Below are 88,951 nucleotides of genomic sequence, written 5' to 3'. Positions count from 1 at the left end.
CTAAGGCTGGTTCAGCCGGGGCAACTAGCCGGAAGGACCAGAGTGTGAAGAACGGACGGACTGAGCTAGCTGATAGATGGGACTAAACGTGGGGGAAGGCACTAAGAACATATGAAATTCATTCTTGGCAAGAAACGCCAAAAGGATCAATTTGAGATCTGGATCGTAGACTATTCATCGAGTTTATATCGTCATGCACTTTGGCTGACCAGGGACGAAGATATGGCTAAAGACCTTGTACAGGAATGCTTCTATCAGGCCTGGCAGGTGCGTGACAGTTTGCGGGATAAAAACAAGATTCGCTCATGGCTATTAACTATTTTGAGGCGCGCATATTGTCGTTGCCTGCCGGATAAGGAGCTGATCAGAAATGAGCAGAGCGCAAATTTTCAGGCGGGTATCAATAGTATACGTGCTTGGGAATGTTCCGAGGACTTGCGACGTGCCATGGCTAAAATGCCATTGTGGCAACAGGAGATCATTCTTTTGCGCTGCTTGGATGGGTGTAGCTATCAAGAAATGGCTGATGTTCTGGAAATGCCTATCGGAACAGTTATGAGTCGGCTAAATAGAGCACGAAATACATTAAAAGGTCTATTGGGTGCTGATACCCTAGAATCGCTGAACATGAGTTCCTATGAGTTTCAGAGTGAAATGAGCCTCCAACCTTTGGAGATAGAAGATGAGTGATATCGAAAAAGAAAACGGTGTTAATTGCTTGGATGCTTGGTTAAAAGAAGAACTGCAAAAAGTTGCTGTACCAGAGGACCTGGTGCATCAGATAAATGTAGATCTCGATCAGCAAATAAAAATAAGGCATCGCGTAGGCTGGAGTTGGTCTGCAATGGCAGCAGCAGCAATGCTCATTATCGGTATGCCTCTGGCTTACTGGCTGACCATGGGGTGGTTTAATGCAAATTATTGTCCATCGATATTAACAGCCGCAGTAACGCAGGTTGATCATGAAAATGACTTATATAGAAAGCCTGATCCAGCGCTGAAGAACTGGTTTGCAAGAACTGGATTGCAAGGAACCATTGAAAATATTCCCGTCCAGTTCGCCAAAGTTTGTGAACTGGAAGCGTGGCGATCACAGCATGTACGTTTCATCGATCCGCAAAATGGCAAGGTAAATTTGTTTTTCCTGCCTGTGCCGAAAAGGGAATTGCATCTGCGCAGCAATCAAGGTGAAGTATCCGAAAAGTATTGGCGTACTGAGCCTTTGGGTTCTCAACTTACACTGCTTATCATAAGTGATCGTGAGTTCAGTGATGATGCGATTAAAAGATTGGTAGAGACTTTGGCAAGCTCACCAACACGGCGGAAGAATAATTCAGGATTGAATATATGAAGTTTCCTATTTGGGTTCTACCAATAGAAGAATTGAATCGTGGTCCGGCATGGAATCACGGCGAACGCATCACTGCCCTCAGGGAGATAAATATGTAGGGATGCTCAGTGGAGTTAAACTGGGATGGAGTTAAGTGGCGTGGCTTGAAATAGGCCGATACAGATATTCATGGATAATTGGTTTCCCACTCTGCAAAGGAGAATGAATGTGGAAATAGAGAAAAGAAGCCTGATAGAAGGTATAAGCAGGCGGCAATTTATACAAATGTCAACCATGCTGGGAACTGCGGGATTGCTTAGCCATTCATTGAGCTCCCTGGCTGCTGGTATCGTAAATTTACCGTTTGCCAATGGTAAACGGTCAATGGCAAGCTTCCCTCAAAAAGGAAATTTAATTCTATTGCGTACCAGGCCACCATTGCTGGAAACGCCATTTGAAGTTTTTGATAAAGGTATTTTTACTCCAAATAATCTTTTTTTTGTGCGCTGGCATTTGGCAGATATTCCGACATCGGTTGACGTCGAATCATTCCGATTGAAGGTGCATGGCCATGTTAAAAAGCCTATAGAGTTAACATTGAAACAACTTGTCCATGACTTCCAGCCAGTTCAAATGGCTGCTGTGAATCAGTGCTCGGGAAACAGTCGCGGTTTCTTTCAACCGAGAGTGTCTGGCGCAGAGTGGGGTAATGGGGCTATGGGGAATGCCTTATGGACAGGCGTGCGCTTGAAGGATGTGTTGAAAAAATCCGGCATTAATCCTGGAGCAGTACAGGTGCGTTTCAATGGCCTTGATAAAGGTGTGGTTCCGGGTACTCCGGACTATATGAAATCTCTGGATGTAGATCATGCTCTAGATGATGAGGTAATCATTGCCTATGCCATGAATGGAAAGCCGCTGCCATTGTTGAATGGATTTCCTCTACGTCTGATTGTGCCTGGATGGTATTCAACCTATTGGGTAAAGATGCTTTCTGACATTGAAGTTCTCAATAAGCCAGATGAGAATTACTGGATGACGTCAGCATATCTTATGCCCGCTACTCCAGGAGCTAGTGTGGCGCCTGGTCAGAAGGACTACAAAAAAATTCCTATCAACAAAATGGTGCCTCGATCATTTATTACCAACTTTAAAGATGGCGATATGATCCATGCAGAACGTGATATGGCTGTGCGTGGTATTGCTTTCGGGGGCGATGCCGGAGTCAAGCAGGTATTGTTTTCGGCAGACCGTGGTAAAACATGGAAGCCGGCGACGCTTGGCAAGGATTATGGAAAGTACAGTTTTCGCCAATGGGAAACGCACTTTAGAGCCGGCCCGCGTGGTGCTGACCAAGTGCTAATGGTTAAAACCATCAATTCCCATGGCTTGGAGCAACCAGGAAGACCAACCTGGAATCCGACTGGGTATATGCTCAATGTCATAGAAAAAACTATATTGCACAGCGTATAAGGAGATCGCTCCATGTCAAGTATTTTAAATATATCAGGCTGCATTTTGATATTTTCTACAGTTTTGGGTTGTTCGGTGGAAGATGGTGCTGAAAAGACTTCGGCTAGAGATAAAAATATACAATTTGAGTCAATAGAAGTTGCTCTGCCTACAAGCAAGGAGGTGTTCAAGCCAGGACCAGGATCCGACTTGGCAAATGCTTACTGTTTGATGTGTCATTCGGCAGGCATGGTGTATCAGCAGCCATCTTTGACACTGAAAGAGTGGGAAACGATAGTGGAGAAAATGCGAAAATCTTATGGAGGACCAATTCCAGAAAATAAAGTAAAGGAGATAGCTGCATATATGTATCAGCAAAACAAGGTTCAAAACGGAGTTAAAGCTTCAACTTCGAAGGCTTCGGCAGCAAAGCTTCCGCCACAAAATGTTACTCAGAAGCATTAATATGACTCGTCGTGACATTGGTCTAAGAGTTGGCGGCGCATCGTTGATATGCAGTTGTAATTTCAACATCCTTGTTGGATATGGCTACGGATGGCGGGCACGTAGTTGAATTGCAAAAGTCTAATATTTTCGGAGTGATGCTTGTGGCGCAAATATAATACTACCTGAAGGCGTATATGGTGCCATAATTGCATGTTTGGCTAAGGTTCGAGGGTCAATCAAAAATGATTACGCCTTTTGCTTCCTATTTTTGGGATAAAATTTAAGCCATGGACTCTTTGGGTAAAGTTTCTTTGCTACTGAATGGAATGGTTGTATCAATGTGGCTGAGGAAATCGGAGGATATAAGCGTATTTGTAAAAAATCGGATGAAAGTTCCATGAGCAGTGTATTAAGTCCGGTCGAGCATCTGGCCATAGCTTTGGGCTCTTGTCTTTTGCTTTTTGCAAGGCGGTTTTTAGATCGTCGGGAAATGGTGTGCCAAATTTATGCTGCTATATACTGGCAGGTGGATTATACGACTGCGAAAATTAAATATTTTCTCGTAGAGCTTGAGCTGTCTGAGTTGATATCCAGCTCGGACGTGGTAATCCTGAGAAGGATTTTAACCCAGTGCCCGATTCATAAGGTGCTGCATGGAAATGTACCGGTTGAAATAGCCATAAATGTAGGCTGTATAGAGAATGATGGCTATGGTTCGGTAAAATATTGATGCCGGACTGAGTGGCACGGTTTTTTGCCATTCAGGTTGTTGTTCACCATAAAGTCAAGAGATCAAGCTTGATCTCCTGGTAGTGAGTTTCCTCTTTGTTGGTGTTAATGCAGAATTTCTACGAGAGCCAGGCAGAGCAAAAAATGCTTTGGGAGAAAGATGGAATAAAAGAGATCAAGGGGTAAAGTGAAGGTGGAAGTTTTCATATCTGAAAGGAGAAAGAAATGTTTCGAAAGCGTTCTCGGATCTTCGGTGCAGCTTTTGCGTGTCTTGTCTTCACGGTGAGCGATGCACAGGCGGATGGGGCACCTGAGCTCATGCAGGGTGCTGGTTGCATGGCCTGCCATTCTGTAGATAAAAAATTAGTTGGTCCAGCATTTTCATGGATTGCTTATCGTTATAAAGGCGACAAGTCCGCCGTTCCGAAATTGACAAAGAAGATTCAAGCTGGTGGGGCGGGTAATTGGAATGCGCTGACTGGTGGCGTGCCTATGCCACCTCACCCGCAGATTTCAGTAGAGCAGGCCACTATCATGGTAAAGTGGATTCTGAGTCAAAAGCCTGTCCCTGTGCCCAAGTAATTGATAATGTCCATGAAATCGCTTAACTTGAAATAGCACTGAGGTTTTTCCGTAAATCGTTTTGTGCTTGATTTGCGGCAAATCGCATTGCCTATATTGGGTATCAGTTGCACCAACAGTTCCATAGGAAATGCGGCATGATCGAAAATAGGCTCGTAGCAATCATGAGCGGAAAATATCCTTTGAAGGCTTTATCGAGCCCGATCGAAGCCATCAGACAGTTCACACCTAACTGGTTTGCCATGACTATGGGTACTGGCATTCTGGCGCTGGCCTTGGGGCAATTGCCCTTGACCGTCCCTTGGCTGAAACATCTTGGAGAGGCGTTATGGTTCTTGAACATCGGCCTGTTCGTATTGTTCAGCATGATGTACGCGAGCCGCTGGCTGCTTTTTTTCGAAGAAGCCAAGCAGATTTTCAGCCATTCCACGGTTTCGATGTTCTTTGGCACCATACCTATGGGGCTGGCAACCATCATTAATGGATTTTTGTTGTTTGGACTACCACGCTGGGGCGCTTCCATCATACCGATGGTGGAAATGCTTTGGTGGCTCGATGTGGCAATGGCCCTGGCCTCTGGCGTTTTAATTCCTTTCATGATGTTTACCTTTCAGGAACATAGTATCGACCAGATGACGGCCGTATGGCTTTTGCCTGTGGTCGCCGCGGAAGTTGCGGCCGTCAGTGGCGGGTTGCTGGCGCCTTACCTGACCGACATCAGCGCGCAATTCATCACGCTTATTACCAGCTATGTGCTATGGGCCTATTCGGTACCAGTTGCCCTGAGCACGCTGGTGATTCTCATGCTGCGTATGGCGCTTCATAAGCTGCCGCATGAAAGCATGGCCGCTTCGACCTGGCTATCACTGGGGCCGATCGGCACCGGCGCCTTGGGCATGTTGGTGATGGGGGGCGATTCTCCGGCGATCTTTGCAGCGCATGGCATGATTAATTTTGGCAATATTGCGGCTGGCTTTGGCCTGATCAGCGGACTTCTGTTCTGGGGATTTGGTTTGTGGTGGATGATGTTGACACTGTTGATTACGATACGCTATTTCAGATCTGGAATACCATTCAATCTTGGCTGGTGGGGATTTACATTTCCGCTGGGTGTTTATGCCGTCGCCACCTTGAAATTGGGCTCGATACTACACTTGATCTTCTTCGACATTATGGGTATGGCGCTTGTTATGATGCTGGTCGTGATGTGGACCATCATTGCAGCCAAGACAGTGGTCGGCGCCTATCACGGCAGATTGTTTGTATCACCATGTCTTGCTTCATGGCATGAATCCAACGGCAGCCCCTCAAAGTAGAGTTCCATCTGCTCATGTTCCTGAGTGGAAAGTCCCCGAAAACAAGGAAACACCCATGGCCCATGTTCGCTTTTAGTCCTGCCGCAGTCCCTCTTGCAGCGATCACCTTTCTGTTTAATGCTACCTCTAGTAAGCTGCCATAGAGGTGCGAGTCAGGGGCAATATCCGGTCCAGCCCGCCGTGGCGGATGTTATAGTTGGCCTGGGCCTGTACCACCGGTTTGGCATGATAGGCAACACCAAGCCCTGCCAGCTTCAGCATGGGCAGGTCGTTCGCGCCGTCGCCGACCGCGATGCAGCGTGAGAGCGGCAGGCCCAGTTCGGTCGCGAGTTGCGCCAGGATGCGGGCTTTGGCCTGTGCATCCACAATCTCCCCGAGTACCTTGCCTGTCAGGCGTCCGTCCTGAATTTCCAGTTCATTGGCAAAGGCGTAATCAAGGCCTAAGTACTCCTTGAGCCGTTCGGTGAAAAAAGTGAAACCGCCAGACACCACGCCCAGGCGGCAGCCCTGTGCCTTGAGCCCCTGAATCAGCGCTTCCGCGCCCGGATTGAGTTGCAGCCTTTCTGTGTAGACCCTTTCCAGCATACTGGCGGGCAGATCCTTCAGCAGTGCCACCCGGGCCTTGAGGCTGGCGGCGAAATCCAGTTCACCCTGCATGGCCCGTTCGGTGATGGCAGATACTTGCGGTTTCAGGCCGGCCATGTCGGCAAGCTCGTCAATGCATTCGATGCTGATGAGCGTAGAATCCATGTCGCTCAGAAAAAGCCCGAAATGGCTGGCCTGCCAGTGGGCGGGGCAGAGGGCCACGTCAGCGGCAACTCCCACCATGGCTTCCAGTAGCTGGTGGTTCAGCAGGCGCCAGTCCGGATCGCCGCCGGCCAGCGGAATTTCCAGCAGGTCCTGTCCAGACTGTCCCGCCGTGCAGGCGGCTAGGCCCGCCAGATGCAGGGTATCCAGTGCCGGGCGCAGGGCGTCGGCGGGATGTCCCTGCAAGACAAGTCTCGCCATGGGTGTGGCTTCATGCACCGCAAGGGTGTGCAGGACCAGATCCTCGCTGGCATGCGCACCTGCGGCATCCGCCAGCCATTCTGCCGCTACTGCGCGTAGGTCGGCATCAAAGCGCAGCTCCAGAACTCGCAGGAAATCACCGCCGATGGCGGTCTCACCGAGCGGATGCAGGCTCAGGCCGGCTGGCGCGTCATTCAGTCTGGCGGCTTGGGGAGCGGGGACGAGTTGATTGATCAGAATGCGCGGCATGCTCAATCCTTCAGTTGGTCGAGATGGCGCTGGATGGCTTCGCAGCGCGCCAGACCATCGGGCAGGGCCTGGGTGATGCGCAGCTTGTCCTGGCCTTCCAGCCGGAAAACGCTGGATTTGCTCTGGATGAGCCGGATGACGGTTTCGGGTTTGACCTTTGGTTGCGGCAGGAACTGAATGCGCCCGCCCGCGGGACCGGCATCGAGCTTCTGGACGCCCAGAGCCATGCATTCGAGCTTGATCTCTGCCTGACAGAAAAGCGATTTGACCGGCTCGGGCAGGAGACCAAAGCGATCGATCATCTCCACCCGCAGCTCGTGCAAGGTATCCATATCGCGGGCCTGGGCGATACGCTTGTACATCTGCAGGCGCAGGTTGATGTCCGGCAGGTAGTCCGCCGGGATTAGGGCCGGGATATTGAGGTTGACCTCGGGGCCGCTGCCCTTGCTATCGGATAGGGTATGCGGGTCACGCCCGGCGCGAATGGCCTCCACGGCCTCGTTCAGCAGTTCTGAATATAGCGCAAAACCCACCTCATCAATGCGTCCGCTCTGCTCCTCGCCCAGGATCTCGCCCGCACCGCGGATCTCCAGGTCCTGGCTGGCGAGTGCAAAGCCGATACCGAGTTCTTCCAGGGACTGAATGGCTTCAAGGCGCTTTTTGGCATCCGCGCTGATGGCGGCAGGCTCGGGCGTGATGAGATAGGCGTAGGCACGCTGGTGCGAACGGCCGACGCGCCCACGCAACTGATGCAGTTGCGCCAAGCCCAGTTTGTCGGCACGGTTGATCAGGATCGTGTTGGCGTGGGGGTTGTCGATGCCAGACTCGATGATGGTGGTGCTCATGAGCACGTTGAAGCGCTGGTGATAAAAATCAAGCATGACGCTTTCGAGTTCGTTCTCGCTCATCTGACCATGCGCGATGCGGACGCTGGCCTCGGGGACCAAGATGCCGAGCGTCTTGGCCATGCGTTCGATACTCTGGACCTCGTTGTGCAGAAAATAGACCTGTCCGCCACGATGAATTTCGCGCAACACGGCTTCGCGGACCAAGGTGTCGTCCCAGACGGTGACTGCAGTCTTGACCGGCAGGCGCCGCTCCGGGGGCGTGCTGATGATGGAGAGATCGCGCAAGCCGGCCAGCGACATGCTCAGGGTGCGGGGGATGGGCGTGGCGGTAAGGGTCAGGATGTCCACCTCGGCGCGCAGTTCCTTGACGCGTTCCTTCTGGCGCACGCCAAAACGATGTTCCTCATCCAGGATGAGCAACCCGAGCTGCTTGAATTTCACATCCTTTTGCAGCAGACGGTGGGTGCCGATGACGATGTCCACGGTGCCCCGCGCAAGGTCCTCCAGCACGGCTTTTTGTTCCTTGGCTGAGCGAAAGCGGGACAGAAGCTCAACCCGCACGCCGCTGTCGGCGAATCGGTCGCGGAAATTCTCAAAGTGCTGCTGGGCCAGCAGGGTGGTCGGCACGAGCAGGGCTACCTGGGCGCCGCCATTGACCGCGATGAAGGCGGCGCGCAGGGCGACCTCGGTCTTGCCAAAGCCCACATCACCGACGATAAGGCGATCCATGGGGTTGGGCGAAACCATGTCGCTGATCACGGCATCGATGGCTGCCTGCTGGTCGGGGGTTTCCTCGAAGGGGAAGCCGGACACGAAGTCCCAGTAGGCGTCATCCGCGCCCGGAAACACCTGTCCCTGGCGCGCGGCCCGGCGGGCATGGATGTCCAGAAGCTCCGCCGCGGCATCGATGGCCTTGGCGCGGGCGCGGGCCTTGGCTTTGGACCAGTTGTCGTTGCCCAGCTTGGATAGCGGCGGTGTTTCGCTGGCATTGCCGATATAGCGGCTCAGGCGGTCCAGAGCGGCGATTGGCAGATATAATATATCCTGTTCGGCATACTGGAGCATGACGTATTCGTTGGCGTCTCCCCGATCGGCAAAGGGCATGGCCAGCCCTTTGAAGCGTCCGATGCCATAATCCTCATGCACCACGGGGTCGTCGACGCTCAGCTCGCCGAGATCGCGAATGACGGTATCGAGATTGCGTTTCTGCTGGCTGCGCTGGCGTCGCTGGGCAAATACCCGGTTGCCAAACAGCTGGGCTTCGGAAACGATGGCGAGCTCAGCCTTGCCGTGCCCTGGATCGAGCTGCAGCAGGCCGCGCTCCAGGGGAGCCGTGGTCAGGGCCAGGCGCGCCTCGCTGTGCACGAAGTCCTGCCAGTTCTCGGCCGGACGTGCGGCATGCAGCCGTACCCGCAGGCTCTCCTGCAACGCCTCGCGGCGGCCGCGGGACTCGGCGGCGATCAGTACCCGCGCGGTTTCCGGCAGGCTGTCCAGCCAGGCAATCAAATGCCCCAGGGGGTCCTGGCCATGCGTGACGCCGAGTTCTGGCGGTGAGGCAAACGGCAATCTGCGATCAGGCTCGCCAAGCAGTGATTCCTGCTGCTCCGCCAGCGCCAGCCGGGAGCGTTTCTCGACGCAGTCAAAGAAACGCTTCATCGGCAAGGTGAGACTGCCTGGCGCGAGCACCGGCCGGAGCTTATCGTGTTGACGATCCTCGAAGCGCCGCTGCCATTCCGCCCAGAGGCCTTCATAATGCTGATGCCAGTCATCGTGCAGCACGACGCTGCTGTTATCGGGCAGGTAATCGAACAGGGTGGCGGTTTCCTCGAAAAACAGCGGCAGATAGGACTCAATGCCGGCCGGGATGATGCCGTTGCTGACATCGCGGTAGATGGTGCAACGTTGCGGGTCGCCGGCAAAAGCAGCGCGAAAGGCGCCGCGAAACTGCTGGATGCCGGCCTCGTCGTGCGGGACCTCGCGGGCTGGCAGCAGTTCCACCCTTTCCACGCTGCCGCTGGAAATCTGCGTCTCGGGGTCGAAGCGGCGGATGCTGTCGACCTCGTCATCAAAGAGATCCACCCGATAGGGCGCGGAGCTGCCCGGCGGGAAGATGTCGAGGATGCCACCGCGCCAGGCGATTTCACCGGCCTCGCTGACCTGACTGACCTGGCGGTAACCGGCATTCACCAGCCGCAGGCGGAAGGCCTCGGGCTTGAGCACGTCGCCCTTGGCCAATACGAAGGCGCGCTGATCAAGAAAGCTGCGCGGTGGCAGGACCTGGGCGGCGGCGGACAGCACGGTCAGGATGATGCCGCGCTGCATACCGGGCATGGCGTAAAGCGCCGCGAGCCGCTGCGCGGTCAGATCCGCGGGCGGCGAAAAGAGATCATAGGGCAGGATTTCCCGATCCGGAAAGGCGAGAATGGGGAGATCTTCCGAACCGGCGCCAAAGAAACGCAGCTCCGTTTCGAGTTGCCGCAGCTCGATCGCCGAGCGGGCGATCACCAGCAAGGGGCGTTGCCAGGCCAGGGCAACCTGCGCGATGACGAGCGCCGCAGCACTGCCGTGCATGCCACCCAGCAGGACCCGCTGCCCTGCTGCAGGAGCTGGGGGAAGCTGCAGGGCGCTAGACGTATCATTCATATATCAGACCTCGTGGAAGGGGGCAATTCTATCCCGTGACAGGGGCTTTGACTACGCCGGCCGAATTCCGGATGATGCTTGCAATTCTGAGCTTGAGAGAAGGCCAGCATGTCGGATTCCGAAATCAGTCGACCGGTCTGGGCCGTGATACCGGCTGCGGGCAGCGGCTCGCGCATGGGTACGGCTATCCCGAAGCAGTTTCTGATGCTGCAGGACAAACCGGTGCTGGCCCATACCCTGGACCGGCTGGGGCTGCATCCGCGCCTGCGCGGCATTCAGGTCGCCACTGCAGCAGACAAGGCGCAATGGAATGCCGTTGCCCAGCACGTGGCGCCCCTCACCCGGGACAAGCTGCTGCCGGTCTGCGTCGGTGGTGAAAGCCGCGCACAATCCGTGCTGCGCGGCCTGGAGGCCCTGGACGCCCATGCCGACCCCAGGGATTGGGTACTGGTGCACGATGCCGCCCGGCCCTGCCTGCGCCAGGCGGATATCGATGCCCTGCTGCAGGCGCTCGATGCCGGCGCCGAGGGCGCCATTCTCGGCGCGCCGGTGGCGGACACGCTCAAGCGCGTGGATAATTGCGTGATCCAGGAGACTGTGCCACGCCAGCAGCTCTGGCGCGCCTTCACGCCTCAGGCCTTCCGGCTGGGTAGTCTGCGTGCCGCCCTGAGCGCGGCGCTGCGCCAGGGTGTCGAGATCACCGACGAGGCCAGTGCCATCGAGAGGGCCGGTGGCCACCCGCGCATGGTGCAGGGGCACACGGACAATCTCAAGATCACTTTGTCAGAGGACATGGACATGGCGGCCATTATTCTGGTCGGCATTCTCGCCGGGGAGAATTAGATGCGAATCGGACAGGGATTTGATGTGCATGCACTGGTGAATGACAGGCCGCTGATCCTGGGCGGCGTCCGGATCCCCTTTGAACAGGGGCTGGCCGGTCACTCGGATGCCGACGTGCTGCTTCATGCCGTCTGCGATGCCCTGCTGGGTGCCGCCGGTCTAGGCGACATCGGCCGGCATTTTCCGGATACCGACGCGGCCTTCAAGGGCATCGACTCGCGCATCCTGCTGCGCGATGTCTGGCAGAAGGTACGGGCAGGGGGCTGGCAGCTCGCCAACCTGGATGCCACGCTGATCTGTCAGCGGCCGCGCCTGGCACCACACATCCCGCAGATGCTCGCGCATCTGGCCGGGGACCTGGCAGTGGAGGCGCAGAAGCTCAATATCAAGGCCACCACCACCGAGCATCTGGGTTTTACCGGACGGGGCGAAGGCATCGCCGCCCAGGCCATCGTGTTGCTGCTGCCGCAATGAACATGCCCTATGCCTATCCCGGACCCGCCCTGTCGGCCCTGATCCGCCAGGAGCCCGCGGATTTTCAGGTCGAGGAGATACTGCCCTTTGGGCCCGATGGGGAAGGGCAGCATGCCTGGATTCGGCTGCGGAAAACCGGCATCAATACCGAGGAGGCTGCCCGCCGTCTGGCGCGTCTGGCGGGTGTGCCGCTATCGCAGGTCGGATTCGCCGGGCTCAAGGATCGCCAGGCAGTCACCACCCAGTATTTCACAGTGGATCTCGCCGGCAAAGAAGAGCCAGACTGGCAGGTGCTGGCGGGTCCTGAGATCGAGCTGCTGGAGATCACCCGCCACCGGCGCAAGATAAAGCGCGGCATTCTGTCCGGCAACTGCTTTCGATTGCATTTGCGCGAATTGCGCGGTGATCCTGCGATGCTTGCCGAGCGCCTGGCGCGTATCGGCACTGGTGGTTTCCCAAACTTCTTCGGTGAGCAGCGCTTCGGCTTTGGTCAGGGTAATGTCGAAAAGGCGGCAGCATTATTGGCTGGCAGCTTTCGCCCCCGCGACCGGCATCTGCGCGGGATCTATCTCTCCGCCGCCCGCAGTGTGCTGTTCAATGCCGTGCTGGAAGCCCGGATTCGCGCAGGCAACTGGGACCAGATCCTGCCCGGCGAGCTGGTCATGCTCGAAGGCAGCCGGAGCATGTTCCTGGCCACCCCTGAAGAGCTGCCGGAGCTGAATCGGCGCGCTGCTGATCTGGATGTCCACCCGAGCGGCCCGCTGTGCGGCCGGGGAGGCCTGCAAGCAGTGGGTCTGGCTACCAGCATCGAAACCGAAGCCCTGGCAGCCTGGCAGGGCCCCGAGCCCTTCGCCCGTGATGGCCTGGAGTGGGCCGCGCAACTCAGCAAACAGGGGCTGGACGCGGCGCGCCGACCCTTGCGGGCACTGGCCTCTGATCTGCGCATGGAAACGAGCCCGGCTGGAATCTGGCTGGCGTTTCAGCTGCCCGCGGGCAGCTATGCCACCAGTCTCCTGCGCGAACTGCTGCAGGCCGAAGGCTTAGCGCTGCCGGAAAGCGACGCGTGAGTGATGCGTAGAAAGGCTGGCGGCGCTCGGCCCGACAGCCAGCAATTGCTGGCCGCGAAGGACAAGACCGTACCCGATGTGATCGCGCCGGGGCTCGATGTGCTGTTCTGTGGCATTAACCCCAGCCTCTATTCAGCAGCCCTGGGGCAGCATTTCGCCCGGCCCGGCAATCGCTTCTGGCCGGCCCTGCATCAGGCGGGCTTTACCGACCGGCTGTTGCATCCTTCCGAGTCATCCGAACTGCTGCGCGCAGGCTGCGGCATCACCAACATCGTGGCGCGCGCTACGGCCACGGCCGCCGAGTTATCCCCGGAAGAACTACGGAAGGGGCAGATTGCGCTGGCCGCCACGGTGGAGCGCTGGCGACCGCGCTGGCTGGCGGTGCTTGGCATTGGCGCCTACCGGCATGCCTTCGTCCGGCCCAAGGCAACACTCGGCAGGCAGGCAGAGCGCATCGGTGATGCCAATATCTGGGTGCTGCCCAACCCCAGTGGCTTGAATGCCCACTACCAACTGGCGGAGCTCGCCGCCTTGTTCAGTGCATTTCGGGACGCAGCCCGGGCCCGTTAGAACTTTCCGGGTCGGGGCCACTCGCCGCCATGGTAGTTCTCGCAGAAAAACACGCTGAATTCGCGCCACTTCACGTTCTGGGTGATCGATTGATGGCTTCCTTTTGACTCACAGCGATCAAAGCGCGATGACCAGATCGGCGGTGGCTCACTGCTTACTCCATCCATCACCAGCAGGGCATTTTCGCCCCGATGCTTTTCAAAGTCCGGCCAGAAGTCATACTGATTGAAGCGCCGTCCGCCGAAGTTGGCGTTATAGACCTGTGCTTGATCCGGCAGATAGAAAGCCAGGCTGGAGGCGGTCTGATAGCTGCCGCTGACCAGAAAGGCCGGGCCCGTGCTGCGGCGAATGCGCTCCACCTGGTCCGCCATCTGCGCCCAGCCGCGCATCTGGTGCGAGGCGTCCTGCTTGCGTTTGACAGGCAAGCCCGCATCACGCAACAGATCGGTGCTGAGTACGATCGCCAGGCTCAGGATGGCCAACCCAAAGCCCGCCATCAGCCAGCGCCGGAACCGTGGCTCGCTCAGCGGTCCCGCCGCCAGGATGAACAGCCCCGTGTAGGTGGCCACCGGCCAGTTGGCGTTGACGCTGCCGACCATGGCCTTGCTAAAGAAAAACAGCAGGCTCAAAAGGCTGGGCCACAGAATGATGCCGTAAAAGCCCGGGCGTGGCTCGGGCCGGCGCATGAGCCGCCAGATGCCCATGGCCACCAGGAAGAAGAGGACTGGTGAGATGATACCGATCTGGCCACCCAGGAACTCGAACCAGTCGCCAATGCTGGCCTGACCTTCCTCGACATGCGCGCCGGCATGCAGAAAGGTGCCCCAATCGTTCTGCGCGTTCCACCAGAGCATGGGCAGGGTGCAGAGCAGGGCGATGAGCGCCGCCAGATAGGGCTCCCTGCGGCGCAGCCAGTGGCGCAACGCGGGCTGCCAGATCAAATAAAGCAGTACGGCGGCCGGCAGGAGGCCCATGCTGAGCTTGGTCAGCAAGCCCAGGCCGGTGAACAGGCCCGCCGCATACCAGGCGCGGGGGCTGTCCAGCGCTACGGCATGCCAGGTCGCGTAGAGTGCTGCCAGCCAGCAAAGCACCATCGGCACGTCGGTGGTCATCACCAGGCCACCAATGAAAAACAGCGGACTGAGCGTGATCAGCAGGGCGGCGATGAGACCGGCTTGCACCGAATCCCAGAGCCGACTGGCAAAGCGCCAGGCCAGCAGGGATGCCCCGAGTGAGATCAGAGGTGCGAACAGCCGTACGCCAAGCTCGGTATTGCCGGCGATCTGCGTGCCGAGCGCAATCAGCCAGGCAATCACCGGCCCCTTGCTGTAGTAGCCGAGATCCAGATGTCGTGACCATTCCCAGTAATGCGCCTCGTCCGGGGCCAGGTCCAGCGGCCCCCAGACGATGTAGGCGTAGCGGAACAGCGTGATGGCAATGAGGATCAGGAACAGGCTGCGTGGCAGGGCGAGAGACTTCCGGTTCATCCTGCCGGCTAGGGCGGATACGGCGCTGGACAATTGCATCATCCTGTCTGGAGATAGTGGCTGGCATTGTAGGAAAAGATCAGCGGGCTGTATACTCGTCGGCGATCATCCACTGGCGTTGAGACTTCGCCGGCTTTCTGCTAAGGTTCACGCCTGCATTCCTCCCTCCGTCTTACGCGATCAGTCAAGCCATGACCAAATACATCTTCGTGACCGGTGGCGTAGTGTCTTCCCTCGGGAAAGGCATTGCCAGCGCATCGCTTGGGGCCTTGCTCGAAGCCCGTGGCCTCAAGGTCACCATGCTCAAGCTCGACCCCTACATCAATGTCGATCCCGGCACGATGAGCCCGTTCCAGCATGGCGAGGTCTTCGTTACCCATGACGGCGCGGAAACCGATCTCGATCTCGGTCACTACGAGCGCTTCATCTCCGCGCGCATGGGGCGGCGCAACAACTTCACCACGGGGCTTGTCTACCAGACCGTGATCGAGAAGGAGCGGCGCGGCGATTATCTCGGTGGCACGGTGCAGGTCATTCCGCACATCACCGATGAGATCAAGCGACGCATCAAGCTCGGCGCCGAGGGCGCAGAGGTGGCGCTGGTGGAAATCGGCGGGACCGTCGGCGACATCGAGTCCCAGCCCTTCCTAGAAGCCATCCGGCAGATGGCCGTGGAGGAGGGGCGCGAGAACACCATGTTCGTGCACCTGACCTTGGTGCCCTACATCGCCTCTGCCGGCGAGATCAAGACCAAGCCCACCCAGCACTCGGTGCGCGACCTGCGCGAAATCGGCATCCAGGCCGATGTCGTGCTCTGCCGCGGCGACCGGCCGGTGCCCGCCGACCACCGCGCCAAGATTGCGCTTTTCTGCAACGTCCCCGAGCGTGCTGTCATTTCCGCCGTGGACAGCGACAGCATCTACCGCATTCCGCTCTTGCTGCATCAAGAAGGTTTTGATGATTTCGTCGTCAAGCGCCTGGGTCTGAATACCGGCGCCCCGGATCTGTCCCGCTGGGAAGCCATCGTTGACGCCATGGACAATCCCCAGGGCGAGGTGCGCATTGCGCTGGTGGGCAAATATGTCGGCCTGACCGAGTCCTACAAGTCGCTGTCCGAGGCCCTGATTCACGCCAGTTTCCGCAAGCGCATCAAGTTGCGGGTGCTCTACGTGGATGCCGAGCAGATCGAGCAGGAGGGCGCCGGGGCCCTCCTGCTCGATGCCGACGCCGTGCTGGTGCCGGGGGGCTTTGGCAGCCGCGGCATCGAGGGCAAGATTGCCGCCATCCGCTACGCCCGCGAGAATGGCGTGCCTTATCTCGGGATTTGTCTTGGCATGCAGATGGCCGTGGTGGAGTTCGCCCGCAATGTCGTTGGCCTTGCTGATGCCGCCAGTGCCGAGTTCGAGCCGGAGACGCCCAATCCGGTGATCGCCCTGATGACCGAGTGGCGCACGCCCGAAGGCGATATCGCCTATCGCGAGGCCGGTGGCAATCTCGGCGGCAGCATGCGCCTTGGCGAGCAGGCCTGCCATCTGCAGGCTGACAGTCTGGCCGCCCGAGTGTACGGCGCGGAGCGAGTCCTGGAGCGCCATCGTCATCGCTTCGAGTTCAACAACCGTTTTCGCGACCCGCTCACGGAAGCAGGCCTGCGGATCTCGGGCACCTCCGAGGATGGTCAGCTCGTGGAAATGGTCGAGATCCCGGATCATCCCTGGTTCCTGGCCTGCCAGTTCCATCCCGAATTCACCAGCACACCGCGCTATGGCCATCCGCTTTTCGAAGCCTTTGTCCAGGCTGCCATGGACCAGCGCGCAAGAGGTCAATCCTGATGCATCTCTGTGGTTTTCCCGTTGGCATCGAGCATCCCTTCTTTCTCATCGCCGGACCCTGCGTCATCGAGTCCGAGGGCCTGGCCCTGGAAACCGCCGGCCAACTCAAGGAGATTGCCGATCGTCTGGGCATTCCCTTCATCTACAAAAGCTCCTTTGACAAGGCCAACCGTTCCTCGGTGAAGTCCTTCCGCGGGCTGGGCATGGATGAGGGATTGCGTATCCTCGACAAGGTCCGCCGTGAAATCGGCGTGCCGGTACTCACCGATATCCATGAAAAGGATGAGGTCGAGCCAGTGGCCGCCGTGGTGGACGTGCTGCAGACACCCGCTTTTCTCTGCCGCCAGACGGATTTCATCCAGGCCGTGGCGGCCGCGGGCAAGCCGGTGAACATCAAGAAGGGCCAGTTCCTGGCGCCCTGGGACATGAAGAATGTCGTGGACAAGGCGCGCGCCACCGGCAATGAGCGGATCATGGTCTGCGAACGCGGCGTCTCCTTCGGCTACAACAATCTTGTCTCCGACATGCGCGCCCTGGCCGTGATGCGCGATACCGGCTGCCCGGTGGTCTTCGATGCCACCCATTCCGTGCAGTTGCCGGGTGGCCAGGGCGAGAAGTCCGGTGGCCAGCGCGAGTTCGTGCCGGTGCTGGCCCGCGCCGCCATGGCCGCCGGCATCTCCGGCATCTTCATGGAAACCCATCCGAATCCCGAGTGCGCCCTGTCCGACGGGCCCAATGCCTGGCCGCTGGGGCGCATGGCCGAGTTGCTGGAAAGCCTGCAGCTCATCGACCAGGCGGTCAAGGGCCGGCCACTTGCGGAAAATTCCCTCCTTGGCGGCCCGCAGTCCTGATGCGAGATGCCAAGACGATTCACCTGAAAAGCCACAAGCGGAGTTGACATGTCTGCCATTATCGATGTTCATGCGCGCGAAGTTCTGGATTCCCGAGGCAACCCGACGGTAGAGGCCGAGATTCTGCTCGACAGCGGCATTCGCGGTCGCGCCATCGTCCCGAGTGGGGCTTCCACCGGCGAGCGCGAGGCCGTGGAGCTGCGCGACAATGAGCCGCGATTTGGTGGCAAGGGCGTGCGTCAGGCCGTCGCCAACGTGCGTGGCGAGATTCGCGAGGCCCTGCTCGGCATCGAAGTCTTCGAGCAGCAGGAAATCGACCAGATCATGATCGATCTGGATGGCACCCCCAACAAGTCGCGCCTCGGCGCCAACGCCGTGCTGGCGGTGTCCATGGCCTGCGCCCACGCCGCCGCCGCCGAGCTGGATCAGCCGCTGTATCGTTACATCGGTGGCCTCGGGCCCCTGGTGCTGCCAGTGCCGATGATGAACATCATCAACGGTGGCGCGCATGCCGACAATGCCGTGGACATGCAGGAATTCATGATCCTGCCGGTCGGCGCCCCAAGCTTTTCCGAGGCCCTGCGCATGGGCACCGAGGTCTTTCATGCCCTGAAGAAAGTGCTGCACAAGCGCGGGCTGGCGACCACGGTCGGCGATGAGGGCGGCTTTGCTCCGGACCTGCCTTCCAATGAGGCCGCGCTTGAACTGATCATGGAAGGCATCGAGGCAGCGGGTTTCCGCCCCGGGGAGGACGTGCTGCTGGGTCTGGACGTGGCATCGAGCGAGTTCTATCAGGATGGCCGCTATCATCTGGAAAGCGAGAAGCGCAGTCTGAGCGCTGCCGAATTCGTGGATTATCTCGCTGGCTGGGTGGATCGCTATCCGCTGATCACCATCGAGGATGGCATGGACCAGAACGACTGGGCCGGCTGGAAGCTCCTGACCGAGCGTCTGGGCAAGCGGGTGCAGCTCGTGGGCGATGACCTTTTCGTCACCAATGCCGGTATCCTGCGCCGCGGGATCGAAGAAGGGATCGCCAACTCCATTCTCATCAAGGTCAACCAGATCGGCACCCTGACCGAGACCCTGGCTGCCATCGAGATGGCCAAGCAGCATCGCTATACCGCCGTGGTTTCGCACCGTTCGGGCGAGAGCGAGGACACCACCATTGCCGATATCGCGGTGGCGACCGGCTGCGGCCAGATCAAGACTGGCTCGCTGTCGCGCACCGACCGGCTGGCGAAATACAACCAGTTGCTGCGCATCGAGGAGCAGCTTGGCCGTCATGCGGTCTATCCCGGGCGTAGCGCTTTTTACAATCTGGGCTAAATTGAGGGAATCCAGTCCTCGATCCACCCTGTAATCACGGTCGGGTTCCATGCGCCTGCTCAATGCCTCACTGCTTGCCATACTGCTGATCCTGCAATATCCGCTCTGGTTCGCGGAAGGCAGCTGGCGCACGGTGCTTACGCTGCGCAAGGAACTGACCCTGCAGCAGGCGGAAAATCATCGGCTGGAAGATCGCAACAAGCGGCTGCTGGCCGAGGTGCAGGACCTGCGCGCCGGGACTGCCGCCGTGGAGGAGCGGGCGAGGATGGAGCTTGGCATGGTGCGCGAAGGCGAGGTCTTCGTGCAGTACGTCAAGTGAAGCCAATCTGGCTTGCTCCGGCCCCCAAAGCAGCCTATAATCGCCCATTCCGTTCTGGAGAGGTGACCGAGCGGCCGAAGGTGCAGCACTGGAAATGCTGTGTACTCCAAAAGGGTACCGTGGGTTCGAATCCCACCCTCTCCGCCAGAATTCCATGCATAACTACTAAGGTCTAAGCGATCAATGGCGGCGAAGACCGGTCCCCTCGCAATGGTAGGTTGTGAACCCCGTCAGGCCCGGAAGGGAGCAGCGGCAGCAGCCGATCCATGTGCCGGGGTGTGGCTGGTCCGAGCCGCCACCTTTCTTGCGGGTACCCCCTCATGCCGGCTTATCTGGCCCTAGCGCGCAAATGGCGTCCGCAGCGGTTCGCGGACTATGTCGGGCAGGAGCATGTCGTGCGCGCTCTGGCGCATGCCCTGGACTCCGGGCGCCTGCATCATGCCTTCCTGTTTTCCGGCACCCGCGGGGTGGGCAAGACCACCATAGCCCGCCTGTTTGCCAAATGCCTGAACTGTGAGCGGGGCGTCAGCAGCCAGCCCTGTGGCGAATGCGCCGCCTGCCGTGAGATCGAGGAGGGGCGCTTCGTCGATCTCATCGAGGTCGATGCCGCCAGCCGCACCAAGGTGGATGATACCCGGGAACTGCTCGACAACGTGCAATATGCCCCAACGGCCGGGCGCTTCAAGGTCTACCTCATCGACGAAGTGCACATGCTTTCCGGGCATAGCTTCAATGCCCTCCTGAAGACCCTCGAAGAACCACCCCCGCATGTGAAGTTCCTGCTGGCGACCACCGACCCGCAAAAGCTGCCGGTCACCGTGCTGTCGCGCTGTCTGCAGTTCAATCTGCGTCGGCTCGATCCGGAACTCATCCGCACGCGCATGGCGCAGATCCTGGAGGCGGAGGCGCTTGCCTTCGATGACGCGGGCCTGCGCCAGCTTGCGCGGGCAGCCGACGGCAGTCTGCGTGATGCCTTGAGCCTGCTGGATCAGGCCATCGTCCATGGCGGCGGCGCGGTGCAGGGCGATGCGGTCGGTGCCATGCTGGGCCAGACCCAGCGCGCAGCACTCTTTGACATTGTCGAGGCCCTCGCTGCTGGGCAAACTGGTGCCCTGTTCGAACAGCTCGAGGGCATCCTGCAGTCCGGTTATGACGCGGCCCTGTTCCTGGAAGACCTCGCACGCATCCTCCACGCCCTGGCTTTGCGTCAGGTCCTTGCCGATGCGCCGGCGGATGACCTGGCTGAGGCGCAGCGGCTGACCGATCTGGCTAGGCGTCTGAATCCGGCCGATCTGCAACTCTATTATCAAATTGCCCTGCTGGCCCGGCGGGATCTGCACCTCGCGCCGGACGGCCGAGTAGGCCTGGAAATGGCTTTGCTGCGCATGCTGGCCTTTCAGCCGCAGGTCAGTCGGGATGAGATAGCTGCCCCGGCACCCCGGCCCAGGCAGGATGTGCCAGCCAGGACGGCCTCGCCCAGCCCCTCCGGCAAGCCCTTCGAAGCTGTAACACCGGTGTCCGCAGCGGTACCCGCAGTGCGCGAAAACCCGGCCCCCTTTCCGGATCCGCGCGTGGCTGCCTCGCCAGCACCGGCAACCACGGCAGCCGCTCCAGGTCCGGCGGACTGGGGACAGGTGCTGCAGCAGCTCGATATCCTGGGTTTGTGGAAGGCGGTGCTGGAACATGCCGAGGCGCGTGAGTTCTCGGCCGAGGCGGTGACGATTGCACTGTCGCCGGGGCACGCGAACATGGCCGACAACCCGAAATTCCGCGCTGCCCTGGAGCAGGCCCTCAAAAGCCATCTGGGACAGCAGCCAAAACTGAAGCTGATCCGCATGGAAAGCGCTCAGGGCGACACCCCCGCCAGGCGTCAGGCACAGGCCCGCCAGGCGCGGCAGGCTGCGGCGGAGCAGGCCATGCAGGAAGATCCCCTGGTACGTGAAATGCTGCAGACATTCGAGGCCAGCATTGTTAAAGTGGAACCGAAGGACTAACCCTCCGGTAGAAACCTACACCCAATGAATGGAGCGCGACCATGATGAAAGGCGGCTTGGGCAATATCATGAAGCAGGCCCAGAAGATCCAGGAAGACATGAAGAAGGCGCAGGAGGAACTGGCGCAGATGGAAGTCACTGGCCAGTCCGGTGGCGGCATGGTCAAGGTGGTGATGACCTGCCGCAACGATGTCCGGCGTGTCAGCATCGACCCCAATCTCCTGCAGGAGGGTGATCAGGAAATGCTGGAGGATCTCGTCGCCGCTGCGTTCAACGACGCCGTGCGTCAGGCGGAAAAGACCGCGGCGGACAAAATGGCCAGTCTGACCGGTGGGCTGAACATCCCCGGCATGAACATGCCCTTCTAAGGAGCGACCTTGGCTTACACCGTCCCCGCCATCGAGGAACTGGTGCAGGCCCTGCGGCAGTTGCCCGGGGTCGGGCCACGCTCCGCCCGGCGCATGGCCTATGCACTGCTGGAGCGCAAGCGCCCGGCCATGGGGGAACTGGCCGCGGCCCTGCGTCGGGCTGATGAAACGGTCAGTCACTGCCAGCGCTGCAACAACCTCAGCGATGCGCCGATTTGTGGTCTGTGTCAGTCATCCCGGCGCGATCCACGTCTGCTCTGCGTGGTCGAGACCCCTGCGGATGTCGCAGCCATCGAAGCGACCGGAACCTATGACGGTTTTTATTTCGTGCTCATGGGGCATCTCTCGCCGCTGGACGGCATCGGCCCCGAAGCGCTCGGCATCGATCGCTTCGAAGCCCTGCTGGATCAGGGTTTCGAGGAAGTGATCCTGGCCACCAATCCGACCGTGGAAGGCGAGGCCACGGCTCACTTCCTGGCCGATCTGGTGCGCATGCACGGCCTGCGGGCCAGCCGTATCGCCCATGGCGTGCCGGTCGGCGGGGAACTGGAGTACGTGGATCGCGGCACACTCAGCAGTGCCCTGAGTGGCCGGCGTGCCATCGAGGATTAGCCAGGAAAATGATAAGTAAGCTGCCCGACCATGAGCGGGCAGGCGGATTGGGTGGAAAATGGCAAACATGCAGGCTGCCCTCAGCGGCGGGGATGTCTTCTTTGTGCTCATGGGTGCCGTCATGGTGCTCGCCATGCACGCCGGCTTCGCTTTCCTGGAGGTGGGCACGGTCCGGCGCAAGAATCAGGTCAATGCGCTGGTGAAGATCATTGCCGACTTCGGGGTGTCCACGTTGGCCTACTTCTTTGTCGGTTACTGGATTGCCTATGGGGTAAGTTTTCTCCATGGCGCCGACACCCTGATCCGCGGGGACAATGGCTATGGTCTGGTGAAGTTTTTCTTTCTCCTGACCTTCGCGGCGGCCATTCCGGCCATCATTTCCGGCGGTATTGCCGAGCGTGCCCGGTTCTATCCGCAGATGCTTGCAACCGCCCTGCTCGTCGGCCTCGTGTATCCCTTTTATGAGGGCATCGTCTGGAATGCCCATTTTGGCATCCAGGCCTGGTTGAAGGGCCTGTTTGGTGCACAATTCCATGATTTCGCGGGTTCGGTGGTGGTCCACGCCATGGGCGGCTGGATTGCCCTGATGGCGGTTCGCCATCTTGGCCCGCGCCGGGGCCGTTTTGGCAAGGATGGCGCGGTGCACGCCATCCCACCCTCCAACATTCCCTTTCTGGCACTGGGTTCCTGGATCCTTGTCGTTGGCTGGTTCGGCTTCAACGTGATGAGCGCGCAGCGGCTGGAGGCGGCATTGGGTCTGGTGGCGCTCAATTCCCTGATGGCCATGGTCGGTGGCTTGCTAGCAGCGCTCGTCATGGGCCGCAATGATCCGGGCTTCGTGCATAACGGCGCCCTGGCGGGCCTGGTGGCCATCTGCGCGGGCTCGGATCTGGTGCATCCCCTGGGCGCGCTGGCGATTGGCGCTGTTGCCGGTACGCTCTTTGTCTATGTTTTCGAGCTGCAGCAATATCGCTGGCGCATCGATGACGTGCTCGGGGTCTGGCCCCTGCATGGCGTGGCCGGCGTCTGGGGTGGTCTCGCGGCGGGCATCTTCGGCCAGCAAGTGCTGGGCGGACGCGGTGGCGTGAGCATCATGTCCCAACTCCTGGGCACCCTGCTTGGCGTGTTGATTGCGGCCCTGGCGGGCTATATCGTGTACGGTTTGATCCAGCGCCTGATCGGGCTGCGGCTCAGCCAGGAACAGGAGTACGATGGCGCGGACCTGAGCATGCACAAGATCAGCGCCTATCCAGAGGAAGACACCTCGCGTAGCCGCTAGGCGGGTATTTGTGACTGAAGCACATGGCTGAAACGAACACTCATAAATCCCTGTCCCCGATAAAGCTGGACTGGCAGTCCTTGCCCGGCCTGCCTGCGCGCGCGCCGGACAGCCACAAGGGCAGCCATGGTCACGTGCTGGTGCTGGGCGGCGCCAGTGGCATGGGCGGGGCAAGCGCCCTGTGCGCCTGGGCCGCCTACCGCGCCGGGGCGGGCCTGGTCTCCGTGGGCTGCCACCCGGACAGCCGCATGCATCTCGCCGCCTGGGTGCCAGAGGCCCTGAGCCTGGACTGGCCTGGCACGCTCTCTTCCTGGTCGCGTCCGGGCGTGGTGATCGCCATCGGGCCGGGCATGGGGCAGGGTCTGGGTGCCCAGACCCTGCTGGAAGAGGCCGTCGCCCTGTCAGTGCCCCAGGTCCTGGATGCCGATGCCCTCAATCTGCTGGCGATCCGGGGGCCCGGGCTGCTTGCCGCCGGCCCGGTGCGCCTGCTGACTCCCCATCCCGGCGAAGCCGCCCGTCTGCTGGGCCTTGACACCCGATCCGTGCAGGCCGACCGCCCCGCAGCCGTGCTGAATCTCGCCCGCCGCTACCGCGCCATCTGCATTCTCAAGGGCCATCAGACCCTGATCAGTGATGGCGAACGCGTCAGACAGTGCGAGCTCGGCAATCCCGGCATGGCAAGCGGGGGCACGGGCGACGTGCTCACCGGCATCCTGGCTGCCCTGCTGGCCCAGCAGCTCGCGCCCTGGGACGCGGCCTGCCTGGGTGTTTGTTTGCACGCTCGGGCAGGGGATCTGGCAGCCGAGCGGCTGGGACAGACCAGCCTGATGGCACGCGATCTGATAGAATTTCTGCCCACTGCTTTCAAGGATTACGCGCCACATGACTGAACCTGCCATCGATCCCGCCCAGCTTGCCGCCTGGGACAAATCCTGTTTCTGGCATCCCTTCACCCAGATGCAGGTTTATTGTCAGGAAGACAATCTGATCTTCGCGCGCGGCGAGGGCAATTATCTTTTTGACGTGCATGGCAAGGCCTATCTGGATGCCATTTCCAGTCTTTGGTGCAATGTGCATGGGCACAATCATCCCCGCCTGAATGCCGCGCTCACTGATCAGCTTGCCAAGGTGGCGCACAGCACCACGCTTGGCGCCAGTAATCCGCCAGCCATTCTGCTGGCAAAGCGCCTGGTCGAGATCGCGCCCAAGGGGCTCGAAAAGGTGTTCTATTCGGAAGATGGCGCCGAGGCGGTGGAAATCGCCGTGAAAATGGCCTTTCACTACTGGCGCAATGTCGGGCGGCCGGAAAAGCAGCACTTTCTGACTCTCGACAACGCCTATCACGGCGACACGGTGGGGGCGGTGTCCGTGGGTGGCATGGACCTTTTCCATGGAGTTTATCAGGGGCTGCTGTTCCATGCCGCGCGCCTGCCCAGTCCCTATGGGCTGGCGCGCGAGATGTTCGGTCCCCTTGACTGGGATCAGCCTGCGGCGGCCACGGCCTGGCTCACGCAACTGGAAGAGGCGCTGATGGCGCGCGGCCATGAAATCGCGGCGCTGGTGCTGGAAAGCGGCATCCAGGGCGCGGCGGGGCTGCTGCCTTTTCCCGCGGGCATCCTGCGCGGCGCGCGCGAGCTCTGCGACCAATATGATGTATTGCTGATTCTCGATGAGGTCGCCACCGGTTTCGGGCGCACCGGGCGCATGTTCGCCTGTGAGCACGAGCAGGTCACCCCGGATCTGATGTGTCTGGGCAAGGGGCTGTCGGGCGGCTATCTGCCGCTGGCGGCCACCCTCGCCAGCAACCGGGTCTATGAGGCATTCCTCGGCGCCTTCGGCGATACGCGCCAGTTCTATCACGGGCACACCTTTACCGGGAATCCGCTGGCCTGCGCGGTGGCCCTGGAGAACCTCGGCATTTTTGAGGATGATCAGGTACTTGCCGGACTCCCCGAAAAAATCCAGTATCTTCAGGAAAGGCTGATGCCGCTTTGGGATCACCCGCATGTCGGCGCGCTGCGTCAAAAGGGTCTGATGATTGGTATCGAGATCGTCGCGGACAAAACCGCCGGAGCGGCCTATCCTTATGGTGACCGGGTCGAATACGCCATTTCGCGCGCGGCAGTCGAGGCAGGTGTCTATACGCGCCCCCTGGGAGACACCCTGGTCTTGATGCCGCCTCTGAGCATCAGCCTGGCCGAGATCGAGCGGATGATGGAAGTCATCCTGCGGGCGATCGACCACGTTACCTCGTAGTTCAAGCGACAGGAGAACAGGCATGGCTTGCGCCCAGGACATCATGAGCAGCAATGTGGTCAGCGTGAATGCAAACGACAGCGTGGATACCGTTGCCAAGGTCTTTCTGGAGACCCGGCATCACAGTGTGCCGGTGGTCGATGAGCAAGGGCGCCTGCAGGGGATCATCAGCCAGGAGGATCTCATCGATGCCCGACGCAAGGTCCATCTGCCGACCGTGTTCACCCTGCTGGACAGCTTCATTCCCCTGGGAGGCTTTCAGGAGTTTGCCCACGAACTGCGCAAGGCTACGGCCTCGACAGCGCTGGAACTGGCCAGCACCGAAGTCGTGACCGCAAGGCCCGAGGAGAGTGCCGATGATGTTGCCGAGAAACTCGCCCACAGCCATATCCATGCCCTGCCGGTGGTCGATGGCGAGAATCGGCTGCTAGGGATCGTCACGCGCTCGGATGTGCTGCGTGAGCTGATCCAGCGATCTCGCGGCTGATGCACTGGGACATTCCCAGCCCCGAACTCATGCGTGAATGGGGCAAGACCCTCGGGCAGGCGCTAAAGCCTGGTACCCTGGTATATCTCAGCGGTGATCTTGGCGCCGGCAAGACCACCCTGGCAAGCGGCATTCTGGCGGGTTATGGCCATGCGGGCCGCACCAAGAGCCCGACCTATACCCTGGTCGAGTCCTATGAGACTGCCCGCGGACCGGCCTATCACTTTGACCTGTATCGCCTGGAGGATCCGGAGGAACTGGACATGATGGGCTTCCGTGACTATCTTTCCAGCCAGTCGCTTTGTCTTGTTGAGTGGCCGGAACGCGCCGCCGGGCTGTTGCCAGCCCCGGACTTGCACTTGTCTCTGGAACTGTGTCTGCCCGATCACCGGATCACCCTGTTCCATGCCAGCGAAAGAGGCCGCGCCTGCCTGCCGGGGGACGACTGATGACCAAATCGATATATCTCATTTTCCTGCTGATCACCTACAGCCTGTTTTGCTGCACCGAGAGCATTGCCGGGCCGGTGGAGGTCCGGGGTGCGCGCTTCTGGGCCAGCCCCGACAAGGCGCGGCTGGTCTTCGATCTGGCGGCCCCGGTGCATTTCAGCTGGGAGCAGCACGATGGCCAGGTCCTCGTCACCCTGAAAAACGCCCTGCTGCTTTCGAAAACACCCGAGCTGGCCGGCGACAATCGCTATCTCCGGGCCATTCGCCGCGTGCAACTGCAGAATGAGGATGTCAGCCTGGCCCTGGACACGATGATGCCCGTGCAGGTATCGGCCTTTCTGCTCAAGCCCATGGGGCCTTATAGCCACCGTCTGGTGATTGATCTGGCACCACCTACGACCCCGCTGGGCCGCGCTGCCATGTCAGACAGTAGTGCGACGGGAGTTCACGCCCTGTGGCAGGACAAGGAACGGGGCGATCCCATGCCCTTGCCATCTTCCATGTCCGGGCGCAGCTGGCTGGTGGCCGTGGACGCCGGGCATGGGGGCGAGGACCCTGGCGCCATCGGTCCCGACGGCACATACGAGAAGAACGTGACCCTGGCCATCGCGCGGGCCCTGGCGCGGCGCATCAACAAGACCCCGGGCATGCGGGCCTTCCTGACCCGGGACGGGGATCATTTCGTGACGCTCTGGGATCGCACCAAGCGTGCCCGCCAGGTCAAGGCGGACATCTTCGTGTCCATCCATGCCGATGCTTCGATAGGCGCATCCGCGCGCGGCGCCAGCGTGTATACCCTCAGCCCGAAGGGGGCAAGTGACCAGGCGGCAGCCATGCTTGCCAACAAGGAAAACCAGGCTGACCTCGTCGGTGGCATCCGCATTGCCGACAAGGACAACATGCTGGCTTCGGTGCTGCTGGATCTCTCCCAGACCGCGACGATCAGCGACAGTCAGGTCCTGGCAACCAATGTGCTGGGCAATCTCGAAAAACTCACCAGGCTGCACCGTGACGACTTTGGCCAGGCAGGCTTTGTCGTGCTCAAGTCGCCGGACGTGCCGTCCATTCTGGTGGAAACCGGGTTCATCACCAATCCCGAAGAGGAACGCCTGCTCAACAGCAGCAAGTATCAAACGCAACTGGCGGACGCCATCTTCAGCGGCATCAGCCAGTACATGGCCCGCAACAGCAGGCCTGTCATCGTGCCACCGACCAAGCTGGTGTCCCGGGAGCCGGATGAGAAGCCGGCGACCAGTGGCCGCCAGCAGGAAGATTCGACCGCCAGCCGTATACATCGGGTTAAGTCGGGTGAAACCCTGACGGGCATTTCACGACTTTACGACGTCAGCCTCGAAAAACTGCGCAAGATCAATTCGCTGAAATCCGGTCGCCTCCTGGCCGGACAGCAGCTCGTCCTGCCCTGAAGGAGTTTCCCATGCCCGCATCCCGGGTGCAGCTCCTGCCAGCCCTGCTCATCAACCAGATTGCCGCTGGCGAGGTAGTCGACCGGCCCGCCTCGGTAGTCAAGGAGCTGCTGGAAAACAGCCTGGATGCCGGTGCCCGCCGCGTGGAAATCCTGCTCGAGGAAAGCGGCTTGCGGCGCATCCGCATCCGCGATGACGGCCACGGGATCGCGCCGGATGATCTGGCGCTTTGCCTTGCCCGCCATGCCACCAGCAAGATCCGCAGCCTGGAGGAGCTGGAGCAGGTGGAGAGTTTTGGCTTTCGGGGCGAGGCGCTGCCCGCCATCGCCTCGGTGGCGCGACTGCAACTCACCAGCCGCGAGACGGGAACGGAACAGGCCTGGCAGATCAGCGTGTCCGGCGGTGAAAGCGGAGAGCTTGCACCGGCGGCCCACCCAGCGGGAACCACGGTCGAGGTGCGGGATCTGTTTTTCAACACACCGGCGCGTCGCAAGTTTCTCAAGGGCGAGCGTACCGAGCTTTTCCACGTTCAGGATGTGGTGCGGGCTGCCGCGCTGGCGCGCTTTGACGTGGAATTCCGGTTTCAGTCCGCGGAGCGCAGCGTCTGGCGTCTCCCGCCGGCACTGGATGCCCAGGCCCGGCATCAGCGCGTGGCGGAGATCCTCGGGGAAGGTTTCCTGGAAAACTCGCTCTATGTCGAGCACGAGCATCTCGGCTTGCGTCTGGAAGGCTGGGTGGGCCTGCCCAACTTCAATCGCGCCAATACCGCTGCGCAGCACTTTTTCGTCAATGGCCGGCCGGTGCGTGACAAGACGGTCGCCCATGCCGTGCGCCAGGCCTTCAGTGACGTGCTATTCAAGGGCCGACACCCGGCCTTTGTGCTGTACCTGTGCCTCGACCCCGCCAGCGTGGACGTGAACGTGCATCCCGCCAAGCAGGAAGTGCGCTTTCGCGAGGCGCGGCTGGTGCATGATTTCCTGTATCGCACCCTGTACCAGGTGCTGGGTGAGTACCGTCCTTCAGCGACCCCGATACCGGAGCCGGCGCCCAGGGAAAACAATGAGGCGCCAGCCTTCAAGCCAGATCTGCCGTTGTCCTCCGCCCGTCCCGCACCTGCAAGGGGGCAGGGGGCATTGCCCCTGCGCGAACCGGGCGCCGATTACTGGGCGGCGCTGGTGGCCCCGGCCATTGCACCGGCCGCAAGCCTCGTTCCGGAGCAGCCATCAGGGCCAATGCCTGCCGATATCGGGCAACACGCCCTGGGGCGGGCCATCGGCCAGGTTGCCGGCCGTTTCATCCTCGCGGAGAACGACCAGGGGCTGGTGCTGGTGGATCAGCATGCGGCGCACGAGCGGGTGCTCTATGAAGAACTCAAGCAGCAACTGGGGACCGGGCAATCGGTGCAGGCCTTGCTGATCCCGGTACAGCTGACCCTGAGCCCTGCCCAGATGCAGGTCTGGGAAGCCCATCAGTCGGCATTCCGGGAAAACGGTTTCGACTGCAGCGCGCTCGGGCCTCAGACCCTGGTGGTGCGCAGCATGCCGCGCCTGCTCTCGGGGCGCGATCTCGGTCCACTCTTCCAGGTCTTTCTGGACGATCTGCGCGAACTCGGCAGCAGCCGTCACACCGAGGAGTGCATCCATGCTCTGCTTGGCAACATCGCCTGCAAGGCGGCCATCAAGGCCAATCACCCCTTGAGCCTGGAAGAAATGAACGCCCTGCTGCGCCAGGTGGAACAAACCCCGCGTGCCGGCCAGTGCAATCATGGGCGTCCGACCTACGTGCAGATGAGCCTCGATGAAATGGACCGGCTCTTCCTGCGCGGCAGATGAGCCTCGCCGGCTTCCGCCATCCATGACTGCCGCTTACCCCGCCATCTTTCTCATGGGCCCAACCGCCAGCGGCAAGACCGATCTCGCCATTGCTCTGGCGGATCGTCTGCCGGTCGACATCATCAGCGTGGACTCGGCCCTGGTCTATCGCGGCATGGACATCGGTACCGCCAAGCCCGATCCGGCTTTGCGACAGAGTTATCCCCATGCCCTGATCGACATCCGTGATCCTTCCGAAAACTATTGCGCGGGCGATTTCCGTCGCGATGCCCTGGCCTGCATGGCCGCGACGCGGGCGCGCGGACGAATCCCCCTGCTGGTGGGCGGCACAGGCCTCTATTTCCGGGCCCTGGAGCAGGGGCTGATCGAGATCCCGCCCATCCCGGCAGCCCTGCGCGACCAGCTGCGCCGGCGCCTCGCTCTGGAAGGCGCAAGGGCCTTGCACACGGAACTCGCCAGACATGATCCCCTGGCTGCGTCCAGGATCCATCCCAATGACAGCCAGCGCATCACCCGGGCGCTGGAAGTCTGGCAGGCCACGGGCCGGCCGCTGAGCGCCTGGCAGCAGCGACCGGGCGGGGACCGGGCCGATTACCGCTATCTCAAGCTGGTGCTTGCACCGCCCAGAGACCTGCTTTACGAGCGGATTGGCAGACGCCTGGCGCAGATGTCGAGCAATGGCTTTCCCGAAGAGGTGCAAAGGCTCTGGCGCCAGGGGCTGGATCCTGAACTTCCGGCCATGCGCGCTGTCGGATACAGACAGCTACTTGCCTGGTGCCGGGGCGAGATGTCTCTGGATGCGGCACTGGCGGCCGCCCTGCAGGCTACCCGGCAACTGGCCAAGCGTCAGCTGACCTGGTTGCGTGGTGAAACCGGCTGTGAACTGCTGGACACCAGCATGTCTGTCCAAATCGCGGAACAGGTGGCCCGGCGCATTCGCCAGTTTCATCGAGAAACCGAAAAATCCGGCACAGCATAAGCCTTTTAGGGGAATAGGTTCAGCATGCAAAATTTGCTAGACTTGCCCAAGGCAGTGTCGGCGCTCTACCGTGCGTACCTTTTCTTGGCAGCGATTCACTTGGCCAAAATTAAAAAAGAGGAGATCATCTAAAAATGGCTGCGAAAGGACAAATGCTGCAGGACCCCTTCCTGAATCTGCTGCGTCGGGAGCATGTGCCGGTATCCATTTATCTTGTCAACGGCATCAAGCTGCAGGGTTATATCGAATCCTTCGACCAGTTTGTCGTTTTGTTGCGCAATTCCGTCAGTCAGATGGTGTACAAGCACGCCATTTCCACGGTCGTACCCAGCCGAGATGTGCGCTTGCCCGCGCCAAGCGACGCGGAGAAGTCCGGAGGCGGCGAGGAGTAAGGTTTGGGCGAACAAGCCAAGGTAGCAAACCGCACGGTTCTCGTGCATCTCAATCTCGGTGATCAGTACCGGGAAGCCCAGGAAGATATCGAGGAACTCCGACTACTGAGCCTGTCCGCAGGCGCGGAAATCGTGGGCGAGGTCTCGGCCAATCGCAGCCGGCCGGATCCCGCCTATTTCGTTGGCTCGGGCAAGGTCGAGGAAATCCGGCTGCTGGTCGAAAGCACCCAGGCCGATCTCGTGATCTTCAATCACGCGCTCTCGCCCATTCAGGAGCGCAATATCGAACGCGCCCTGTCCTGCCGCGTGCTGGACCGGGTCGGCCTGATTCTGGACATCTTTGCGAGCCGGGCCCGGACCCATGAGGGCCAGTTGCAGGTTGAACTCGCGCAGCTCGAGCATCTCAGCACCCGCCTGGTGCGGGGCTGGACCCACCTTGAACGTCAGCGCGGCGGTATCGGCCTGCGCGGTCCTGGTGAAACCCAGCTCGAACTGGACCGGCGCATCCTGCGCCAGCGCATCCATACCCTCAAGCAGCGTCTGGAAAAGGTGCGGGCCGGGCGGGCACTGCGCCGGCGTGCGCGCCAGCGTGCGCCCATCCGCACCATCTCGCTGGTTGGGTACACCAATGCCGGCAAATCCACCCTGTTCAATCGGCTGACGCAGTCTGAAGTATTCGCTGCCAACCAGCTCTTTGCCACGCTGGATCCGACCATGCGGCGCCTGATGCTGCCCACTGGTGAAGCGGTGGTGCTGACCGATACCGTGGGCTTCGTGCGCCACCTGCCGCATCAGCTGGTGGCCGCCTTCCGGGCCACGCTTGAAGAGGTGGCGGCTGCCGATCTGCTCCTGCACGTCGTGGATTTTTCCAGTCCCGAGCACGGCGACCAGATCCGGCAGGTGGATGCCGTGCTCCGGGAGATCGGCGCCGAGGACCTGCCGACCATTCTCGTGTATAACAAGATCGACGCCGTTGATCAGGATCCCGGGATGCAACTGGACGAAGCTGGCCTGCCAAGGCAGGTCTGGCTGTCGGCCTGGACCGGCGAAGGCACGGATCTGCTGATCGACGCCATCGGACAGCATCTGCGTCATGAGAAGGTCCGCGTCTGCGTGGATCTCGAGCCTGGCGACGGCGTCTGGCGGGCGCGGCTCTATGCCCACGGACAGGTCCTCGAGGAGGACATCGACGATCAGGGTGGGATCTCACTCTCAGTCGAACTCGACAGCGCCATCTGGGGGCGGTTTCAGCAGCAGGGGCTACATGGCAGGCAGGTGGACGGAACACCCTGACCCGGCTGGCAGACCGCGAAAACGCTATATGATAGCTATATAATAAAAGACGAATCTTTCCAATCCAGCAGTAATGCGCGCCGCACCTGTCCAGGGTGCGGCGCGCGCAATGTTGCCAGTTGATGTAAGGGCACTTAGAATGGCGGGTTTGTTTGCCCCGCCGGCCATGAATGGTCCAGAAAAGGAGCTTTTGATGCCCTGGAGCGACCCAGACAAGGGAAATGACTATAATCCCTGGGGAAAACGTACACCGCCGAAGTCCAATAATGACCTGGGTGCCTGGATGGAGAAGATCCGCAGGCAATTCGAGGGCCTGTTTGGCGGCCGGGGTGGCGGGAGTGGTGGTACAGGTCCCAGGCTGGGCAGTGCCCTGCCTTATGTGATTGGCATTCTGGCGCTGCTGTGGCTGGCATCCGGTATCTATGTCGTGGGTCCTGACGAGCAAGGGGTGGTGCTGCGCTTTGGATCCCATGTGGATACCACGCAGCCGGGCCTGCATTATCATCTGCCTTACCCGATCGATGTGGTCTACACGCCCAAGGTCACCGAGAGCCGTCGTATCGAGATCGGCTACCGCACCGCCGGCACTACCCGGCGCGGTATGCCGAATGAAGCGCTGATGCTGACCCAGGACGAGAACATCGTCGACATCGCCTTTGCGGTACAGTTTCGCATCAGCAATCCGTCTTATTTCCTCTTCAACTCGCGGGATCCAGAGACGCTGGTGCGTCAGGTTGCCGAGTCCTCGATCCGCCAGGTCGTGGGCCGCAGCAAGATCGATCAGGTGCTGACCGAAGGGCGCGCCCTGATCGAGCAGAACGTGCAGATCCTGATGCAGCAGACCCTGGACCACTATAAATTGGGTCTGATCGTGGATGCCGTGCGTCTGCAGGGCGTCAATCCGCCGGAGCAGGTCCTGCCCGCCTTCCTGGATGTGGTGAGTGCGCGGGAAGATCTCCAGCGTGCCCGCAATGAGGCAGAGGCCTATGCCAACGACGTGCTGCCCCGCGCTCGCGGTGAAGCGGTCCGCATCGTCGAGGAGGCAGCGGGTTACAAGCAGCGCAGCATCGAGCAGGCCACGGGTGATGCCTCGCGCTTCAGCCAGATCCTGACCGAGTATCGCAAGGCACCTCGCATCACCAGCGAGCGGCTGTACCTGGAAAGCATGGAAGAGATCCTGCGCAATGCCAACAAGGTGATCGTCGACAGCAATCGTGGCAACAACGTGCTCTATCTCCCGCTCGACAAACTGAAGGAGTCGCAGCAGATGCCCCCAAGGCAGCAGGCGGACAATGGCCAGCAGCAGGAAGCGCAGCCTGCCCAGAACCCGGCTGCAGCATCCGAAGGCACACAGAACCGTGCCGGGCAGGTGCAAAATTTCGAGCCGGTCCAGCCGCAGGGAGCCCGCTAGACATGACAGCCAAGACCAACCTGATCCTGATCGTTCTGGCCGGACTCGCCCTGCTGGCCAGTTCTGCGCTTTATACCGTCAATGAAACCCAGAATGCCCTGGTGCTGCAGTTCGGGCGACCGATAGATACGGTGCGCAGCGCGGGACTGCATGTCAAAACGCCGTTCGTGCAGAACGTGCTGTATTTTGACAATCGCCTGCTCACCTACAATGCCGAGCCGGAATCCTATCTGACCATCGAGAAAAAGACCGTGGTGGTGGATTCCTTTGCGGTCTGGCGGATTACCAATCCCTTGTTGTTCTATACCCGGGTGCGCAATGTCGCCAACGCCAATGCCCGGCTTGCGGACCTGATCCGCTCCGCCCTGCGGGCCGAATTTGGTCGCCGTACCCTGGAACAACTGGTCAGTGGTGATCGCGTCGGCCTGATGAACACCATCGTCGGCTCTGTCGAGCGCCGTGCCCGGGATCTCGGCCTCACCGTGGTGGATGTGCGTGTCATGCGCGTGGATCTGCCCGAGAAGGTCAGCCAGTCGGTATTCCGGCGCATGGAAGCGGAGCGTTCCCGCGAGGCCAAGGAATATCGCTCACGGGGCGCCGAGATCGCCGTGCAGATCCGCTCCGAGGCGGAGCGCCAGCGCACCTTCATCCTGGCGGATGCCTATCGCAAGGCGCAGGAGATCAAGGGTCAGGGTGATGCCGAGGCGGCGCGCATCTATGCCGAGGCCTTCAGTCGCGACCCGCAGTTTTTCTCGCTGTATCGCCGTCTGCAGGCCTATCAGCAGAGCATCGGCAAGCAGGATACCCTGGTGATTGATCCGGACAAGGATTTCTTCCGGTATTTCCTCCGCGGCCCGGGAAAATGATTCCTCATGAACCTGTTGCTGAAGGCACTGGCCCTGATGCTGGTGCTTGAGGGGATCCCGTACTTCCTCAGTCCGGCAGGCGCCCGGGAGGCCATGCGCCAACTCATGGACGCGCTTTCCGACCGCCAGTTGCGCAGTCTTGGGCTGGTCAGCATGCTGGCGGGTTTGCTTCTTTTGTATTTGGCCGGATAATGGTAAGCCTTTCGGGTTACCCGTCCCGGCTCCTGTGAGAAGATGAATATGTCCCAAAATCCCCGACCCTGGCTGTTGCCGGCCGGCTTCGAAGACATCCTGCCGGCCCGGGCGGAACGCATCGAATCCCTGCGTCGCAGCCTGCTCGACCTCTACCGGAGTTGGGGATACCAGCAAGTCATCCCGCCGATGCTGGAGCATCTGGAAACCCTGCTGACCGGCGTCGGTCAGGAACTGCAGTTGCAGACCATGCGCCTGCTGGATCAGGAAAGCGGGCGCATGCTGGGTCTGCGCGCCGACATGACGCCGCAGGTGGCGCGCATCGATGCCCACCGCTTTCATGCCGACCAGCCCAATCGCCTTTGCTATGCGGGTACGGTGCTGCACGCCAGCAGCGATCATTATGGCGGCAGCCGCGCGCCTTTCCAGATCGGTGCGGAGCTCTTTGGCGCCACAGGGCCTGCGGCCGATGCCGAGGTGGCGAGCCTGATGATCGAAAGCCTATACCTGGCGGGCTGCGAGGACCTCGTGCTGGATCTGGGACATCTCGGTATCTTCCGGAATCTCCTGGGTGATCTGCCCCTGGATCCGGCATCTGAAAGCGTCATATACCTTGCCATGCAGCGCAAGGCGGCCGATGATCTCCTGGCCGCCCTTCAGGGATTCGGGCTTGCGCCTGGGCGGCGAGAGCGGATCGCGGCCTTGCTGCAACTTCAGGGGGGCTGTGGGACGCTTGCCGAGGCGCGGGCAATCCTCGGGCCGTCCGGAACCGGCGTGACAGATGCCCTGGATGAGCTCGACAGTATTCTGGCGTCCTTGCAGGCACGCCATCCCGCACTGAAAATTCAGATTGATCTGGCGGAGCTGCGTGGCTATCGCTACCATACCGGGGCAGTTTTTTCGGTCTACACACCAGGCCAGGGCAGTGCCATCGGCATGGGCGGGCGTTATGACAACATCGGCGCGGCCTTCGGTCGCGGCCGGCCGGCGACGGGCTTCAGCCTGGATCTCAAGCAGCTGGTCGCACCCGTGCAGAACGACCAGACCGCCCGCATCTGGGCGCCGGCCCTGGCCGACCCCGCCCTGGCCGCGCGGGTAGCCGCCCTGCGCGCAAGCGGTCAGGTCGTGATCCATGCGCTGGGCAGCAGCACCGACGGAAACCTGGCACAGGCGGCCGCGCTCGGCTGCCAGCAGGCCCTGGTGGAGAAAAATGGTCAGTGGGAGCTGGTGCCGGTCGCCTGAGCGTGACCAGGCGGCAGCCCGGATTTTGATGGCGAGTCAATCGGATCAGGATGCTATGAGCAAGAACGTGGTGGTAATCGGTACTCAGTGGGGCGATGAGGGCAAGGGCAAGATCGTCGACTGGCTGACCGAGAAGTGTGATGCCGTGGTGCGCTTCCAGGGAGGGCACAATGCCGGACATACCCTGGTGATCCAGGGCCGTAAAACGGTGCTCCATCTGATCCCCTCGGGTATCCTGCGCCGTGGTGTGGAGTGCATCATCGGCAACGGCGTGGTGCTCGATCCCCAGGCCTTGATGAAGGAACTGGACATGCTGGAGGCGGCTGGCGTGGATGCCGCTGCGCGCCTGCGCATTTCCGATGCCTGCCCCCTGATCCTGCCTTATCACCGTGAGCTGGATCTGGCGCGCGAGCGGCTCAAGGGCGATGCCAAGATCGGCACCACCGGCCGCGGCATCGGCCCGGCCTATGAGGACAAGGTGGCGCGACGCGCCCTGCGCGTGAGTGATCTCTTCTTCCGCGAGCGTTTTGCCGCCAAGCTGGGCGAGGTGCTCGAATACCACAACTTCGTCCTGGAGCACTATTACAAAGCCGGTCGCCTGGATTTCCAGCAGATCCTCGACGAGACCCTGGCCCTGGTAGACCGTATCGCGCCCATGGTGACCAATGTGCCGGCGCATCTTTATGCCCTGAGCCAGCGCGGCGCGCGCATTCTCTTCGAGGGTGCGCAGGGGACCCTGCTGGATGTGGATCACGGCACCTATCCTTTCGTGACCTCTTCCAACACCATTGCCGGCGCGGCCTGCCCGGGCAGCGGCGTTGGCCCGAACCAGCTCCATTATGTGCTCGGCATCACCAAGGCCTATACCACGCGGGTCGGTTCCGGGCCATTCCCCACCGAGCTTTTCGATGACACCGGGGCCTATCTGGCTGAGCGCGGCGCGGAGTTTGGCTCGACCACCGGGCGCGCGCGCCGTTGCGGCTGGTTCGATGCCATCGCGCTCAGAACGGCCTGTCAGCTCAATGGCGTGACGGGTCTTTGCATCACCAAGCTCGATGTGCTCGATGGCCTGAGCAGCATCCGCATTGGCGTGGGTTATCGCTGCGACGGCGTGGAGCATTGCGAGCTGCCGGTCGGGGCCGAGGCCGTGGCCACCTGCGAGCCCATCTATGAGGAGCTGCCGGGCTGGGAGGGTAGCACGCAGGGCGTGCGCACCTGGGATGAGTTGCCGGAGAATGCCCGCAGCTATCTGCGCCGCATCGAGGCGCTGACGGGTTTCCCGATCGCGATGATTTCGACTGGTCCGGATCGGGACGAGACGATCGTGCTCCAGCCTGTGATCGACTAGTTTCAGAGGCTGCCGTGGAGATGAATTTCGACCAGCTCGGTCTTTTCAATGGGGACTCGCAAAACGAGGATTTCCTGATCAAGGATGGCGCCAAGATTCGCGCCATTTTGCAGGAAATGTCCGATGAAAAGACCATCCTGAGCGTGTTCGTGGCCGAGGATGAACAGACCGTTTACAGCGCGGCCATCCTTGAGGTTGATCCAGGTCGCAAGCGCTTTGCGCTCGATGAACTGCTACCTGCTACTGGCAATGCCCGGTTGCAGGTCAGCCGGCGCGCGCGGATACTTGCGCGGGTGCGCGGCATGGTGACAGCCTTCGAAGCCGTGCTGCAGGAGGCGGAACAGGACGCCCGGGGTTTGCTGTTTCAGCTTGCCATACCGCAGTGGATCTATCAGTTGCAGCGGCGCGAGCACTTCCGCGTCAGCCCCAGCCAGGATGCACCTTTGCGCGTGGTGCTTCAGACAAATTCCGGACAGATCCTGAAAGGGGACATGGTGGACATCAGCACCGGCGGGCTGGGTCTGAACTTCGTTTTCACCATCGGCGATGAACTTGCACGAGGCCAGCGGCTTGCCTGCGAGTTCACCCTGCCGGAAGGTACCTTGATCCGTACTGATCTGGAAGTCTGCACACTGACCAGGCTGCAAAGCCAGAGCGGCAGGATCCTGCGCGTCGGGGGGCGCTTCAGTGTCCTGGCTCCGGCCATGAATGCCGCCATTCAGCGTTACGTCACCAGGCGTGACCGGGAAATCCTGCGCAGCAGCCGTCTGTAAATTATTCTACGAGCATGCAGGGCAGCATTGCCTGCTGGCCGTCCTGCCCATTTTCCGGGCTCAAGACCCCATCCTGCACCTGTGTCGCATCCACCACGCGCTGTCCAAAGCGTCGGCTTTCGCCATCAAACCAGATCGGCCCGAGCTTATGGGCGCGAATGGGCTCATGCTCGTTGCCTGGCAGGATCACCATGACCCGCAGTTGCAGTGTTGACAGCCCCTGCTGCCCTGGTGCAAACCTGGCAAGGTCATAGTGCAGCCCGAAATGACGGGCTTCAGCCAGAATGAAACACAGTTCCGGAGATTCCAGGGATTGCAGCCAGGTAAAGGGGCGAAACTGCGGGTGCTCCAGCAGCACGAATTCGCGCAGATGTTCAAAGCCGAGCAGGGGCTCCTCGCAGACGAGTATCTGGTCGGGGCTGATCTGCAGCGGGCCGAACTGGGCGGAATCGATGGTCCGGTTCATGGGGTGTTCTTTTTTCTGTCCAGGAAATCGGCGAGCTGGCTCAAGCTGACGCTGCGGGCCATCTGGTTTTCGCGGCGCACGGTTTCGAAGATTTCCTCGCGCAGGATGGCGAGCTCCGCTGGGCTCTCGATACCGATACGTACCTGATTGTTGTCGATGCGGGTGACGACGATACGGATCTGTTCACCGATACGGATGGCCTCGCCACGCTTGCGCGTCAGGATCAGCATGCTCAGGCGCTGCCCAGCATGCGGCTTGGCGCGGGCAGTTCACTGTGGCCGCTGGTGTTGTAGAGGGATGGCGAGCCGCTGCACAGGACTTCCAGGGCGCCGCGTACATGGCGCATGGAGGTTTCGATGATCTGGCCATTCTGCTGGTTGAGGACGCTGACCTCCCGCGTGCACTGCAGGATGCCGGACCATAGCTGCCCAATGGCTTTGTGCGTGGCGGCAGGGAGCCCGGCCAGGTGCTCCGGCCAGTTGCTTGATGCTGCACGCATGGGTGACAGTTGCGTCGAAAGTTCGGCGCGGCTGTTTTCACAGTGGGCAAGCTCGGACAGGACGCGGTTTTTTTCGCTGGCAAGCGAGCCGAGGGTGTCCGGCGCCAGGCTGGCCAGGCCTTCCTGCTCCGCAAGCAGGAGCGTGCGCAGTACGTCCAGTAATTGCGCTTCCTGGCCCAGGACATCTACCAGCCGGGAGGCAAGCTGTGGCCTGCCAGACTCCGGCCGCGGGGAATCCTGCGTGTTCATGCTCATCGGGGATCAGCCTTCGTTGGCAAGGCGGGCATAGGCCAGCAGTTTCTTTGCCAGGCTTTCGGAGTCCACCTGATATTGGCCGCTGGCGATGGCCTGGCGGATGGCGTTGACGCGATCCTGATCCACCGGTGCCTCGCGGTTGGCCTGCAGGGCCTGGGCCGCCGGCGACAGGCTCACCTGATCGCCCGGCGTGCCGGGCTTCTGGGGCTCGGCCTTGCCGGTACCTGCAGTCGTAGCCTGGGGATGCGAGCTTGTGCCGACCTGCGGCGAGTACAACCCACTGCTGTCAATCTTCATGTCTGACACTCCTTTTATACTGCTTTACGGCACGCAAGCGCAAAACTTTAGCATGGCGATTCACTAGAACGGAATGCGTAGCTGCCCATCCTGTTCCACGATCCCTTTCACGATCCGGCCAGACTTGCTGTTGCGGGCATTGATCCACTGCCCCGGCCTGCCATCCTGCAAGGCCTCGCCCTCGGCGACCAGGCGCATGCCATTTCCCTCCACCACCATGGCAAGGCTCTGTCCCTGCCTTATCACTGGCGCCGTCCGCAACAGATCCTGTCTCAGGGCAAATCCGGCCGGTATGTTGCTGGCCAGCTTTTGGCCCAGGGCCATTTTGATGTCACTCAGCACGCCAGCCGGCAGGCTACCCAGATCCTGCTCACTCAGGCGCAGGTCGCCGGCAGTGAGCGTGTGGCCCTGGGCCAGCGGGCGGCTGGCGACCACCACCGCTGTCATAAGCTTGACGCTCACCGGGACATAGAGCGTCCAGGCGGCCGGTGCCTGGCAGCGGACCTGGATGGTCCGTGCCGCCCGGTTGGCAGGCCCGAAATTGTGTATCTCCAGATCCCGGCATTGTGAAAGCTGCAGGCGTTTGTCGATGGGCCCGACCCGGATCACGGGCCGCCCGGCCTGAGCCTGCAAACCCTGGCGCACGAAGCCTTCCACCTGCTTGCCGATTACCTGCAGATCCTGCTGCGGCGCGCTCCAGGCCGAGGAACTGCTCATCAGCAGCAGGCCGAGGGCAAACAGGGATAAAAATGAAGTCATTACAGGAGTCCGGTAACAAAATGTCGGTGAAATACTAGCAAGATGTATTCCATGTGCTGGGCACCCGGTTCCAGGGGATCCCGGCGGCAAGCCCTTGCCGGTTTGCCGCTGCAGCCGGGCTGCTTACCGGCCTTTGGCGCCAGGAACAAGGCCTGGAAAGATGGCACGATCCATGCAAGAGCTCCGTCGAACGGTCGATACGAGGTGAAAACATGAAAAATGGCCTGGATGACAATTTCCGCTTTCTGGAGAACACGCTGTCGGTACGAACCTACCGCCAACAGTTGCTGGCAGCCAATATCACCAATGGCGACACCCCCAATTACAAGGCGGTGGATGTCGACTTTGACAAGGCGATGCGCCGCGCCCAGGCAGGCAGAGTCAGTGACGTAAATCTGACACGCACCGAGGCGGGACACCTGCCGGGGCTGGGTATCCAGACACTCGCCCGCGAGGCCCTGTTCCGCCGCGACAGCCAGGTAGGCATAGATGGTAACAGCGTCAATCTCGATGAGGAGCAGGCGCGCTTTTCCGAAAACGCCATCCAGTATCAGGCCGCCGTCAATTTTCTGAGCGGTAAGATCAAGACCCTGCTGACCGCCATTCAAGGGAGCTGAACATGTCGCTTTTCAAGGTCTTTGATATCGCCGGTTCCGGCATGACGGCCCAGACCCACCGTTTGAATGTGGTGTCCAGCAATCTCGCCAATGCCGACAGCGCCACGTCCTCCACCGGTGAAACTTACCGGGCGCGGCACGTGGTCTTCCAGGCCCAGGCGCTGGGCAACAGCCCGGCGGGGGCGGAGGGCGTCAGGGTGGCGGGCGTGGTGGAGGACGGCTCGCCACTGCGCCGAGTATTTGATCCGCACAATCCGGCAGCCGACGGCCAGGGTTATGTGAACCTGCCGAATGTGAATCCGGTGGAGGAGATGGTGAACATGATCTCGGCCTCGCGCTCCTATGAAGCCAACGCCGATGTCATGAATGCCGCCAAGACGCTGCTTTTGAAGACCCTGACCCTCGGTCAGTAAGGAGTTGAAGATGGTGCAGAGTGTCAATAGTGCCATTGCCGGCACGACGAGTGCGGTGGCCAGCCAGCCCGGGCAGCAACAGCTCGGCCAGAATGAATTCCTCAAGCTGATGACCACCCAGCTTTCCAACCAGAACCCCCTGGAGCCCATGGACAATGGCAAGTTTCTGGCGGAAATGGCGCAGTTCAGCACGGCCACCGGCATCCAGCAGTTGCAGGTCAGCAATCAGAAACTGCTGGATGCCATGGAGTCGGGCCAGGGCCTGCAGGCGGCATCTCTGATGGGCCGCAGCGTGGTGGCGCCGGGTTCGCAGCTCACGCTGGCGGCCGGTCAGGGGGCAAGCGCGGGCTTTTCGCTCGAAGCGCCCGCGGATTCTGTGGCGGTGAGCATCCGCGACGCTGCCGGTCAGGTCGTCAGAACCTTGACGCTTGGCGCCCAGGACGCCGGCACGCAGAGTTTCCAGTGGGACGGCAAGACGGAAAGCGGCGAACAGGCGGCAGCCGGCAATTACAGCTTCAGCGTGCAGGCCCTGGCAGGTGGCAAGCCGCTGAATGCCGAGGCATTCAGCGTGGCGCCGGTGCAGAGCGTGCTGTTCTCGCCCGAGGGCGTGAAGCTCGAGTTGGGCAATGGCCTGGGTCGCGTCGCGCTCAGCCAGATAAAACAAATCATCTAGGAGGAAGACATGTCCCTGCGCACCGGTTTGAGCGGCCTGAACGCCGCGGCCACGGATCTCAACGTGATTGGCAACAATGTTTCCAACGCTAACACCGTAGGCTTTAAAAAGGCCAATGCACACTTTGCAGATTCCTATGCCGCGGCCATTGCCAATACCGCGCCCACTATGGGCCAGACCGGTATCGGCGTGCAGGTGGCGCGTATCGCCACGGAATTCACCCAAGGCAATATCGACGTCACCAACAATCCGCTGGACATTGCCATCAACGGCGGCGGCTTTTTTCGCCTCAATGACAATGGCAGCAACGTCTATAGCCGCAACGGCCAGTTCAGCATCGACAAGGAAGGATATGTCGTCAATGACGGCGGCGCGCGGCTGACCGGCTACCAGGTGGCCAATGGCACGGTGACCGGGCAACTGGGTGACATGCGTATCGATACTGCCGACATCGCGCCCAAGTCCAGCGCCAGCGTGCTGGCGAACGTCAACCTGCCGGCGGTGGCGACTCCCCCTACGGTAACGACTTTTGATGCCAACGACCCGAACAGCTACAACAATGCGACCTCGCTGACGGTCTACGACAGCCTCGGCGTGGCGCATTTGGCGACGACTTATTTCGTTAAAACTGCGACGGATGGACAGTGGAATGTGTATTACCAGTTGGATGACGGTACGGGCACTACGTCCACCGGCACCTCTACTCCTTCAAACCTGCTCACCACCCTGCAATTCGATGACCAGGGCAAGGTGACAAGTGGCGGCACAGCAAAACTGAACGTCAGCAGCTGGGGCAGTGGCGCGGCAGGCAGCACCATCGATTTCGATCTGGGTTCTTCCACCTTCTATGACAGCCCCTTCAGCGTCAATACCTTGACGGCCGACGGCAATGCCAGCGGCCGCCTCAGCGGCCTGAATGTCGGCGCCGACGGCAACCTCTTCGGGCGCTACAGCAATGGCCAGTCGCAGGTGCTCGGGCGGGTGGCCCTGTCCAACTTCACCAATCCCAATGGCCTGCAGAACATCGGCGACAATCTCTGGGCGGCGACCTACGCCTCCGGGGATCCGCTGACCGGCGCGCCGGGATCCTCGAATCTGGGATTGCTGCAGTCGGGCGCGGTGGAGGCCTCGAATGTCGATCTGACCGAGGAACTGGTGGCCATGATTACGGCGCAGCGTACCTACCAGGCCAATGCCCAGACCATCAAGACCGAGGATCAGATTCTCCAGACCCTCCTGACCCTGCGTTAAGGGAGATAAGCCATGGACCGGATGATCTATGTGGCCATGACCGGGGCGCGGGAGATCCTGCAGAAGCAGGCGCTGGCCGCCAATAATCTGGCGAACGTCAATACCACGGGTTTTCGCGCCGACCAGAATGTACTGCGCGCTCTGCCGGTGTTCAACATGAACCTACCGACCCGCGCCTACGCCGTGACCCAGGAAGTGACGGCGGACTTCTCGCAGGGCCCGCTGCAGCAGACCGGACGGGATCTGGATGTCGCCATCAAGGGGCCGGGCTGGATTGCGGTTCAGACCCCGGACGGCGAGGGCCTGACCCGTAGCGGCAACCTGCATCTGAGCCCCAGTGGATTGCTGGAAAGCGCGGATGGCCGCCCGGTGCTGGGCAACAACGGCCCGATCAGCCTGCCGCCGCTGCAGTCAGTGAGCATCGGCGCCGATGGCACCATCTCTGGCGTGCCGCAGGGCCAGCCGGCCTCGGCCAGCGTGGTGTTTGACCGCCTCCGGCTGGTCAACCCGCCCGAGGCCAGCCTACGGAAGGGCCCCGATGGACTGTTCCGCGCCAGCGGCGGTCCGATCCAGGCGGATGCCGGCGTGACGCTCGCCCAGGGCATGCTCGAAGGCAGCAACGTCAACCCGGTCAGCGCCATGGTGGACATGATCAGCATGTCGCGCCAGTTCGAAACCCAGATCAAGCTGATCCAGACCGCGCGCGAGGACTCGCGCAATGCGGCCCAGATCCTCAACCTGAACGGCTAAAAGGGGTACGCCCATGATTCGCAGTCTCTGGATCGCAAAAACCGGCCTTGACGCCCAGCAGCAGCAGATGGACGTCATTTCCAACAATCTTGCCAACGTCAACACCACGGGCTTCAAGCGGGCCCGGGCCGTGTTCGAGGATCTTCTGTACCAGAATGTTCGTCAGGCTGGCGCGCAATCAAGCCAGCAGACGCAACTCCCCTCGGGCCTGCAGATGGGCACCGGCGTGCGCACGGTGGCCACTGAAAAAATCCATACCCAGGGCAACCTGACCCAGACTGGCAACAGCATGGATCTCGCCATCAACGGCAATGGTTTCTTTCAGGTGCTCAGGCCCGATGGCACGATGGGTTACACCCGCGACGGCAGCTTCCAGATCGATAGCCAGGGGCAACTGGTCACCGCCAGCGGCTATGCCGTGCAGCCGGGCATCACCATTCCGCCCAATGTCACCAGCATTACCGTGGGCACGGATGGCACGGTATCCGCCACGCAGGCAGGGACTGCCACGCCGATACAGATCGGCAATTTGCAGATGGCCACCTTCGTCAATCCGGCGGGCCTGCAGGCCATCGGCGACAATCTCTTCATCGAGACTGGTGCCTCCGGTACGCCCAATACGGGCAATCCAGGCAGCAATGGCCTGGGCGTGATCAACCAGGGTTTCCTGGAGACCAGCAACGTCAATATCGTCGAGGAGATGGTCAATATGATCACCACCCAGCGCGCCTATGAGATCAACTCGAAGGCCGTGAAGGCTGCCGATGAAATGCTGCAGTACGTGAACAATAATCTCTAAGGGACTGATTCACATGGTTCATGACGCTGCGCGATGGTTTCTGGTTGCCTTGCTGCTGAGCTTTGCTGTGCTGGCCGGCTGCGCCACGGCCCCGAAAGGCCCGACCGAACCGCTGGCCTTTCCGGCCCTGCCCGCCAATCCCGAGCCGGCGCCGGCCAATGGGGCCATCTATCAGGCCCAGACCAGCATGGCCCTGTTCGAGGACCGGCGTGCGCGGCGGGTGGGGGATGTGCTGACCATCAACATCGTCGAGAAGGCCAGCGCCAGCAAGCAGGCCAGTACTTCGCTGAACCGTTCCAGCAGCACGGATAACAAGATTTCGGCGCTGTTTGGCTTGCCGCTGGGCTTCGGCAATATCGCCGGCGGGCAGTTCAACCCGAATCTCGGCGCCTCATCCGACAACAAGTTCGAGGGCAAGGGCGCCAGCGCCCAGAACAACAGCTTCATTGGCACGATTACTGCAACGGTGGTGCAGGTACAGGCAAACGGCAATCTGGTGATCAGTGGCGAGAAGCACGTGCAGATCAATCAGGGGACCGAGTACATCCGGCTCGCCGGGGTGGTGCGCCCGGAAAGCATCGGCCCGGACAATACCGTGCAGTCCACCCAGGTGGCCAATGCCCGCATCGAGTACCGGGGTTCCGGTACCATCGACGAATCCCAGCGCATGGGTTGGCTGCAGCGCTTCTTCATGAGTGTCTGGCCGCTTTAGGAAGGATCATGTATTCACGAATCAGCTTGTTTTTCAGTTGTCTCTTGCTGGCGGGTCTGCTGCCGGGCATTGCCCAGGCCGAGCGCATCAAGGATATCGCCAGCATCCAGGGCGTGCGTACCAATCAGTTGATCGGCTACGGCCTGGTTGTCGGCCTGGACGGCACCGGTGACCAGACCACACAGACGCCCTTCACGGTGCAGAGCATCCGCAATATGCTGATGCAGATGGGTGTCAATTTGCCGCCGGTCAATCTGCAACTGAAAAACGTCGCGGCGGTGATGGTCACCACCAGCCTGCCGGCCTTTGCCCGGCCGGGCCAGAGTATCGATGTCACGGTGTCCTCCTTGGGCAATGCCTCCAGCCTGCGCGGTGGCACGCTCCTGATGACGCCGCTCAAGGGCGTCAACGGCCAGGTCTATGCCATGGCGCAGGGTTCGCTGATCGTCGGTGGTTATGGCGCGAGCGGGCAGGGCGCCAGCGTCAAGGTCAATAGTTTGGGCACGGCGCGCATCCCCAATGGCGCGACCGTCGAGCAGAGCGTGCCCACGGAGCTGGGGCAGGGGCAGATGCTCAATCTCAGCCTCAACGCGCCGGATTTCACCACCGCCAGTCGTCTGGCCCAGGCGGTGAATGCGAATTTTGGTCCCAACACCGCCCAGCCTCTGAGCGCCGCCCAGGTCGAGGTGCGCGCACCAGTTACACCGGGCGAGCGGGTGAACTTCATCGCGGCCCTGGAGAATCTGACACTGGAGTCCGCCATTCCGGTGGCGAAGGTGGTCATCGATGCGCGCAGCGGCACCGTGGTGCTCGGCCAGAACGTGCGCCTGCGCCCCGCGGCGGTGGCCCACGGCAACCTGTCGGTCACCATCAGCGAGAACCCGCAGGTGAGCCAGCCCGGAGCCTTCAGCAATGGTCAGACCGTGGTCACGCCCAACACGCAGATCGAGACCCGCGAAGAAAAAGGCCGGCTGATGCTCTTTTCCGCCGGCGTGACCCTGGAGCAGGTGGTGCGCGCCCTGAACGCCGTCGGCGCCACCCCGACGGATCTCGTCGCCATCCTGCAATCCCTTAAGCTCGCCGGCGCCCTGCAGGCGGAACTGGAGGTGGTCTGATGAAGGGGCTGGGCGCCAGTGACACGCAGAGCGTGCTGGATTTCACGCAACTACGCAGTCTGCAGACCCAGGCCCAGCAGCAGGACCCGCAGGCCCTGAAGAAGGCCGCCCAGCAGTTCGAGGCGCTTTTCACCCAGCAGATGCTCAAGGGCATGCGCGCCACCCTGCCCGGCAACCCGCTGACCAGCAGCAACGAGGGCAAGATGTATCAGGGCATGCTCGACCAGCAACTGGCGCAGAACCTGTCCCAGGGGCGCGGATTTGGCCTGGCCGAGATGCTGGTGCGCCAACTGGGGATCGCCAAGCCGCCGGTGCAGGGCACGGCTGCCGGTTTCGAAGCCATGGCGCGGCGCATCGCGCCACATACGCCCGCGCCCGCCGAGAGCAGCAGCCCGGCCCCGCGTGGTGCCCTGGAGAGAGCGAAGCAGTTCATCGCCGACATCCTGCCCGCCGCCAGGGAAGCGGCCAAGGCGCTCGGTGTCAGTCCGGTGGCGGTGCTGGCGCACGCGGCGCTCGAGACCGGCTGGGGCAAGAGCGTGCCGCGCGACGGCAAGAATCAGCCGAGTTTCAACCTTTTTGGCATCAAGGCCAGCGGCTGGGCAGGCAGGCAGGTCGAGGCCGGTACCCATGAGTTTCGCCAGGGTTTGCAGCAGATGGAGCGCGCCGCCTTTCGTGCATACGACAGTGTCGCCGATGGCGTGCAGGACTATGCACGCTTATTGCAAGGCAGCAAGCGTTACCAGCAGGTGCTTGGCATGGGCGATGACATTGCCGGTTTCGCGCGCGGCCTGCAGAAGGCCGGCTACGCCACCGATCCGCGCTATGCCGAGAAACTCACGGCCACGGCCAAGGGGCACCGCATGCAGTCCATTCTGAACAGCCTGGGCATCAAGCCGTAACCAGGTCGGAGATCAAACCATGTCCACATCGAGCATCGGATCGCTGATCAACAGTGCGCTTGGCGGGCTCAATATCGCCTCAAGCAGCCTGCAGACCACCGGGCACAACATCAGCAACGTCAACACGCCCGGCTACAGCCGCCAGAGTGTGTTGCAGAGCGCGCGCACGCCGCAGTTCTCGGGCGCCGGCTTCATTGGCTCCGGTGTGCAGATGGAAGGCGTCATGCGCAGCTATGACAGCTATCTGCAGGGCCAGCTCTGGGACGTCAATGGCAAGCTGGGCGCGGCTTCGACCATGAACGCCCAGTTGAGCCAGCTCAATAATATGCTCTCCGATCCCGGTTCCGGTCTCAGCCCGGCACTCAATGACTTTTTCGCGGCGGTGCAGGCGGCCAGCAACAACCCTGCCGGCATCCCCGAGCGTCAGGCCCTGATCAGCAATGCCGAGGTGCTTGCCAATCGCTTCAATGCCCTGGATGGCCGGATGCAGGACATGGCCAATGGCGTCAACACGCAGTTGCAGGATCATGTCAGCACCATCAACACCCTGGCCGCTGAGCTGGCGGACCTGAACCGTCGCATTCTGGATATGCAGGGCGGCAACCCGGCGCAGCAGCCCAATGACCTGCTCGATCAGCGCGACCAGCTCATTGCCGATCTTGGCAAGGAGGTCGGGGTGACCGTCGTGCCGCAGGACAACGGCCAGGTGAATGTCTTCATTGGCACCGGCCAGACCCTGGTGGCCGGCGCGAAGTACAGTGCACTCACCACGGTACAGGACCCGCTCGACCCCCTGCGTCTTGAAGTGGCCTATGAAAAGAGTGGCAGCGTGATCTCGAAGCAGCTGACCAGTGGCACGGTCGGCGGCCTGCTGCGCTTTCGCAACGAAAGTCTCGACCCGGCCCGTAATGCCCTGGGCCGAATTGCAGTTGGTGTCGCTAGCAGCATGAACGACCAGCAGGCGCTCGGGCTGGATCTTGAGGGCCAGCTTGGGGGCAACGGCGCCAACATTTTCACGATGCCGAAGGTGGGCGTGCAGGGTGCGGCCGGCAATACGGGCAGCATCAGCAGCGCCGTGGTGAGTGACATCGGCAAGCTGCAGGCCTCGGATTATCGGGTAACGTATGATGGGTCGGCATGGCAGGTGCTGCGCCAGAGCGACGGCAAGACACCCTCGGACTTGAGTGTCAGTGGCGGCACGATCAGCTTTGACGGGTTGACCTTGACTGTGGGAGCGGCACCGGCTACGGGAGACAGCTTCCTGGTCCAGCCCACCCGCAAGGCGGGATCGGGAATTGCTGTTGCCATCGATGATCCCAGGCGGCTGGCGCTGGCGGCGCCCTATGTGTCCAATGCTGGCGTCAATGCCGGGAACGTGAGTGTGTCCGAAGGGAAAGTCAGCGATGCTGGTACAGGCATCAACCTGCCCGCTACGGCTTTCGGTAAGCCTGTTGACATCAAGTTTGATGATCCACCAAGCAGTTTCACCATTACCTACAGCGGCGGCACTGTGTCCAGTGCCTATACTGAGGGCATGAGCATCAACGTCCCTTATCCGGCACCTTCCAGCAGTAACTGGTCGGTGAGTCTCAGCGGCACGACACCCGTCGCCGGCGACAGCTTCAGCCTGACACCCGCCGGTCCCGGCGACAACCGCAACGGTCTGGCCATGGCGGCGCTAAAGAGCCAGAATCTGCTCGAAGGCGACAGTGCCACCTTTGCATCCTCTTACGGACGCATGGTCACGCGGGTCGGCACCGATGGGCGCCAGGCGCAGATTGCCGAGAAGGCCCAGAACAATCTCTTCACCCAAGTCCAGCAGGCGCAGCAGAGCGTGTCCGGCGTCAATCTCGACGAGGAGGCCGCCAACATGATGCGCTATCAGCAGGCCTATCAGGCCTCGGCCAAGGTCATCCAGATCGCCGATTCGCTGTTTGATAGCATCCTCGCCATCAAGGGGTAAACCATGCGCATCTCGACAGCACTCTTTCATCAGCTCGGCGTGAACAGCATGCTCAACCAGCAGGCCGAACTCAGCCGAACCCAGCAGCAGCTCTCCACCGGGCGCAAGATCCTCAATCCCGCCGACGACCCGGTCGGCTCGGCCCAGATCGTCGGTTTCAACCAGTCCCTGGCCAGCATCGAGCAGTACAACAAAAATGCCGACCAGGCCCAGAGCGCGGTGCAACTGGAAGAAAGCATCTACGGGCAGGTGGATGACCTGCTGCAGAACGTGCGCGAGCGCGTCGTGCAGATGAACAATGCCAGCCAGACCAACGAGACGCGCGGCTTTGCCGCCACCGAGGTCCGCCAGCAGCTCCAGCAGTTGTTGAGCCTGGCCAATACCCAGGATGGCAACGGTCAGTATCTCTTTGCTGGCTCGAAATCCAACACCCAGCCATTCAACAGTGACTTCAGCTACAACGGCGACCAGTCCACGCGGCGCATGCAGGTCAGCAACTCGCGGCAGATCGATGTGGCCGCGCCGGGCGACAGGATCTTCAGTCTGGTGCGGGATGGCAACGGCACCTTTGCCACTGCGCCGAGTGCCGCCAACACGGGTACCGGCATCATTGATCAGGGCAGCGTGGTGGACCCGGCGCAGTGGGTAGCGGGGGATTACACGTTGAGTTTCACCGGGCCGGATACTTACGACATCACCGATGGCAGCGGCCCTGTGGCGAGCAATGTCTCCTACACCAGCGGCGAGACCATCATTGACATCCCCGGCATCCAGTTCAGCATCAGCGGGGCGCCGTCGCCAGGCGACAGCTTTACAATCAAGGCCTCCAGCAGCCAGAGCATGTTCGAGACACTGGACAAAATCGCCAGCGCACTCGACAAGAATGTGAACACTCCCGCCGAGCAGGCCGCGCTCAACAACACTCTCAACGCCTCACTCGGCAATCTCGATCAGGCCCTGGGGCAGGTGCTCACCGCCCGCGCCGACGCCGGCACGCGCCTGAAGGAACTCGACAGCGTGCGTTCGGCCAACGAGGACCAGGTGATCTACTACAAGCAGGCGATTTCGGTGCTGCAGGACACGGATTTTGCTGAAGCCGCCAGCCGCCTGAGCCAGCAGGCCCTGGCCCTGGAAGCCGCGCAGAAGTCCTACGTGCAGGTGCGGGATCTGTCGCTGTTCAATTATATTTGAAGATTGTGTGATTTTGAGCAATGTATATGGCTGAGGTAATGACAGCGAAAAACTTGCAATTTCTTCATTTGGGATGTGGTCGAATTTATTTCGATGGATGGTTGAATATCGACCTGGATTCTCCTGTCGCGGACTTGAATCTTGATTTAAGCCAGCCTCTGCCACTTGCAAATGGATCGGTCCATTACATTTATAACGAACATTTCATGGAGCACCTAGATCTCGCTTCAGGGATGCGTCTTCTGGCTGAGTGCCGGCGCGTACTGCAACCGGGCGGTGTGCTGCGTATAGCTATGCCGGATCTCGACTATTTGCTGGATAAATATAAGGGAGAATGGCGCGACCAAGATTGGCTGCGATGGCCGGAATACCAGTTTGTGGAGACTCGGGCGCAAATGTTGAATATGGCTATGCGCGAGTGGGGACATCAATACCTTTACAATCGGGAGGAACTTGAATTGCGCCTTCGCCAATGTGGTTTTACAAAAATTGATTTCTTATCTTTTGGATTCAGTTTGCACGAATCCTTGTGCAATCGTGAAACACGCCCAGACAGCATGCTTATTGCTGAAGCTGCACATGCTTAGCGAGTACAAGTTTAAATCTGTTGGAGAAAATGTAACCATCTACCCATTGGCCAAGATTGTTGGCGCGGAAAATGTCGAGATTGGTTCAAACGTCATCATAGATGATTACGTGTTTATCGTTGCAACCCGGCCCGTTTTTATTGGAAATTACGTTCATGTCGCATCTTTCACCTCCATTACCGGTGGCGGCGAATGTTACTTGGAAGATTTCTGCGGCTTATCCTCGGGAATCCGGGTCGTGACGGGCAGTGATGATTTTCTAGGGCTGGGGTTGACCAATCCGACGATCCCGTCCGAATTCCGGGCGGTGAAGCGTTCCTATGTGGAAATCAAGGCGCATGCGATTATTGGTGCCAACAGTGTGATTTTACCGGGCGTAACGGTGGGCGTTGGCGCAGCGGTGGGGGCTGGCTCGGTAGTGCGTAAATCACTGGATCCTTGGAATATTTATGCGGGGAATGATGCGCGGCTGATTGGTGAACGCCGGCGCGACAGAATTTTGCGTTATGAGCAGGAATTATACCTACGCTATGGTACGCCGCCACGGTGCTTCCGGGATCTGCGTCCATGATTCGTTTCATCAAGCCCGATCTACCCCCGCCCGAAGCATGGCTGCCCTACCTGCAGCGGGCTTATGATCATGCATGGTTTTCCAACTTTGGTCCCGTGCATGAGTCCTTTGCCGACGCACTGACGGCCAAATACGGCAGTGGCGACCGCATTGCCGTGCCGGTGGCTTCCGCCACGACGGGATTGGCGGCCGTGCTTATGGCGCTTGGCATACGCGGCCGTGTCGTCATTCCCTCATTCACCTTTGTCGCCACCGGGCAGGCCGTGCTTGAAGCCGGCTGTACGCCTGTGTTCTGCGAAGTCGATCCCGTTACCTGGGAACTCTCGGCTTCGGCTTTGGAGCGATTGTTGGACCAGACGCGGGTTGATGCCGTGATGCCGGTGCGCGCTTATGGACTGGCGCGGGATCTAAGCACGATTGAAACGTTGTGCGCGCGTCACGGGGTATCCATGATCGTGGACAGCGCCGCCGCACTTGGCGGCCGTTTGCCGGATGCTACCTGGATCGGGACACAAGGCGTGGCGGAAATATTTTCCCTGCATGCTACAAAAACCTTTGGAATCGGCGAGGGCGGGGTGATCTTCTGCGCGCCGGCGCTCGCCGAGCGGATCCGGCGGGTTATCAATTTCGGCTTGGAGGACGGCGACATCCGCTATCAGGGCATAAACGGCAAGCTCGACGAATTCAAAGCGGCTGTCGGGTTGGCTGTGTTGCAGCGGATTGACGAGGTGGTGGTACGCCGCACCCGCTATATTGAGTATTATCGAGCGGGTCTGGCCGAAGAAGTGCGTGCCGGTTTGCTCGCCTTGCCCGAGAACACCGGATTTTGCGCTTTCCAGACGCTTCCGGTCCGCTTGGCTTCAAGACTCTCGGCGGCAGCGCTGGTTGAGGGTGCCGCTTCCGATGGCGTGGAACTCAGACGTTACTATAATCCGCCGCTTCATCGAAGCACCTTGTTCGCTCCTTATGCTTCCGGTGTGTCGCTTCCGCACACGGAAGCACTCTCTGAAAGCATGATTTGCCTCCCCGTGCATTCTCGGATGGAAGCCAAAACCATCGAACGCGTACTTGCAGCCTTGAGGAAAAATCTTTGTCCAGTCTTGAACAGTTCGAAATCCGCCTGCGGCAACTAGAAGAAGAGCGCCGTATGCTCGCGGCGCAGGTTGATCATTTGAGTGCTTTGCTGCAATTCAAGGAAAGTTTCTTTCTCGAGTTGCAGGCGCGCGAAAAACCGCTTCGACGTGCGAGGGATCCTCAACGCCTGGCACAATTGCGCGCGAGTCAGTCATACCAGCGTGCCTTCACAGAGCTGCAGCCCCTGGTCAGTATAATCATGCCTACCTACAACCGTGCCCGCCTCATTCTGGAACGGACCTTGCCATCGGTGTTGGCGCAGGATTACGAACACTGGGAGCTGATCATCGTTGGCGATGCCATGGACGAAGAGGGGGATAGATTGCTGCGCGCTATCTCCGATCCACGGGTATCCTTCTACAATCTTAAGCATCGGGGTCGTTATCCTGGACATTACGGGCCTCGCTGGTGTGTAGCTGGGACGAAGCCGGTCAATTTCGGACTGCGCTTGGCGCGCGGGGAGTGGATCACGCATCTGGACGATGATGACGAGTTTACGCCCAACCATATCAGCGCCTTGTTGCACCTGGCTAAAGAACAGCAGGTGGAGTGGGCCCACGGCAAAGTGCTTTTCGTCCCTATGCCGAGAGAGCCCGGCCAGATGACGATAATAGGAGAAAAGCAGCCTTCGGAAGGAAACATATCCAGAATTTCATCTCTTTACCACGCACTTCTAAAAAACTTTCGCTACAATAATGCATGCTGGCAATATGGTTATCCCGGAGACTGGGATCTTTGGGAACGGTTTTTAGAAATGGGCGTCACTCATGCCCATTTACCCGCGATCGTGGGCATTCACCATGGTCTCGCCACGCCTCGGCAATTGCAGGATGTTCACGCGGCGATGAATGCCAGCCCTATGTACGAGAAGAAAAATCCTGATTCGAAATCTTCGCAGATTGGGGGCGATACGGAAGAAAACGAGGAAAACTACAGAGCTTGGCTCGCCAGCCATGCCTACCAGGAGCGAGATGCCATTTGGTTGGCGGAGCGGATGGCGCAATGGTCATATACGCCGCGCTTCCATCTGGCGGTGCTATTGTCGCGCGATGCCGAAGAGCAACTTGCCGAGACTATCAATACTTTCGCTGATCAATTCTACGATCGCTGGCATCTCTCGGTAGTGGCCGAAATACCCGCACCGGCGGAGGTGGCAGGTCTTGAGGTGCTGACCTGGATCCAGGCCAAGGATGGGCTGGCGACTTTGAACGAAGCCTTGTGCATGCAGGAGGCGGACTGGGTGGGCGTAATTCATGCCGGCGACCGGATCGCGCCACATGCCTTGTTCGCTTTCGTAGAGGCCATCAACCGGCATCCCGGATGGCAGCTCATCTACAGCGATGAAGATAGCTGGCAGGATGGCATGCGTCAGGCGCCGCGCTTCAAACCCGATTTCAACCCCGACCTGCTACGCAGCATGGATTACATCGGTGACCTCCTGCTGATGCACCGAGATCTTTTCCACGATCTGGGTGGATTCGATCCAGTCATGGCCGAGGCCGCGCGATACGATCTGATGTTGCGAGCCTATGAGCGATTGGGCGTGGATGGTATCGGACATATTCCCGACGTGTTGTATCATCGTGTGACGCAAGCACCCGCTCCGCCGGAAATGGCATGCAAGGCGTTGCAGGCTCACTTGTACCGCTGTGGTGAAGATGCCAATGTGGAATCTGGTTTATTACCTGACACCCGGCGCGTTCGCTACGTCCTGCAAGGGCAGCCCTGGGTAACCATTATCATACCCACCCGCGATCGCCGTGACCTGCTGGAACCTTGTATTGAAGGTGTGCTGCATCGCAGCAGCTACCCGCATTTCGATATCCTCATTGTCGACAATGATAGCAAGGATCCGGCGACACTTGAGTATCTGGATGCCCTTCGTGCCCACTATCCGGAGAGGGTCAGCGTTCTGGCTTATCCTCACCCCTTTAACTATGCTGCCCAGATGAACCTGGCTGCACGACAAGCCCGGGGCGAGTTCCTCGTGCTTCTCAATAACGATACCGAGCTGACCCAAAGTGACTGGATCGAGGTCATGCTGGGCCAAGCCCAGCGTGATGAGATCGGGGGCGTGGGTGTGCGACTGCTCTTCCCCGACGGCGCATTGCAACATGCGGGAGTGGTGCTTGGTATGAGCGTATTCGGCGTAGCCGATCATCCCGGACACGGTCAGCCAGCTTCGAACTGTGGTTATCTGGGACGCTTCCAGGTCGAGCAGAATTATTCAGCGGTTACGGCAGCATGCTTGATGGTGGACAAGAAAAAGTACTTTCAGGTGGAGGGACTGGATGAAGAAAACCTGCACATTAACTATAACGATGTCGATTTCTGTCTCAAACTGCAGGATGCTGGTTACCGCAATGTGTGGACCCCGTTTGTCTCCATGGTCCATAAGGGATCGGCAAGCCGGCACACCGACGTAGATAAACCGGTGGAGCACCCAAGGTTCTGGCATGAAGTAGATACCATGCTGTCGCGTTGGGGAAAACGTTTGTCTAATGATCCGGCGTTCAATCGTAATCTTAGCCTGATGGAAGTAAGTTTCTCGATCGAGCGGGAAGCCGGTCTGACCTGGGATCCGGATTGGCGCCCCCGGGCACGCGTGCTCGCCTTGGCGGCGGATCGCATGGGCTGTGGAGAGCAGCGCGTATGGGGACCGATGCGTGCGCTGAATCACGCGGGTGCCATCCAGGGCTGGTCTAGCGGATTTCTGTTCACGCCTACGGAAGTTGGGCGTATGGACCCGGAGAGCATCGTTTTTCAACGGCAGATCGAATGGCGCCAGATCGAAGCAATACAGCGCCATAAAAAATTCAATCGGGCTTTGCGCATCTTTGAACTTGATGATCTGATGACGCAAGTGCCATTTGAAAATGGCAACCATGCGGCTATTCCAAAAAATATTTCCGAGCGTCTGCGTACCGCAGTCGGGATGTGTGACCGTTTGGTCGTTTCCACCGAGCCGCTGGCGCATGCCTATGGTTCATGGGCTCCCGAGATGCGCGTGGTACCCAATTTCATCGAGCGGGCCCGCTGGGCCGATCTCGCTCCACCACGGCAGGCTCGAAAAAAACCAAGAGTGGGTTGGGCGGGTGCTGCAGGGCATGAGGGTGACTTATCGGTAATCGCGGAGGCCGTGCGACTTCTCGCGAACGAGGTCGATTGGGTTTTCTTTGGAATGTGTCCCGATTCTTGGCGATCTTACGTCAGTGAGTTCCATCCGCCGGTACCCATTGAAGCGTATCCCGCCCGCCTTGCCGCGCTGAATCTGGACTTGGCCATCGCCCCATTGGAACTGAATGCCTTTAACGAGGCCAAGAGCCACCTTCGCATCCTGGAATATGGCATCCTCGGCTACCCGGTCGTTTGCACTGATATCTATCCTTACCAGGCAGCACCGGTGACTCGCGTGAGGAACCGTACTCAGGAATGGGTCGACGCCATCAGGATGCACCTTGCCGATCCCGTAGCCAGTGCCGCCGCCGGCGAGCGCCTGCGCACTTATGTCTTGCAGAACTGGATCTTGGAGGAAAACCTCGACAAATGGGTGGAGGCCTGGCTACCCTAGCTGAAGCAGGTTTCTCCTGATTCAGCAGAAGGTCCTAAAGTTTCTTCTTTCTGTGCCGATAAGGAAAATGACAGCGGTGGAATCTTTCCAGGCCGCTGTCGCTGAGCAAGAACGCTCGATTTTTTCCACGGACAAGGGAGAAGGCTATGTCTGCTATCATCAATACCAATATCGCGTCTCTGAACGCACAACGTAACCTCAATACTTCGCAAAGCTCCTTGAACACTGCGCTCCAGCGCTTGTCTTCCGGTCTGCGGATCAATAGTGCCAAGGACGATGCCGCGGGTCTGGCGATCTCCGAGCGTTTCACTGCGCAGATCCGGGGCATGGATCAGGCGGTGCGCAACGCCAACGATGGTATTTCTTTGGCACAGACGGCGGAAAGCGCGCTTGGGGCGGCCGGTAACATTCTGCAACGTATCCGCGAACTGGCGGTGCAGTCCGCCAATGCCACGAACTCCGCCAGCGACCGTCAGGCGCTTCAGGATGAAGTGACGCAGTTGAGCTCAGAACTCGACCGCATCTCCACTACTACCGAGTTCAACGGCAAGAAGATCCTCGACGGCACCTTCGGTACCGCGAGTTTTCAGGTGGGTGCCAACGCCAACCAGTCCATCGACATGACCATCGGCAGCTACCGCACCAGCCAGTATGGCGACCATCGCGTCTCCGGCGCGTCCTCTTCGGCGGCCAGCGGCGGCTTTAGAACTTCAGGCGGAGATACGCTTGCGGTCAATGGTGCACTGGGCAGCCAGAATATTACCGTAGCGACTGATGCCAGTGCCAAGACCATTTCTGAACAGGTCAACAACGTCTCTGACAAGACTGGTGTAACAGCTTCTGCCAAGACCTCGATCGACACCACCTTCAGTGCTGCGGGTTCCTACACGCTGGAGATTTTGTCCGATAACAGCACCGCGCAGACGGTTTCCTTCACCATCGGGGGCACTACTGGCAGTGATAATCTCTCTGCGGCGGTACAGGCTTTCAATGACGTGTCCTCCAAAACCGGCGTCACCGCATCGGTAAAGACGGACGGCAGCGGTATTACCCTGACCAACGCTTCCGGCAATAATATCAAGGTCAGTGACACGACCACTGCCAATGCCGGCGCCGTTACCATAGGCGGTGTGAGTTTGGCTGCGGACACGACGGCTGACGACGCTTTTGTGACTGGTCAGGTGACGTTTGATTCCGATAGCTCATTCAGCGCCACGGGTACGGCTGCTAAGACATTGACTAACGCCAGTGAGACTTCGGCGCTCAAAGCTGTATCCACGCTGGATGTTACGAGTGCGGACAACGCCACCCTGGCACTGAAGATCGTCGACAGTGCACTGTCCGCGGTGAATAAGCAGCGCTCCAAGATGGGCGCGGTACAGAGCCGCTTTGAAAGCACGGTAGCCAATCTGCAGACTACTTCGGAAAACCTGAATGCCGCTCGTAGCCGCATCAAGGACGCCGACTTCGCGGCGGAAACGGCCTCGCTGACCCGCGGCCAGATCCTGCAGCAGGCCGGTACGGCGATGCTGGCCCAAGCCAACTCCCTGCCCAACAACGTGCTGTCCCTGTTGCGGGGTTAATCGGCCGGCGGCAGCATTCGGGCCGCAAGCCAAGAAGACGGGGCGGGCGCAAGCCCGCCCCACACCAGTAAGGTGGAATCATGAACATTCAATCCATTAATGTTGTACCGCAGGAACTGGGCCGCACTGAGCCCGCGCCCGTGGCGCCGGTGCAGCCGGTGACGCTGAGCCCCGATGCCGGCCGGCAGGATCTTGCCGCTCCGCAGCCGGAAAAATCAGCACCGCCCAAGCCCGAAGCCGTCAAGGAAGCGGTGCGCGGGGTGAACGAGGCCCTGCGGATGCTCTCGCGCAGCATCGAGTTTTCGGTGGACGAGGATACCGGCCGGCAGTTGGTAAAAGTGGTCGATCAGGAAACCAAGCAGGTGTTGCGGCAGATCCCTTCCGAGGAAATGCTCGCCATCGCCAAGGGCCTGGACCGCCTGGTGGGCCTGCTGATCCGCGACAAGGCCTGAGCTGGTTTGTTCGGCTTTGAATGTGCCCTGGCCGGGGCAGGGGCTGGTTTTGCCCGGAGTTTTGGCAGGAGCGCCTTTTGACGCGTGCCCAGAAGGCGCTCCTGCCGGATCTCGAAACTGGCAGAATTCTTGCAAGTAGTTCCGCCTGAATCGCGGAGGTGAAAAATGGCTGGTTTATCAGCACCCGGAATTGGCTCCAATCTGGATATCAATGGCATCATCAGCCAGCTCATGGCGGTGGAGCAGCAGCCGCTCAAGGCGCTGGATCGCAAGGAGGCGAGCTATCAGGCCCAGTTGAGCGCCTATGGCTCGCTCAAGGGCAGCCTGTCGAGCTTCCAGTCGGCCATGGCCGGGCTCAAGGACGCGGCGCCCTTTGCCAAGTTCAGTGCCGAGAGTGCCGACAAGTCGATATTCACCGCCAGCGCTACGGGCACCGTGGCAGCAGGCAGCTACGGCATCGCCGTCAACCAGCTCGCCCAGGCGCAGAAGCTGCGCAGCGCGGGCTTCACCAACACCACCGATGCCGTGGGCACGGGCTCGATCACCATCCAGTTCGGGAGTTATGACAGCGGCGCGAACACCTTCACCGCCAATGCCGACAAGCCCGCTCAGACCGTCACCATCGACAGCGCCCACCAGAGCCTGGCCGGCATCCGCGACGCCATCAACGCCGCGAAGATTGGCGTCTCGGCCACCATCGTCAATGATGGCACCGACAATAAACTGGTTTTCACCTCTACGGATACCGGGGCCGCCAACAGCATCAAGATCAGTATTGCCGACGCCGATACCACCAATACCGACGGCGCGGGGCTGTCGCAGCTAGCCTACGACCCGACCGCAGTCGCGGGCAGCGGCAAGAATTTGACGCAGTTGCAGGCCGCCCAGGATGCGCTTTTCACGGTGGATGGGCTCAGCGTCAAGAAGTCCTCCAACACCGTGACCGGGGTGATCGAGGGCGTGACCCTGAACCTTCTGAAAACCAATGCCGGTACACCGACCACCCTGACTGTCTCCCGCGATACCGCCGCAATCAAGTCGGCGGTGGATGGCTTCGTGAAGGCCTACAACGATCTCAACAAGACCGTGCGCGATCTGACCTCTTATGACGCCACGACCAAGAAGGGCGCGATTCTGCAGGGTGACAGCGCGGCGCGCGGGATCATCAATCAGGTGCGCTCGACGCTCAGCGATAGCCTGAGCGGGGTTGGCGGCAATTACAAGCTCTTGTCCGACATCGGCGTGAGTTTCCAGAAGGATGGCACCCTGGCCCTGGACAGCAGCAAGCTCGACAAGGCCATGAGCGATTTCCCGGACGACATCGCCGGGCTGTTTGCCGCCACCGGGCGGGTGACAGACAGCCTGGTCCGCTATGTGAGCAGCACGGACAAGAGCCAGGCCGGCAATTATGCCGTGAACATCAGTACCCAGGCGGCGCAGGGTTTCTACAATGGCGTGGGCACGGCGGCCCTGGCCGACAGCACTACGCCGGGCACCTTCGACACCGCCTTTACCGTGGATTCCACTAACGACACCTTTGCTTTGAAGGTGGACGGTGTGCAGAGCGGCACCATCACCCTGAGCCAGGGCTCCTATACCACAGGCGCTGCGCTGGCGGCCGAGCTGCAATCCAGGATCAACGGCGACAGCGCGCTCAAAACAGGCGGCGTTTCCGTGAATGTCAGCTTTGATTCCGCTAATGACCGGCTGGTGCTCAGCTCCGCGAAATACGGTTCGGCGAGCACGGTGGACTTCACCAGCGTCGATACCAACACCGCTACCACTATGGGTTTCAGTGCCGGCGTCGGCACGGCCGGGGTGGACGTGGCCGGCACCATCAACGGCATGGCGGCGACGGGATCGGGGCAGTTCCTGACCGGGGCCTCGGGCACGGCGGTGGAAGGCATCAAGCTCGAAGTGCTCAAGGGGGCGGTGGGCGGCACGCTTGATTTCGGGCAGGGTTATGCCTACCGGCTCAATGATCTGGCCGGCAAGATGCTGGAAAAGGATGGGGCCATCAGCAGCCGCACCGATGGCATCGATCGCTCGATCAAGGATCTGGGCCAGCGCCGCGATGCCCTGACAAGACGCTTACAGGATGTCGAGGAACGCTACCGCGCCCAGTTCACGGCTTTGGACGTGATGCTCGGGCAGATGCGCCGCACCAGTGATTATCTGACGCAACAACTGGCCAATCTGCCGAAGATCGGTCAGTAGGCCATCAAGTCATATCGGGAGGACAGGATGTACGGATCGATGAACAATGCCGCCAAGGCCTATGCGCAGGTGGGTACGGAAACCGGGGTGGCCGCGGCCACCCCGCATCAGCTCATCGTAATGCTTTACGAAGGTCTGGAACGCTGGCTGACGGTGGCGCGCTTTGCCATCATGCAGTCGAAGATCCCGGAAAAGTGCAAGGCCTTCGACAAGGCCCAGGCGATCCTGGAAGAACTGCGGGTGAGCCTCGATAAGGAAAAGGGCGGGGAGATTGCTGCCAATCTGGATCAGCTTTACGAGTACATGAGCATGCGTCTGCTGGAGGCCAACCTGAAAAACAGCCTGGAGGCGCTGGCCGAGGTGCAGAAGCTGGCCGGTGAGATCCACGGCGCCTGGAAGGCGATCGGGCCCAATGCCAAACCCTGAGCCCGATTTGAAAACCCTGGCTGCCCAGGTGTTGAGCCTGAGCCAGGCCATGCGGGCGGCGGCGCAAGCGGAGAACTGGGAGGCGCTGGGACGCTGCCAGCAGGCGCGCGAGGTGCTGGTGCCGGTGGTGTTTGGCGATACCGAGGACCACCGGCCTGCGGCCTGGCTGGCGGACCCGGAGCGGGTGGCGCTGGCGCAGATGCTGCTGGAACTGGACCGTGAGACACTTGCCCTGAGCACCCGGCAAAGCCAGAGCCTGCAGGCCTCGATGAGCGGCCTGCAGCAGGGCGCGAAGGGGCAGCGCGCCTACCAGGCGATTAATGATCTTTAGGGTTTGGCCCTGAAGGGATGATACCCGCATGTCCGAGCAAACAGAGCAGAGCCTGAGCGTTACCCTGCATCTGCCGCTGCGCTGGCGCGACCTGCCGGCAGGCGAGATGGCGGGCGGGAACCGGCTTGGCAATCAGGCGCTGCTGCGGGTGCTGGAGGGGCTGGATGGCCCGGCAGCCAGGGAACCTGCGGGGCCGGAGCGGGAGCTGTTTCAGCGCCTGGACGCCAAGCTCAACCTGATGCTGAGCATGCTCTCCTCGGTGCTTTCCCGCGAACAGGCCCTTCCCCCGGTCGCTGAACTGCGGCTTAGCGCCCAGCAAATGAGCTGGGTGGCGGCTGAGGCGCCAAGGCTCGGGCAAAGTGTAGAGATCAGCCTGTATCCACATCCGCAAGTGCCGGTACCCCTGGTGCTGGAGGGGCACGTTGCCGGTCTGGCGCCGCAGGCCTCTGGCACGCGCATCTATCTGCAGTTTGATGCGCTTGACGAGGATCTGCAGGCCGAGCTTGAAAAATTCATCTTCCGCCAGCATCGCCAGGAGGTTCGCCGCCAGCGCGGACAGCCCGGTGCTGAGCCCGCCTGATCCACCCATCCCCCGCTTTGACATGCTCTGACTTGCTGGCGAAAATGGGTCAAGGAATTGACACCGCCAGAATAACTACTATCTAGAACAGCAACAGTTCAAAAATACAAAGTTGTAAAAGGGAAATAGATGAGCGGCCCGTCCGTCTTGCTTGTTGCAAAAAACCAACAGATTCAGGATACCTACTACCCACTGCTGATCCAGGCTGATTACGAAGTCCACCGGGTGGATGTGGACTCTGGCAGCTACGGGCGCCTGAACATGGATATCGCGCCACGCGTCATCCTGCTGGATCTGGAGGATGATCTCAGTGGCCTGGAGCGGATGCCGGTGCTGCGGCGCCACTTTCCGGCGGCGGTGTTCATCGTGCTCTCGGAGCGGGATGACTGGATGCAGGCAGTGACCGCCATGAAGGCCGGTGCGCACGAGTACCTGCGCAAGCCGGTGGAGGCTGGCGCCCTGCATCTGGCGATCCGCAAGGCCCTGTCGCCGGCCGCCGCGCAGATCGGCGAACCCGCGGGTACGATCGATGAGGGCTACAGCCTCTCGGGCCTGGTGGGACGCAGCCGCGCCATGCGCCAGGTGCATGACCTGATCCAGCGGGTGGCGGATACCGATGCCACGGTGCTGGTGCTGGGCGAATCCGGCACCGGCAAGGAGATGGTGGCGCGGGTCATCCATCATCACTCGAAACGCAACGGCTATTCCTTTGTCGCGCTCAACTGCGGCGCCGTACCGGCCGACCTGCTGGAAAGTGAGCTGTTCGGCCATGAAAAGGGCGCTTTCACGGGCGCCATCACCACCCGCAAGGGGCGCTTCGAGCTGGCCGCGCGTGGCACCCTGCTACTCGATGAAATCGGCGAGATGAGCCCGCAGATGCAGGTCAAGCTGCTGCGCGTGCTGCAGGAGCGCACCTTCGAGCGGGTGGGCGGCATCAAGTCCCTGCCGGCCGATGCCCGCATCATTGCCGCCACGCACCGCGATCTGGAGGCCTCCATCAATGAGGGCCGCTTCCGCGAGGATCTCTTCTATCGCCTCAATGTCTTTCCCATCGTGCTGCCCACTCTGCGCGAGCGCCTCGATGACATCCCGCTGCTGGTCCGCCATACCCTGAGCCGCCTGGAGGCCGAGGGCCGCGAGCAGATCGAGCTGAGCGACAGCGCCATGGAAGTGATGATGCAGTACACCTGGCCCGGCAACGTGCGGGAGCTGCAGAACATCATCGAGCGGCTGGTGATCCTCTATCCCGGCGAGCGGGTGTCGGCCGAGCATCTGCCGGACAAGCTGCACAACCTGAAAAACGGCGAAATGCCTTCACTGCGCCTGGCCTTCAGTGATCCCGATGCCAGTGAGTTCGGGCTGGATGCGGGCGTGATCCTGCCGGAAGGACCCTTTGATCTCAAGGACTACCTCGACAATGTCGAGCGGGATCTGATCCAGCAGGCCCTGGCGGCAGCCGATGGCGTGGTGACGCATGCGGCCCAGCGTCTCAATGTGCGCCGTACTACGCTGGTCGAGAAGATCAAGAAGTTCGGGCTGCGCATCAACGAGCAGAATGTCGCCTGAGCCGGCGCGCTCTGGCGTGAGCGACATGATGGCGCAACCCAAGGACCTGCTGGAGGCCTTCGAGCTTTTCAATCAGGCCTCGGCCGAGCTGAGCGCGGCCTATGCCGCCCTGCAGGACCAGGTCGCCCGCCTGAATGACGAGCTGGCCGAAGCCAACCTGCGCCTGCGCCAGCAGCTCCAGGAAAAGGAGCAGCTCAGCCAGCGTCTCAATCTGCTCCTGAACCTGCTGCCGGGGGCTGTTCTGGTGCTGGATGCCGCGGACCGCGTGCAGGACCTCAATCCCGAGGCGCGGCGGATCTTCGGCAGCCAGCCCGTACCCGGTGATGATTGGGCAGAACTGGCCGCAAGGCGGCTGGAAACCCTGGAGCAGGGGGAATGGCTGCTGCGGCCGGTCAGTCCTGGGGGACTGGATAAACGCCTGAACATCTCCTACAACCGCCTGCCGGATGACAATGGCCAGATTCTGCTGGTGCAGGATGTCACCGAAAGCCAGGCCCTGCGCGATGCCCGCCAGCGCCAGCAGCGCCTGAGCGCCATGGGCGAGATGCTCGCCAACCTCGCCCACCAGTTGCGCACCCCGCTCTCCGCCGCCCTCCTGTATGCCTCGCAACTGCAATCGCCCGCCCTGGACGCCAGCGGCCGCGAGCGCTTCACCGGCAAGACCGTGGCACGGCTGCGCCAGCTCGAAACCCTCATTAATGACATGCTGCGCTTCGTGAAGGGCCCGAGCGAGACCGCCGGGAACTGCATGCTGGATCAGTTGCTGGCGGAGCTCGACGCCCTGTTTCAGCCGCTGTTTGCGGCAGGTGGCTTGCATCTGCTGCTGGAAAACAGCGCGGGGGACGCACAACTGAAAGGCGGGCGCGAGCTGTTGGTCAGCGTGATCGGCAATCTCTTGCAAAACGCCCTGCAGTTCTCGCCGCCAGCAGGATACGTGTGGCTCGCGGCCCGGCGGGTGGGTGCGGCCGTCGAGATCACGGTGCGCGATCAGGGGCCGGGCATTGCGCCGAGTAAACAGGCACGGCTGTTCGAGCCCTTTTATACCACCCGCGCCGAGGGTACGGGGCTGGGACTTGCGGTGCTGCGCGAAGTGATCGAGGAACTGGGCGGCATGGTCTGGGTGAATTCCCGCGAGGGCGCGGGCGCGGCATTTGGCGTGCGCATCCCGCTGGCAGCCGGACCGGCCCTGCAAAGCGGCGAAGGAGGGCAGGAGCATGACTGAGAAGCTGAAAATTCTGGTTGTCGAGGATGACGCGGACCTGCGCGAGGCCCTGCAGGATACCCTGGCGCTCGCGGGCCATCAGGCCCTGGCCTGCCCCGACGGTTTGCGGGCCCTGAGCCTGCTGGAAGTTGAAGCAGTGGACCTGGTGCTGTCGGACGTGCGCATGCAGCCGATGAATGGCTATGTGCTGCTCGATGAGATCCGCCGTCGCCACCCGCATCTGCCCATTCTGTTGATGACGGCCTATGGCACGGTGCAGGAGGCGGTGGCGGCCCTGCAGCATGGCGCCTGCGACTATCTGGTCAAGCCCTTCGATGCCCAGTTGCTGCTGGAAAAGATCCATCGCTATGCCCTGCGCTGGCGCCCAGACAGCGACATGGTGGCTGAGGATGCGCGCATGCAGGAACTCGCCGCACTGGCGGGCCGGGTGGCGGCGACCGATGCCTCGGTGATGATCAGCGGCGAGAGCGGCACCGGCAAGGAGGTGCTGGCCCGCCACATCCATCAGCATTCGCCACGGCGCGAGCAGGCGTTTGTCGCGATCAACTGCGCCGCCATCCCGGAAAACCTGCTCGAAGCGACCCTGTTTGGCTATGAGAAGGGGGCCTTTACCGGCGCCACCCAGGCCATGCCGGGCAAGTTCGAGCAGGCCCAGCATGGTACCCTGCTGCTCGATGAGGTCACGGAGATGCCACTCGGTTTGCAGGCCAAGCTGCTGCGGGTGCTGCAGGAGCGCGAGGTCGAACGCCTGGGCGCGCGCAAGCCCATTGCGCTCGACGTCAGAATTTTGGCGACCTCCAACCGGGATTTGGCGCAGGCGGTGCGCGCCGGGCAGTTTCGCGAGGATCTCTATTACCGCCTGAACGTCTTTCCACTGGAACTGCCCCCCCTGCGCGAGCGCCCCGCAGACATTCTGCCGCTGGCCCAGCGTTTCCTGCACAAGTGGTCGGGCCTGCGCGGCGGCCAGATCAATGGCTTCGCGCCTGCCGCCCTGCGGCAATTGCTTGCCTACACATGGCCTGGCAACGTGCGGGAACTGGAGAATGTGATCCAGCGCGCCGTCATTCTCAGTAGTGGCGCGACCGTGGAGGCGGATGCCATTTTGCTCTCCGGCACGCCCGCCCGGCTCGACGCCCTGCCTGCCCAGGCGCCCGCATCGGCACCAATCATCGAGGATGCCGAGGTGCTGGAGGCGGGGCTGCGGCAACAGGAACGCAGCCTGATCCTGGCGGCCTTGCAGGAGGCCGGCGGTTCGCGCAAGGAGGCCGCCGAGCGCTTGGGCATCAGCCCGCGCACCCTGCGCCACAAGCTGCAACGCTACCGCGAACAGGGCGATCCGCTGCCGGCGGAATAATGGCGGCACGGATATTGCTTGGAATTCGCAAAGTATAACGATCGGGGCGACATCATGGAAACCAAGGGTATCGATCAACTGCTGGCGCAACTGCAGGCAAGCACCGCGCTGGCGCGGGGTGAGGCCGCCAAGCCCGCTGAAGGTGCCAGCAATGGCGCGGACTTTGCCCAGACCCTGCAGTCGATGATGGGACAGGTGAATACCCAGCAGGTGGACGCCGAAAAAATGGCGCAGGCCTTCGCTGCCGGCGACCCGCAGGCCAATCTGCATGAGGTGATGAGCGCTCTGCAGAAGGCCAACATTTCCTTTCAGGCCATGGTTCAGGTACGCAACAAGTTAGTGACGGCGTACCAGGACATCATGAACACCCAGGTCTGAGCTGAGCATATTCCATGGCCGCAAGCGCGCGTGATCTTCTGGCTGGCCCCAGCCAGCGTTTCAGCAGCCTGAGTCCGACCCGGAAGGTCGGGCTGCTGGCGGTGCTGGCGGCTGTCCTGATTGCCGTGGCCGGCAGTCTTTTCTGGTCGGGGAACCCCGAATACAAGGTGCTGTTCAGCAATCTCGGGGATCGCGATGGCGGGCTGGTGATCGACGCCCTGCAGAAGATGAATGTGCCCTACAGGATGGCCGATGGCGGCGGCGCGATCCTGGTGCCGGCCGACAGGGTCTATGAAACGCGCCTGAAGCTCGGTGCCGAGGGCCTGCCCAAGGGCAGCGGCGTGGGCTTTGAGCTGCTTGACAACGAGAAGCTCGGCACCAGCCAGTTCGTCGAGCAGGTCAATTACCAGCGCGGCCTGGAAGGCGAACTGGCGCAGTCGATCAAGTCGCTGGCGGCGGTGTCGGATGCCCGCGTGCATCTGGCGCTGCCGCGCCAGTCGGTGTTCGTGCGTGATCAGGAGCAGCCGACCGCCTCGGTGGTGCTTACCCTTTATTCGGGCCGCCAACTGGAAGAGAGCCAGATTGCCGGCATCGTGCATCTGGTGTCGAGCAGCGTGCCCAAGCTCTCGCCCGAGCGCGTCAACATCGTCGATCAGAGCGGCAGGCTGCTGACCCGCCCCAATGGCGGCGTCAGCGCCAGTGGGTTGAACGCCAGCCAGCTCGATTACGTGCACCAGATGGAGCGCCAGTACGCCAAGCGCATCGAGGATATCCTCACACCTATCCTCGGCCCCAGCGGCGTGCGCGCCGAGGTGTCGGCCGATGTCGATTTCTCGCAGACCGAGCAGACCTCGGAAACCTATAACCCCAATACCACACTGGTGCGCAGCGAACAGCGCAGCACTGACAGCAGCGTGGGCGCCGGGGGGACGATGGGCGTGCCGGGCGCGCTCTCGAACCAGCCACCGGGTGCCGCCAACGCGCCCTTCACCGCGCCCACGGCCTCTGCAGCTGCCAGCGTTGCCACGGCGCCGACCAGCAGCCATGCGGAATCCGTCATCAATTACGAGCTCGACAAGACCATCAGCCACACCAAGCAGCAGGTGGGCGTCGTCAAGCGCCTGAGCGTGGCGGCGGTGGTGAACAACCGCCCGGTGGTCAACAGCAAGGGCCAGGTCGAATACAAGCCCCTGACACCGGCCGAGCTGACCCAGGTCACCAATCTGGTGCGCGATGCCATCGGCTTCAATACCGCCCGTGGCGACAGCGTCAACGTGGTCAACATGGCCTTCAATGGCGTCCAGGCGCAGGCCCCCGAGCCGGAGCTGCCGCTCTGGGAGCAGCCCTGGATACTGGATCTCGCCAAGTATGGGGTGTGGCTGATTCTCGGGATTCTGCTGATCTTTGGTGTGCTTCGGCCGCTGATGAAAGGCCAGAAAAAGGCCGCAGGACCTGAGGGCGAGGATGCCGTGCTGGCCCTGGATGCGACCGGCAAGCCGGCACTGGCAGTGGAGGACAGCATGCCCGAGCTGACACCGGCGCTGGCCCATGCCGGCGCCAGTCAGTTGCCGCCGCCGGTGGTGGGCTATGACGCGGACAAGCAGGTGGTGCGGGAGCTGGTGAACCAGGACCCGCGCAAGGCGGCACAGGTCATCAAGGAGTGGCTGAACGATGGGGGATAATGCCGAACTGAGCGGGGTGGAACGCAGCGCCATTCTGCTGCTGAGCCTCGGCGAGGACGATGCCGCCGAAGTTATGCGCTATCTCTCCCCGAAGGAGGTGCAGAAGCTCGGCATCACCATGGCTGCCCTGCAGCGGGTCTCGCGCGAGGAGGCGGAACTGGTGCTGCGCGATTTCCGCGAGCGCCTGGAGCGCATGACAGCCCTTGGAGTGGGTACCGATCAGTACATCCGCAACATGCTGACCAAGGCGCTGGGGCAGGACAAGGCCAACAACCTGATCGAGCGCATCCTGCATGGCGGCGAGGCTTCGGGTCTTGAAAACCTCAAGTGGATGGATGCCCGCGCCGTGGCCGAGCTGATCCGTCTCGAGCACCCGCAGGTGGTGGCGATGGTGCTGGCCTACATGGAGCCGGATCAGGCCGCCGAGGTAGTGCAGTTCCTGCCGGAGCGTCTGCGCAAGGAGGCACTGCTGCGGGTGGCCACCCTGGAAAGCGTGCAGCCCGGCGCTCTGCGCGAGCTCAACGAGATCTTCGAGCAGCAGCTCTCCGGTAGCGGTGATCGGGTCCATGTCTCCTCGCTGGGTGGCATCAAGGCTGCCGCGGATATCATCAACAAGCTCGAAGGCGCGACATCCACCCGCATCATGGATGGCATCAAGGATCAGGATGGGGATCTGGCGCAGAAGATCCAGGACCAGATGTTCGTCTTCGATGACCTGATCGGCGTCGATGACCGTGGCATTCAGGCCCTGTTGCGCGATATTCCGTCCGAGACCCTGATCTTTGCGCTCAAGGGCGCCAATGGCGATCTGCGCGACAAGTTCTTCAAGAACATGTCCAAGCGCGCCGCCGAGATGCTGCGCGACGATCTGGAGGCCAAGGGACCGGTGCGAGTCAGCGAGGTCGAGGGCGCGCAGAAGGAAATTCTCGCGATTGCCATGCGCCTGGAGGCGGCTGGCCAGATCGCACTGGGTGGCAGCGGCGAGGCGATGATCTGACATGAGCAAGGTCATACCCAAGGAACAGTTGTCCGCCTATGAACGCTGGGAACTCCCGGCCATGGGCGAGCATGATCCGCAGGTCGAGGAAATGCCCTCGCGCCAGGCCCTGCCCACCGCCCAGGACATCGAGCGCATCTTTCAGGAGGCACGCGCCGAGGGCCTGGTCCTGGGCCGCGAGGCCGGGCAGGCCGAGGGCTTTGCGGCGGGCTTCCAGCAGGGCATGCGCGATGCCGCGCCACGCAAGGCCTTGCTGGAGAGCATGATCAGTTCGCTGGCACGGCCGCTGGCGCAATCCGATGAGCAGGTCAGCCGGGAACTGCTGGCCCTGGCGCTGGAGATTGCACGCTTCGTGATCCGCGCGGAAATCCGGCAGCAACCCGAGCGCCTGCTGGATGTGATCCGCGAGGCCATGAACGGCCTGCCGGTGAGTGCCACCCAGGTGCAGGTCATTCTGCATCCCGAGGATGCCCATTTGTTTCGGGCCGAGATGCCGGACATGGAGGCCGAGGGTGTGCGCGTGCTGGAGGATGCCAGCATGGAGCGCGGCGGCTGCCGCATCCTGGCGGACAGTGCCGGCAAGGCCTTCCCCGAACGACGCTGGCATACCCGCAAGATGGTGCATGCCGAGTCCGAGATCGATGCCCGCATCGAGCAGCGCTGGCGCGAGGCCCTGAACGTCCTGCTGGGCGAGGAGCTGGTGTCCTGATGCAGGCCGAACGCGCCCGTATTTGGGCCGGTAATCTCGCCGAATACCGTCAGCGTCTCGAAAACGCCCCAGGCAAGCTGAAGACCAGCGGCAGCATCGTGCGCATGGTGGGTCTGGTGCTGGAAGCGGCGGGTTTCCAGGCGAGCATCGGCCAGCGTTGCGCCATCGAGAGCCCCGAGGGGCGCCCCTATGACGCCGAGGTGGTCGGCTTCAATGGCGATCGTCTGCTGCTGATGGCCGCCAGCGACATTCAGGGCCTGGCGCCGGGCGCGCGGGTCACGCCTACCGGGCGTGCCACCGAGGTGGCGGTTGGCCCGGCTCTGCTCGGGCGAGTGATCGACGGCGCCGGCCGGCCGCTGGATGGACTCGGGCCGATCCGCGCCGATGCCCATGTGCCGCTGGCGGGCCGTGCCATCAACCCCATGGAGCGCGCGCCGATCCGCACGCCGCTCGATGTCGGGGTGCGCGCCATCAATTCATTGTTCACCGTGGGCCAGGGCCAGCGCATGGGTCTGTTTGCCGGCAGTGGCGTGGGCAAGAGCGTGCTGCTGGGCATGATGGCCCGCTATACCAGCGCCGACGTGACGGTGGTTGGCTTGATCGGTGAGCGCGGCCGGGAAGTCAAGGAGTTCATCGAGAACATCCTCGGCCCCGATGGGCGGGCGCGTTCGGTAGTGGTGGCGGCCCCGGCCGATGCCCCGGCGCTGCTGCGGCTGCGTGGTGCGGCCCTGGCCACCGCCATTGCCGAACATTTCCGTGATCAGGGCAAGCAGGTATTACTGCTCATGGATTCCCTGACCCGCTATGCCATGGCCCAGCGCGAGATAGCGCTGGCGGTCGGCGAGCCGCCGGCCACCAAGGGCTATCCGCCCTCGGTATTCGCCAAGCTGCCGGGCCTGGTGGAACGCACCGGCAATGGTCGCGAAGGGCAGGGGGGCATCACCGCCTTTTATACGGTGCTGACCGAGGGCGACGACCAGCAGGATCCCATCGCCGACAGCGCGCGCGCCATTCTCGATGGCCACGTGGTGCTGTCAAGGCGGCTCGCCGAGCAGGGGCATTACCCGGCCATCGACATCGAGGCCTCCATCAGTCGCGTCATGCCGGAGATCGTCAGCCATGAACAACTCAAGGGGCTGCATGCCTTCAAGCAGCTCTACAGCCGGTATCAACGCAATGAGGATCTGATTCAGGTGGGTGCTTACGTCAGCGGTTCCGACCCCTTGCTGGACAAGGCCATCGCGCTGCGCCCGGCCATGGAGCAGTTCCTGCAGCAGGACATGCGCACGCCGGTGCCGCTGGCGCCCAGCCGGGATCAGTTGCTGAACCTTCTGCATCAGGCCGGATAAGCCATGGCCAATCCCGCCACCATGCGCCGCCTGATCGACCTGTCCCGCCAGAAGATGGATGCGGCCGGGCAGTATCTGGCGCAACTCCAGCAGCACTGCCGGCTGGCCGAACAAAAGCTTGCCATCCTGCAGCAATACGCCGGCGAATACCGGGCGCGACTGGGCCAGCGTCAAGTCAGCGGGCTGGATATCGCCTCGATGCAGGAATATCTGCGCTTTCTCAAGCAGCTCGATCATGCCGTGCAGGCCCAGACCCAGGAAGTGGCGCGTCACCAGCGGTTCTGCGACATGGCCCTGCGCCAGTGGATGCAGGCGCGCCAGTCCGTGAAGGGCTTCGAGACCCTGGAAAGCCGCCAGCTTGCCGAGCAGCATCTCCTGGAACTCAAGCAGTTGCAGAAGGTGATGGATGAATATGCCAGTCGCGCTGCGGCCGGGCCGTGCAAGCTGGCCTGAAGCTTGCAAGCAGCTCTGCAAAGCAGTTGCTCAACGCTTGAAAAGGAGAACCGATGAACCCCGTTTCGATCAAGGCCCCCAATATGCCCGCGCAGGATGCCAAGACGCCCGCGGCGCAGCCAGATAGCAAGCATGCTGGCGCGCAGGATGTGTTTCGTATGCTGATGGCGGGTTTCGGCGCGCAGGCCCTGGCGCCTGAAGCCCTGAATCTGGCCGGCAAGGCCGGGCAGGACTTGCGAAATGCAGATGGCGAAGCCTTGCCCGAGGCGGGCCTTGATGCCGACGAGGACGGCAAGGACTTGCCGCAGGGGGATGCACTGGTGGATTTTGCCATGCTGGGATTGCCCCTGCATCAGCCCCAGTTGCTGGCCGGGAATGCGGTATCCGGGAAGGCTGATGTCAGCAGGGGGGGGCAGGTCGCCGTCGCGGGTGCCGGCCAGGACCTTGATATGTCTGGCGAGACTGGCCTTGTCACGACAAGGACCAGTCTGGCGGGTGCCGAGGATTTCTCCGCGCTGTTGCAGGCCGGCTTGCCGGACAAGGTCTCTAGCGTGGAAACCGGGAATCAGCCTCTGCCGCCAGTGAGCCTGAACCTCAACCAGCAGTCCCAGGCCTTGGCGGCCAGGGTGCCGGTCGATGCCGGCAATCTGCCGGTGCCGGTGGGTACGCCTGAGTGGTCGCAGGGGCTGGAGCAGAAGGTGGTATGGATGTTCGGTCGGCAGGAGCAGAATGCCACCCTGCAGCTCAATCCGCCGCAGCTCGGGCCGCTGGAGATCCATCTGCACATCAAGGACGATCAGGCCACGGCGCTCTTCGTCTCGCCGCATGGCGCGGTGCGCGAGGCCATCGAAGCCGCCATGCCGCGCCTGCGTGAGAGCTTCCAGGATCAGGGCATCAATCTCGCGGGTAGCTGCCTTTCCCAAAACGCCGCCGAGCAGTTCGCCCGCCGCGAGGACAATGGTCGCCAGCCTGCATCCTGGGGCGGCCAGCAAACGGACGCCTTGGCGGATGCCGAGCACGGCGTATCCATCCAGGGCGGTCCTGCGACACGTGGCGAGGGCCTGGTCAATCTCTTCGCCTGATTTTCACTTCAGCGACGGCCGGGCATTCGTCTGGCCGTCAAATCCCGCCCTAAGCCCCGTCAAAATCCCGTCTCCTGTTTTGAAACATTATCCCAAGTTGTTGAAAAGCCTTGCCTAAAATGCATCCCTGGAGCTGGTCCGCTTCTTGCTAGTATCCTGGCGTCCAATGAATACCGGGAACCGATATGGCCAAGGCAGATGCAATCAGCGCGCAAGGCGCGGAAAAACCGAAAAAGAAAAAGACCCTGCTCATCGCATTGCTAGCCCTGCTCGTCGTGGGCGCCGGTGTTGGTGGTGGCGCCTTCTTCTATCTGAAATCCAGCCCCGCAAGCGCGGAGGCGGCGCACGAGAAAAAGGGACCACCCAGTTACATCAAGCTCGAACCGGCGGTGGTCAACATCAGCAACGGCGAGGATTCGCATTATCTGCAGGTCAGCATCGATCTGAAGACCTTTGATTCCAAGGTGGAGGAAAATGTCACCCTGCTGATGCCGGAGATCCGCGACGGAATTCTGACGCTGCTGTCAGGCCAGAACCCCGATACCGTCACCCAGCCGGCCGAGCGCGAGAAGCTGCGTCAGCAGATCAAGGCGCTGGTGAATCGCCTGCTGACGGCGCATGGCAAGGACAAGGACAAGGAACCGGTGGACGGTGTGTTCTTCACTGCCTTTGTCATGCAATAAGGGAACGCATCATGGCCAATGACATCCTTTCCCAGGAAGAAGTGGACGCCCTCTTGAAGGGCGTCAGCGGGGGTGACCTCGATCTTTCCGAGGACGAGGAAACCCCTGACGGTCCGGTCCGTAGCTATGACCTGACCAGCCAGGACCGGATTGTCCGCGGCCGGATGCCGACCCTGGAAGTCATCAACGAACGCTTCGGCCGGCTGATGCGCGTGAGCTTTTTCAATTTCCTGCGCCGCACCGCGGAAATCTCGATCGGCCCGGTGCGGCTGCTCAAATATGGCGAATTCGTGCGCAGCCTGGTGGTGCCGAGCAATCTCAACCTGGTACACATGAAGCCGCTACGTGGCACGGCATTGCTGATCTTCGATCCCAAGCTCATTTTTTCGGCGGTGGACAATTTCTTCGGTGGTGACGGGCGCTTTCATGCCCGCATCGAAGGACGCGATTTCACGCCGGTGGAGCAGCGCATCATCCGCCGCATGCTCGACATGGTCATGCAGGATCTGACGAACTCCTGGCATCCGGTGGTGCCGGTGGAGTTTGAGTACACCCGTTCCGAGGTCAACCCGCAGTTCGCCAGCATCGCAACGCCCAGCGAGGTGGTGGTGGTCACGACCTTCTCTCTGGAGCTCGATGGCGGTGGCGGTGATTTTCATGTCTGTATGCCCTATTCGATGATCGAGCCGGTGCGTGATCTGCTGGTGGCCGGTATGGCCAGCGACCGCATCGAGGTGGATCAGCGCTGGATCACTGCCTTGCGCGAGGAGATGCAGGAGGCGGCGGTGGAGCTGAGCACTCGCTTCGTGCAGGTGCAGTTGAGCCTGCGCGACATCCTGAACCTTAGAAAGGGTGACGTGATCCCCATCGAGATGCCCGAGGAGGTCGTTGCCTGCGTCGATGAAGTGCCGGTGCTCAAGGGTAAATACGGCGTTGCCAACGAAAAATACGCCGTGAAAGTAACCAGTGTTACGGTGCCCAAGCGCTACGAAAAGGGGCTGGCGGCATTGCAAACGGAACAAGAGGTGGCAAATGGCAGATAATCCGGACGACATTCTGGCCGAACTGGAGGCCGCAGGGGGCGGGGGCGGCGAGGCCTCGGACATGGACATGTGGGAGCAGGCCCTGGCCGAGCAACTGGAGGCCGAGCAGGCCGAGAAGCCAGAGAAGGCCGAGCAAGCCGCGCCGGCAGCCTCTGACGGTGCAGCAGGCGTCAATGCAAAGCCCGCAAAGGCCGCGAGCGCGCCGGCAAAGCCCGCGCCCTTTCCCTCATTGCAGCCCGAGGCCGGCGTGCAGCCGGTCTCGCCCAATCTGGATCTGATCCTCGACATCCCGGTGACGCTCTCGGTGGAGCTCGGGCACACCAAAATGCAGATCCGCAACCTGCTGCAACTGGCGCAGGGGTCGGTGGTGGAACTCGACCGGCTCGCTGGCGAACCCATGGACGTGCTGGTCAACGGCTGCCTGATCGCCCAGGGTGAGGTGGTGGTCGTCAACGACAAATTCGGCATTCGGCTCACTGATATCGTGAGCCCTGCCGAGCGCGTCAAGAAACTTCGCTAGGCGTCAAAATAATGACAGTAAACCTTCATCGAAGCGCCAAACCCCTATTGATGGGCACTGGCGCACTCATTCTGAGCACGCTGAGCCTGGATGTGCTGGCGGCCAGCGCTGCGCCGGCATCCCCGGTATCGTTCTGGAGCCTGTTGCAGGTGCTGCTGGGACTTGGTGTGGTGCTCGGCGCGGTGGTGCTGGCCGCCTGGGGCATGCGCCGTCTGCAGCCCGCAGGCTGGACCGGCAGGGGCCCCCTGCGGGTGCTCGCCATGCTGCCGCTGGGTACCCGTGAGCGCGTGGTGCTGGTGAAAGTGGGTGAGGAGCAGGTATTGCTCGGCGTCACAGCCACGCAAATCAATAGCTTGCTGGTGCTTTCCAAACCTCTGGATGAATCGCAGTTCGGTGCGCAGGAAACCCTTCCTCAATTCCCGGACTGGCTGAAAAAAGCCCTGCAGGCCCGTGAGAAGAAAGATGTTTAATCCGCTCCTGAAAAAATCCGGCCTGGCAATCCTGGCCCTCCTGCTGGGTCTGCTGCCTGTGCTCGCTCAGGCCGCCAATGGCCTGCCGGCCTTTACCTCCACCCCGGCGCCGGGCGGCGGGCAGACCTACAGCCTGAGCATCCAGACCCTGATGCTGCTCACGGCCCTGACCTTCCTGCCGGCGGTGCTGCTGATGATGACCGCCTTCACCCGCATCATCATCGTACTGGCCCTGCTGCGCCAGGCGCTTGGGACCATGCAGACGCCGCCGAATCAGGTGCTGGTGGGCCTGTCTCTTTTCCTGACCTTTTTCGTGATGGGGCCGGTGTTCGATCAGATCAACAACACTGCCCTGCAGCCCTTGATGCAGAACCAGATCGAGATGCAGGAGGCGATGCAGCGCAGCGTCACGCCGCTGCGCACTTTCATGCTGGGCCAGACGCGCCAGGATGATCTTGCATTGTTCGTGCGCCTGTCGCGCAGCGAGCCTATCCAGTCGCCCGAGGTCACGCCGCTGAAGGTGCTGGTGCCGGCCTATGTGACCTCGGAACTGAAAACCGCCTTCCAGATCGGCTTCCTGCTGTTCATACCCTTTCTGATCATCGACATGGTGGTGGCGGCCGTGCTCATGTCCATGGGCATGATGATGCTGTCGCCGGTGACCATTTCCCTGCCATTCAAGCTGATGCTATTTGTTCTGGTGGATGGCTGGAACCTCGTGATCGGCTCCCTTGCCCGGAGTTTCTACACATGATGACCCCTGAAACGATCATGACCATCGGCCAGCAGGCGCTGCAGCTCACCTTGCTGATTTCCGCGCCGCTGCTGCTCACGGCTTTGGCCGCCGGTCTGCTGGTCAGCCTCTTCCAGGCCGCCACCCAGATCAACGAAATGACCCTGAGTTTCATTCCAAAGGTCGTCGCCATGGCTTTTGTGCTGCTGCTTACCGGCCCCTGGATGCTGCGCCTGCTGATGGACTACACCCGGCGCCTGATCGAAAACATTCCGAACACGATCGGCTGATGATCAGCTTCACCAGCGCCGAGCTGGCCGCCTGGGTCGGCGCCTATCTCTTTCCCTTCTTCCGGATCCTTGCCCTGCTGTCCACCGCGCCAGTTTTTGGCGCGCCCCAGATCACCATCCGCCTGCGCATTGGCCTTGCCATGGTTATCGCCATCCTGCTGGCGCCGCTCCTGCCGCCCATGCCGGCCGTGGAGGCCCTGTCCGTGGCCAGCGCTTTGATCATCGCCCAGCAGATCCTGATCGGTGCTGCGATGGGACTGGTGATGCGCATCGTCTTTGCCGCAGTGGAGTACGCCGCCCAGGTCATCAGTCTGCAGATGGGCCTTGGTTTCGCCACGCTGCTCGATCCGCAGAACGGCGCCCAGACGCCGGTGATCGGGCATTTCTTCTCGCTGCTGGCGACCCTGGCCTTCCTGGCGACCAACGGGCATCTCCTGATGATCGCGGCCCTGGCCGAAAGCTTCCAGGCCTTTCCGATCCTGCTGGGGCAGGGCGTCGACCCCCAGGCCTGGCGTATGTTGGTGGAATGGGGCGGCGCTATTTTCCGCATTGGCATCATCCTTGCATTGCCGGTGATGGCGGTGCTGCTGGTGACCAATATCGCCCTGGTGATTCTCAGCAAGGACTCGCCGCAACTGAATATCTTTGTGATTGGTTTCCCGCTGCTGCTCGGACTGGGGTTCTGGAGCCTGGTGGTGGTCCTGCCTTACCTGACGCCCGTTCTTACTGGCGGGCTGGGTCAGGGCTTGCGGACCATCGAGGCCTTCCTGCAGGTCCTGAGCTGAGCGGCCGGAGAACGTGGAGCAGGCATGGCCGAAGAAAGCTTCCAGGAAAAAACCGAAAGTCCTTCCCCCCGACGAGAACAGGAGGCGCGGGACAAGGGCCAGGTGGCCCGGTCTCGCGAACTGTCCACCGGGATGGTGCTGCTGGCATCGGCTGGCGGACTGATGGCCATGGGGCCGGGCTTGTATCGAGCCATGGCTGAAATGCTGGAACAGGGTCTGCATATCGATCGTCAGGCGGCCTTCGATCCGGCCCTGATGCTTACGGCGGCTGCGGCGCCTCTTTCCAAAATGGCTGTCATCTTCACGCCGCTGGCTTTGCTGCTCCTGCTGGCGGTGATTCTCCCCAATTTCCTGGTGGGCGGCTGGATCTTCAGTTCAAAGGCCCTGATGCCGGACTTCAGCCGGCTCAGCCCGGCCAAAGGGCTGGGGCGCATGTTCTCAAAGCACGCCCTGATGGAGCTGGTGAAAGCCATCCTCAAGCTGCTGGCGGTGGGCGGCGTGGCGCTCTGGGTGCTCTGGGATGCGCGCATGGATCTGGTGTCGCTGGCCAACGAGCCCTTTAGTCAGGCTTCTACGCATCTGGGCAGCCTGGCCCTGCGCATCTTCCTGATCCTGGCCGCCGCGACGGCGCTGGTGGTGGCGGTGGACGTGCCCTTCCAGCTCTGGTCCCATCATCAGCAGCTCAAGATGACGAAGGAGGAAGTGCGGCAGGAGTCCAAGGAAAGTGACGGAGATCCGCATGTGAAGGGCCGCATCCGCGCCCTGCAGCGCGAGGCGGCGCGCAAGCGCATGATGAGCGAGATCCCGACTGCCGACGTGGTGGTCACCAATCCGACCCATTTCGCCGTGGCCCTTCGCTACAAGGATGGCGGCATGCGCGCGCCGCAGGTGGTCGCCATGGGCGCCGACTTTTTGGCGGCCCGCATCCGGGAAGTGGCGCAGGAACATTATGTGCCCATCCTTGAAGCGCCGCCGCTGGCGCGCGCCCTGTATCACAACAGCGATATCGGCCAGGAAATCCCCGCCGCCCTTTATACGGCGGTGGCGGAAGTGCTCGCCTATGTCTACCAGTTGCGGGTTTACAAGCAGCAAGGCGGCGCCGCGCCCCAGGCCCCGCGCGAGCTGGATGTGCCGGCGGATCTCGACCCCCTGAGTAATGCCCAATGAATGACGCCCTGCGTAACGCACTGAAGTTCATGCCGCTGAAGGAATTTGCCGGGCCTATTCTCATCATCCTCATCCTGAGCATGATGATTCTGCCGCTGCCGACCTTCCTGCTGGATTTGTTCTTCACCTTCAACATCGTGCTGTCGCTGATCGTGCTGATGGTCAGCCTCTATACCGTGCGCGCCCTGGACTTCGCCGCTTTCCCGACGGTGCTGCTGATGGCCACCCTGCTGCGATTGTCGCTGAACGTGGCCTCCACCCGGGTGGTGCTGATGCATGGCCACAATGGCCCGGACGCCGCCGGGCACGTGATCGAATCTTTCGGCAGCTTCGTGGTGGGCGGCAATTACGCCGTGGGGCTGGTGGTCTTCATCATTCTCGTGATCATCAATTTCGTGGTGATCACCAAGGGCGCCGGGCGCATCGCCGAGGTCGGCGCTCGCTTCACCCTGGACGCCATGCCCGGCAAGCAGATGGCCATCGACGCCGATCTCAACGCCGGACTCATTGGCGAGGACGAGGCCCGTAAACGTCGCGCGGAAGTGGCGCAGGAGGCCGAGTTCTATGGCGCCATGGACGGCGCCAGCAAGTTCGTGCGCGGGGACGCCATCGCCGGCATTCTGGTGATGGTGATCAACATCATCGGCGGCTTCATCATCGGCGTGGCGCAGCATGGGTTGCCCATGATGGAGGCTGCCCAGACCTATACCTTACTGACCATTGGCGACGGCCTGGTCGCCCAGATCCCCGCCATTATCATCTCCACTGCAGCGGGCGTGGTGGTCAGCCGGGTGGGCACGGGGCAGGATCTTGGGCAGCAAATGATTGGCCAGCTCTTCACCCGTCCCGAGGTGCTGGGCCTGACTGCTGGCATCATCGGCCTGCTGGGTCTGGTGCCGGGCATGCCGCACTTCGCCTTTCTCACCCTCGCTTTGGCTCTGGGAGCCTGGGCCTACTACCTGCGCCAGCAACGCCAGTTAGCGGCGACCAAACCCGAGGCTACGGCCCAGGCAGCGCCGGCAGCGCCGGCCGAGTCCAACGAAATCACCTGGGATGACATCGTGCCGGTTGACCCATTGGGCCTTGAGGTTGGCTACCGGCTGATCCCGCTGGTGGATCGCAACCAGCAGGGAGAGTTGCTGGGTCGCATCAAAGCGGTACGCAAGAAATTCGCCCAGGATCTGGGCTTCCTGGTGCCGCCAGTGCATATCCGCGACAATCTCGAACTGGCGCCCGGCGCCTACCGCATCACCCTCAAGGGCGTGCAGATCGCCGGCGGGGAGATTCATCCGGACCAGTTGCTGGCCATCAATCCGGGGCAGGTCCTGGGCGAGCTGCCCGGCACGCCGACTCAGGACCCGGCCTTTGGCCTGCCGGCCTTGTGGATCAGCCCGGATCTCAAGGCCAGCGGTCAGGCGCTGGGCTACACCGTGGTGGATCCCGCCACCGTGGTCGCCACGCATCTCAGTCAGCTCATCAATGCCCATGCCCAGGAGCTGCTCGGGCGCGAGGAGGTGCAGCATCTGCTGGATCATCTGGCGAAAAGCGCGCCGAAGCTGGTGGAGGATCTCGTGCCAAAGCTGCTGCCGCTGGGCACGGTTCAAAAAGTGCTTCAAAGCCTCTTGCAGGAGGGCGTGCACATCCGCGATCTGCGCAGCATCGTCGAGACTTTGGCGGATCACGCCAGCCGTAGCCAAGATCCTGACGTCCTGACGGCCGCCGTGCGCGTGGCCCTGGGCCGCGCCATCGTGCAGCAGCTCTTTCCCGCCAGTGCCGAACTGCAGGTCATGGCTCTGGACCCGAACCTGGAACAGATCTTGCTAAATAGTTTGCAAGCCGGTCAGGGCGAGGGCACGGCGCTGGAGCCGGGACTCGCCGAGCGCATGCTCACACAGAGCGCTCAGGCGGTGCAGGAGTTCGAGAACATGGGGATGAATCCGGTGCTGGTGGTACCCGCACCCATCCGTCAGGTGATGTCGCGCTTCCTGCGCCGGGCCGCCAGCCAGTTACATGTGCTTTCCTACGCAGAAATTCCGGAAAGCCGGACAGTTAAGATGATCAGGGTCTTGGGAGGCCAGGGATGAAGATTAAAAGATTCTATGCAGAAAGCAGCCGCGAGGCCCTGCGCCAGGTCAAGGAGGCCCTCGGCCCGGATGCTGTCATCCTGTCCAACCGGCAGGTGGAGGGCGGGGTGGAGATCATCACCGCCATCGATTTCGACGAGGCGGCGCTATTGGAAGAAGAGGCACGGGAGGCGGCACCTGCACCAACCCCGGTGGCCGCACCCGTACCGGCGCGCCGCGAGGAAGCGCCTACGGCAAGGCCCAGCAAGGCTGACCAGTATGCCAATCTCGGCGTACCCGTAGCAGTCACCGACGCTGCCGAGGAGCAGGTTTCCTTCGCTGCCCGCCTGAAAAGCGTTCAGGACAAAACTACCAAGCCCGCCCCACGCGCCACACCTGCCATGTCGACACCGGTGAAAGTCGAAGCCGCGAGCGTGCCAAAGCCAGTGCAGGCCTCTGCAGCACCGGTCTCGGCGCCTGTGGCGGCTGCCCCGCAGCGCCCCGCGCCCATACCAATTACCCAGGCCCCTGCGGCCGAGGACAGCACCCTGGCCACCATCGCCGCATTGAAGGATGAACTGCAGCAGATGCGCCGGATGGTGGAAACCCGCCTGCAGATGCCCGAAGCGCCGATAGCACAGCCCGAGCCGGCGCCGCAGCCGGTGCGCATGCCGGAAGCCGCAGCCCCCAATTATGCGCTGATGCCGTTGATCCAGCTTGGTTTCAGCACCCGCATGGCGCGCCAGATCCTCGCTGCCTCCGGTAGTCAGGAGGCCAGCGACAGCACCGGCCTGCTGCGCCCCTATCTCGAGGCCAATCTCAAGCTGGTCGGTCCGACGGCCGACCAGGGCGGCATTCTCGCTCTGCTTGGCCCCACTGGGGTGGGCAAGACCACCACCATTGCCAAGCTCGCCGCGCGCTTTGCATTGAAATACGGTGCCGATCAGGTGGCTCTGCTGACCACTGATACCTACCGTATCGCTGGCACCGAACAGTTGCGCGTGTATGGCCGCATCCTCGGCATTCCGGTGGAAGTGGTGCAGGACGGCCTAGCCCTGCAGGAGCGCCTCGACGCCCTGGATCACAAAAAGCTCATCCTGATCGACACCGTGGGCTTCAGCCCGCGCGATGAGCGCATCAAGAAGCAACTTGCCATCCTTGCCGCTCCGCGCCAGCAGATCCAGCGCGTGCTGGTCCTGAATGCCGCCGGCGGGCGCGCCCATCAGCAACTCGTCATGGATGCCTACGGCCAGCAGGGACTGGAGGGCTGCATCATCAGCAAAACCGACGAAACGCCGAAGCTTGGCGAGGTGATGGATCTCCTGCTGCAGCATAACCTCCCGCTGAGTTTCTACACCGATGGCCAGCGGGTGCCCGAGGACCTGCATCGAGCGGATCTTGGTGCTGTCATGGATCTGCTTTTCCCCAGCGATCAGGAACCAGCCCGGACAACGGCCGAGCGTATGCCACCTGATGCCCCCTTTGGCGAGCGCATGCGCCTCGCCGCTTACTCCCTCTAACCACAGCATCCGAGAGACAATGCCATGGATCAGGCGGAAGGATTACGCCGTATGCGCAACAACAAACCAGTACGTGTCATCGCGGTGGCCAGCGGCAAGGGGGGCGTGGGGAAGACCAATGTGGTCGCCAACATGGCGGTTTCCTTCGCCAAGTACGGCAGGAAGGTCATGGTGCTCGACGCCGATCTCGGTCTCGGCAATATCGACGTGCTGCTGGATCTCGCACCGCGCTTCAATCTGAGTCATGTGGTGCGCGGCGAGAAGACGCTGGAGGAAGTGCTGGTCGAGGGCCCGCATGGCATCCATGTCGTGCCCGCGGCCAGTGGCATACAGGCCATGGCCGAGCTTGATCTGCGCGCCCAGGCGGCCCTGGTACAGTCCTTCGGTGATCTCAGTTTACCCCTGGATATCCTGCTGATCGATACCGCCGCTGGTATCTCCAGCAGCGTTCTCACCTTCAGCCTGGCCGCCCAGGAAATCATCGTGGTGATTTCCAACGAGCCGACCTCAATCACCGACGCTTATGCATTGATCAAGGTGCTCAGCCGTGACTATGGCCACCGCCGTTTTCGCCTGCTGGCGAACATGGTGCGGGATGCCCAGGAAGGCCGCGAACTCTTCAACAAAATCCTGCAGGTGGCGGATCGCTACCTCGATGTCTCGCTGGACCTGATGGGCATGATTCCCTTCGATGCCAAGCTGCGTCGTGCCGTGCAGCACCAGCGCGCGGTGACGGACGCCTTCCCCAATGCGCCCTCGACCCAGGCTTTCCACCGTCTGGTTACCACCGCCGAGCGCTGGCCCATGCCGGTGGGTAATGGTGGGCGCCTGGAATTCTTCATGGAGCGCCTGATCGCTGGCAGCCACAACCTGCTGGATGAAGCTTCCGCATGAGCCTGCCGCAGTTCCTGCCTGATCCAGCCCAGGAAGTCGATACCCTGGTGCGCCAGCATGCCGGACTGGTGCGACGCCTTGCCCATCAGTTATTGGCCAAGCTGCCACCGAGCGTGGATCTCGATGACCTGATCCAGGCCGGCATGATCGGCTTGCTCAATGCCGCCCGGCACTTCGAGGGTGGGCAGGGGGCCCAGTTCGAGACTTATGCCGTAACGCGGGTGCGTGGCGCCATGCTCGATGAACTGCGTCAGCACGACTGGCTGCCCCGGCGCAGTCGCCAGAAGGCGCGTCAGGTCCAGCAGGTCATGCAGCGGCTCGAACAGCAGCTTGGTCATCCGCCGAGCGGCGAGGCCGTCGCCGTGGCGCTGGGCATCAGTCTGGATGAATATTATCAGATACTTGCCGAGTGTCGTGGCGCGCAGATTCTGCATCTGGAAGATCTGCATGATGCAGAAGATGACGGATTTCTGGACCGCCATGTCTCCAGCAGCGGCTCCGGCCCGCAGGACATTCTCGAAAGCAACCGCTTTCAGGGCGACCTGCAGGCCGCCATCATCAGTCTGCCCGAGCGCGAGCGCCTGGTGCTCAGTCTCTATTATCAGGACGAGTTGAACCTGCGCGAGATCGGCGCGGTGCTGGATGTCAGCGAGTCGCGTGCCAGCCAGATCCTCAGTCAGGCCACTCTGCGGCTGCGCGCTCATCTTCAGGGCTGGATGGATACAAGCGGCGCGCCTGTGCAGAGCTCGCGTGGTCGGCCCAAAAAGTCGCGAGCCCAACCTTCAGTTTCCTGAATGTGTGCCGTAAACCCCTATAGAAACCAATCGGACCGCCATGATGCAAAGCAGTACACAGCTTGCCCTCAGTGACTCAGCCTTCGGACGTCTGCGTCAGCAGATCGAAAAGCGCAGCGGGCTGCATTTTCCCGAGGAGAAGCGCTATCTGTTGGAAAACCGTCTTGGACAGCGTCTGAAGGATCTCGCACTGCACAGTTTCGATGCTTATGCCAGTCACCTCGCCAGCCTCGACGGCGCGGATGGCGAATGGGACGTGTTGCTGAACCTGGTGACCACCCGCGAAACCTATTTTTTCCGCGAGGCCTCGCAGCTTGATCTGATTACCAGGGAGTTGCTGCCTCAATTATTGCCAGCCAAGCGCCAGCGCGGGGACAGTAATCTGCGGGTGTTCAGCGCGGCCTGCTCTTCGGGCGATGAAGCCTATACCCTGGCCATCCTGTTGCAGGAAAGCTCCGGCCTCCCTATCGGTCTCCGCTGGGAAGTGACTGGCATGGACATTTCGCCGCAGGCCATCCAGCAGGCTCAGGCGGCCATTTATGGCACTTACGCTCTGCGCCATCTACCGGCCGGAATGCTGCAAAAGCATTTTCAGGAGGTGCCGGGGCAGGGCTGGCAGCCGGTCAGCCAGTTGCGTCAGCGGGTCAGCTTCCGCCGCGGAAACCTCATGGACCCTCTGCAAGTGCGCACCAGCGGGTTGCACGATATCATCCTGTGCCGAAACGTCCTGATCTATTTCGATGCCGAAGCCCGGCGCAGCATTCTCACCAACCTCGCCGCGAGCCTTGCGCCTGGTGGCTTCCTGCTGACCGGCTTTTCGGAAACCCCCAAGGATGGGGTTCCGGGCCTGGAGGTCCGGCGTTTCGGTGTACATACCGTTTATCAGAAAGCACTTTAAGAGGACCGGATTTTGGATCAGAACATCAAAATTCTCATCGTGGACGATTTCTCGACAATGCGCCGCATCATCAAGAATCTGCTGCGTGAGCTGGGCTTCAACAATACCGACGAAGCCGAGGACGGCGACGTGGCCTTGAACAAGCTCAAGAATCATCCCTATGACTTCGTCGTCACCGACTGGAACATGCCCAACATGCCGGGTATCGAACTGCTGCGCGCCATCCGCATGGACCCCGAGCTCAAGAGCATCCCGGTGCTGATGGTGACTGCCGAGGCCAGGCGCGAAAACATCGTCGAGGCAGCCGAGGCCGGCGTCAACGGCTATATCGTCAAGCCCTTCAACGCCGCCACGCTCAAAACCAAGCTGGACAAGATCTTCGAGCGGCTGAACGCCTGATTCCGGCCTGCCAAAGGATGAACAATGCAAAATAACAAGCAGGAAATCCGGGAACACCTTACAGCCCTCAATGCCGCGCTGGACCAGGACGACCAGGACGCAATCGCTGAATCGCTCAAGGCCTTGGCCCGGGTCCATGACCGTGACATGTTCCAGGAACTGGGCCGCATGACCCGCGACCTGCACCAGTCGATCCAGGAGCTGTCCTTTGATCCCGGTCTCAAGGACCTGGCGGAAAACGAGCTCCCCGATGCCAAGGCGCGTCTGCAGCACGTCATCGACATGACGGAGAAGGCCGCCCACCGCACCATGAATGCCGTCGAACTGCTGATTCCCCTGCAGGATCCGGCCATCCAGGAGGCAGAAGTCCTGCTGGATGCCTGGAGCAAGCTCTACAGCCGCGAAATGGCGCCGCAGGACTTCGCCGGCTTCGCCCAGGGCATGCAGTCCTACCTCGAGCGGGCGCGTCAGGACAGCGAGTTCACCCGCACCCATCTCACCGAAATCATGATGGCGCAGGAATATCAGGATCTCTCCAGCCAGATCATCCGTCGTGTCATCCAGCTCGTGCAGACCGTCGAGGAGCAACTCGTGCATCTGGTTCAGGCCTTTGCGCTCAAGAGCAACAGGGAAACGCCCGAAAGGCAGGGCGAAAAGCTGGAAGGCCCGCAGATCGACCCGAAGTCGCGCACGGATGTCGTCTCCAGTCAGGACGAAGTGGACGAACTGCTGTCGAGTCTCGGATTTTAAGGGGGAATGCCCATGTATCACGCAGAGGGGATGGAAGACATCCTGCAGGACTTCCTGGTCGAGGCCGGAGAACTCCTGACCCAGCTCGACGAGCAACTCATCCAGCTTGAAGGCCGGCCGGACGACAGGAACCTGCTCAATGCCATCTTCCGTGGCTTTCACACCATCAAGGGCGGCGCCGGCTTCCTCAATCTCGAATCCCTGGTCGACATCTGTCACCACGCCGAGAACGTCTTCAATGGCCTGCGCCAGGGCGAGCGCGTCCTGTCCACCGACATGATGGACGTGATCCTGTTTGCCTATGATGCCGTCAAGGGCATGCTCGACGCCGTGGCCGCCGGTCAGCCCATGACCCCGGCCTCGCCCGATCTGATGGCGAAGCTCAATGCCCTGGCCGAGGCCGCGCCGGTCGCCGAACCGGCTCCGGTGGTGACTATTGCGGAGCCTGTCAGGGCGCCAGTGCCACCTGTCGTAGTCGAGCCGGTCCCGGCGCCACGCTTATCCGATCCGGCACCCGATGCCGCGCAGGACGAGATCAGCGAGACGGAATTCGAAGCCCTGCTCGATGCTCTGGAAGCACAGAAAGCCAACATAGCCCCTGATGCAGCATCGGCAGCAATCCCGGCCGCCGGGGATGAAATCAGCGAAGAAGAATTCGATGCCCTGCTGGACCGGTTGCACGGCAAAGGCGCGTCAGCCCCTCAGGTGCCCGCGCCGGCAGCCGCCTTGCCGGCCATGCCTGCGCCAAACCCTGCCCCAGCGCCTGAACCTGCTGCTCCTGTAGAGCGCATGGAAGCCCGGCCGGCCCGAGAAGCCGCTGCGCCCGCACCTGCCGAAGACCCGGATCTGCTGCGCCCGGCAGCGGCCAAGGAGGAAACCACCATCCGCGTCGATACCCGGCGCCTTGATGAAGTGATGAACCTCGTCGGCGAACTGGTCCTGGTGCGTAACCGTATCCTCACGCTTGGCCATGGCACCGAAGCAGAGGGCCATGAAGCCGCTGCCGCGCATCTCGATCTGGTGACCTCCAGCCTGCAGGCTGCGGTCATGAAGACCCGCATGCAGCCGATCAAGAAGGTCTTTGGACGCTTCCCGCGCCTGGTCCGCGACATCGCGCGCAACATGGGCAAGGAAATCGAGCTCGAACTGCAAGGCGAGGAAACCGATCTCGACAAGACCCTGGTCGAGGAGCTTGCCGACCCGCTCGTGCATCTGGTGCGCAATGCCGTCGATCACGGCATCGAGACCCCCGAGCAGCGCATCGCCGCCGGCAAGCCCGCCCAGGGCCGGGTGGTGCTCTCCGCCCAGCAGGAAGGCGATCACATCCTTATCACCATTGCCGATGACGGGCGTGGCATGGACCCCGAGCAGCTCAAGCGCAAGGCTATCGAAAAGGGCGTGCTCGATGAGGATGGCGCCAGCCGTCTGGATGAGCGCCAGGCTTTCAACCTGATCTTCGCGCCGGGTTTCTCCACCAAGGAAGTGATTTCCGACATTTCCGGCCGCGGCGTCGGCATGGACGTGGTCAAGACTCACATCACCCGGCTCAATGGCGCCATCGACATCCATTCAAGGCTGGGGCAGGGCACTACCTTCCTGATCCGCCTGCCGCTGACGCTCGCCATCATCCCGACCCTGATGATCGGGCTCGGTGGCCAGACCTTTGCGCTGCCGCTGAGCCTCGTGCGCGAGATCTTTCATCTCGACATGGCCCAGACCCGCGTCGTCAATGGCCAGCAGGTGGCGCTAGTGCGCGAGGAAGTGCTGCCGCTGGGCTACCTTGGCCAATGGCTGCATCTCGGCCACGGCTCACAGCGCGACGGCAAGTCCTATGTCGTGGTCGCGGTGATTGGCGAGCAACGGGTGGGCCTGGTGGTGGATGAGCTGTTCGGCCAGGAAGAGGTCGTCATCAAGTCTGTCGGCAGTCTACTGCAATCCATCCGTGGCTTTGCCGGCGCCACCATCACCGGCAATGGCCGGGTGGTGCTGATCCTCGACATTCCCAATCTGCTGATGGCCAACGGCCTGATGCGCTAAGTTTCAAAAGAGCAAGCCCATGCCTGTCCGAGTTCTGATCGTAGACGACTCCGCCTTCATGCAGCGCACCCTGCGCGACATGCTTGAAGGCGATGGGACCTTTGAGGTCGTCGGTACCGCCGCCAATGGCAAGCAGGGCGTGGAGCAGGTACTGGCCCTGAAGCCGGATGTCGTCACCATGGATGTGGAGATGCCGGTGATGGATGGCGTCAGCGCTGTGCGCGGCATCATGGCCCGGCGTCCCACGCCCGTGCTGATGTTCTCCTCGGTCACCCAGGAAGGCGCGCCCGCCACCCTGGACGCCCTGGAAGCCGGGGCCGTCGACTTTCTGCCCAAGCGCTTTCAGGACATTGCCACCGAGCGGCATCAGCTCCAGAAACTGCTGCGCGACAAGGTGCGCCAGACCGCTTCCGCCCGCACCCGGCTTGGCAG

General features: G+C 61.3%; 90 protein-coding genes, 1 tRNA gene and 1 other RNA gene. 84 read left to right on the top strand and 8 right to left on the bottom strand.

The features are described 5' to 3' along the window. Positions 1–111 precede the first annotated feature (111 nt). From WOB96_RS12790 to WOB96_RS12760, 7 genes are all read left to right on the top strand, one after another. On the top strand, positions 112–690 hold the full coding sequence (locus WOB96_RS12790; protein ID WP_341371684.1) for a sigma-70 family RNA polymerase sigma factor: 579 nt from the start codon (positions 112–114) through the stop codon (positions 688–690). Further along, positions 683–1,351 carry a DUF3379 family protein gene (locus WOB96_RS12785; protein WP_341371683.1) on the top strand — a complete coding sequence of 223 codons (669 nt, stop codon included), beginning with the start codon at positions 683–685 and terminating at the stop codon, positions 1,349–1,351. The genes WOB96_RS12790 and WOB96_RS12785 overlap by 8 nt, the downstream gene beginning before the upstream one ends. A 207-nt stretch (positions 1,352–1,558) precedes the next feature. Then, complete coding sequence (locus WOB96_RS12780) at positions 1,559–2,803, top strand: molybdopterin-dependent oxidoreductase (RefSeq protein ID WP_341371682.1); 1,245 nt, start codon at positions 1,559–1,561, stop codon at positions 2,801–2,803. 12 nt (positions 2,804–2,815) lie between these two features. Next, a complete protein-coding gene (locus WOB96_RS12775; protein WP_341371681.1) occupies positions 2,816–3,247 on the top strand; it encodes a c-type cytochrome in 432 nt (143 codons plus the stop codon). A 322-nt stretch (positions 3,248–3,569) separates the two neighbouring features. Beyond that, positions 3,570–3,959, top strand: a complete 390-nt coding sequence (locus tag WOB96_RS12770) for an OsmC family protein (RefSeq protein ID WP_341371680.1) — start codon at positions 3,570–3,572, stop codon at positions 3,957–3,959. Positions 3,960–4,183: 224 nt separating this feature from the next. Then, on the top strand, positions 4,184–4,540 hold the full coding sequence (locus tag WOB96_RS12765) for a c-type cytochrome (RefSeq protein WP_341371679.1): 357 nt from the start codon (positions 4,184–4,186) through the stop codon (positions 4,538–4,540). Positions 4,541–4,677: 137 nt separating this feature from the next. Further along, complete coding sequence (locus WOB96_RS12760; protein WP_341371678.1) at positions 4,678–5,856, top strand: TDT family transporter; 1,179 nt, start codon at positions 4,678–4,680, stop codon at positions 5,854–5,856. Between the two features lie 126 nt (positions 5,857–5,982). Here the strand turns inward: WOB96_RS12760 and serB are convergent, their stop codons facing one another. Both serB and mfd read right to left on the bottom strand, forming a co-directional pair. Continuing rightward, positions 5,983–7,113, bottom strand: a complete 1,131-nt coding sequence (serB, locus tag WOB96_RS12755; RefSeq protein ID WP_341371677.1) for a phosphoserine phosphatase SerB — start codon at positions 7,111–7,113, stop codon at positions 5,983–5,985. 2 nt (positions 7,114–7,115) lie between these two features. Beyond that, positions 7,116–10,604, bottom strand: a complete 3,489-nt coding sequence (gene mfd / locus WOB96_RS12750) for a transcription-repair coupling factor (protein WP_341371676.1) — start codon at positions 10,602–10,604, stop codon at positions 7,116–7,118. A 108-nt stretch (positions 10,605–10,712) separates the two neighbouring features. Between mfd and ispD the strand changes: the two genes are divergently transcribed. Genes ispD through mug form a run of 4 tightly spaced genes read left to right on the top strand, consistent with a single transcriptional unit; the run spans position 10,713 to position 13,558 of the window. Beyond that, complete coding sequence (gene ispD, locus WOB96_RS12745; protein ID WP_341371675.1) at positions 10,713–11,447, top strand: 2-C-methyl-D-erythritol 4-phosphate cytidylyltransferase; 735 nt, start codon at positions 10,713–10,715, stop codon at positions 11,445–11,447. Continuing rightward, positions 11,448–11,921 (top strand): 2-C-methyl-D-erythritol 2,4-cyclodiphosphate synthase, encoded by a 474-nt coding sequence (gene ispF / locus WOB96_RS12740; RefSeq protein WP_341371674.1) that lies wholly within the window; start codon positions 11,448–11,450, stop codon positions 11,919–11,921. After that, entirely contained in the window at positions 11,918–12,988 is a 1,071-nt protein-coding gene (truD, locus tag WOB96_RS12735; RefSeq protein ID WP_341371673.1) for a tRNA pseudouridine(13) synthase TruD, read from the top strand. The genes ispF and truD overlap by 4 nt, the downstream gene beginning before the upstream one ends. A gap of 3 nt (positions 12,989–12,991) precedes the next feature. Next, complete coding sequence (gene mug, locus WOB96_RS12730; RefSeq protein ID WP_341371672.1) at positions 12,992–13,558, top strand: G/U mismatch-specific DNA glycosylase; 567 nt, start codon at positions 12,992–12,994, stop codon at positions 13,556–13,558. Here the strand turns inward: mug and WOB96_RS12725 are convergent. Next, entirely contained in the window at positions 13,555–15,045 is a 1,491-nt protein-coding gene (locus tag WOB96_RS12725) for an ArnT family glycosyltransferase (protein WP_341371671.1), read from the bottom strand. The genes mug and WOB96_RS12725 overlap by 4 nt on opposite strands. Positions 15,046–15,236: 191 nt before the next feature. Between WOB96_RS12725 and WOB96_RS12720 the strand changes: the two genes are divergently transcribed. From WOB96_RS12720 to WOB96_RS12600, 25 genes are all read left to right on the top strand, one after another. After that, positions 15,237–16,874: a CTP synthase gene (locus WOB96_RS12720; RefSeq protein WP_341371670.1), complete on the top strand. Its 1,638-nt coding sequence runs from the start codon at positions 15,237–15,239 to the stop codon at positions 16,872–16,874. Further along, complete coding sequence (gene kdsA, locus WOB96_RS12715; RefSeq protein WP_341371669.1) at positions 16,874–17,725, top strand: 3-deoxy-8-phosphooctulonate synthase; 852 nt, start codon at positions 16,874–16,876, stop codon at positions 17,723–17,725. The genes WOB96_RS12720 and kdsA overlap by 1 nt, the downstream gene beginning before the upstream one ends. Before the next feature lie 48 nt (positions 17,726–17,773). Beyond that, positions 17,774–19,054, top strand: a complete 1,281-nt coding sequence (gene eno, locus WOB96_RS12710; protein WP_341371668.1) for a phosphopyruvate hydratase — start codon at positions 17,774–17,776, stop codon at positions 19,052–19,054. 49 nt (positions 19,055–19,103) lie between these two features. Continuing rightward, positions 19,104–19,373 (top strand): cell division protein FtsB, encoded by a 270-nt coding sequence (ftsB, locus tag WOB96_RS12705; protein ID WP_341371667.1) that lies wholly within the window; start codon positions 19,104–19,106, stop codon positions 19,371–19,373. Positions 19,374–19,429: 56 nt separating this feature from the next. Beyond that, positions 19,430–19,520, top strand: a tRNA-Ser gene (locus tag WOB96_RS12700). 47 nt (positions 19,521–19,567) lie between these two features. Further along, positions 19,568–19,664: signal recognition particle sRNA small type (ffs, locus tag WOB96_RS12695), an RNA gene on the top strand. A 29-nt stretch (positions 19,665–19,693) separates the two neighbouring features. After that, positions 19,694–21,367: a DNA polymerase III subunit gamma/tau gene (gene dnaX / locus WOB96_RS12690; RefSeq protein WP_341371666.1), complete on the top strand. Its 1,674-nt coding sequence runs from the start codon at positions 19,694–19,696 to the stop codon at positions 21,365–21,367. Positions 21,368–21,408: 41 nt separating this feature from the next. Continuing rightward, entirely contained in the window at positions 21,409–21,735 is a 327-nt protein-coding gene (locus WOB96_RS12685) for a YbaB/EbfC family nucleoid-associated protein (protein ID WP_479725482.1), read from the top strand. Positions 21,736–21,744: 9 nt separating this feature from the next. Then, the gene (recR, locus tag WOB96_RS12680; RefSeq protein WP_341371665.1) at positions 21,745–22,347 is read left to right on the top strand and encodes a recombination mediator RecR; all 603 of its coding nucleotides are present in this window, start codon (positions 21,745–21,747) and stop codon (positions 22,345–22,347) included. Between the two features lie 67 nt (positions 22,348–22,414). After that, the gene (locus tag WOB96_RS12675; protein ID WP_341371664.1) at positions 22,415–23,626 is read left to right on the top strand and encodes an ammonium transporter; all 1,212 of its coding nucleotides are present in this window, start codon (positions 22,415–22,417) and stop codon (positions 23,624–23,626) included. A gap of 23 nt (positions 23,627–23,649) precedes the next feature. Next, on the top strand, positions 23,650–24,516 hold the full coding sequence (locus tag WOB96_RS12670) for an NAD(P)H-hydrate dehydratase (RefSeq protein ID WP_341371663.1): 867 nt from the start codon (positions 23,650–23,652) through the stop codon (positions 24,514–24,516). After that, entirely contained in the window at positions 24,509–25,882 is a 1,374-nt protein-coding gene (gene bioA / locus WOB96_RS12665; protein WP_341371662.1) for an adenosylmethionine--8-amino-7-oxononanoate transaminase, read from the top strand. The genes WOB96_RS12670 and bioA overlap by 8 nt, the downstream gene beginning before the upstream one ends. A 22-nt stretch (positions 25,883–25,904) precedes the next feature. Next, positions 25,905–26,369, top strand: a complete 465-nt coding sequence (locus tag WOB96_RS12660; RefSeq protein ID WP_341371661.1) for a CBS domain-containing protein — start codon at positions 25,905–25,907, stop codon at positions 26,367–26,369. Continuing rightward, positions 26,369–26,818, top strand: coding sequence for a tRNA (adenosine(37)-N6)-threonylcarbamoyltransferase complex ATPase subunit type 1 TsaE (gene tsaE / locus WOB96_RS12655; RefSeq protein ID WP_341371660.1), 450 nt, complete (start codon positions 26,369–26,371; stop codon positions 26,816–26,818). The genes WOB96_RS12660 and tsaE overlap by 1 nt, the downstream gene beginning before the upstream one ends. After that, positions 26,818–28,242 carry an N-acetylmuramoyl-L-alanine amidase family protein gene (locus tag WOB96_RS12650; protein WP_341371659.1) on the top strand — a complete coding sequence of 475 codons (1,425 nt, stop codon included), beginning with the start codon at positions 26,818–26,820 and terminating at the stop codon, positions 28,240–28,242. Before tsaE ends, WOB96_RS12650 begins: the two co-directional genes overlap by 1 nt. An 11-nt stretch (positions 28,243–28,253) precedes the next feature. Continuing rightward, complete coding sequence (gene mutL, locus WOB96_RS12645; RefSeq protein ID WP_341371658.1) at positions 28,254–30,074, top strand: DNA mismatch repair endonuclease MutL; 1,821 nt, start codon at positions 28,254–28,256, stop codon at positions 30,072–30,074. A 22-nt stretch (positions 30,075–30,096) separates the two neighbouring features. Beyond that, positions 30,097–31,053, top strand: coding sequence for a tRNA (adenosine(37)-N6)-dimethylallyltransferase MiaA (gene miaA, locus WOB96_RS12640; RefSeq protein WP_341371657.1), 957 nt, complete (start codon positions 30,097–30,099; stop codon positions 31,051–31,053). A gap of 134 nt (positions 31,054–31,187) precedes the next feature. After that, positions 31,188–31,445, top strand: coding sequence for an RNA chaperone Hfq (gene hfq, locus WOB96_RS12635; protein WP_341371656.1), 258 nt, complete (start codon positions 31,188–31,190; stop codon positions 31,443–31,445). 3 nt (positions 31,446–31,448) lie between these two features. Continuing rightward, on the top strand, positions 31,449–32,738 hold the full coding sequence (hflX, locus tag WOB96_RS12630) for a ribosome rescue GTPase HflX (protein ID WP_341371655.1): 1,290 nt from the start codon (positions 31,449–31,451) through the stop codon (positions 32,736–32,738). Positions 32,739–32,931: 193 nt separating this feature from the next. Next, entirely contained in the window at positions 32,932–34,149 is a 1,218-nt protein-coding gene (gene hflK / locus WOB96_RS12625; RefSeq protein WP_341371654.1) for an FtsH protease activity modulator HflK, read from the top strand. A 2-nt stretch (positions 34,150–34,151) separates the two neighbouring features. Then, complete coding sequence (gene hflC / locus WOB96_RS12620; RefSeq protein ID WP_341371653.1) at positions 34,152–35,015, top strand: protease modulator HflC; 864 nt, start codon at positions 34,152–34,154, stop codon at positions 35,013–35,015. A gap of 6 nt (positions 35,016–35,021) precedes the next feature. Then, positions 35,022–35,207, top strand: coding sequence for a DUF2065 family protein (locus tag WOB96_RS12615; protein WP_341371652.1), 186 nt, complete (start codon positions 35,022–35,024; stop codon positions 35,205–35,207). 48 nt (positions 35,208–35,255) lie between these two features. After that, positions 35,256–36,449: an ATP phosphoribosyltransferase regulatory subunit gene (locus tag WOB96_RS12610; protein WP_341371651.1), complete on the top strand. Its 1,194-nt coding sequence runs from the start codon at positions 35,256–35,258 to the stop codon at positions 36,447–36,449. Between the two features lie 55 nt (positions 36,450–36,504). Continuing rightward, a complete protein-coding gene (locus WOB96_RS12605; RefSeq protein WP_341371650.1) occupies positions 36,505–37,797 on the top strand; it encodes an adenylosuccinate synthase in 1,293 nt (430 codons plus the stop codon). A gap of 20 nt (positions 37,798–37,817) precedes the next feature. Continuing rightward, positions 37,818–38,570, top strand: coding sequence for a flagellar brake protein (locus WOB96_RS12600; RefSeq protein WP_341371686.1), 753 nt, complete (start codon positions 37,818–37,820; stop codon positions 38,568–38,570). A 1-nt stretch (position 38,571) separates the two neighbouring features. Here the strand turns inward: WOB96_RS12600 and fliW are convergent, their stop codons facing one another. The 5 genes from fliW to flgA form a co-directional block, all read right to left on the bottom strand. Then, complete coding sequence (fliW, locus tag WOB96_RS12595) at positions 38,572–39,036, bottom strand: flagellar assembly protein FliW (RefSeq protein ID WP_341371649.1); 465 nt, start codon at positions 39,034–39,036, stop codon at positions 38,572–38,574. Continuing rightward, positions 39,033–39,266 carry a carbon storage regulator CsrA gene (gene csrA / locus WOB96_RS12590; protein WP_341371648.1) on the bottom strand — a complete coding sequence of 78 codons (234 nt, stop codon included), beginning with the start codon at positions 39,264–39,266 and terminating at the stop codon, positions 39,033–39,035. Before csrA ends, fliW begins: the two co-directional genes overlap by 4 nt. A 2-nt stretch (positions 39,267–39,268) precedes the next feature. After that, positions 39,269–39,784, bottom strand: coding sequence for a flagella synthesis protein FlgN (locus tag WOB96_RS12585; protein ID WP_341371647.1), 516 nt, complete (start codon positions 39,782–39,784; stop codon positions 39,269–39,271). Positions 39,785–39,796: 12 nt separating this feature from the next. After that, positions 39,797–40,087 (bottom strand): flagellar biosynthesis anti-sigma factor FlgM, encoded by a 291-nt coding sequence (gene flgM, locus WOB96_RS12580; RefSeq protein ID WP_341371646.1) that lies wholly within the window; start codon positions 40,085–40,087, stop codon positions 39,797–39,799. A gap of 63 nt (positions 40,088–40,150) precedes the next feature. Further along, positions 40,151–40,846, bottom strand: a complete 696-nt coding sequence (gene flgA / locus WOB96_RS12575) for a flagellar basal body P-ring formation chaperone FlgA (protein WP_341371645.1) — start codon at positions 40,844–40,846, stop codon at positions 40,151–40,153. 212 nt (positions 40,847–41,058) lie between these two features. Between flgA and flgB the strand changes: the two genes are divergently transcribed. The 48 genes from flgB to WOB96_RS12335 form a co-directional block, all read left to right on the top strand. Next, positions 41,059–41,463: a flagellar basal body rod protein FlgB gene (flgB, locus tag WOB96_RS12570; protein ID WP_341371644.1), complete on the top strand. Its 405-nt coding sequence runs from the start codon at positions 41,059–41,061 to the stop codon at positions 41,461–41,463. 2 nt (positions 41,464–41,465) lie between these two features. Next, positions 41,466–41,876, top strand: coding sequence for a flagellar basal body rod protein FlgC (flgC, locus tag WOB96_RS12565; protein ID WP_341371643.1), 411 nt, complete (start codon positions 41,466–41,468; stop codon positions 41,874–41,876). A gap of 10 nt (positions 41,877–41,886) precedes the next feature. After that, positions 41,887–42,549, top strand: a complete 663-nt coding sequence (locus tag WOB96_RS12560; protein WP_341371642.1) for a flagellar hook assembly protein FlgD — start codon at positions 41,887–41,889, stop codon at positions 42,547–42,549. 9 nt (positions 42,550–42,558) lie between these two features. Continuing rightward, complete coding sequence (flgE, locus tag WOB96_RS12555; protein ID WP_341371641.1) at positions 42,559–43,800, top strand: flagellar hook protein FlgE; 1,242 nt, start codon at positions 42,559–42,561, stop codon at positions 43,798–43,800. Positions 43,801–43,812: 12 nt separating this feature from the next. Then, positions 43,813–44,550 carry a flagellar basal-body rod protein FlgF gene (gene flgF, locus WOB96_RS12550; protein WP_341371640.1) on the top strand — a complete coding sequence of 246 codons (738 nt, stop codon included), beginning with the start codon at positions 43,813–43,815 and terminating at the stop codon, positions 44,548–44,550. 13 nt (positions 44,551–44,563) lie between these two features. After that, on the top strand, positions 44,564–45,349 hold the full coding sequence (gene flgG / locus WOB96_RS12545; protein WP_341371639.1) for a flagellar basal-body rod protein FlgG: 786 nt from the start codon (positions 44,564–44,566) through the stop codon (positions 45,347–45,349). A 13-nt stretch (positions 45,350–45,362) separates the two neighbouring features. Next, on the top strand, positions 45,363–46,061 hold the full coding sequence (locus WOB96_RS12540) for a flagellar basal body L-ring protein FlgH (protein WP_341371638.1): 699 nt from the start codon (positions 45,363–45,365) through the stop codon (positions 46,059–46,061). 8 nt (positions 46,062–46,069) lie between these two features. Beyond that, the gene (locus tag WOB96_RS12535; RefSeq protein WP_341371637.1) at positions 46,070–47,176 is read left to right on the top strand and encodes a flagellar basal body P-ring protein FlgI; all 1,107 of its coding nucleotides are present in this window, start codon (positions 46,070–46,072) and stop codon (positions 47,174–47,176) included. Next, a complete protein-coding gene (gene flgJ, locus WOB96_RS12530; protein WP_341371636.1) occupies positions 47,176–48,075 on the top strand; it encodes a flagellar assembly peptidoglycan hydrolase FlgJ in 900 nt (299 codons plus the stop codon). Before WOB96_RS12535 ends, flgJ begins: the two co-directional genes overlap by 1 nt. A 19-nt stretch (positions 48,076–48,094) precedes the next feature. Further along, positions 48,095–50,038, top strand: a complete 1,944-nt coding sequence (gene flgK / locus WOB96_RS12525; RefSeq protein ID WP_341371635.1) for a flagellar hook-associated protein FlgK — start codon at positions 48,095–48,097, stop codon at positions 50,036–50,038. Between the two features lie 3 nt (positions 50,039–50,041). After that, entirely contained in the window at positions 50,042–51,229 is a 1,188-nt protein-coding gene (gene flgL / locus WOB96_RS12520; RefSeq protein WP_341371634.1) for a flagellar hook-associated protein FlgL, read from the top strand. 26 nt (positions 51,230–51,255) lie between these two features. Next, complete coding sequence (locus tag WOB96_RS12515; protein ID WP_341371633.1) at positions 51,256–51,816, top strand: class I SAM-dependent methyltransferase; 561 nt, start codon at positions 51,256–51,258, stop codon at positions 51,814–51,816. Next, positions 51,809–52,387 (top strand): hypothetical protein, encoded by a 579-nt coding sequence (locus tag WOB96_RS12510; RefSeq protein WP_341371632.1) that lies wholly within the window; start codon positions 51,809–51,811, stop codon positions 52,385–52,387. Before WOB96_RS12515 ends, WOB96_RS12510 begins: the two co-directional genes overlap by 8 nt. Beyond that, the gene (locus WOB96_RS12505) at positions 52,384–53,520 is read left to right on the top strand and encodes a DegT/DnrJ/EryC1/StrS family aminotransferase (RefSeq protein WP_341371631.1); all 1,137 of its coding nucleotides are present in this window, start codon (positions 52,384–52,386) and stop codon (positions 53,518–53,520) included. The genes WOB96_RS12510 and WOB96_RS12505 overlap by 4 nt, the downstream gene beginning before the upstream one ends. Beyond that, entirely contained in the window at positions 53,478–57,092 is a 3,615-nt protein-coding gene (locus WOB96_RS12500; protein ID WP_341371630.1) for a glycosyltransferase, read from the top strand. The genes WOB96_RS12505 and WOB96_RS12500 overlap by 43 nt, the downstream gene beginning before the upstream one ends. Before the next feature lie 146 nt (positions 57,093–57,238). Beyond that, positions 57,239–58,675: a flagellin N-terminal helical domain-containing protein gene (locus tag WOB96_RS12495; RefSeq protein WP_341371629.1), complete on the top strand. Its 1,437-nt coding sequence runs from the start codon at positions 57,239–57,241 to the stop codon at positions 58,673–58,675. An 80-nt stretch (positions 58,676–58,755) separates the two neighbouring features. After that, positions 58,756–59,127, top strand: coding sequence for a flagellar protein FlaG (locus WOB96_RS12490; RefSeq protein ID WP_341371628.1), 372 nt, complete (start codon positions 58,756–58,758; stop codon positions 59,125–59,127). Positions 59,128–59,292: 165 nt separating this feature from the next. Continuing rightward, positions 59,293–61,344, top strand: coding sequence for a flagellar filament capping protein FliD (gene fliD / locus WOB96_RS12485; RefSeq protein ID WP_341371627.1), 2,052 nt, complete (start codon positions 59,293–59,295; stop codon positions 61,342–61,344). A gap of 27 nt (positions 61,345–61,371) precedes the next feature. After that, positions 61,372–61,770 (top strand): flagellar export chaperone FliS, encoded by a 399-nt coding sequence (gene fliS, locus WOB96_RS12480; RefSeq protein ID WP_341371626.1) that lies wholly within the window; start codon positions 61,372–61,374, stop codon positions 61,768–61,770. Next, entirely contained in the window at positions 61,757–62,101 is a 345-nt protein-coding gene (locus tag WOB96_RS12475; protein WP_341371625.1) for a flagellar protein FliT, read from the top strand. The genes fliS and WOB96_RS12475 overlap by 14 nt, the downstream gene beginning before the upstream one ends. 28 nt (positions 62,102–62,129) lie before the next feature. Next, a complete protein-coding gene (locus tag WOB96_RS12470) occupies positions 62,130–62,681 on the top strand; it encodes a PilZ domain-containing protein (RefSeq protein ID WP_341371624.1) in 552 nt (183 codons plus the stop codon). Positions 62,682–62,810: 129 nt separating this feature from the next. After that, positions 62,811–64,247: a sigma-54-dependent transcriptional regulator gene (locus WOB96_RS12465; RefSeq protein WP_341371623.1), complete on the top strand. Its 1,437-nt coding sequence runs from the start codon at positions 62,811–62,813 to the stop codon at positions 64,245–64,247. Beyond that, positions 64,237–65,469, top strand: coding sequence for a sensor histidine kinase (locus tag WOB96_RS12460; RefSeq protein ID WP_341371622.1), 1,233 nt, complete (start codon positions 64,237–64,239; stop codon positions 65,467–65,469). Before WOB96_RS12465 ends, WOB96_RS12460 begins: the two co-directional genes overlap by 11 nt. Next, the gene (locus WOB96_RS12455) at positions 65,462–66,823 is read left to right on the top strand and encodes a sigma-54-dependent transcriptional regulator (RefSeq protein ID WP_341371621.1); all 1,362 of its coding nucleotides are present in this window, start codon (positions 65,462–65,464) and stop codon (positions 66,821–66,823) included. Before WOB96_RS12460 ends, WOB96_RS12455 begins: the two co-directional genes overlap by 8 nt. 18 nt (positions 66,824–66,841) lie before the next feature. Continuing rightward, entirely contained in the window at positions 66,842–67,201 is a 360-nt protein-coding gene (gene fliE / locus WOB96_RS12450) for a flagellar hook-basal body complex protein FliE (RefSeq protein ID WP_341371620.1), read from the top strand. A gap of 14 nt (positions 67,202–67,215) precedes the next feature. Continuing rightward, positions 67,216–68,883: a flagellar basal-body MS-ring/collar protein FliF gene (fliF, locus tag WOB96_RS12445; RefSeq protein WP_341371619.1), complete on the top strand. Its 1,668-nt coding sequence runs from the start codon at positions 67,216–67,218 to the stop codon at positions 68,881–68,883. Further along, complete coding sequence (fliG, locus tag WOB96_RS12440) at positions 68,873–69,880, top strand: flagellar motor switch protein FliG (protein ID WP_341371618.1); 1,008 nt, start codon at positions 68,873–68,875, stop codon at positions 69,878–69,880. Before fliF ends, fliG begins: the two co-directional genes overlap by 11 nt. A gap of 1 nt (position 69,881) precedes the next feature. Further along, positions 69,882–70,589, top strand: a complete 708-nt coding sequence (locus tag WOB96_RS12435) for a flagellar assembly protein FliH (protein WP_341371617.1) — start codon at positions 69,882–69,884, stop codon at positions 70,587–70,589. Further along, positions 70,589–71,938 carry a flagellar protein export ATPase FliI gene (fliI, locus tag WOB96_RS12430; protein WP_341371616.1) on the top strand — a complete coding sequence of 450 codons (1,350 nt, stop codon included), beginning with the start codon at positions 70,589–70,591 and terminating at the stop codon, positions 71,936–71,938. Before WOB96_RS12435 ends, fliI begins: the two co-directional genes overlap by 1 nt. 3 nt (positions 71,939–71,941) lie before the next feature. Next, a complete protein-coding gene (gene fliJ / locus WOB96_RS12425) occupies positions 71,942–72,391 on the top strand; it encodes a flagellar export protein FliJ (protein WP_341371615.1) in 450 nt (149 codons plus the stop codon). A 53-nt stretch (positions 72,392–72,444) separates the two neighbouring features. After that, a complete protein-coding gene (locus WOB96_RS12420; RefSeq protein ID WP_341371614.1) occupies positions 72,445–73,473 on the top strand; it encodes a flagellar hook-length control protein FliK in 1,029 nt (342 codons plus the stop codon). Between the two features lie 185 nt (positions 73,474–73,658). After that, complete coding sequence (locus tag WOB96_RS12415) at positions 73,659–74,156, top strand: flagellar basal body-associated FliL family protein (RefSeq protein ID WP_341371613.1); 498 nt, start codon at positions 73,659–73,661, stop codon at positions 74,154–74,156. A gap of 11 nt (positions 74,157–74,167) precedes the next feature. After that, positions 74,168–75,199 carry a flagellar motor switch protein FliM gene (gene fliM, locus WOB96_RS12410; protein ID WP_341371612.1) on the top strand — a complete coding sequence of 344 codons (1,032 nt, stop codon included), beginning with the start codon at positions 74,168–74,170 and terminating at the stop codon, positions 75,197–75,199. Then, positions 75,189–75,719: a flagellar motor switch protein FliN gene (gene fliN / locus WOB96_RS12405; protein ID WP_341371611.1), complete on the top strand. Its 531-nt coding sequence runs from the start codon at positions 75,189–75,191 to the stop codon at positions 75,717–75,719. The genes fliM and fliN overlap by 11 nt, the downstream gene beginning before the upstream one ends. A 50-nt stretch (positions 75,720–75,769) precedes the next feature. Beyond that, entirely contained in the window at positions 75,770–76,189 is a 420-nt protein-coding gene (gene fliO, locus WOB96_RS12400; protein ID WP_341371610.1) for a flagellar biosynthetic protein FliO, read from the top strand. After that, positions 76,182–76,943 carry a flagellar type III secretion system pore protein FliP gene (fliP, locus tag WOB96_RS12395; RefSeq protein WP_341371609.1) on the top strand — a complete coding sequence of 254 codons (762 nt, stop codon included), beginning with the start codon at positions 76,182–76,184 and terminating at the stop codon, positions 76,941–76,943. The genes fliO and fliP overlap by 8 nt, the downstream gene beginning before the upstream one ends. Beyond that, positions 76,940–77,212, top strand: a complete 273-nt coding sequence (fliQ, locus tag WOB96_RS12390) for a flagellar biosynthesis protein FliQ (protein ID WP_423229748.1) — start codon at positions 76,940–76,942, stop codon at positions 77,210–77,212. The genes fliP and fliQ overlap by 4 nt, the downstream gene beginning before the upstream one ends. After that, positions 77,212–77,997, top strand: a complete 786-nt coding sequence (fliR, locus tag WOB96_RS12385; protein WP_341371608.1) for a flagellar biosynthetic protein FliR — start codon at positions 77,212–77,214, stop codon at positions 77,995–77,997. The genes fliQ and fliR overlap by 1 nt, the downstream gene beginning before the upstream one ends. A 24-nt stretch (positions 77,998–78,021) precedes the next feature. After that, the gene (gene flhB / locus WOB96_RS12380) at positions 78,022–79,164 is read left to right on the top strand and encodes a flagellar biosynthesis protein FlhB (RefSeq protein WP_341371607.1); all 1,143 of its coding nucleotides are present in this window, start codon (positions 78,022–78,024) and stop codon (positions 79,162–79,164) included. Then, a complete protein-coding gene (gene flhA / locus WOB96_RS12375) occupies positions 79,161–81,248 on the top strand; it encodes a flagellar biosynthesis protein FlhA (protein WP_341371606.1) in 2,088 nt (695 codons plus the stop codon). Before flhB ends, flhA begins: the two co-directional genes overlap by 4 nt. Next, positions 81,245–82,747 carry a flagellar biosynthesis GTPase FlhF gene (gene flhF, locus WOB96_RS12370; protein WP_341371605.1) on the top strand — a complete coding sequence of 501 codons (1,503 nt, stop codon included), beginning with the start codon at positions 81,245–81,247 and terminating at the stop codon, positions 82,745–82,747. Before flhA ends, flhF begins: the two co-directional genes overlap by 4 nt. 51 nt (positions 82,748–82,798) lie before the next feature. Next, entirely contained in the window at positions 82,799–83,641 is an 843-nt protein-coding gene (locus tag WOB96_RS12365; protein ID WP_341371604.1) for a MinD/ParA family protein, read from the top strand. Next, positions 83,638–84,435, top strand: a complete 798-nt coding sequence (locus WOB96_RS12360) for an RNA polymerase sigma factor FliA (RefSeq protein ID WP_341371603.1) — start codon at positions 83,638–83,640, stop codon at positions 84,433–84,435. Before WOB96_RS12365 ends, WOB96_RS12360 begins: the two co-directional genes overlap by 4 nt. 43 nt (positions 84,436–84,478) lie before the next feature. Beyond that, positions 84,479–85,333, top strand: coding sequence for a CheR family methyltransferase (locus WOB96_RS12355; RefSeq protein ID WP_341371602.1), 855 nt, complete (start codon positions 84,479–84,481; stop codon positions 85,331–85,333). A 12-nt stretch (positions 85,334–85,345) separates the two neighbouring features. Further along, a complete protein-coding gene (gene cheY, locus WOB96_RS12350) occupies positions 85,346–85,732 on the top strand; it encodes a chemotaxis response regulator CheY (protein ID WP_341371601.1) in 387 nt (128 codons plus the stop codon). 24 nt (positions 85,733–85,756) lie between these two features. After that, positions 85,757–86,482: a protein phosphatase CheZ gene (locus WOB96_RS12345; protein ID WP_341371600.1), complete on the top strand. Its 726-nt coding sequence runs from the start codon at positions 85,757–85,759 to the stop codon at positions 86,480–86,482. Between the two features lie 12 nt (positions 86,483–86,494). Next, positions 86,495–88,519: a chemotaxis protein CheA gene (locus WOB96_RS12340; protein WP_341371599.1), complete on the top strand. Its 2,025-nt coding sequence runs from the start codon at positions 86,495–86,497 to the stop codon at positions 88,517–88,519. Between the two features lie 19 nt (positions 88,520–88,538). Next, on the top strand, positions 88,539–88,951 hold a 413-nt coding region (locus WOB96_RS12335; RefSeq protein ID WP_341371598.1), incomplete at its 3' end, for a response regulator.

Origin of the sequence: Thermithiobacillus plumbiphilus, from assembly GCF_038070005.1 — a bacterium.
Lineage (GTDB): Bacteria > Pseudomonadota > Gammaproteobacteria > Acidithiobacillales > Thermithiobacillaceae > JBBPCO01.
Note: the sequence above shows the minus strand (reverse complement) of the source record. Positions and strands in the feature narration are given on the sequence as shown.

Coding starts and splice junctions, on each gene's coding strand:
- WOB96_RS12790 (WP_341371684.1), top strand. CDS start 112: ATGAAATTCATTCTTGGCAAGAAACGCCAAAAGGATCAATTTGAGATC.
- WOB96_RS12785 (WP_341371683.1), top strand. CDS start 683: ATGAGTGATATCGAAAAAGAAAACGGTGTTAATTGCTTGGATGCTTGG.
- WOB96_RS12775 (WP_341371681.1), top strand. CDS start 2,816: ATGTCAAGTATTTTAAATATATCAGGCTGCATTTTGATATTTTCTACA.
- WOB96_RS12765 (WP_341371679.1), top strand. CDS start 4,184: ATGTTTCGAAAGCGTTCTCGGATCTTCGGTGCAGCTTTTGCGTGTCTT.
- WOB96_RS12760 (WP_341371678.1), top strand. CDS start 4,678: ATGATCGAAAATAGGCTCGTAGCAATCATGAGCGGAAAATATCCTTTG.
- serB (WP_341371677.1), bottom strand. CDS start 7,113: ATGCCGCGCATTCTGATCAATCAACTCGTCCCCGCTCCCCAAGCCGCC.
- mfd (WP_341371676.1), bottom strand. CDS start 10,604: ATGAATGATACGTCTAGCGCCCTGCAGCTTCCCCCAGCTCCTGCAGCA.
- ispD (WP_341371675.1), top strand. CDS start 10,713: ATGTCGGATTCCGAAATCAGTCGACCGGTCTGGGCCGTGATACCGGCT.
- ispF (WP_341371674.1), top strand. CDS start 11,448: ATGCGAATCGGACAGGGATTTGATGTGCATGCACTGGTGAATGACAGG.
- truD (WP_341371673.1), top strand. CDS start 11,918: ATGAACATGCCCTATGCCTATCCCGGACCCGCCCTGTCGGCCCTGATC.
- mug (WP_341371672.1), top strand. CDS start 12,992: ATGCGTAGAAAGGCTGGCGGCGCTCGGCCCGACAGCCAGCAATTGCTG.
- WOB96_RS12725 (WP_341371671.1), bottom strand. CDS start 15,045: ATGAACCGGAAGTCTCTCGCCCTGCCACGCAGCCTGTTCCTGATCCTC.
- WOB96_RS12720 (WP_341371670.1), top strand. CDS start 15,237: ATGACCAAATACATCTTCGTGACCGGTGGCGTAGTGTCTTCCCTCGGG.
- kdsA (WP_341371669.1), top strand. CDS start 16,874: ATGCATCTCTGTGGTTTTCCCGTTGGCATCGAGCATCCCTTCTTTCTC.
- eno (WP_341371668.1), top strand. CDS start 17,774: ATGTCTGCCATTATCGATGTTCATGCGCGCGAAGTTCTGGATTCCCGA.
- ftsB (WP_341371667.1), top strand. CDS start 19,104: ATGCGCCTGCTCAATGCCTCACTGCTTGCCATACTGCTGATCCTGCAA.
- dnaX (WP_341371666.1), top strand. CDS start 19,694: ATGCCGGCTTATCTGGCCCTAGCGCGCAAATGGCGTCCGCAGCGGTTC.
- WOB96_RS12685 (WP_479725482.1), top strand. CDS start 21,409: ATGATGAAAGGCGGCTTGGGCAATATCATGAAGCAGGCCCAGAAGATC.
- WOB96_RS12675 (WP_341371664.1), top strand. CDS start 22,415: ATGCAGGCTGCCCTCAGCGGCGGGGATGTCTTCTTTGTGCTCATGGGT.
- WOB96_RS12670 (WP_341371663.1), top strand. CDS start 23,650: ATGGCTGAAACGAACACTCATAAATCCCTGTCCCCGATAAAGCTGGAC.
- bioA (WP_341371662.1), top strand. CDS start 24,509: ATGACTGAACCTGCCATCGATCCCGCCCAGCTTGCCGCCTGGGACAAA.
- WOB96_RS12660 (WP_341371661.1), top strand. CDS start 25,905: ATGGCTTGCGCCCAGGACATCATGAGCAGCAATGTGGTCAGCGTGAAT.
- tsaE (WP_341371660.1), top strand. CDS start 26,369: ATGCACTGGGACATTCCCAGCCCCGAACTCATGCGTGAATGGGGCAAG.
- WOB96_RS12650 (WP_341371659.1), top strand. CDS start 26,818: ATGACCAAATCGATATATCTCATTTTCCTGCTGATCACCTACAGCCTG.
- mutL (WP_341371658.1), top strand. CDS start 28,254: ATGCCCGCATCCCGGGTGCAGCTCCTGCCAGCCCTGCTCATCAACCAG.
- miaA (WP_341371657.1), top strand. CDS start 30,097: ATGACTGCCGCTTACCCCGCCATCTTTCTCATGGGCCCAACCGCCAGC.
- hfq (WP_341371656.1), top strand. CDS start 31,188: ATGGCTGCGAAAGGACAAATGCTGCAGGACCCCTTCCTGAATCTGCTG.
- hflK (WP_341371654.1), top strand. CDS start 32,932: ATGCCCTGGAGCGACCCAGACAAGGGAAATGACTATAATCCCTGGGGA.
- hflC (WP_341371653.1), top strand. CDS start 34,152: ATGACAGCCAAGACCAACCTGATCCTGATCGTTCTGGCCGGACTCGCC.
- WOB96_RS12615 (WP_341371652.1), top strand. CDS start 35,022: ATGAACCTGTTGCTGAAGGCACTGGCCCTGATGCTGGTGCTTGAGGGG.
- WOB96_RS12610 (WP_341371651.1), top strand. CDS start 35,256: ATGTCCCAAAATCCCCGACCCTGGCTGTTGCCGGCCGGCTTCGAAGAC.
- WOB96_RS12605 (WP_341371650.1), top strand. CDS start 36,505: ATGAGCAAGAACGTGGTGGTAATCGGTACTCAGTGGGGCGATGAGGGC.
- WOB96_RS12600 (WP_341371686.1), top strand. CDS start 37,818: ATGAATTTCGACCAGCTCGGTCTTTTCAATGGGGACTCGCAAAACGAG.
- fliW (WP_341371649.1), bottom strand. CDS start 39,036: ATGAACCGGACCATCGATTCCGCCCAGTTCGGCCCGCTGCAGATCAGC.
- csrA (WP_341371648.1), bottom strand. CDS start 39,266: ATGCTGATCCTGACGCGCAAGCGTGGCGAGGCCATCCGTATCGGTGAA.
- WOB96_RS12585 (WP_341371647.1), bottom strand. CDS start 39,784: ATGAACACGCAGGATTCCCCGCGGCCGGAGTCTGGCAGGCCACAGCTT.
- flgM (WP_341371646.1), bottom strand. CDS start 40,087: ATGAAGATTGACAGCAGTGGGTTGTACTCGCCGCAGGTCGGCACAAGC.
- flgA (WP_341371645.1), bottom strand. CDS start 40,846: ATGACTTCATTTTTATCCCTGTTTGCCCTCGGCCTGCTGCTGATGAGC.
- flgB (WP_341371644.1), top strand. CDS start 41,059: ATGAAAAATGGCCTGGATGACAATTTCCGCTTTCTGGAGAACACGCTG.
- flgC (WP_341371643.1), top strand. CDS start 41,466: ATGTCGCTTTTCAAGGTCTTTGATATCGCCGGTTCCGGCATGACGGCC.
- WOB96_RS12560 (WP_341371642.1), top strand. CDS start 41,887: ATGGTGCAGAGTGTCAATAGTGCCATTGCCGGCACGACGAGTGCGGTG.
- flgE (WP_341371641.1), top strand. CDS start 42,559: ATGTCCCTGCGCACCGGTTTGAGCGGCCTGAACGCCGCGGCCACGGAT.
- flgF (WP_341371640.1), top strand. CDS start 43,813: ATGGACCGGATGATCTATGTGGCCATGACCGGGGCGCGGGAGATCCTG.
- flgG (WP_341371639.1), top strand. CDS start 44,564: ATGATTCGCAGTCTCTGGATCGCAAAAACCGGCCTTGACGCCCAGCAG.
- WOB96_RS12540 (WP_341371638.1), top strand. CDS start 45,363: ATGGTTCATGACGCTGCGCGATGGTTTCTGGTTGCCTTGCTGCTGAGC.
- WOB96_RS12535 (WP_341371637.1), top strand. CDS start 46,070: ATGTATTCACGAATCAGCTTGTTTTTCAGTTGTCTCTTGCTGGCGGGT.
- flgJ (WP_341371636.1), top strand. CDS start 47,176: ATGAAGGGGCTGGGCGCCAGTGACACGCAGAGCGTGCTGGATTTCACG.
- flgK (WP_341371635.1), top strand. CDS start 48,095: ATGTCCACATCGAGCATCGGATCGCTGATCAACAGTGCGCTTGGCGGG.
- flgL (WP_341371634.1), top strand. CDS start 50,042: ATGCGCATCTCGACAGCACTCTTTCATCAGCTCGGCGTGAACAGCATG.
- WOB96_RS12515 (WP_341371633.1), top strand. CDS start 51,256: ATGGCTGAGGTAATGACAGCGAAAAACTTGCAATTTCTTCATTTGGGA.
- WOB96_RS12510 (WP_341371632.1), top strand. CDS start 51,809: ATGCTTAGCGAGTACAAGTTTAAATCTGTTGGAGAAAATGTAACCATC.
- WOB96_RS12505 (WP_341371631.1), top strand. CDS start 52,384: ATGATTCGTTTCATCAAGCCCGATCTACCCCCGCCCGAAGCATGGCTG.
- WOB96_RS12495 (WP_341371629.1), top strand. CDS start 57,239: ATGTCTGCTATCATCAATACCAATATCGCGTCTCTGAACGCACAACGT.
- WOB96_RS12490 (WP_341371628.1), top strand. CDS start 58,756: ATGAACATTCAATCCATTAATGTTGTACCGCAGGAACTGGGCCGCACT.
- fliD (WP_341371627.1), top strand. CDS start 59,293: ATGGCTGGTTTATCAGCACCCGGAATTGGCTCCAATCTGGATATCAAT.
- fliS (WP_341371626.1), top strand. CDS start 61,372: ATGTACGGATCGATGAACAATGCCGCCAAGGCCTATGCGCAGGTGGGT.
- WOB96_RS12475 (WP_341371625.1), top strand. CDS start 61,757: ATGCCAAACCCTGAGCCCGATTTGAAAACCCTGGCTGCCCAGGTGTTG.
- WOB96_RS12470 (WP_341371624.1), top strand. CDS start 62,130: ATGTCCGAGCAAACAGAGCAGAGCCTGAGCGTTACCCTGCATCTGCCG.
- WOB96_RS12465 (WP_341371623.1), top strand. CDS start 62,811: ATGAGCGGCCCGTCCGTCTTGCTTGTTGCAAAAAACCAACAGATTCAG.
- WOB96_RS12460 (WP_341371622.1), top strand. CDS start 64,237: ATGTCGCCTGAGCCGGCGCGCTCTGGCGTGAGCGACATGATGGCGCAA.
- WOB96_RS12455 (WP_341371621.1), top strand. CDS start 65,462: ATGACTGAGAAGCTGAAAATTCTGGTTGTCGAGGATGACGCGGACCTG.
- fliF (WP_341371619.1), top strand. CDS start 67,216: ATGGCCGCAAGCGCGCGTGATCTTCTGGCTGGCCCCAGCCAGCGTTTC.
- fliG (WP_341371618.1), top strand. CDS start 68,873: ATGGGGGATAATGCCGAACTGAGCGGGGTGGAACGCAGCGCCATTCTG.
- WOB96_RS12435 (WP_341371617.1), top strand. CDS start 69,882: ATGAGCAAGGTCATACCCAAGGAACAGTTGTCCGCCTATGAACGCTGG.
- fliI (WP_341371616.1), top strand. CDS start 70,589: ATGCAGGCCGAACGCGCCCGTATTTGGGCCGGTAATCTCGCCGAATAC.
- fliJ (WP_341371615.1), top strand. CDS start 71,942: ATGGCCAATCCCGCCACCATGCGCCGCCTGATCGACCTGTCCCGCCAG.
- WOB96_RS12420 (WP_341371614.1), top strand. CDS start 72,445: ATGAACCCCGTTTCGATCAAGGCCCCCAATATGCCCGCGCAGGATGCC.
- WOB96_RS12415 (WP_341371613.1), top strand. CDS start 73,659: ATGGCCAAGGCAGATGCAATCAGCGCGCAAGGCGCGGAAAAACCGAAA.
- fliM (WP_341371612.1), top strand. CDS start 74,168: ATGGCCAATGACATCCTTTCCCAGGAAGAAGTGGACGCCCTCTTGAAG.
- fliN (WP_341371611.1), top strand. CDS start 75,189: ATGGCAGATAATCCGGACGACATTCTGGCCGAACTGGAGGCCGCAGGG.
- fliO (WP_341371610.1), top strand. CDS start 75,770: ATGGGCACTGGCGCACTCATTCTGAGCACGCTGAGCCTGGATGTGCTG.
- fliP (WP_341371609.1), top strand. CDS start 76,182: ATGTTTAATCCGCTCCTGAAAAAATCCGGCCTGGCAATCCTGGCCCTC.
- fliQ (WP_423229748.1), top strand. CDS start 76,940: ATGATGACCCCTGAAACGATCATGACCATCGGCCAGCAGGCGCTGCAG.
- fliR (WP_341371608.1), top strand. CDS start 77,212: ATGATCAGCTTCACCAGCGCCGAGCTGGCCGCCTGGGTCGGCGCCTAT.
- flhB (WP_341371607.1), top strand. CDS start 78,022: ATGGCCGAAGAAAGCTTCCAGGAAAAAACCGAAAGTCCTTCCCCCCGA.
- flhA (WP_341371606.1), top strand. CDS start 79,161: ATGAATGACGCCCTGCGTAACGCACTGAAGTTCATGCCGCTGAAGGAA.
- flhF (WP_341371605.1), top strand. CDS start 81,245: ATGAAGATTAAAAGATTCTATGCAGAAAGCAGCCGCGAGGCCCTGCGC.
- WOB96_RS12365 (WP_341371604.1), top strand. CDS start 82,799: ATGCGCAACAACAAACCAGTACGTGTCATCGCGGTGGCCAGCGGCAAG.
- WOB96_RS12360 (WP_341371603.1), top strand. CDS start 83,638: ATGAGCCTGCCGCAGTTCCTGCCTGATCCAGCCCAGGAAGTCGATACC.
- WOB96_RS12355 (WP_341371602.1), top strand. CDS start 84,479: ATGCAAAGCAGTACACAGCTTGCCCTCAGTGACTCAGCCTTCGGACGT.
- WOB96_RS12345 (WP_341371600.1), top strand. CDS start 85,757: ATGCAAAATAACAAGCAGGAAATCCGGGAACACCTTACAGCCCTCAAT.
- WOB96_RS12340 (WP_341371599.1), top strand. CDS start 86,495: ATGTATCACGCAGAGGGGATGGAAGACATCCTGCAGGACTTCCTGGTC.